Source organism: Rhizobium sp. B21/90 (assembly GCF_019355815.1).
Taxonomy (GTDB): Bacteria; Pseudomonadota; Alphaproteobacteria; order Rhizobiales; family Rhizobiaceae; genus Rhizobium; species Rhizobium rhododendri.
The window spans coordinates 3,497,834-3,608,889 of the sequence record NZ_CP072162.1 but is presented as its reverse complement, the minus strand read 5'-3'; the positions used below and the strand labels follow the sequence as shown (position 1 = coordinate 3,608,889).

The following is a 111,056-nucleotide window of genomic DNA, read 5'->3' as shown; positions in this document are numbered from 1 at the left end:
AGCTGACATTGCCGGTCCCTTTGCGTTAATTGCTCGAAATGCCTGAGGAATAAGTTCGTGAGCGAAAAAATTGCAGTGATAGGGCTGGGCTATGTCGGCCTGCCGGTCGCCATGGCCCTGGCCGACAAATACGCCGGGGTCATCGGTTTCGATATCAACGACGCGCGGGTCGAAGACCTGAAAAATGGCCGGGACTCGACCCGGGAAGTTTCGCCAGACCGCCTTCGCGAGACTTCGCTGCGCCTGTCGAGCGGCCTGGAAGACCTTGGCGATCGCACGGTATTCATCGTCGCGGTGCCGACGCCGATCGACAAGAACCGCCAGCCGGACCTGCGGCCGCTGATCGCCGCCTCGCGCACCGTCGGCAAGGTGCTGAAGCCGGGCGCAATCGTCGTCTACGAATCGACGGTCTTTCCCGGTGTCACGGAGGAAATCTGCGGCCCGGTGCTGGCTGAAGTCTCCGGCCTGAAACAGGGCGAAGGCTTCCATCTCGGCTATTCGCCGGAGCGCATCAACCCCGGCGACCGCGAACACACGTTCGAGCGCATCGTCAAGGTGGTGTCCGGCGATACGCCGGAAACGCTCGAACGGGTCGCGGCGATCTACAGCAGCGTTGTCGATGCCGGCATCCACCGCGCGACCAGCATCCGTGTTGCCGAGGCTGCCAAGGTCATCGAGAACACCCAGCGCGACCTCAACATCGCGCTGATGAACGAGCTGTCGATCATCTTCGAAAAGATGGACATCCGCACCGCCGACGTTCTTGAGGCAGCGCGGACCAAGTGGAATTTCCTGCCCTTCACGCCAGGGCTGGTCGGTGGCCACTGCATCGGCGTCGATCCCTATTACCTGACGGCCAAGGCCGAGGAACTTGGCTACCATCCCGAAGTCATCCTGTCCGGCAGGCGGATCAACGACGGCATGGGGGCTTTTATAGCCCAGAAGCTCATCAAGATGCTGGTGTCGGCGGAAAAGCCGATCAACGGTGCGCGGATCGGCATCTTCGGCCTGACATTCAAGGAGAATGTCCCCGATCTGCGCAACAGCCGCGTGCCAGACATCATCCGCGAGTTGCACCAGTTCGGACTCAAGCCCCTTATCCACGACCCGATGGCCGATGCTGACGAGGCCGAACATGAATATGACGTTCGCTTCACCGCCCTCGATGCATTCCCGCCACTCGATGCTATCGTCCTTGCCGTCCCGCACCGCCAGTATCTCGTCGACGATGCCGGAGCCCTGCTAGACCTGCTGAAACCCGGCGGCGTCGTGGTCGATGTCAAATCGGCGCTCCAACTCGACAATCCAGGCCTTGTGGGCCATGCCGTCTGGAGCCTCTAGCCTGGGAAGGCCTGCACCGTCAGCGCCAGACCCTGTTCGCTTGAAAACGGTGGCGTCCAGCCGGTAATGCGTCGGGTCTCGCCGATATCGACTTGCAGCGAACCCAGCAGCCGTCTCGCCGCCGAACCCTTGCCCAGCATTGCCGCAGCCGCTTCGATGAGGCGGGGTGGCACGGGCAGCAGCCAGGTCTTGCGACCCATTGCGCCAGAAATGCCGGCGATCAACTGCCCGATGGAAAGGTCCTCGCCGTCGCTGACGAGAAATGTGCGGTTGGCAGCGTCCGGGTGAGCGACGCAGAGGATGATGAAATCCGTCAGGTTGCCGACGAACAGCAGCGACCTTTTGTTGGAGATGAGGCCGAACGGCAGGGGCAGGCCGCGCCGCGCAAGGCGCATCAGGCTCGCAAAGTTGGCTTTGACACCCGGACCGTAGATAAGTGGCGGACGAATCACGACGATGTCCATCCCCGTCTGCCTGCCGAGGTCAAACAGCGCCTGTTCTGCCTCCCATTTCGAAAGCCCGTAGGGATCCCTGGGCTCCGGCACGTCTGCGGCGGTGAAAGGCCGGCCTGGGGCCGTCTCCTCGCCGTTTACCTTGATCGAACTCACGAAAATGAAGCGCCGAGCGCCGGCCGCTGCGGCCTGGTGTGCCAGATTGAGCGTGGCGTCGACATTCGCGGCACGAAACGCAGCCAGCGGATCTGCCGCCGTATCATCCATGACATGCACGCGAGCGGCTAGATGAACCACGCAATCGATGCCGGCCAGCGCTTCGGTCCAGTCCGTGCGGGCGTCGATCGCGCCCACCGGATGAAACCCTGACGTAGGCAGGCGACTGGCCGGACGAGAGGCAATCCCGCGCGCAGTAAGGTCCGCACAGAGCGCTGTGCCAACGAACCCGGTTGCCCCGGTCACCAATATCATGCGCCGGCCCCTGTGGTAGTTTCAAGCATTCGATCATCCCGCGTTTCTGTCTGCTATTAGCGCTATCAGCACTCAGGCGATAGACGTCGGGATGCGATCCGAAACCGGGAAAACAGGGTGCAAACGACAATCTGATTGTGAAATCGCCCGGGATATGAGATTCACGCCGAAATTTCTCTCCGGCAGTTCCAGATGTTGTACACCGTCTCCAAACGCAGTTTCGACCTGTTCGCAGCCCTTGCGGCAGCGATCCTGTTTTCGATTCCGATCCTGGTCGTGGCAATCTGTGTCCGTGCAACCTCGAAGGGGCCAGTGCTGTACTGGTCCGATCGGGTCGGCCGGGACAATCGCATTTTCCGGATGCCGAAATTTCGCAGCATGCGCGTCGATACGCCAGCCGTTGCGACCCATCTGCTTTCCGACCCGACACGTTACCTGACGCCGATCGGCTCCTTCCTGCGCCGCTCCAGCCTCGACGAGTTGCCGCAGCTCTGGTGCATCCTCAAGGGCGAGATGAGCCTTGTCGGTCCGCGTCCAGCCCTCTTCAACCAGCAGGACCTGATCGAGCTTCGCACTGCCAGCGGCGTCCACGCTCTGGTGCCGGGCCTGACCGGCTGGGCCCAGATCAACGGCCGCGATGAGCTGCCCATTCCCGACAAAGTACGGCTCGACGCCGAGTATCTGAAGCGTCGATCCTTCGCGTTTGATCTATGGATCATTCTCCTCACCGCCATGAAGGTGCTGGGGCGGGATGGCGTAACGCATTGAGCCGAGTGCGATCTTCTTGCCATGACGGCGTGAATTTCGAGCCCTGCTGCAGCTGAAACCCCGATCCCCTCTTTACAGCCAGCCGGCACCTCGGGATAAGCGTCAGGAGATTGTCCGGTCGGACACCCGAAGACCTCGGCGAGGCCGGGGTCAATGCCCACCTACCTATCGGAGCGGTCAAGGGATATGATGACTACATCGACTGCAGCGAAGCCGAATGCCCTTCTGACGGTTATCATTAGTATCGCCTGGCTTTTCGCTGCCTCCGCGGTGTTCGTCGAAACGGATGCCTATCGCTATGCATCGGCAGTTCTCGCCATCATTGCTCTGGTCCATTTCCTGAAGATGCCGAACCGGCCCGCTACAAACTGGCTTGGCTGGCTCTGCATGGCGTGGGGCATCTATGTCGCGGTCCGCTTCCTTCGCTTCTACATCATGACGCATCCGCACGAGAGCGGCGCATCCGAGTGGCTCTACGCTTTCCCGTTTTTCTTCCCGATCCTGGGTGTTGCCTTTTCGATGACGGAAGGGCGGATCGAGCGCATCGTCGCAGCGTTTTTCGCGGTCGCCCTAGTGATGCTCGCGACCACCACCGGATACGTGCGGATATTTGCCGGCGAAACGGTCAAGCCCCTGATCATGAACAACCAGATTCACGGGGCGGTCGCCTGCGGCCTCATCCTTTTGTCGGCCTATTTCTGGTGGCTTCACTACCTTTCCAACAGCGATGCGAAGCCGCTCCTGCGCCGATTTGGCCTTGTCGTCGCACCTGTTGTGATGGTCCTCTGTCTCATCGCTATCTATGGCGCAAAGTCCAAGGGCGTCTGGCTGGCGCTGACCTTGACGTTGCCGATCGCCGGCTTGTTGTCCCTGACCTATCTGCGTCTGCGTACCGGGCTGATCACCATTGTCGCCGCATCCATCCTTCTCGGTTGCGGTGCCTATGCCGTACGCCACAATCTCAACAAGACGGCCGGGCCGACTGTCGATGCGGCGATTTCCATGCTTGAGGGCTTTCACGCGCGTCGCGACTTCAACGGGGTCGTGCTCGGAACGATCGATTCACCGACGACACCTGTCTCGATGGATGAGCGTTTGCAGCTCTGGTACGACGCCGGCGAACTCATTTCCTCGGCGCCGGTGTTCGGCTGGGGAAGCAAATGGGTCGACCAGTTGAATGCCGCGCGCTATCCGAACGTCAGGTATACGCTGTTCCACAACGGCTATCTCGAAATCCTGGTGCGCTTCGGTATCTTCGGCGCGGTCATCATGTCTGTCATCCTCGGCGCGCTGTTCGTTTCGGTGTTTCGTGCCTTTCGTGCCGGCGTCATCCCGCGCGCCGCCTTCCACGTCTACACGGTCGGCCTGTTCTTCTTCGCCCTGACGCTACTCAGCAACTCGAACAACAGACTGGCGATCGGCGAAAGCCTGGCCCTCCTCAGTTCGGCCTTTGCCTGCTGGTGCAACATGCGAACGGCGCACGACTACGACGCATTGCGGGAAGAGCCCGGCGCGAGAGGCTGAAAGCGCAATGCGCAAGCGAAGGATTGTCGCTGTCGGGATGCGAATATTCGAAAACTCTGCCGTTTGCTTAAAAGGGCAACCGCCCGTTTAATCAAAACGCAATTGTTACCCGTCATGGTAAGAGCGTCCAGGCGCCGCCATCCGCCTGTCAACGTTCGGGTCATTCGCTGGCAACGCAGCCGCCTCGGCCGGCAGGAGTTTTGATGAACATCGTCAACAAGCAATCGCATTCGAGCGGCGATACCCTCGAAATCCTTTCCTTCCACCTCAATGGCCAGGAATTTTGCGTACGCACGACGGCCATTCGCGAGATCCGCGGCTGGGATGCCGCAACGCCGATCCCCCATTCGCCGGCTGAGGTCATGGGCGTGATGAACTTGCGCGGCACGGTGATCCCAATCATCGACCTTTCGCTCAAGCTCGGCATGAAAAGCACCGTGCCGACCGAGCGCAGCGCCATCGTGGTCGCCGAAATCAACGAAACATCGATGGGCCTGATCGTCGACAGCGTATCCGATATCCTCACCATCGATGCCGCCCTGCTGCAACCAGTTCCCGACATGAATGTCCCAGGCGGCACGAGCTATTCCGATGGCATCATTGCTCAGGATAGCGGCATGATCTGCTTTCTCAATCTTGAGCGCATGTTCGAAGCATCCGGACTGGAAAACCTGGCCGCCTGAGCCGGCGGCTGACCACATTTGTGTTCGGTGACTTGCCCTGGTTGCCCCGGCTGATGGTCGACAGGTTGACATCAGGGCCACCGAACCCTATCTAAAGGTTGTCGATATTGCTTGTCTGACTTTTGTTATTGCGCGCATCTTGCGTGCCCTGGACGAACTTCCTTTCAAAATCGGGACTTCACCTCGCGGCGCTTTTTGCGCGGCGATCCTTCAAATTACATGAAAGGGTTTCGTCATGGCCACTGGCACAGTTAAATGGTTTAATTCCACAAAGGGCTTCGGCTTCATTCAGCCTGACAACGGCGATGCCGATGTTTTCGTTCACATCTCGGCCGTCGAACGCGCTGGCATGCGCGAAATCGTCGAAGGCCAGAAGCTCTCCTACGAGCTTGAGCGCGACAACAAGTCGGGCAAGATGTCTGCCGCTCAGCTTCAGGCTGCTTAAAGGTCTTTCTGTCCCGGCAGCGGCAACGTAGCCGGGGCATGAACACCATCGGAAGGTCAGGCAATATGCCTGGCCTTTTTTGGTTGCAGTCGGTCTTCTCGCTGCAGGCAAACGCCTTCGTGTCAGGCATCTCGAGCCGACACGCGCCAGCCTCCCGATCTAACCAAACAATCTGTACCGGCAACTTCATCCGAAATGGGTGACGATTGCGGCATTGGAGATATCATGCGCCCTACACGATGGAGCGAAATCGTCACCCTGACGGTCAAGCCAGGCGAACTCATAACCCTCAAGAACCCTGCCGAAGCGCTCGAGTTTCTGGACGGCCCATGGCCGGGCAGTCCCGGTCCACGCCATGCCGCCGCGCGCCGCTTTTGCCGTGCTGCTCTTGCAGGCAACAAGGATTCGGAAGACGCCCGCAAGGTCTTCGTCGAGGCAGCCCAGGAGGCCAACCTCAAGCCTCGCTGATTTCCAGCCATATCCAGCGGATCGTCGCATGAAACAGGCGGCATCCCTAAAAAATACCAGTCCGGACACTTTTGGAAATATTCGGAAAAACGCCGTTCGCCGATGGATGTTATGCCCGGCGCAATGGAGAGTTTGATGATCCGATTGCTGCAGCCTGCCTGTCCCGCCTTTGACTTCGACGGGGAGAATTCCTGATGCACCGTGCACTTTTATTCGTGCTCCTGCCGCTGCTGGTCGTCGCTGCGGTAGTCTTTGTTTTTCGCGGCCGGCTGTTTGCGGCCGACGGACCGTCTTTCATCGCGGCAGCCGTCACGCGCGGCGATGTCGAGGAGACAGTTCTTGCTTCTGGCACCTTCAAGCCAGCGCAGATGGTAGCCGTCGGCGCGCAGGTTTCCGGCCGCATCACCGCCCTCAATGTCAAGCTTGGTGATACGGTCCAGAAAGGTGCGCTGGTTGCCGAGATCGATTCCGTCACCCAAAGAAACGAACTTCGCACGGCGCAGGCCTCCCTTGCCAACGTCAAGGCGCAGCGCGACGAGAGCGAAGCTGATCTCGAAAACGCCGAGATAACCCTTACGCGCCAGCAAGCGATATTTGCCAAGCAGGCCGGTCCTAAGTCGGACCTCGACAGCGCCGTAGCAACCGTCAAGAAAACGACCGCCGAGATCGCAGCTCTCGATGCCCAGATAACCTCTGCCCAAGTCGCCGTCGAGACAGCAGAAGCCAACCTTGCCTATACCCATATCACCGCGCCGATGGATGGCACCGTTCTGGCGATCGTCAATCAGCAGGGCCAGACAGTCAACGCTGCACAGTCGGCTCCGACCATTGTCATTCTCGGCCAATTGCAGACGATGACGGTGCGGGCCGAAATTTCGGAGGCCGATGTCGTCAAGGTCAAGGTCGGCCAGGCGATCGACTTTACTATCCTCGGCGATCCCGGAACGATCCACCGCACGGTACTGCAATCTATAGAGCCGGCTCCTGAATCGATCACCAGCGACAGCAGCATCAGTTCGTCGAGCACGACATCGAGTTCGTCCACCACTTCGTCGACATCGACCTCTGCGATCTACTACAACGGCATCTTTGATGTTCCCAATCCCGACGGCCGCTTCCGGACCTACATGTCCGCCGAGGTTCACATCGTGCTGGGCTCGGCGCGGGGCGTCCTCACCATACCTTCAGCAGCCTTGGGCGCCATAGGCGCGGATGGCCAGTACGATGTGCAGGTCGCCGCAGCCGACAATTCGACGTCGATGCGCAAGGTGAAGATCGGTCTCAACAACAATGTCAGCGCCGAGGTCCAGTCCGGGTTGTCGGAGGGCGAGCGGGTCGTCGTCGGCGAGAGAAGTGCCACCCAGGCGACGACGAAAATGGGCGGGCCGCCACCGATGGGACTTTAGGCCATGGCCGAGCCAATCATCCGGCTAACCGATCTCAGGCGTGACTACAGTTCGGGCGACAGCACGATCAGCGTCCTCAAGGAGATCAACCTGTCGATCGAAGAGGGCGAGATGATCGCCATTGTCGGTCCCTCGGGATCCGGCAAGTCGACGCTGATGAACATTCTGGGGCTGCTCGACAGGCCGACGTCGGGGACATATGCCGTCGCCGGCCAATCGACGCAAACGCTCGACAGCGATGCTCTGTCGAAGCTGCGCCGCGAGCATTTCGGGTTTATCTTCCAGCGCTATCACCTGCTGTCCGAACTGACCGCTCTCGGCAATGTCGAAGTCCCGGCCATCTACGCCGGCCAGTCATCTGCGCGCAGCATCCGCGCGCGGGAACTGCTTGTGCGGCTTGGTCTTGGAGATCGTCTCGGTCACAGGCCCGGCCAGCTTTCCGGCGGCCAGCAGCAGCGTGTCTCTATCGCGCGGGCGTTGATGAACAACGGCAACGTCATCCTCGCCGACGAGCCCACCGGCGCGCTCGACAGGCAGAGCGGTGAAGATGTCCTGCGCATTCTCAACGAGTTGAATGCCGAAGGACATACGGTCATCATCGTCACCCACGACATGTCGGTCGCGGCCCATGCCCACCGGATCATAGAAATATCCGACGGCTGCATCGTCGCCGATCGTCCTTCGGAAAAAGCCGCGTTGCCGACCGGCCCTGTATCCGCGATGGTGAGACCAGCGCCGCAATCCGGCCCGGGCTGGCGGGCTGGCCTCGCCAGTTTGCGCGAAGCCTTCATCATGGCGATCCTGGCGCTCAAGGTGCACCGCTTGCGGACTTTCCTGACTATGCTCGGCATCATCATCGGCATTGCCTCGGTCGTCTGCGTCGTCGCTCTGGGGCAGGGAACGCAGCAGAAGGTGCTTTCCAATATCAGTGGCCTCGGCACCAACACGCTGGAGATATTTCCGGGCAAGGGTTTTGGCGATCCCCGCGCAGGTCGCATCAAGACCCTGGTGGTCTCGGATGCCAACGCGTTGAAGCAGCTGAGCTATGTCGCAGCGGTGACGCCCACGGTTTCGACCAGCACCACCGTTCGGTTCGGCGCCAAGGAGGCCAATGCCCTGGTGAACGGCGTCGGCGACCAGTATTTTGTAGCCAAGGGCTCGAAGCTGACGAAAGGCCGGTTCTTCGATGACAGGGATGTGCGGGACATTACCCAGAACGCCGTCATCGACCAGAATACCGCATCGTCGCTGTTCGACAATACCGGGCTCGATCCGGTAGGCCAGATCATACTGGTCGGCAAGACGCCGATCCGCGTCATCGGCGTCATTGCCATGCAGCAGGGCGGGTTCGGCTCCAGCGACAACCTGTCGGTCTATCTGCCCTATACCAGCGTCCAGGCACGCTTCCTCGGCGATATGTCGCTGCGCAGCATCACCGTGCGGGTGTCCGACGATGCATCAAGCTCGGTTGCCGAGGATGCCATCACGCAATTTCTGAAACGTCGCCACGCGGCGCAGGACTTTTCCATTCTGAATACGGACGACATCCGCAAGACGATCACCGCCACGGCCGAGACCCTGACGCTGCTGGTGGCGGCCATCGCCGTCATTTCCCTGCTCGTCGGCGGTATCGGGGTAATGAATATCATGCTGGTGTCGGTGTCCGAGCGGGTGGGTGAAATCGGCGTGCGGATGGCCGTCGGCGCCCGGCGCAAGGATATTCTCCAGCAATTCCTGATCGAAGCCGTGATTGTCTGTGCGCTCGGCGGCGCGTTAGGCATTGCCACCGCGATGACCTTCGGCGCGGTCTTCAATGCGATCAGTACCAATTTCTCGCTGATCTATTCCGATGGCTCGATCCTGCTGGCGATCGGCTTTTCATGCCTGATCGGCGTGGTGTTCGGCTTCATGCCGGCGCGCAACGCCTCGCTGCTGGATCCTGTCGCGGCGCTGGCGCGCGATTGACGCGAAGTGTCTGTGGCTTTCAAGGGGAAAAGCCAGCTTCGCCAAGATGTGGGGCATGGTGACGAAGCTGGCCGATCGATGCTAATCAGGAAGCAGCGAACCACCAAAATTTACAGCACTGCGCGGCAGAAACATTTCCAAGCATTGCTGAAAGAAGGTCATTCTGCGGAAATTGGTGTCTCAATATGCCCGCCTCTTTTACTGTTGACCCGACATGCGTTCATGACAGCTATCTCAGTTGGTTAAGTAATTGATTTAAATTACTAATAATCAATATCCTGAGGCGCGTCGAAAGTGCGGTTGCAAAGGAGCCAAAACGGGCCGTTTACCACCGCTTAATTGAACGCGCGCGAACGTGATGTCTCAATTCATCACGGGGGTAGCATCATGGTCAGCGCGGTCTCGAGTTCCACAATCTCGCTCTTTACGGCATCAACGACGTCTTCTTCGTCTTCCTCCTCGTCTACCGGCGCGAGCGACGAGACGACCATCAAGGCGCAGATCGCGGCCAAGAAAACGGAGCTAGCCGATACCAAGGATGCCGACGATGCCAACGCGTTGAAAGCGGATATCGCGACATTGCAGGCAAAGCTCGACAAGATCGAGGCCGCAGCCACCGCAAGCGCGCAGTCCGGCACGGCTGCTGGCGGCAAATCTGGCGGCACACAGTCATCCGCTACTGCGGGTCCGGCTCAATCTGTTGCGTCCGCCAAGGCAACACCGTCCGATAGTGCAACGGCAAACAGCACCAGCGCGGATGACGAGGCATCGTCGCCGATGTCCGGCGAAAGCGACCGTATAGGCACCACCAACTTCACCGCCGATACAAGCTTCGGCCAGCGCACGGCCTACGTCTGAAATGGCAGTGTGTGGGGCAGCAAGCCCTAGGACTGCGCCTCCTGTAAGGCGGCCGCCTTGAATGTGATCACCTGAGCAAGGCCGCCTGTGGTTCTGTTGCGAACCGCAATCTCGCCATCGAAGCGGGAGATGATTTCCTTGGCGATTGCCATCCCGAGCCCCGCGCCAGGGAAGGATTTCTGCCGGGCGATGTCGATCCGGAAGAATGGCTCGAACACCTGGCTCAGTCGCTCCTCGGGAATGCCCGAGCCTGTATCGTTGATCTCGACCTTGGCAATGCCATTGGTCGCGGTCACCGAAACGGTGGCGGATTCACCGTGGGTAGCAGCATTGATCAGCAGGTTTCTTAGCGCCCGCGTCAGGGCCAGCGGCCCGACACGCACAATCGTCTGCTCTGTCGTTGCCACCGAGACATCCATGCCGATTGCCGCCAGTTCGTCGACGATATCCGTGACGACAAGATCCAGCCTGATGTCCTGAAGGCTGTCGTGATTGACTTCTTCCCGTACGAGGCCGATCGCGCTGTCGGCGATCTGGTCGAGTTCCTCCAGGTCGGCAAGCCATTTCCGGCGCTCGATATCGTCGGCGATGAACTCGGCACGCAAGCGCATCCGGGTCATCGGCGTTCTAAGGTCATGGCCGGCTGCAGCGACCAGCCGCATGCGGCTTTCCGTGGCGCGCTTGACCTTGGCCGACAACCGGTTCAGCACCTGCGCCGTCACGCGGATTTCGCCAGGACCTGTTTCCGGTACATGCGGCAGCGTTCCATCCGGGCCGATCTCGCCCAGCACTTTCTCCAGCAGGCGCAACGGTTTGATGATTTTCGAGGCGGCGACGATGGAGATCACGACGCTGCCGGCGACGATGAGGCTGAGCCAGCCGATGAGAATTTTCCAGCCGCCAGGCGGCGGGCCGAAATTCGGCATCGGCACCAGTAGCCATTTTCCGCTGGCAAGCTTGATCGATGCCGTTGTGCCGGCTGTCTCATCCTGTCTGGTGACGAAGGCTTCCAGCGGGTCGCCGGTACGGCTCAGTCCTTCCGTCAGGAAATTGGAAAAGCGCTCATCGCGCTCACCTGCGGCAGGTTCATCAGAGATCACCATGCCGCGGGATGCCGCTTCTTCGGCGTTATGCTCGGCGACATTGGCAAGCCAGTGCATCTGCCGCGCCACGGGGTCCATGGTCTCCTCAGGCCTGGGCCCACGCATGACAAGCGCTGCGGCCAGCGACGAGGTTATGACGACCAGCACGATGGCGGTTACCAGCAGCAGTGCAAGGCGCGTACCGAGCGATTTCATGCCTCGCCCTTTACGGCTGTCACCGGAACGACGAGCTGGTAGCCGCCGTTGCGGATCGTTCGGAAAATCGGCATCTCCGGCGTCTCGCCGAGTTTTCGCCTAAGGCGGCTCATCAAAACGTCGATCGACCGGTCGGCCGGATCGCGGTCACGGCCCTGGGTGACATCGAGCAGTTGGTCACGTGACAGAAGGCGCCCGGAACGCTCCAGGAATGCCTTCAGCAGGTCGAACTCGGCGCCGGTCAGGCCGATGATCTCGCCGGTGTCCCGGGTGACGCGCCGCAACTGCGGATCGAGCTTCATGCCTGCGAACTCGTAACTCTGGCGCTGGGGCTCGGTTTCTGCTTCGTCGTTGGAACGGCGCAACACGGCGCGGATGCGTGCGGCCAGCTCGCGTGGATTGAAAGGCTTGCCGAGATAGTCGTCGGCACCAATCTCCAGGCCGAGAATCCGGTCGATATCTTCCTTCAGCGCCGTCAGCAGGATTACCGGCACCCGCGGCCGTCGGCCCCAGAGATCGCGGCAAAGGTCGAGCCCAGAGCCATCCGGCAGCATGACGTCGAGAACCAGCAGATCGGGGGTGCGGCGGCTCATCGCCTCGTTACAGCCGCGCAGATCGCCGGCCGTCGATACCCTGAACCCCTGCTCTTCGAGATAACGGCTGAGCAGCGTCCGGATTTCATGGTCGTCGTCGACGATGAGGATGTCGGGGGAAGCATTGTTGTTCATGATCAAAAATCCAGTTCAGCAAAGCTTTATACAAACCGGGCGGTATGAGAAGGGCATCGACAACTGCGGCCAGCCAGAAAATAGCAGGGACGGCCAGGTTCACAAAAAATCCTTTTGCGAGAAAAGTTCAGACATCTAGGGAAAGGTGCCGTTCACACGCCATGGTTAGCGTCTGCACCATAGAAGCGAATCAAGGAGCGGAAATGCGCCATTCCCACGATCTTTCAGACACGTCACTTGGCCATGTCAGCCATGTTTCCAATGGCGACGCCGATCTCGTTGACCTCTGCTCCCGGATCCGGACGGCAAGCGGCTCCTCTGCCAGGGAGTTGCCGGCGTTGGTGCTGCGTTATCTGGCAAGCAGCCTGCATCGGATCGAAATCGACATCTATGTCGAGGAGTGCCTGCCGATGGTTTGCGACGCATCCCATGCTTTCGTTCGCGCTATGGGTACGTTCAGCCCGCGCAAAGCCGATGACAGCCTTGTGGAGCAGAGCCGTATGCGGCTGATAGAAGCTCTCGAGACGCTGGCCGACGAGATCAGGCTTTGCAAGATCCGCACGGCACCTTTTGCGCACATCGGGCAGCGGCCGATTGGCCAGCAGGACGTGGACGACCGGTCTCTGGCCTCGGCAAGGTAGGTTTTTTGTATCGCTCGTTGCCGGTCAGTGATCTGCGTATCCGGTCCTAAAACCGTTGATCCGGGAACTTCTTCCCGTCCTTTTGGTTTATCGCTGCCGAGAGGCAGTTTTTGCCAAGAGGAGGAAATGACTATGCAAGACGACCGCGAACAGCAGATCAGGGACCGCGCGTACAGCATCTGGGAAGAGCAGGGACGCCCCCAGGGTGAAGACATGCGCCACTGGCTACAGGCTTGGCAGGAAATCTCGAACGCAGATATCCCGGCGGAAGATGCCAACGCAATGACGCTTCCCGATAGCGCCGAAGCTACCATCAAAAAGCCAGCGGCCGCTAGTGCCCGCCACGGCAATGGCGCTACACAACCCAAAGCCAGCCGCAAAAAGAAGTCCTAAACAGGCGGCGATGAGGGGCTCCGGCGCCGTCGCGCCATGCGATTGAATGCCGGCTAATGATCTATCATTGCGCCTCTCCCGTCGAACCAGCTCCTACTGCGATTTGACGGCTATCCAGATCATATGGCGGGCGCCGCCACGTTTGCCGTTAGCGCGCGTGGCTACTTCTTCCGCAGAAAACCGCGCGTCCCGCAGCCGTTTGGTAAAACGCGTGTCGGGACCAGAGGACCACACTGCAAGAACACCGCCGGGGCGCAGGGCGTCACGGGCGGCGAGCAAGCCCTTCCTATTGTATAACCCGTCATTGGCCGCGTGAGTCAACCCATCCGGGCCGTTGTCGACGTCGAGCAGGATGGCGTCGTAGCTCTCGCGGCCGCTCTGGATAGCGGCGGCCACATCTCCCTCGTGGACCGCAACGCGTGGATCGTCGAGGCTTCCGGAGAAAATCTCTGCCATCGGGCCGCGTGCCCATGCGACCACGGCCGGCACAAGCTCCGCCACGGTCACCCGGGCATCGCTGCCGATCGCACCCAGTGCCGCCCGCAATGTGACCCCCATGCCGAGCCCGCCGATCAGCAGGTGCGGCGACGGCCGAGCGGCAATCCTCTCGCAGGCAAGTGTTGCCAGGGCTTCTTCGGAGCCGCTGAGCCTGCTGTTCATCAGTTCGTTGCTGCCGAGCATGATCGAGAACTCCCGGCCTCGTTGCTTCAGCCGCAGCTCGCCGCCACCGTTGGGGATGGATGCGGTATCAAGCAGGGTCCATGGGATCACAGGGCGGCTCTTCGATGTTGGTCGCGTTGATGGTCAGCGATGCCGGCGTCCGGCTACGGCGTCGCAGCTGCTCAGCCAGGCCGCTCGCTAGCTCAGTTTCCAGGCAATGTAGATCAGCGTCAGCGCGATCAGCCAGAGGGCCAGGCGACCAGACCGCGTGTGGCGCGCCTCAGCCTTGCCGATCGCCTCGGCGGTCTCGTTGTCGAAGCGCAATCCGTTCTGGCTCATGGCCAGCAGCTGCCGGTGGAACAGCTCGGTCTTGGCGGCGATTTCGGGCACGGCCTCGGCCAGTTTGACCCCGGCCTTCAAGGCATCCTGCAGGTCGCCGATAATGCGTTTCGGACCGAGATTGTTGCGGATCCATTCGCCGACGACGGGCTCCGACGCCTTCCACATATTGAAGCGCGGATTGAGCATGCGGGAGACGCCCTCGACCACGACCATGGTCTTCTGCAGCATCACCAGTTCGGGTCGCGTTTCCATGTCGAACAGCTCGGTCACCTCGAACAACAGGGTCAGCAGCTTGCCCATCGAGATCGTTTCTGCCGGCTGGCCATGGATAGGCTCGCCGATGGCTCGGATCGCCTGGGCGAAGCTCTCCGTGTTGTGGTGGGCCGGTACATAACCCGCCTCGAAATGCACTTCGGCGACGCGCAGGTAATCGCGGGTGATGAACCCGTAGAGGATTTCCGCGAGGAACCGCCGTTCCTTCTTGCCCAGACGACCGACGATTCCCATATCGACGGCAACGATGATGCCCTGCGGATCGACGAAGAGATTGCCTGGATGCATGTCGGCATGGAAAAAGCCATCGCGCAGCGTGTGGCGCAGGAACGACTGGATAAGCGTGTCTGCAAGGCGGTTGAGATCATGTCCGGAAGCGCGCAGCGCATCGACATCGGACATCTTGATGCCATCGATCCACTCCATGGTGATGACGTCGCGACCGGTGCGCTCCCAATCGACTTTCGGGACGCGGAAGCCTTCGTCGCCTGCGGTGTTCTCTGCAATTTCCGACAGTGCCGAGGCTTCCAGCCGGAGGTCCATCTCGACCCTGGTCGTCTGCTCCAGCGCCTTCGTCACCTCGACAGGGCGCAGCCGCCGGCTCGAGGGGACGAACCGTTCCTGCAAGCCTGCCACCAGATACATGACGGCGATATCGTTGGCGAAGCGCTGGCGCACGCCCGGCCGTATGACCTTGATCGCCACCTTGCGAAGGCCATCGGCCGTCCTCACCTCGGCCGGGTGCACCTGTGCGATCGAGGCTGCGGCAATCGGTTCGCCGACGCTGGCATAGAGATCGTCGAGCGACCGGCCCAGCGAGCCTTCGATATTGGCCTTGGCGGCGGCCATCGGAAAGAACGCCATGCTGTCCTGAAGCTGCGAAAGGTCATTGGCAAATTCGATACCGACGACATCCGGCCGCGTTGCCAGGAACTGGCCGATTTTCGCATAGGAAGGTCCGAGCCGCTCGACTGCCTTAGAAAGCCTGTCGCTGCGCGCCTTGGTTTTCGAGCGGCGGCGGGCAAACAGCGCCACGAAGGACTTGGCGAGGCTGACCGATGGCGGCAAGCCTTCGGAGGGTAGGGCCTCGACAACGCCTTCCCGCACCAGGACCCAGCCAACCCGGATCAGGCCAAAATATCCGCCGAAAGAGCTCATGCTGTTGTTTCTCTGTCTGCTGCGCCGGGCAGCGCCAGCTTCTGGACCTCTGTCCGCCCCATGCCTAGAGCTTCCAGCCGGAATGCAGTGCCGCAATGCCGCCGGTGTAGTTGGTAAAGGTGACGCGACTGAAGTCGGCCTGGCGGATCATCGTTGCAAAGTCCTGCTGGTTGGGAAACTTGCGGATCGACTCCACCAGGTACTGATAGGGCTCGGCCTCGCCGGTAATGGCCTTTCCAAAGCGCGGAATGGCGTTGAACGACCATGCGTCGTAGACTTTGTCGAGCAAGGGCAGGTCGACCTCGGAAAATTCCAGCACCAGCAACCGGCCGCCGCGCTTCAACACCCGGTGGGCTTCCTTCAACGCCACGTCGATGCGCGGCACGTTTCGGATGCCGAAGGCGATCGTATAGGCGTCAAAACTGTTGTCTTCGAACGGCAGGTCCTCGGCGTTGGCTTCGACGAAAGTCAGGTTCTCCGAAATCTTCTTTTTTTCGGCGCGGTCGGCGCCGACCGCCAGCATCGAGCCATTGATGTCGAGCACGGTAGCGTGGGCCAGCTTGCCGGATGCCTCAACGATACGCAAGGCGATATCGCCCGTGCCGCCAGCAACATCGAGCACCTTGTAGGTCGCGTCCTTGCGCGGATGAAGGGCTGAAATCATCGCGTCTTTCCAGGCGCGGTGCAGGCCCATAGACATGACATCGTTCATGACGTCGTAGCGTTTGGCGACCTTGTGGAACACGTCGTTGACGAGGGCTTGCTTTTCGCCTTCAGCCACGTCGCGAAATCCGTAGGATGTCTCCATGCCGCCATCGGCGGCGGTGCGGCTCTTTGCCATCACTCAACTCCCTTATCTAAATCGCCGCCGGCTGTGGCGAAAATGCTGGTGCCACGCTATCTGACTGGCTGATGCCACGGCACGTTGTCGTTGGTTTAGAACATGGCCGCTGGAAAGCAAAGCGCATTTGGTCGCGGTCCCTGCTGCTGCTGGTCACACCTGAAGATGGATTGTCATGCCCGAATTACCAGAGGTCGAAACCGTGCGGCGTGGCCTTGCCCCGGCGATGGAAGGGGCAGTGATAGAGCGGCTGGAGCTGCGCCGGGGCGACCTGCGCTTTCCGTTTCCGCTAGAATTTGCAGCATCCATAGCGGGCCAGCGGATCGCATCCCTTTCGCGCCGCGCCAAGTATCTGTTGATCGATCTTGACAACGGCATGACCGTCGTCGCCCATCTCGGCATGTCCGGCTCGTTCCGCATAGAGGCTGGGGAGGCGGCCGTTACGCCCGGCGACTTTCACCACCCGCGCTCCAAGAACGAGGTTCACGATCACGTCATCTTCCATCTGGCGCGCAATGGCGAAGCCATGCGTGTCGTCTACAACGATCCACGGCGTTTCGGGTTCATGGATATCGTTGCCCGGGCGGAGATGGCTGCACACCCTTTTTTCCGTGATCTCGGTCCCGAGCCGACGGGCAATGCGCTGAGCCCGGAAGGGCTGGCAAAGCGGTTTTCCGGCAAGGCCCAGCCGCTGAAAGGCGCGCTGCTCGACCAGAAAACGATTGCCGGCCTCGGCAATATCTATGTCTGCGAAGCTCTCTGGCGGGCTCACCTGTCGCCTTTGCGTGCCAGCGGAACATTGTCGACAAAGACCGGCAAGCCGCGCGAGACGCTGGTGCGGCTGGTGGCCTGCATACGTGACGTCATCGCCGATGCGATCGCTGCCGGAGGGTCGTCGCTGCGCGATCATATCCAAACGGACGGTTCGCTCGGCTATTTCCAGCATTCCTTTTCTGTCTACGACCGGGAAGGCGAGGCTTGCCGGACAGAGGGCTGCGGCGGTAAGGTCGGCCGAATAGTCCAGGCCGGCCGCTCTACCTTCTATTGTGCCACCTGCCAGAAATGATGCGAGGAGATGTCGATGGCCTATGAAACCCTGATCGTCGAAACCCACGACGCCGTCGGCCTGATCAGGCTCAATCGCCCGCAGGCGCTGAACGCGCTGAATTTGACCATGCTCTCGGAGTTGAAGACAGCCTATGCGGCTTTCCACGCGGACGACGCCATCGGTGCCATCGTCCTGACAGGCTCGGACAAGGCCTTCGCCGCCGGCGCCGATATCAAGGAGATGCAGTCGCTGGACTTCGTCGATGTCTACAAGAGCGACTTCCTGGGCGGCTGGGACGAGATCGCCAAGGCACGCAAGCCGGTGATCGCGGCCGTTGGCGGCTTTGCGCTGGGCGGAGGCTGCGAGCTCGCAATGATGTGCGATTTCATCATCGCCGCCGAGACTGCAAAATTCGGGCAGCCCGAGATCACGCTCGGCATCATCCCCGGCATGGGCGGCTCCCAGCGCCTGACGCGGGCTGTCGGCAAGGCCAAGGCCATGGACATGGTGTTGACCGGCCGGATGATGGATGCGGCTGAGGCCGAAAGGTCGGGGCTGGTGGCGCGCGTTGTACCGGCCGAGGCGCTCGTGGAAGAAGCGCTCAAAGCCGCTGCGAAGATTGCCTCGCATTCGCGTCCTTCCGTGCTGATGGCCAAGGAGGCTGTCGGCCGCGCCTTGGAAACGACACTGGAGGAAGGACTTCGCTTCGAGCGTCGCCTGTTCCAGAGCCTCTTTGCCACCGAAGACCAGAAGGAAGGCATGGCGGCTTTCGTTGCCAAGCGTAAGCCAATGTTCAAAAACCGCTGATGCTAAAAGCGCCGGTGGAAAACGCGCTGCTGATTGGTTTTTGGCGAAACCGCGTTGACGGACCTCCGCTTTAAGGCTATATGCCCGCCACAGTTTGGAAAGCCTATCTGGTTTTCCGCGATTGCTCCCGCATTGCTGGATGACAGGACCACACGGTCCGGCACGACGGTGACGGGACTTTGTTCGAATTCTAGAGAGGCATACATGGCCAATACAAGCTCGGCAAAAAAGGCGACCCGCAAGATCGCTCGCCGCACAGACGTCAACAAGGCGCGCCGTTCGCGCGTTCGTACTTTCGTTCGCCAGATCGAAGAAGCAATCGCTTCCGGCGACGTGGCTCTGGCAACTGCAGCCTTCAAGGCTGTCGAACCAGAACTGGCACGCGCTGCCAGCAAGGGCGTGGTACCGGCCAACACGGCATCGCGCAAAGTCTCGCGTCTTGCCAAGCGTGTTAAGGCTCTGTCGGCTCCTGCCGCTTAAATTACAGTAACGATTGCAGCGTTTAGCTCCAAGCCCGGTCCTTAGCCGGGCTTTTTGGATTCGGATTTTTTCCACCGCCTGATGACGGCAGCATGTCTGATTAATGTCTTTCCTGTGACACGAAAAGAAGTTGTAAATCAGAGGCTTGGCTCAATTGCATAAGGTGAATTGCGGCTTTTTCTGACAAATTCCGCCGCTCACTGAGTCAAGAACTTTATTATTTTTTTTGATTCCAGACGTGTCGAATTTGCATCAGAGGTGAATCCCCTTGATTCAAAAGCGATTCTTTTTTGACAGGGGCGTGACAGCCAAAATTGGCTCCCGGAGTCAATGGCAAACCCTCCGACAAGCGCAAAAATGCCCGTTGATCTTGGCAGCCGATCCTGCCTAAATGATTTCCAACAAGGGGCACGGCTTAATCCGAAACGGCTTTGGCGAACGCTGCCAGTTCAGGCAGGGTGGATAGTTTTGTTTCTTGTGGCGGAGCGTTAGTTTCCGTTTTTTCATAAAGTTGACGCGTTCGGACAAGATGACAGCAATGTCTCCTGACGGCCGACGTGTGTCCTGATGGCACGGTCCATATGCCGGATTGTCAGGAGCTGTGACAAGATTGAACAGCCACTCTGGCGGGTCGGTCGGTAAGCGAGGACCGAGAGACTGCGCTTGGGCGAGACGATCGAAGACGGGGGCCGCTTGAGTGCGGTGTTCGTCACAGGTCTTGCGCTGGCTCTATGAGGAGCTGTGGAGAATAAACGATGCGCGATGCGATGACTCAGTGCGAGCCGGACCCCGCCATCAGACGAGATAATATCGGGCGGCGTTCCTTCGCCCGACATGACGAGATTCTGGAAGGCGGCGAAATGCAGATGAATACGATGACGACCGGTGCACTGGCGAAAAGCGGCGACGGTGCGCAGCAGGCGTTGAGCTCGGTTTGCCTTGAAGTGGCGGGAGACAAAGCAGACATGAAGCATAGTGTACTGTTCGAGCGTGTGAGCGCACGTTTGAAGGCGCAGGTCGGTGCCGACGTTTATGCCAGCTGGTTTGCCCGTCTCAAGCTGCATTCGGTGTCGAAGAGTGTCGTCCGCCTGACGGTACCGACCACGTTTCTGAAGTCATGGATCAACAACCGCTACCTGGATATGATCACAAGCCTGTTCCAGGCTGAAGATGCCGAAATCCTCAAGGTCGAAATTCTTGTCCGTACCGCCCAGCGGCATGGCACAAAGGCCCCTGCGGCTGACGAGCAGGTCGTCGTGCCAGATACGGGCGCCGTGGCCCCGATGCGCCGCCAGACCGCCCAGGCGGCAGGCCAGGCCGTCGCCCAGGCTGTCAATGCCGCTGGCGCTGCCCGCACGCCGAGCTTCGGCACACCGCTCTTCGGTTCGCCGCTCGATCCTCGCTACACGTTTGACACCTTCGTCGAAGGCGGTTCCAACCGGATCGCGCTGGCCGCAGCCGAAACCATCGCGGAAGCCGGTGCCGGTGCCGTGCGCTTCAACCCGCTGTTCCTGCATTCGAGCGTCGGTCTCGGCAAGACCCACATGCTGCAGGCGATCGCCAACGCTGCCGTGCGCAATCCGCGCGCCCTCCGGGTCGTTTACCTGACGGCGGAATACTTCATGTGGCGCTTTGCCACCGCAATCCGCGACAATGATGCGCTGACCCTCAAGGATTCGCTGCGCAACATCGACCTTCTAATCATCGACGACATGCAGTTCCTGCAGGGCAAGATGATCCAGCACGAATTCTGCCATCTGCTGAATATGCTTCTCGACAGTGCCAAGCAGGTCGTCGTTGCCGCCGACCGCGCTCCCTGGGAACTTGAATCGCTCGATCCCCGCGTCCGTTCGCGCCTGCAGGGCGGCGTTGCCATCGAACTGGAAGCACCGGATTACGAGATGCGCCTCGAGATCCTCAATCGGCGGCTGGCCGCTGCCCAGGTCGAGGACCCGTCGCTTGAAATCCCGGCAGAACTGTTGTCGCACGTTGCCCGCAGCGTCACCGCCAGCGGCCGCGAGCTGGAAGGCGCCTTCAACCAGCTGGTTTTCCGCCGCTCCTTCGAGCCGAACCTGACTGTCGAGCGCGTCGACGAGCTTCTTGCTCACCTGGTAGGGTCCGGCGAGCCGCGTCGTGTGCGCATCGAAGACATCCAGCGCGTTGTCGCCCGTCATTACAATGTGTCGCGCCAGGAGCTGGTCTCCAATCGCCGTACCCGAGTCATCGTCAAGCCGCGCCAAATCGCCATGTATCTGGCAAAGACCCTGACACCTCGTTCATTCCCGGAAATCGGCCGTCGCTTCGGCGGACGCGATCACACGACCGTGCTGCACGCCGTGCGCAAGATCGAGGAACTGATCTCCGGCGACACCAAGCTGTCGCATGAGATCGAGCTGCTGAAGCGCCTGATCAACGAATAGTCATCTAGGCGGCATAAATCGAAACGGCCGGCGAAAGCCGGCCGTTCTGTTGTAAGATACGCTCTTGGACGTTGCCAAGCGTTCTCCGTCATCATTTCCAAACGTCCGCGGCGACCAGCACCGGAAGTTTTGAACCGAGCGCGTTGAGCGCGATACGGTGAACGGTTTCGGTGGGCGCGGTGCAGAGATCGCCGATCACCTTCACCACCATTCCGTCTGCAGCCCTCGACATCGCGGTGAAGACGACACAGTTCTGCGTCATCATTCCGCAGATCAGTAGCTCGTCAGTGCCGTCTAGATGTCCGGCAAGGTCGGTATCCTGAAAGGCATCTGCACTGCTTTTGATGACGACAGGCGCATTGTCTGCAGCCTTCAGGACATTGTCGCGAATGGCTGCTCCGGCCCCGTCCTTTGCAAAGAGACCGGCGCTCGCTGCCGAAATGTGCTGGACCAGCACCACCTTGTCGCCGGCAGCCCTGGCTTTCGCTATCGCCGAGAGAATGTTGCTTTCGGTTTCGTCCGCTTGCCACAGGGGCAGGGCACCTCCCGAAAAATAATCATTTTGAATGTCGATGACGAGAAGGGTGCGGTCCATCCTGGAATTCCTTTGCAGGTCTGGAGACATCCCTCGGGGATACCAGACGTTTCAGCAGCTTTGGTAGCGCGGGCGCGTAGCGTTCATGTCAAGGAGTGGAGAGATGGGTATCGACCTATCGGGCAAAGGGTTTCTTCTCCCGATCAGGCTTGGCTATCCCTTAGCACGCCAGATCGGCCACCACGGAATCCAGGATCAGCATGCCCGCCGGCGTGCAGCGCAGGCGCGAATTGCCGATGCGCTCGATAAAGCCGTGCTCGAGCAGGAACTCTTCGCGCTTGGGATCGGGATCGCGGCCCGAAAAATGCCGCCATCGAACGAGGTCGATGCCTTCCTTCAGCCTGAGCCCCATCAGCAGCAGTTCATCGGCCTGCTCGTCGTAGCCAAGCATTTCCTGCTCGAGGATGCCGTGGCCGTCGCGCTCGACCATGTCGAGCCAGCTTTCAGGCTTGCGCTCGGTCGCCGTCGCCAGCTTGTCGCGGCCTTGCGTCAGCCGCCCGTGGGCGCCGGGGCCTATGCCCGCATAGTCGCCATAGCGCCAGTAGGTCAGGTTGTGGCGGCTTTCGGCGCCGGGGCGGGCATGGTTGGATACCTCGTAGGCCGGCATCCCCTCGCGCTCGGTGATCTCCTGCGTCGCCTCGTAGAGCAGCGCCGACTGGTCGCCATCCGGCACTACCAGTTTGCCGGCCTTGTGCAGGCCAAAAAACGGCGTGCCTTCCTCGATCGTCAACTGATAGAGCGACAGGTGATCGACAGCGTACGACATCGCCTGTTTAAGTTCGCGCTCCCATTCCTCAACCGTCTGGTCGGGGCGGGCGTAGATGAGGTCGAACGACATGCGCGGAAAGATGTCCCGCGCGAGCCCGATGGCCTTCAGCGCATTCTCGGTGTTGTGCAGCCGGCCGAGAAATTTGAGGTCACGGTCGTTCAGCGCCTGCACGCCGAGCGAGACGCGGTTCACACCGGCAGCCCGATAGCCGCGAAAGCGCTCGGCCTCGACGCTCGATGGATTGGCTTCAAGCGTAATTTCGATCCCATCCGGCACGTGCCAATGGGTGGCAATGCCGTCGAGAATGGTGCCGACCGTTTCCGGCGTCATCAGCGATGGCGTGCCGCCGCCGAGAAAGATGCTGGTGACCGTCTTCGCGCCGCTGATCTGGCGCATCGATGCCATTTCCCTAAGAAAGGCGGCCGTAAAGCGCGGCTGGTCGACCGCCTGATGACGGACATGGCTGTTGAAGTCGCAATAGGGGCATTTGGCGGCACAGAACGGCCAATGCACGTAGACACCAAAACCGGGCTCGCCGGTATCGGGCAGGAGAGGGGCGTCACGCAAAAGCGCGCTATGCGAATCGACAATGTTCACCGGACGATCCTACGCTTCCAGCCCGGTTTCGACAAAGCGCTTGAAGGCGCGTGCCCGGTGCGACAGTGCTTCCGGGTCACCGGGCTTCCAGCCGTGCTTTTCCTGCGCCGTCATTTCGCCGAATGTCGCGTCATAGCCTGATGGCTGGAAGATCGGATCGTAGCCGAAGCCGGCCTCGCCACGCGGCGGCCAGACGATCGTGCCCTCGACTTCGCCGCGGAAAAGCTCGGTGTGTCCATCCGGCCAGGCGAGGCAGAGCACGCTGACGAAATGCGCGCTGCGCTTGTCCGCCGTCGTTGCGCCAACCTTCTGCAGGGCCGTCTCGACCTTCTGCATCGCCATCGCAAAATCGCGGCTGCCGTCGGCTGTTTCGGCCCAGTTGGCGGTGTAGACGCCGGGATCGCCGCCGAGCGCATCGATCACCAGGCCGCTGTCGTCGGAGAGCGCCGGAAGGCCGGAGGTCTTGGCCGATGCCAGAGCCTTGATGCGGGCATTTTCCTCAAATGTCGTGCCGGTTTCGTCGGGTTCGATGAAGCCAAGTTCGGCAGCAGATTTGGCAACAAACCCCATCGGGCCGATCAGGTCGGCGATTTCGCGGATCTTGCCGGCATTATGGCTGGCAACGACGATGGTCTTTGTTTCGAGCTTGCGCATGCACTATTCCTGTCAGATCGCCCAGAGGCCGGGTTCGGCGCATTCCAGACTGTTGCCCGCGGGGTCGCGGAAGTAAATCGACCGCGCTCCGTTCGGCCAGAGAAAATCGGCTTCGATGGCGACGGCAGCGGCTGTCAGGCTTTGGACCATCCCGTCAAGCTGGTCGGCAGCGACGCGAAAGCATGCATGTCCGCTTCCTGCTGTCCCGTGGGATGGCACCGGCAAGGCCCCCGCCGGCGCAGGCTTTACCGTTTCCGCGCGATTGAAGATCAAAAGCACGCCGGGTCCGCAGCGAAAGAAGACATGCCGATCACCCTGACGGGTAATCCTGGGCAATCCCAGGATCGTCCCGTAAAAGCTATCCGCCTCGTCGAGATCGTCCACGTAGAGCGCCGTTTCGAGAATGCCGTCTATTGCAACGGGCATCTGGTATCTCCGTCGATCAGCCGATCGCCTGCTTTTGCATCGCGACGAGCTCGGTGCAGCCATTCTTGGCGAGGCCGAGTAGCGTCAGGAATTCTTCTTCCGAGAATGGCTTGCCTTCGGCCGTGCCCTGGATCTCGACTATACCGCCGGAGCCAGTCATTACGAAGTTGGCGTCCGTCTCAGCCGAGGAATCCTCGAGGTAGTCGAGGTCGATGACCGGCTGGCTGGCAAAGATACCGCAGGAAATGGCAGCGACGTGATCCTTGAGGACCCGGTCGAGCTTGATCATGCTGCGGCCTTCCATCCACTTGAGGCAGTCGTGCAGCGCGATCCAGGCGCCGGTGATCGACGCGGTACGGGTCCCGCCATCCGCCTGGATGACATCGCAGTCGAGGCTGATCTGGCGTTCGCCGAGGGCCTGCAGATCGACAACGGCACGCAGCGAGCGGCCGATCAGGCGCTGGATTTCCTGAGTGCGACCGCTCTGCTTGCCGCTGGCGGCCTCGCGCTTCATACGTTCGCCAGTGGCGCGGGGCAGCATGCCGTATTCGGCGGTCACCCAGCCCTTGCCACTGTTGCGCAGCCATGGCGGTGTCTTTTCTTCAAGACTTGCCGTCACCAGAACATGGGTATCGCCGAACTTGACCAGGCACGAGCCTTCGGCGTGCTTGGAGAAGTTGCGCTCGAACGAGACCTTGCGCATCTGGTCGGTTTTTCTGCCTGAAGGCCGCATGTTATACTCCTGATGGTGTTGCACCGCTTCTACGATTGACGGCCCGCTTTTGCAAAGAAAAAGCGGCCTGCGCCGGCCGGCCGCCGATGATGGCATTTTCCTTTGTCATTGCGGGATGAGCAGCTATACTTGGAAAGGATCAATGTAGGGGCACCACGGCGAAATGGGATTTTTGACATCGTCGATTTCGGACGCCGTTTCGGCACTCGACGAAAGATCGAAGGAAGTTTTTCGTCGCATCGTCGAAAGCTACCTCGAGCATGGCGAGCCGCTCGGTTCGCGCAGCCTGTCGAAACTGCTCCCGATTTCGCTCTCGCCAGCCTCCATCCGCAACGTGATGAGCGATCTCGAAGAGCTCGGCCTTATCTATTCGCCGCATATCAGCGCCGGCCGGCTGCCGACCCAGATCGGCCTGCGGTTCTTCGTGGACGGTTTCATGCAGGTCGGCGATCTCTCGGCCGAAGACCGCGCCACGATCGACCGGCAGATCCGCGGCAGCAACCGCGACCAGCCGATGCAGTCGGTAATGTCGGGAGCCAGCCAGATGCTCTCGGGCATTTCGCGCGGTGCCGGTATCGTCATCACCAACAAGAGCGATCCGGTCCTGAAGCATGTCGAATTCATCCGCCTGGAGCCGACCAAGGCGCTGGCCGTGCTCGTCGGAGACCACGATCAGGTGGAAAACCGGATCATCGAGCTACCCGCCGGCATCACGTCGTCGCAGTTGACGGAGGCGGCCAATTTTCTGAACGCCCACATGACCGGTCAGACGCTGCCGACGTTGCGCAAGCAGCTCCAGACCCTGAAGAACGACGTGCGCCACGAACTCGACGTGCTTTCGCAGGATCTGGTCGAGCGTGGCATTGCTGTCTGGTCCGGCGACGACGACGCCAGCAAGCCGGGACAACTCATCGTCCGCGGCCGTGCCAATCTGCTGGATGGCCTCGCCGATGCGGCAGATCTCGACCGGCTGCGCATGCTCTTCGATGATCTAGAAAAGAAGGACAGCCTGATCGAACTGCTCGATCTGGCTGAAACCGGCCCGGGCGTGCGCATTTTCATCGGTTCTGAAAACAAGCTGTTTTCGCTGTCAGGCTCGTCGCTGATCGTTGCGCCGTACCGCGACGGCGACGATAAGATCGTTGGTGCCGTCGGCGTTATTGGCCCGACGCGACTGAACTACGCCAAGATCGTGCCGATGGTCGATTATACCGCCCAGCTGATTTCACGCCTTTCGCGCAACGGATTGTAGCGCCTCCCCATTCAATCGCGGCGATTGCCGGCAAATCGCCGCTTCTTCATCGGCAAGCCTTGATTTTTCGAAGTCAAACCTCGATATCGGGCACATCCTAGAGACCACGCAATTCGGAGACCGTCATGATCGTCGACACGACCAATGATACACACGACGCAACGCCCAACGAGAACCTCGAAGAGTTCGCGCCTGATGTGGACGATGCTGCCGAGACAGCGCCGTCGGAGCCGGATCCCGTCGAGGTCCTGAAGGGCGAAAATGCCGAGCTTCGTGACCGCTACCTGCGGCTTGCTGCAGAGATGGACAACCTGCGTCGTCGCACCGAGCGGGAAGTCAAGGATGCCAAATCCTATTCCGTCGCAGGCTTTGCGCGCGATATGCTGGCTGTCTCGGACAACTTGCGCCGCGCTATCGATGCTATCCCGGCCGACGTCCGCGAAAATGCCGATGCGGGCCTGTCGACGCTGATCGAAGGCGTCGAGATGACCGAACGCTCGATGCTGTCCACCCTCGAGCGCCATGGCGTCCGCAAGCTCGAGCCGGTCGGCCAGAAATTCGATCCGAATTTCCACCAGGCAATGTTTGAGATCCCCAACACGGAAGTGCCGAACAACACTGTCGTGCAGGTCGTACAGGATGGCTACAGCATCGGCGAACGCATCTTGCGCCCGGCAATGGTAGGCGTCGCCAAGGGGGGTCCGAAGGCCGTAGATGTGGAAGTCGGCGCCAACAGCCCGTTCGACGAAAAAGACGCCTGATTTGCAGCAGCCTGAATGCCAGATTTCAATGGCAATTGGCTGCTTTCCAGTCCTTCTCATCCCCGCCCTCGCGGCGGGGATCGACAATGCCTTTAGGCGACGCGGGCATCTCTTGCCATCTCAACGCTCTACAACCGCGCAGCTGCACGATTGCTTATGGCCTGTGGCAGGCAAAAAACTGAGGTTGGGATGCGCCTACCGAGATGCATTTCAGCCGTAGGGATTGGCGCGAGCCTTTGGTTCAGGCCCGCGCAGTTTTGCGCGGCACGAGAAACGTCACGCCGCGTTAGAGGCCTGTTCCTCGTTGAGGAACGCGTAGATCGCCGAGGCTGATTCGGTGGCCCTGAGCTTGGCGACGAGATCCTGGTCTCGCAGCACGCGGGCGATGCGCGAAAGCGCCTTCAAATGGTCGGCGCCGGCGCCCTCGGGTGCAAGCAGCAGGAAGACGAGATCGACCGGCTGGTCGTCCAGCGCTTCGAAGTCGACGGCTGAATCCAGCCGCGCGAAGACGCCGGTGATGGTCTTGACGCTTGGCAGCTTGCCGTGCGGGATGGCAATGCCATTGCCCACGCCCGTTGAACCGAGACGTTCACGCTGCAAGATTACTTCGAAGATATCCCGTTCCGACAGTCCCGTCAGCTTGGCGGCCTTGGCCGCCATTTCCTGAAGCAACTGTTTCTTGGAATTTGCCTTCAAGGCAGGGATGATCGCATCTTGCTGCAGCAAATCTGCCAAAGCCATTCTTTTTTCCTCGTGTGCCGGGATGCTCCCGAAGAGCGGCGGCGGAACCGCCGCTCTCCGTGCTGTCTCAGCCCTTGATGCTGGCTGCGTCTATCCAGCCGATGTTGCCGTCATGACGACGATAGACGATGTTCAGTTCCTTGCCGGTGCTCCGAAACATCAGCACCGGTTCGTCGGTCATGTCGAGCGCCATAACGGCCGACGCAACCGACATCGTCTTCAATTGCTTCGAGCTCTCGGCGATGATTGCGGGCGCGAAATCCTCGGCGACCTCATGGTCTTCATCCGGCATGCCGTCCATCACGGTGTAAGCGACTTCACCAAAAGCATCGTCTGCCGGATTGGTAGCGTGGTGATCCTTCAGGCGGCGCTTGTAGCGGCGCAGGCGCTTCTCGATCCGCTGCTGTGCGGCATCGAAGGCCAACTGCGGATCCATCGCTTCGCCGGCCGCGTGCAGGATGACGCCGCTGTCGAGATGAAGCTTGCAATCCGCCGCGAAGCGCGAGCTGGACTTTTGCACCGTGACCTGCCCCGAATACCCTCCGTCAAAGTATTTGGTGACTGCCATATCGATCTGCTCTTCGATCCGCTGACGGAAGGATTCGCCGATTTCCATATGTTTACCGGATACACGCACACTCATGGAGTTTCCCTTTTTGTAGTGGTTGCGCCTGTCAGCTTACGCCAAGCGTCCTTCTCATCCAAGCACTTCGCACGATCTTTGACAAAAAGCCTGGGTCGCCGACATGCGCTTAAAAGCGAGATTCCTGTGTGTGGTGATGCCTTGCACCGATTGCGGCGGGCTTCTAGCGCTGCCGCATGGAAGAGTCAACAGGCTCGCCGCGAACCCAAGCAGATGAACACCTAAAGGTTGAAATTCGAGGCTCTAGAAGCCTGCAACCCTGGCCAGTGCACGCTTTTCGCGGCGACGCTGCACGGAGGAGGGGATGTTCATGGCCTCCCGGTATTTTGCCACCGTACGCCGTGCGAGCTCGACGCCATTCTTCTTGAGGTTGTCGACAATGTCGTCGTCCGACAGCACGCTGTCGGGAGCCTCCTGGACAATCAACTGCCGGATGCGATGACGCACGGCCTCCGCAGAATGGCTGTCGCCGCCCTCGACGGCGCTGATCGAGACGGTGAAGAAATATTTCAGCTCGAACAGTCCGCGCGGCGTTAGCATGTATTTGTTGGAGGTGACGCGGCTCACCGTCGATTCGTGCATCTTGATGGCATCCGCAACGGTCTTGAGGTTCAGCGGCCGCAGCTGGCTGACACCGTTCACCAGAAATGCGTCCTGCTGCCGGACGATTTCCGTCGCCACCTTCATGATCGTCTTGGCACGCTGGTCGAGGCTGCGCGTCAACCAGTTCGCGGTCTGCAGGCATTCGGACAGGAAAGAGTAGTCGTCACCCGTCTTCGAAATCTTGGCGAAGTAGGACTGGTTGACCAGTACCCGCGGCAGGGTGTCCGGATTGAGCTCGACCTGCCAGCTTCCGTCCTGGGCCGCACGGACGACGATGTCGGGCGTAATGGCTTCGGACATGCCGGTCTCGAAGCTGCTGCCGGGCTTCGGGTTAAGCTGGCGGATCTCGGCCATCATGTCGAGAAGATCTTCCTCGTCCACGCCGCAGAGCCGTTTCAGCGTTGCAAAGTCGCGCCGGCCGAGGAGCTCCAGATGCTGCAGAAGCTGAGCCATTGCCGGATCCAGCCGGTCCTTCTGTCGAAGCTGTATCGCCAGGCATTCCGAAAGCGACCGCGCAAAGACGCCGGGCGGGTCGAGGGTTTGCAGGCAGGCCAGCACGCGCTCGACCTCCGCGCATGCGGTTCCGACGCGCGCAGCCGTCTCTGCGACTTCGCCGCGGAAATAACCGGCATCGTCCAGCTGATCGACCAGATGCTCGGCCAGCATCCGGTCGGCGCTGGCTGGCAAAGCGAAGGGTATCTGCTGGTTGAGATGGTCGCGGAGCGAAATCTGGCCGGCGACGAAGTCGTCGAGATCGTAGCGTTCGGCTGCCTCGGTGTTGCCGGGCATCGACTTCCACTGGCTGACGAGTTCGGGCGCGTCCAGGCGCTGCGGCTGTCCGTCGTCGGGAAAGACATTGCTGAAATTGCTGTCGAGCTCGTCGTTCAGCCGTTCGGCATGGCCGGTGTTGCTGCTCTCGTACCAGTCGCTTGCAAGCTCGCCAGAGTTCCGCTCGGCGCCATCTTCACTCCGGCCATCCTCGGAGACGCCGCGTGCCTCTTCTTCAGGCTCGCGGCTGTTACCGCTGCCCAATTCGCCGTCATTCGATGAAAATTCGAGCAGCGGATTCTTTTCGACTTCCAGTGCGATGAACTGGTTGAGCTCCAGATGTGTCATCTGGAGCAGCTGAATGGATTGCATCAGCTGCGGCGTCATGACCAGACTTTGGCTCTGGCGCAGGAAAAGATTGGCGGACAAGGCCATGACGGACGCAAAACTCCCCTTCAATCCCTCCTGGAAAACGCTGTTATCGCTTAAAAGCGGTCAGCCTTTTCCAACTGGCCCAAAAATTGCTTTTTTATTGGGTTTGGTCAAGGGCATGTCGGGGGCAGAGGCTAATTTCTGTGCCAGAATAATCTATCAGAGGCTGAAATTGTCGCCAAGGTAGAGCCGGCGAACCTCAGGATTATTAACGATGTCGTGGGCTCGCCCATGCGTCAGCACTTCTCCCGCATGAATGATGTAGGCGCGGTCGATAAGTCCCAGCGTCTCACGGACGTTATGGTCGGTGATCAGTACGCCAATGCCGCGCGCAGTTAGATGGTGCACCAGGTTCTGAATGTCCGAAACCGAGATCGGATCGACGCCTGCGAAAGGCTCGTCGAGCAGCATGAACGTCGGGTCGGTGGCGACAGCGCGAGCAATTTCCAGGCGCCTGCGCTCACCCCCGGAAAGGGCTATGGCCGGCATGGTGCGCAGGTTGCGGATGTGGAATTCCTCGAGCAGGTCGTCGAGCTTGCTTTCGCGCTCGTCCTTGCTCTTGATATGCACTTCGAGCACGGCGCGGATGTTTTCCTCGACGCTCAGTCCGCGAAAAATCGAGGCTTCCTGCGGCAGATAGCCGACGCCGAGCCGCGAGCGGCGGTACATCGGCATCGTCGTCACATCGTTGCCATCGATTTCGATGGTGCCTTCATCGACCGGAACCAGTCCGGTGATCATATAGAAACAGGTCGTCTTGCCGGCCCCGTTCGGGCCGAGCAGGCCAACGGCCTCGCCGCGCCGGACGACGAGCGAAACGCCGTTGACGACACGCCGCGTCCGGTAGGTCTTGGTCAGTCCGCGGGCAATCAGCGTGCCCTGATAGCGGGCCTTGTCGCCTGAAGGGGCTTGCGTCGAGGCCGACGGCTCGGAGGTGCCGAAGTTAGTGGTCATGTCTGGCGCTGTCACTCGAAGTCGCGATCAGTTCGTCTTGGCAGCGGCAGGCTGCTTTGACTTCGGATCGAGCTGGATCTGTACTCGGCCGCCGCAGCTGTCGAGCTGAGCTTCGCCGGTGTCCATGTGAACTGTCAGCATGCAGCCGGTGAACACATTGGGACCGTCTGTCAGGATGACCTTGTCGCCCTTGAGGATGGCGAGCTGGGCTGCCATGTCGAAGGATCCGTTGTCGGCCGTCGCGGTCTGGGTGCCGGAGGTCAGGTAGACCTTCTCGGATACCAGGATGTGGTCGATATCGGTATCTCCGGAAACGACCGAGTTGCCCGCAGCTGGCTTCTTCGTTTCGGCCACGGGTGCCGGCTTGCCGTTGGCATCCGGCTGCGGCTTCTTCTTGTAGAAGACGATCATCTTCCCGGCCTTCATCGTCGTCGTGCCCTGGACGACGTTGACCTTGCCGGTGAACACGGCGTTGCTTTCCGAATCATGGATTTCCAGCTTGTCGCTTTCGATCTGGATCGGTTGGTCCTTGTTGAGGTTCAGGCCAGTCATCTTGGTGGTGGTCGACTGCTGGGCGCTGGCGCCTACCGCTGTCATCAACGCGAAAATGCCAATCGCGCCGGCCAGAGCGGCTTGACGGAGACCAGTGTTGGAAAAGTGCATGCGACAATCGTTTGTCATGGTCCGCCCGGCGGTTAGCTGCCCGTATTGTGGATGGTGGAAGCATCGATATGCATTTTCACCTGTCCGTCGAATTCGATTACATTTCCCTTATCCGTCATCTTGAGCGACTGTGCAACAATTGACGCGAGGCCTTTGAAGATTGCGACGGGCTGTTGCGTAACGAGCGATCCGCCCTTGATATCGAGGAAGGCGCCCTTGAATTCCGCACGCAGGCCGTTGTCGAGCGTGACGGTAAAGGGCTCCGTCAGCTTCATGGTATCGGCAGCACGGTCGAAGTCGCCGCTAAGGGCGGTGACATGCGCGACACCGTCGCTGACGGGCATGGCTGCCTTGATGTTTTTCAGCGTTATCAAGTTCGGGTTCTTGATGTCCTGCAGCGCTTTTTCCGCAAGCATGGAGTAGTTGATGCCGTCGGAGTTGCGCCCGGCAATCGCCGGTCTCTGCATGACGATCTTGCCGTCCTCGATGGATGCGCCCTGGATCGAGATGTTTTCCGGCATGTAGGCGCGCACCACCGAAACGGTAATGAAAATCAGCGAGATGATGACGGCTGCGATCGGCAGCAGGATTTTCAGTCGGCGGACACGTCCCGAGTTGGCGACCGCGGCGTCGTAGGCGCGCAGTTCGGGCGTCAATTGGCGGCCCGGGCCGGTTGATTCGGCAGTGTTTGACATCGGCGGTCCGTCTCTCTGGTTCCGGCAGCGCAGTTTGTGCAGCGCACTTACAGGATTGCAATCACATTTCGCACGCTTGCATTAGCTTGCCAATACGCATTTTTTTCGGCAACAAAAGGCATCGGGTGCAAACGACGACGTCATCTGTCCGTCGACCATATGCTGCTTTAAGTTAACAACGCCGCGCTCTCGGCGATTATCTGGTTATTGTCATAAAAGGAAATAGGACCTCATGGAGAGTTCTGCAATTGCGGACCGTCGACAATTACGCCGCAAGTTAAGCTTCTGGCGCATCGTTGCAGTCCTCCTGCTGGTCGGTCTCGGCTTTGCGCTTTATCGTTTTGCCGGTGGCGAACTCGGTGCCGGCCGCAAGCCGCAGATCGCTCGCGTCGCAATCACCGGCGTCATCCAGGATGACAAGGAACTTCTGGAGCGCCTGAAGACGATCGAGGACGACAACCAGGTCAAGGCACTGATCGTGTCGATTTCATCGCCGGGTGGCACCACTTATGGCGGTGAGCGCATATTCAAGGCTATCCGCGCGGTGGCCACCAAGAAGCCGGTCGTGTCCGATATCCGGACGATGGCCGCATCCGCCGGCTACCTCGTCGCCGCTGCCGGAGACACGATCGTTGCCGGCGATACCTCGATCACAGGCTCGATCGGCGTGCTCCTCCAATATCCTCAGGTCAAGGATCTGCTCGACAAACTCGGTGTCTCCATGGAGGCGATCAAGTCGTCGCCGATGAAGGCCGAGCCTTCGCCGTTTCATCCGCCGAGCGACGAGGCCAAGGCGATGATCAACAATATGGTGATGGACAGCTATGGCTGGTTCGTCGATCTCGTTGCGGATCGCCGTAAATTGCCGCGCGATCAGGTCCTGAAGCTGGCCGATGGCAGCATCTTCACCGGTCGTCAGGCGCTGGCAAACAAGCTGGTCGACAGTCTCGGCGGCGACGATGACATCCGCGCCTATCTCGAAACGCGAAAGGTCGCCAAGGACTTGCCTGTCGTCGATTGGGATGCGCCACGCCGCACATCGCCATTCTTCCTGCCCGGCGCTGCGGCCGATCTCATCACATTGCTCGGTTATGGCGATTTTATTAAGGGTGATGGCGCGCAGAAGCTGTTGTCCGAGAAGTTGTTTCTTGACGGCCTGCTTTCTGTTTGGCAGGGTGATGCGCATTGATAAATCAATGATTTAGGGGGCCACCGTGATCAAATCGGAATTGGTGCAGATCGTTGCGGCGCGAAATCCGCATCTTTATCACCGTGACGTCGAGAATATCGTCAATGCGGTCCTCGACGAGATCACGGATGCCCTGGCTGGCGGTAACCGGGTCGAGCTGCGTGGTTTCGGCGCTTTTTCGGTTAAAAACCGCCCGTCGCGCTCCGGCCGCAACCCGCGCACCGGCGATACGGTCTTCGTCGAGGAAAAATGGGTACCGTTCTTCAAGACTGGAAAGGAGCTCCGCGAGCGCCTCAATCCTGGCAGCCATGACGAAGACGACGACAGCTGAGACCGCTATCCAAGCCGTTGCCTCTTGAAGTTGCCCCAATCGTTCTTATCCTGTCGCCGGGATGAAGAGGAACTTCAGAAAGCCGGTATGGCGCCTAATAACGGTAGCGCTAGATTGCCTGTCGTCGACAAGGAGACTGTGAATGGCAAAGAAGATCGTCAACCTGTTGGTGCTGCTGCCAATCGGCATCATCCTCATCATCTTCTGCGTCGCCAACCGGCAGCTCGTGACGATGGCGTTCAATCCGTTTCGCCCCGAAGATCAGGTCCTGTCTCTTAGCGCACCGTTGTTCGTGTTCCTTTTCGTGACACTGATTCTCGGCATGGTGATTGGCTCGGCAGCGACGTGGTTCACGCAGGGGCGTTATCGTAAACGTGCCCGCACGGAAGCCCGCGAGGCCGTCCGTTGGCAGGCCGAGGCTGACCGCCATCGCAATCGCGCCGAACAGATCGCCGGCCATCTGCCGGTAAAGTGAATTACAAATTCCAGTCTGTAACCGGCCTGAACACCATGTCGTTGTAGTCGCCCTCGGCGGACGTACCGAGGCCGGTCACGACAAACCCTCTTTGCTCGTAAAAGCTCCGGGCAGCCTTGTTCTTCACCAGGCATTTCAGGCGGTAACGCCGCCGTGGCCATCCGGGCAATGCCTGCAGCAAGGCCGTTCCCGCTCCGGCGCCCTGCCATTCCGCGCGGATGTAGAGCATGTGGATGAACGCGTCCGCATCGAGAATAGCGATAAACCCTGCAATCGTCCCATCAGCATCCTCACAGACGAAAATGCTTTCGCCCTTCGAGTGAGTGGCGAAGTCTTCGAGGAGGAAGCGGGCGGGATCGACCCAGGTAAATGTCGCGCGCCGAGCCTTCAGATAGATATCTGAAAGCATCGGCTGATCGCCATCGACCGCCGGTCGGATATTCCATTGTCGTGTCGTCAAGCGGATGCCTTGGGATAGAGCCTGTCTTTAAGCTTCGATCTTGCCATTGATTGCAGCGTTGAAGTCATCGAAGAATTGCTGGGCCAGTTTCTTGGCGCTGGAATCGATCAGTCGCGAGCCCATATGGGCGATCCGGCCGCCGATCTCGCCGCGCGCTGTATAGTGCAGGATTGTCTCCGCGCCGTCTGCCTCGAGCACGACGTCGGCGCCGCCCTTGGCAAAGCCGGCGATGCCGCCCCTGCCTTCGCCCTCGATGGTGTAGCTGTCGGGTGCATTGATGTCGGAGAGCTTAACATCCCCATGAAACGAGGCGGACAGCGGGCCGATGCGGAATTTGATCAGCGCGACAAACTCCGTCGGCGACACGCGTTCGAAGCTTTCACAGCGTGGAATGCATTGCTTGATGATCTGGGGGTCGTTGAGCGCGGCCCACACGGCATCTCTTGATGCGGAAATCCGCACTTCGCCGGTCATGTCCATCGTTCATCTCCCTTTAGGCCTGCACTTCGGCCGACAATTGCAGATCGGAAAGCGCTTTGCCAAGAGCCGCCCAGATGCTATTTGCACGCCGACGTCAATATCGAGACAACAATGGTGAAACAAAAGGAACGCCGGCCTGGACAACGGTCGAGCGCTGGCCCGGGTGGCAAAGCCCCGCGCACGGACGCCCCGAGCGGCCGCGCCAAGCCCTATCCCCAACCGGCGCGTGACACGAGGCCGGTGCGCGACGAGCGCCCCCGCGAAGCGCCGCCCCGTGCGGAAGCCGCGCGCAGTGAACGCATCGCCGAAACTCAAGGTGGACCCGCCGCTGCCGAGCGTCCATTGCTGGTGCGCAGCGGCGAGCGACCGCCGGAGCGCGTGCCGATCATCCTGGAATCCTCGGGCGCTGGCGATTTCCATCTCATCGACATGGGCAATGGCCTGAAGCTCGAGCAATACGGCCCTTACCGGATCGTTCGCCCGGAGGCCCAGGCGCTTTGGCCGCCGACTTTGCCTGCGTCGGTCTGGGAGAATGCCGACGCCATCTTCACCGGGGATACGGAAGAAGACGGCATGGGCCGCTGGCGCTTTCCGCGCGCAGCGCTCGGCGAAACCTGGCCGCTGCAACTGCTCGACGTGGATTTCCACGGCCGCTTCACATCGTTTCGCCATGTCGGCGTTTTCCCGGAGCAGATCGTTCACTGGGAATGGATGAAACAGCAGATCGAGGCGTCGAAACGGCCGTTGAAGGTGCTGAACCTGTTCGGCTACACCGGCGTTGCCTCGCTGGTGGCTGCCCGTGCCGGTGCAGAGGTCACCCATGTAGATGCCTCCAAGAAGGCGATCGGCTGGGGTCGCGAGAACCAGGCCCTCGGTCATATGGAGAAGCTGCCGATCCGCTGGATCTGCGAGGATGCCATGAAGTTCATCCTGCGCGAGGAACGGCGCGGCAATACCTACGACATCATCCTGACCGATCCACCGAAATTTGGTCGCGGCCCGAATGGCGAAGTCTGGCACCTGTTCGAGCATCTGCCGATGATGCTGGATATCTGCCGGCAAATCCTGTCGCCCGACGCCCTCGGCCTCGTGCTGACCGCCTATTCGATCCGTGCAAGCTTCTACTCGATCCATGAGCTGATGCGCGAAACCATGCGCGGTGCCGCCGGCGTTGTTGAATCCGGCGAACTGGTCATCCGCGAGACCGGCCTCGACGGCAAGCAGCCGGGCAGGGCGCTCTCCACTTCTCTTTTCAGCCGCTGGGTGCCGCAATGAACGACGATTTTCGCGACACGGGCGCGCGCCGGGTCGGCCAGGTCAAGGAAGTGACCTCGCTTGCCAATCCCATCATCAAGGACATCAAGGCGCTGACCGACAAGAAGGCGCGTCAGGAAACCGGTACCTTCATGGCCGAAGGCCTGAAGCTGGTGATCGACGCCATCGAGCTCGGCTGGACCATCCGCACGCTGGTTTATGCCAAGGCCGCCAAGGGCAAGCCGCTTGTCGACAAGATGGCAGCCCGCACGGTGGCCTCCGGCGGGCTCGTGCTGGAGGTCAACGAAAAGGTGCTGTCCAGCATCACCCGACGCGACAATCCGCAAATGGTCGTTGGTATCTTCGATCAGCGCTGGCGGGCCCTGAAGGACATCCGGCCTAAGGCGGGCGAGACCTATGTGGCGCTCGACCGCGTCCGCGATCCCGGCAACCTCGGCACGATCATCAGGACAGCCGATGCTGCCGGCGCTGCCGGTGTCATCCTTGTCGGCGAGACGACCGACCCGTTCTCGCTGGAAACCGTGCGCGCCACCATGGGCTCGGTGTTCGCCGTGCCCGTCACCCACGCATCGGTCGATGAGTTCCTCGCCTGGAAGAAGAATGCCGGCGTATCTGTCGTCGCCACCCATCTCGCCGGTGCCGTCGATTACCGCACCATCGACTACAAGAAGAAGCCCGTCGTGCTGCTGATGGGCAACGAGCAATCCGGCCTGCCGGAAGCTCTCGCGACCCAGGCGGATGCCTTGGCGCGGATTCCTCAACAGGGACGTGCCGATTCTCTCAACCTTGCGGTGGCGACAGCCGTGATGCTGTTTGAGGCCCGCCGACATGTCCTGACGCTCAGCGAGGCAAGATGACCGAAGTCAGCTCCACCGCACCGCAGCGGCAAGCACTGTTCTCCAGGCCGCTGCCGATCCTGATCTTCATCGTCATCGCCGTCATACTCGATCAGGCGATCAAGATCGCCGTAGACCATTACCTGCCGCTGCAGCAGGCCGTCCCCGTCATTCCGATGCTGGATCTCTATCGCACCTACAATCTCGGCGTCGCCTTCTCCATGCTTTCGGGCCTGGACGGCTGGCTGATCGTCGGCATGCGGTTGATCATCGTGGTCTTCGTGCTCTATCTCTGGCGCCATGCCGCCAAGGATCGCTGGCTTGCCCATCTCGGTTTCGCGCTGATCATATCGGGCGCGCTTGGTAATCTGGTCGACCGTTTTCTCTACGGCCACGTCATCGACTACATCCTGTTCCACACCGAAACGTGGTCCTTTGCCGTCTTCAACCTGGCCGACAGTTTTATTACGGTTGGCGCCGGGGCGGTAATTCTCGATGAACTGCTGCTTCCGAAAAAGCCCAAAACCTAAAATTTGAAAGGTTTCCGGAAGGCGTTGAGAACGGTGGTCATGGTAATTCGAGACCATGAACACACCGGCAGATCTCCAGAAACGTCTGTCTTCGGCCTTCGGGCAGGCCCTGAGCGAGCCGCCGGGTAACCCTGCCGTGACGCCGGTGGACAATGCCGGATTCACTGCTCCCGACGCATGGCTCTCCTCAAGCCGTTTAGGCCGCTTATGGCTCGGCGGCGCCGGTGTTGTCGCCGGTGGACTGTTGCTTGCCGCAGGCTATGTGGCAGGCGCCGCAGCCCTGGCAGGTGTCGTCGGCATCTTTGGTCTCGCGGTTTTGTCTGCGGCCGTCATCGGCCGGTCGGTCACCAGATCAGCACCGTTGGCGTCAGCTGAACCGCACGCAAGCGCAACTGCGATCAATCACCAGCCTGCACAGCCGCTAAATTTCTTGTCGGATATCCACGACGCCCTCGGTGATATCGCCGTTACGCGCGGTTTGAACCGGCGCATTCTCCACGCCAATGCGACGTTCCGGCTGGTGACGGGCAAGGCGCGGCCCGAAGGCATGACCTGCGACGAGATCGGTATTGCCTTCCGACCGGACGACCGGCCCGATCATTACGATGTGGAGATCGCCACGCCGCAGGGGCAGCGCATCTATTCCTGGCGCGATGTTATGATGCGCGATCCAGCCTCCGGCCAGTTGCGCATCGAGAGCATTGCTCGCGACATCACCGACCAACGCCTTGCCACGCGCGAACGCGAACAGGCCCGCCTGAAGGCGGAGCATGAGAGCGCGGCAAAATCCCAGCTCCTCGCCACCGTCAGCCATGAAATCCGCACGCCGCTGTCGGGAATCATGGGCATGAGCCACTTGATCGGCCAAACGGGATTGACCCCCGCGCAGGAAAGCTACCTGGATGGAATACGTCAATCCGGCCAGGCGCTGGTGCAACTGGTCGAGGACCTGCTGGATTTTTCGACGCTCGAAAGCGGCCGTTTCCAGATCCATCCGCGCGCCGAATCACTGCGCCGGCTGATCGAGAGCGTCGTCGAGATGCTGGCCCACCGTGCCCACGAGAAGGGCATCGAGATCGGCGCGACCGTTCATTCTGACATTCCCGAGCTGATGAGCTTCGACCCCGCGCGGTTGCGCCAGGTTTTGTTCAATGTCATCGGCAATGCGGTCAAATTTACCCAAAGAGGCGGCGTATTGGTGCGCGCGGCCTACGACGACGGAGACTTGGTCATTACAGTTCAAGACAGCGGCCCGGGCATGACGCCCGAAGAACAAACCCGCGTTTTCGGCGCATTCGAGCAGGCCGGCGACGCTTCGGAAAAGAGCGGCGGCACGGGCCTCGGCTTGACTATTTCCGCCCGCATAGTCGAAGAATTCGGCGGCAGGATGTCGGTCGTCAGCGAAAGAGGCGTCGGTAGCCAGTTCATAGTGCGGTTCCCGGTCGAGCTGCCCGCCGACCAGCGCAGTCGGAACCATCGTGCCACGATGCTGAAATCCTCCCGCGTGCTGCTGATTGCCCCGGACGGTCCCGCCGCCACGGCCACAGCAGAGACCATCCGCATGCTTGGCGGCACCTGCCGGCTGATCGAGGCCGGCGATGCCGGGAATTTCACGCTGGATACGCTGATGGAGGCCGAGGGGCCTCCGACGGACGTCATCGTCGACAATCGCATGGCGCCGCAGTTTCTCTCCCAGTTTGCCGATCGTCTCGGTGTCATTGCGCCCGGCCTGCGCCGCATTTTCCTGGTGACGCCGGAGCAGCGCAACGCAGAGGAATTCGACATGTTCGATGCCTGGCTGATCAGGCCGTTGCGCGAGCAGTCGGTGATCGACGTCCTGCGCGGCCGTATGCGCGGTATGGAGCGACGCGATGCCATCAATGACAACCAGCCCGGGTTCATGACCTTGCCCGAGCTTCCCGAGGGTACTGGAATTTCCATCGTCTTGGCTGAGGACGACCCGGTCAATGCCATGCTGGTGCGCGCCGTACTCACCAAGGCGGGACACGCCGTCGATGTCGTGCAGGATGTCGAGAGCCTGCTCGACCGGGCCTGGCATGCCGGCCACAGTCGCCCCGACATCATCGTCACCGATCTGTCGATGCCTGGTGGCGACGGGGTCGAAATGCTGGGACGGCTGCGCGCCCACGAGCGCCGGCAGGGATTGTCGCCGGTGCCCGTCATCGTCCTGACAGCTGATAGCCGCGATGAAACCCGCCGCGCCGCGCTTTTGAACGGTGCCAGCATCGTGCTTGCCAAGCCCGCCGATCCACAGCGGCTGATCCAGGAGGTCGAGACGCTGGCTGCAATGACGGTCGACTTCGCACGACTGTCGTAAAGCTGCCAATTAGCGCTTCCGATGCTGCTGCGTCGCCTTGCATTTGGCGACGCAGCATGTCACTTTCTTGTCGCAAGAATTTGCTTTATGGCGATCAAACAACCCAAAGTCGGGAAACGCCATGTCCATCGAAATGTTAAATCGCGAAGTTCAGGGCGACACTGTTCAAAATATCAAAAAAACGAGCGCCCCAGTGACTGGGGACGTGTTCGGCCGAATCGGTAATCTGGAAACGCGCCTTGCCCGTAACGAGCGCGAAATCGACGCTGCCCAGGCGGTGCGCTATCGCGTATTCGTCGAGGAGATGCACGCCCAGTTGCCAGCCGAGGCGATGCGCCTGAAGCGCGACGTCGATAGCTGGGACGCCATCTGCGATCATCTGCTGGTGCTCGATCACTCCATCGAAGGCGATACCGAGGACCAGATCGTCGGCACGTACCGGCTGTTGCGCCAGGAAGTCGCCATGGCCCACGGTGGTTTCTACTCCGCTTCGGAATTTGCCACCGATGCCCTGATCGCCCGTCATCCGGACAAGCAGTTCATGGAACTCGGCCGCTCCTGCGTGCTGCCGGCCTATCGCACAAAACGGATCGTCGAGCTTTTGTGGCAGGGCAACTGGGCTTACGCGCTGAAACACGGCATGGGCGCCATGTTCGGCTGCGCTTCCTTCCCAGGCATACGGCCGGAAGAGCATGCGCTGGCTTTGTCTTTCCTCTACCACAACGTGCGTGCCCAAGGCGAATGGGCGGCCGATGCTCTTCCGGCGCTTGCCCGCACAATGGACCTGATGCCGGCCGAGGCGATCAATGCACGCAAGGCGCTGATGGCGATGCCGCCGCTGATCAAGGGATATCTTCGCCTCGGTGCGATGGTGGGCACGCAGGCCGTGGTCGATCATGCCTTCAATACCACCGATGTACTGATCGTGCTGCCGATCGCCAGCATTTCCGATCGCTATGTCAACCACTACGGCGCGCAGGCGGATCGCTTCCTGAGCTAGGCGCCGGCCTGGCGCTTCTGTCCATCTTCAGGAAATCAACACCTTGATCGATGCAATACCTTGCCTTGGCGGCCAGGCATCCTAAACTTCAACGCAAGCGTGAATTGTCGCGATGAGGGGGAGGGGTCGCAAGCGCCATGAGAACTGTAGTCGCCGGCGTTCTGGACATCGCCTATTACGAAACGGGCCGCGTCGACGGAGCGCCCGTCATACTCCTCCACGGATTTCCCTACGACGCCCATGCCTATGAGGCTGTCGCCGAGCGGCTGGCGGCAGCCGGAAAGCGCTGTATCGTCCCCTTTTTACGCGGCTACGGCGCCACCCGCTTTCTCGATCCGGACACGCCGCGCTCAGGCGAACAGGCAGCGCTCGGTGCCGATCTGCTTGCCTTGATGGATGCGCTGTCGATCCCTTCGGCAGTTCTCGCGGGCTATGACTGGGGCGGTCGCGCAGCTTGCATCGTCGCGGCACTTTGGCCCGACCGGGTGCGGGGACTGGTCAGCGGCGGTGCCGGATACAACATCCAGAACATCGCCAGATCTGTGGAACCGGATACGCCGGAGGCGGAATACCGTTTCTGGTACCAGTATTACTTTCACAGCGAACGCGGCAGGATTGGGCTGGCCGCCGACCGGCGAGGTCTCTGCCGGCTGCTTTGGCGCCTGTGGTCGCCGACTTGGTCCTTCGACGAGGAGACGTTCGCCCGCAGCGCTTCCGCCTTCGATAATCCCGATTTTGTCGCCACCGTGATCCATTCCTATCGCCACCGTTTCGGCCTCGTTGCGGGCGATCCCGCCTATGCGGAGATCGAGCGGTATCTGGCGGCCCAACCGACCATCGCGACGCCCACCATCGTACTGCAAGGCGGCGACGATGGAGTAGACCCGCCGGGTCCCGCTGATACGGCACATGCTCACTTCACCGGGCCGTACGAGCGATTGGCCGTGCCGGGCGCCGGCCACAACCTGCCGCAGGAGGCGCCTGAGGCTTTTGCGGACGCGGTGCTGGCAGTGGGCTGAGAGCAACCGGGCTGCAAACCGCAAAACGTCCTGTGGGCGATCCGTAGTGGCGTCCCGATTGCTGTTGTCTTGCCCGCCTCCGCGCGGATAGGGTGCCGGCTTGTTTTGGGACAGAAAAATCACAGTGAACGAACGCATCGCACCTAGGATCGAGCCTTACTCGGCAACCGAGCTTGCCACTGACGCAAGCCGCGCGTCGGCAACGCCGATGATGGAGCAGTACATAGAGATCAAGGCGAACAATCCCGGTTCGCTGCTGTTCTATCGCATGGGCGATTTCTACGAGTTGTTCTTCGAGGATGCCGTCGAGGCGTCGCGTGCGTTGGGCATCACGCTGACGAAACGCGGCCAGCACATGGGGCAGGATATCCCGATGTGCGGCGTGCCCGTTCACGCCTCCGACGACTACCTGCAGAAGCTGATCTCGTTGGGTTTCCGTGTCGCCGTCTGCGAGCAGATCGAAGACCCGGCCGAGGCAAAGAAGCGCGGTGGCAAATCCGTTGTCAGGCGGGATGTCGTGCGGCTGGTGACGCCAGGCACGATCACCGAGGAAAAGCTGCTTTCGCCGTCCGAATCCAATTATCTGATGGCACTGACCCGCATCCGGGGCGGCAGCGAGCCGCAACTGGCGCTTGCCTGGATCGACATCTCGACCGGCATTTTCCGGCTGGCCGAGACGGATCAGTCGCGTCTGCTCTCCGACATCATCCGCATCGAGCCGCGCGAGTTGATCCTGCCCGACACGATGTTTCACGATCCGGAGCTCAAACCCGTGTTCGATGTGCTCGGGCGAGTGGCGGTGCCGCAGCCATCGGTGCTGTTCGACAGCGCTAGTGCCGAAGGACGTATCACCCGCTATTTTGGCGTCGCGACGCTCGACGGCTTTGGCAGCTTTACCCGCGCCGAGCTTGCAGCTGCGGCTGCAGCGGTTGCCTATGTCGAAAAAACCCAGATCGCCGAGCGCCCGCCACTCGGCCGGCCGGAGCGCGAAAGCGGCGCCTCGACGCTGTTCATCGATCCCGCCACCCGCGCCAATCTGGAACTGGTACGGACCCAGTCTGGAGACCGCAACGGCACGCTGCTGAAAGCCGTCGATCGCACCGTGACAGGCGGCGGTGCTCGGTTGCTGGCCGAACGGCTGATGTCACCGCTGACGGATCCCGCGCGTATCAATGCCCGGCTTGATTCGATAGGCTTCCTGCTCGAGGAGCCCTCCCTCTGCAGCGATCTGCGGTCAGCCTTGAAGCACGTGCCGGATATGCCCCGCGCCCTCTCGCGACTGGCGCTCGACCGGGGCGGACCACGCGACCTGTTTGCGATTGCCAAGGGGCTGGGCGCGGCTTTCGCGATTGCCGAGATGCTGGGCGCAGCGCTGCTGCCGGGCGAACTCGACGATGCTCTTGCCGGGCTGAAGACGCTGCCGAAAGAGCTCGAATCGCTGCTCACCGGCACGCTCGCCGATGAGCTGCCGCTGTTGAAGCGTGATGGCGGCTTTCTGCGACAGGGTGCCGATGCTGATCTCGATGCGGTCCGGGCCCTGCGCGATCAGTCGCGCCGGGTGATCGCCGGGCTGCAGCTACAATATGCCGAGGAAACCGGCATCAAGTCACTGAAGATCAAGCACAACAATGTGCTCGGCTATTTCATCGAAGTCACCGCCGGCAGTGCCGGCCCGATGATCGATACACCAGAGGCCAAGGGACGCTTCATCCATCGCCAGTCGATGGCGAATGCCATGCGATTCACGACGCCGGAACTGGCCGATCTCGAAAGCCGTATTGCCAATGCCGGCGGCCAGGCGCTGGCGATCGAACTGAAGGCTTTCGACGAAATGGTGGCAGCCGTGGTTCGCAAGGCCGAGGCGATCAAGGCAGGTGCCCGGGCGCTCGCCGTCATCGATGTCGCCGCCGGCCTGGCGTTGCTGGCCGAAGAGCAGGCCTACTGCCGGCCAACGGTGGACGATTCGAAAATGTTTGCCATCGGTGGCGGCCGCCATCCCGTGGTCGAGCAGGCCCTGCGTCGCCAGTCGGCAGGTCCTTTCGTCGCCAACAACTGTGATCTCTCACCGCGCGACGGCGGGCGGGACGGCGCCATCTGGCTGCTGACTGGCCCGAACATGGGCGGCAAGTCGACCTTCCTGCGCCAGAATGCGCTGATTGCCATCCTCGCCCAGATGGGCTGCTTCGTGCCGGCAACGTCGGCCCATATCGGTATCGTCGACCGCTTGTTTTCGCGCGTCGGAGCATCTGACGATCTTGCCCGCGGGCGCTCGACCTTCATGGTCGAAATGGTCGAGACAGCGGCCATCCTCAACCAGGCCAGCGACCGTTCGCTGGTCATTCTGGACGAGATCGGCCGTGGCACAGCCACCTTCGATGGCCTGTCGATCGCATGGGCGGCGGTCGAGCACCTGCATGAGGGCAATCGTTGCCGGGGCCTGTTTGCCACCCATTTCCACGAACTGACCGCACTGTCGGAAAAACTCGGGCGTCTGGCCAACGCCACGATGCGGGTCCGGGAGTGGGATGGCGAGGTTATCTTCCTCCACGAGGTCGGACCGGGTGCCGCCGATCGCTCCTACGGAATCCAGGTGGCGCGACTGGCCGGCCTGCCGGCTTCCGTCGTTGAGCGCGCCCGCGATGTCCTGACGAGGCTCGAGGACGCCGACCGCAAGAACCCGGCATCCTCGCTGATCGACGACCTGCCGCTATTCCAGGTGGCGGTCCGCCGCGACGAGGCGTACCGCGCACGGGGAACGTCCAAGGTCGAAGAGGCGTTGAGGGCCATCGACCTCGATGACCTGACACCGCGCGCGGCGCTTGACGCGCTCTACGAATTGAAGAAGAAGCTCAGTGAGGCCGGCTGAAGTCGGAAACGGGATCGCGTCATGCATATCGAAAAACTGCTCACCGAAGTTCGAAATCTCTCCGACCGTTTCGTCATGCCCGAAGCGCGACCGAAGCCGGAAGCGCCCATCGAGTGGCATTCCGCCCGTGGCCTGCTCGACATCGTGCTTGCCTGCGGCCGCATCTCGGATATTTCCACCCGCATTTCGGCTGCCGGTTATTGGGAGTGCGACCGCGAACTGCTGGCACAGATCGGTGCGCAGTCTCGACAGATCCTCTATCATATCAATGACATGAAGGCTATCGAGGCAAAGAATATCGCTGAAGGCCGCAGTGAAGCCTAGGCGGGACATCAGGTGTGCACGAATGCTACCCGCGACCGGCTTCGTCAACCTTCGTCAAATATAAACACTCTGGTTTTTATGATGCCTGTCATCGGCGGGTCAGAAGGGCTATAGCGCATGGCGACGAAGAGTGAGGCGCTCCAGCAGAGGATGGCCGACAACGAGAAGCACCTCGGTCGGCGCAGGATGGCTGTCATCGATTATCCCGGCATTCTGGACGTGACCGCCGTCAGAGCCGAATGCGACGCCGTTATCGCCGCCCACAAGGGCACCCGGATAGACCTGCGAAACGCGCTGTTGCCGCCGCTGAAAAGGGCAAGCCAAGAGGCACGCGAGCGCGCCCGGTTACGGTTTTTCGCCCATGGCAGCGGACTTGATTGCGCACACGAGATTTCCTGGCTGCAGGACCAGCTGATCACTATCCTCTATGATGTCGCGGTCACGCAGGTCTACCCCGGCCAGAAGGACAAATTTGCCGTCGCAGCGGTCGGTGGCTATGGTCGCGATACGCTGGCACCGGGATCCGATATCGACCTGCTGTTCCTGTTCCAGCCAAAGCCCGAGGACGATACCCACAAGGCCGTCGAGTTCGTGCTCTACGTTCTCTGGGACATGGGCTTCAAGGTCGGTCACGCCACCCGCACCATCGAAGAGTGCATCCGCCTGTCGAAGTCGGACATGACGATCCGCACCGCCATTCTTGAAACCCGCTTCATCTGCGGTTATCGGCCTCTGGCGACCGAACTCGAGGGCCGCTTCGACAAGGAAATCGTCATCGGCACCGGGCCGGAATTCGTTGCTGCCAAACTGGCCGAACGCGACGAGCGTCATCGCAAGGCCGGCGACACCCGCTATCTGGTCGAACCCAACGTCAAGGAAGGCAAAGGCGGTCTGCGCGACCTGCACACGCTGTTCTGGATCTCGAAATACTATTATCACGTCCGCAACACGATCGAACTCGTCAAGCTTGGCGTACTCTCGAAGAGCGAATACCGGCTGTTCGAAAAGGCCGACGATTTTCTCTGGGCGGTGCGCTGCCACATGCATTTCCTCACCAACAAGGCTGAGGAGCGGCTGTCATTCGACATCCAGCGCGAAATCGCCGAGGCGCTCGGCTACCACGCCCGTCCCGGTCTTTCGGCCGTCGAACGTTTTATGAAGCACTATTTCCTGGTGACCAAGGATGTCGGCGACCTCACGCGCATCCTCTGCGCCGCACTGGAGGACGAGCAGGCCAAGGCGACCCCGGGGCTGTCCGGCGTGCTCAGCCGCTTCACTCACCGCTCGCGCAAGATCGCCGGCTCTATCGAGTTCGTGGAGGATCGGGGCCGCATCGCGCTTGCTAATCCCGATGTTTTCAAGCGTGATCCTGTCAGCCTGATCCGACTGTTCCATGTCGCTGACATCAACAACCTGGAATTCCACCCCGATGCGCTGAAGCTGGTGACGCGCTCGCTGTCGCTGATCGATATCCGGCTGCGCGAGGACGAGGAAGCCAACCGGCTGTTCCTGTCGATCCTGACCTCGCCCCGCGATCCGGCGCTGATCCTGCGCCGGATGAACGAGGCCGGCGTGCTCGGCCGCTTCATTCCCGAGTTCGGCAAGATCGTCGCGATGATGCAGTTCAGCATGTATCACCACTATACGGTCGACGAGCACCTGATCCGCGCCGTCGCCATCCTGTCGGAGATCGACAAGGGCAAGGCCGAGGAAATTCATCCGCTCGTCAACAAGCTGATGCCCCACGTAGAGGATCGCGAGGCCCTCTACGTCGCCGTGCTGCTGCACGATGTCGCCAAGGGTCGGCTCGAGGATCACTCGATTGCCGGCGCAAGGGTCGCCCGCAAACTGGCGGCGCGCTTCGGCCTGTCGCCGAAGCAGACCGAACTCGTCGTCTGGCTGATCGAGGAACATCTGACGATGTCGATGGTAGCCCAGACCCGCGACCTCAACGACCGCAAGACGATCATCGATTTTGCCGACCGTGTGCAGTCGCTCGAGCGGTTGAAGATGCTGGTCATCCTGACCGTCTGCGACATCCGCGCCGTTGGCCCCGGGGTCTGGAACGGCTGGAAGGGCCAGCTGCTGCGCACGCTCTACTACGAGACAGAGCTGCTCCTGGCTGGCGGCTTTTCGGAAGTGTCGCGAAACGAACGCGCCAAATACGCTGCCGAGGCCTTGTTCAATGCGCTGTCCGACTGGAGCGAGCACGACCGCGAAGCCTACGTCAAGCTACACTACCAACCCTATCTGCTGTCCGTCTCGCTGGAAGACCAGATCCGCCATACCGGGTTCATTCGCCAGACAGACAAGGCCGGACAGGTGCTGGCGACCATGGTCCGGACAGATAGTTTCCACGCCATTACCGAGATCACGGTCCTGTCGCCCGACCATCCGCGCCTGCTGGCGGTGATTGCCGGTGCCTGTGCGGCGTCCGGTGCCAACATCGTCAACGCGCAGATTTTCACCACAGCTGACGGCCGCGCGCTCGACACGATCCATGTCAGTCGCGAGTTTCCGGACGATGCCGACGAGCTGCGTCGTGCGGCCACCATCGGCAAGATGATCGAGGACGTTTTGTCCGGTCGCAAGCTTCTTCCCGAAGTGATCGCCAATCGCACCAAGCTCAAGCGCAAGAGCAAGGCGTTCGTCGTCTCGCCGTCGGCAACGATCTCCAACAGCCTGTCGAACAAGTTCACCGTCGTCGAGGTCGAGGGTCTCGACCGGACCGGACTTTTGTCGGAGGTGACGGCGGTACTTTCCGATCTGTCGCTGGACATCCAGTCGGCCCGCATCACGACCTTCGGTGAAAAGGTCATCGATACGTTCTACGTTACCGATCTCGTCGGCCAGAAGATTTCCAACGAGAACAAGCGCGGCAACATCATCGCCCGGCTGAAGGCTGTGATGGCTGGCGAGGAGGACGAGCTGCGCCAGCGCATGCCGTCGGGCATTATCGCCCCCTCGGAGACGCCGCTCGACGATCATGAAGAAAAGGCCGGTTCCGCAGCATGAGTCTCGTACGTAAATTTGCGACCGTCGGTGGCGCGACGCTCGGCAGCCGCATGTTCGGTTTCGCCCGCGAAACGCTGATGGCGGCAGCGCTCGGTACCGGGCCGATGGCCGACGTCTTCTACGCCGCCTTCCGATTTCCCAATCTGTTTCGCCGGCTTTTTGCCGAGGGCGCTTTCAATGCTGCCTTCGTGCCGCTGTTTGCCAAGGAGATCGAGGCGAACGGCATCGACGGTGCAAAGCGCTTTTCCGAGGAAGTCTTCGGCGTGCTGTTTTCCGTGCTGTTCCTGATCACGGTGGTGATGGAACTCTGCATGCCGCTGCTGGTTCGATTTGTCATTGCGCCGGGCTTTGCCGACGACGCCGACAAGATGTCGATCACGGTGCGCATGGCGGCGGTTATGTTTCCCTATCTGATGTGCATGTCGCTGACGGCAATGATGAGCGGCATGCTGAATTCGCTCCATCATTTCTTCGCTGCCGCCATCGCGCCGGTTTTCCTCAACGTGGTGATGATCGGCGCGCTGCTCTACGCGCTCTATGTCGGCGCGCCACCGCTTTCGACTGCCTGGTACATGTCCTGGGGTGTGCTGGTCGCCGGCATCCTGCAGCTGGCTGTCGTCTATTTTGGCGTGCTGCATGCCGGCATCTCGATCGGTATTCGCTTTCCGAAAATTACGCCTAACGTCAAGCGGCTGCTCATTCTGGCAGTTCCTGCCGCGATTACTGGCGGCATCACCCAGATCAACCAGATGATCGGCCAGGCCATCGCCTCCAGCCAGGAAGGCGCCATTGCCGCCCTGCAATATGCCGACCGGATCTACCAGCTGCCGCTCGGTGTCGTCGGCGTCGCAGTTGGCGTCGTGCTGCTGCCGGAACTTGCGCGTTCGCTGAAGGGCGGCAACCTGCGCGAGGCGGGCAACCTGCAGAACCGCTCGATCGAATTCGTGCTGTTTATGACCATTCCCGCCGCCTTCGCGTTGTGGATCCTCTCCGACGAGATCATCCGGCTGCTCTACGAGCGGGGCGCTTTCCACGCGCAGAACACCGCGGTCGTCGGCGCTATCCTTGCCATCTACGGCATCGGCCTGCCTGCCTTCGTCATGATCAAGGCGCTGCAGCCGGGCTTTTACGCCCGCGAGGATACGAAAACGCCGATGCGCTTTTCCGCTGTCGCCGTCGCTGTCAATTGCGCCACCGCGCTGACCCTATTCCCGCATATGGGCGCTCCCGGCATTGCTGTGGCCGAGGCGACGGCAGGCTGGATCAGCACGGTACTGCTGTTTGGCACGCTCCTGCGTCGCGGCCACCTCGTGTGGGAATGGGCGCTGGCCCGCCGTGCAGCGCTGCTGGTCGTGGCCGCCTGCGTCATGGGTGCCGTCATCTTTTATCTGAAGCAGCGCTGGGCACCCGAACTGGCGTCCAGTGCATCGCTGCCGACCAAGCTCGGCACTCTCGGCTTGTTGATCGCCATTTCGATGGTCGTCTATTTCGCGACCGCATTCCTTATCGGCGGCGCAAATCTTGGCATGATCCGTCGAAACCTCAATCGCAAGCCGGTGGCAAAGGATGAGGGGCCAACAGCGTGACGACTGCCTGGGGCGACAGGGGTGTCTCGCGGATTTCTTCGAATGCCTGCCTTGCGGCGGGGCTGAGATAAGGACGGAAAAGCGCGGATACCTGGTTAATACCCCAGTCCAGGTGCTCCTCTCCGAGCGCCGATACCCGCTGCTGCAGGTTGAGATACACGGCCCAGTAGGTGGCGACGATCCACACATTTGCCAGCAGAGGCGCCCTGTCGTCGGCTGGTACGTTGATCAGGGCCTCGCTTTCCATACGCTTGAGGATTTCGTCCAGCGCGTGGCCCATCAGCGTGCTGACACTCCGGATCGCCTCGGCGAGCGATGGAGCAACCGCAAGCAGGTCGACAAGGTCGCGAAACAGGAAGCGATAGTCCCAAACGAGCGAAAACCACTGGCGCAGAAGGCCGGGATAGCTCGCCGGATCGTTGGCAGGAGCGGAGTGCGCGCTTGCGACAAAGCCGGCCGCCGCCGTCTCGAACCCTGAAAACAGGCTGGTGATCAGCGATTCTTTGGTGCGGAAGTGGTAATAGAGGTTTCCCTCGTTGATCCCGACCATGCCGGCAATCTCGGCTGTAGTCACACGACCGGGGCTCTTTTCATTGAACAGTGAAAGCGCTGCTACCAGGATCCTGTCGCGCGTGGGCATGCGTTTCTTCGACTTTCCTGCCGGCAAATCACCATCGACCATATCCGCCCCTTGCAAATATAAGGTATTCACCTTATTTCTCTTTAAGGTAATCACCTTAGGCAGACGCTACCGCAGTTTCTGCGTTCGAACAAGGAGCCAGACATGCAAGCCGCAACCGCAGTGCCCTCATCGTCCAACTTGCCGTTTATTCCCCGCCGGTCCACCGCCGCAGCAATTGTCGCGGTGATCAGAAATCCGCTGCAGGCCTTGCCCCCGCAAGTGTTCACGGAACGCGTGGTTTTCGCCAAGCGCGCCGGCAAGACCCACGTCTATCTCACCGATCCCGTCCTTATTCACGAAGCTCTCGTTGGCAATGCGGATGCGCTGAGCAAGGGCGAGAATGTGCGCAGGGCGCTGGGTCCGGCCCTCGGCGAAGGGCTTCTCACCGCCGATGGGTCGCACTGGAAATGGCAGCGACAGGCAGTCGCCGGCGCATTTCGCCATGATCGGCTCGTCGAACTGCAACCCGCCATGATCGCAGCGGCGGAAACCACCCGGGACCGGCTTCTGGCAGCCGAGGGCAGCACCGTTGATATCGGCCACGAAATGATGCGCACCACCTTCGACATCATCGTCGAGACCATGATGTCGGGCGGCCATGGAATCGATGTGGCGCGGGTCGAGCAAGGGATCACCGACTACCTGAAACCGAGCGGTTGGACATTCGCACTCGCCATGCTCGGCGCTCCGGAATGGGTTCCCTTTCCCGGTCGCGGCAAGGCGCGGGAGGCAGTGGCGTTTCTTCGCTCAAGCCTCGCCAGGGTCATCGCCGAGCGCCGGGTTGCGCCCGATGCCCGTTACGACCTCGTATCGATGCTGCTCTCCGCCTCCGATCCGGAGAGCGGCCGTAGCATGAGCGACGGCGAAATCGTCGATAACCTCATGACCTTCATCACGGCCGGACACGAGACGACGGCGCTGGGCCTTGCCTGGACACTCCATCTCCTGGCAAAGCACCCCGAACATGAAGCCGCTGTCCTCGCGGAAATCGCAACGGTGACCGGGGGAGGCCCGCTGCGCCCGGAACACGTCGCGAGGCTCGGCTACACCAGGCAAGTCTTCTCGGAGGCCATGCGGCTCTATCCGCCGGCCCCCATCATCACCCGGACGGCCGTGCGTGAGTTCGCACTGGGCGAATTCAGGATCCCGGCAGGCGCGGATATCTACGTGCCGATCTACGCACTCCATCGTCATCCGTCGCTCTGGTCCGATCCCGAGACATTCGATCCCGCCCGGTTTGCCCCGGATGCCGCCAAGGCCCGCCACCGCTACGCCTACATGCCGTTCGGGGCAGGGCCACGGGTCTGTATCGGCAATGCTTTCGCCGTCATGGAGGCCGTCGCTATCCTCGCTGTACTCTTGCCAGCGGTGAGGCTCGGCAATCATGGTGCGGCAGATAAGAAGGCCATCATGAAAGTCACGCTGCGTCCCAAGGAAAACCTGATGATGGTCGTGCGTAAACGTGCCGCCCCATCTCGGTCTTCCTAGGCGTTGCGAAGCTGAAAGCGGTACAAATGCTATACGCAAGTTTCGTAATATACCAAGCTCAGGCGAGGATGCGGCTCGCTGCTGCCGCGCTCCATGGCAATGATTGCTGAGGACGCGATAAGGAGAGGGCTGCTTGATGCAGTACGATTGGACAGGTGTCCGCACAAAAAGGGTAAGACGGTTTAAACAGGTCTCGCTGACACTCCTTAGCATGCTGATGCTCTATTGGGTGAGCCTGCAGATACGCTGATGTTCCCGCTTTCGTGCAGCGCTCGGTAATCCATGATGCCATGCAGGCGGGCGCTGTCATTGTTCACGGTGCCGCACAGCCTGTGCGGATTGCGGTTATTTCCAGATGGGGTAGCGAGCCCTATTTCTACCTCCTGCTTCACAGGAGAAAGCCATGTCCGCTACCCATCAGCCAGACACATTCACCCTCGGCAGTCACAGCGTCAAACGCATGGGCTACGGCGCCATGCAGCTTGCCGGACCCGGCGTTTTCGGGCCGCCCCGTGATCGCGACGCCGCCATCGCTGTGCTCCGCGCCGCTGTCGAGGCCGGGGTCGATCACATCGACACCAGCGACTTCTACGGTCCGCATATCACCAACCAATTGATCCGCGAGGCGCTTCACCCCTATGCCGACGATCTGGTGATCGTCACCAAGATCGGTGCCAAGCGTGGCCCGGACGCATCGTGGAACCCGGCCTTCTCTGCCGCCGAGTTGACTGAGGCCGTTCACGACAATCTGCGCAACCTCGGCCTCGATGTGCTCGATGTCGTCAACCTGCGCCTGATGTTCAGCGCCCATGGGCCGGCCGAAGGCTCGCTCGAGGCGCCCATGACCGTATTGGCCGACCTGCAGCGCCAGGGCCTCGTACGCCACATAGGGCTCAGCAATGCCACCCCGACGCAGATTGCCGAAGGCCGGCGTATCGCCGACATCGTCTGCATCCAGAACATGTACAATCTTGCCAATCGCAGCGACGACGCGCTGATCGACGATCTCGCCCGCGATGGCATCGCCTATGTGCCGTTCTTTCCGCTTGGTGGTTTCAGCCCGCTGCAGTCCTCGGCTCTCGACAGCGTCGCTGCGAGCCTTGGTGCGACGCCGATGCAGGTTGCCCTTGCCTGGCTCCTCCGCCGCTCTCCCAATATCCTGCTCATTCCAGGCACCTCGTCCGTCGGGCATCTCAAGGAAAATCTGGCTGCTGCCGACCTTCAGCTTACCGAAGATGTCCTCAGGGCCCTCGACGGCGTGTCTGCTGGCTAAGGCAAACGCGGGGCGCCGCACTGCAATGGTGCGGTGCCCTCTAGCTGGATAGCCTCGCCCACCGCTCATGGTCGCGCCATTCGCCGGCGATCTTGAGGTATCTTTCGGAAAAGCCTTCGCGCTGAAATCCGGCTCGCCGCACCAGGGCCAGTGACGCAACATTATCCGGCTGGATGTTTGCTTCCAGCCGATGCAAACCAATTTCGGCGAAAGTGTGTTTGCAGACGCTATCGACCGCCTCGGTCATAAAGCCTTTCCGCGAAAGCCCGGAAATGCCGTAATAGCTGAGGTATCCGCTTCGGAACGCGCCCCAAACAATCTCGCTGATATTCACCACGCCGACGATGGAACCGCTTGCTCGCTCGCGTGCGACGAAGTCGAGGTTGGGTCCGGTTATCGTCCTGGCGTACCACGCGTCGAAGCCATCCATATCCGTGAATGGAGCAATCCAGGGCGCATGAAAAGCTCTGCTCTTCCTGTTTGCCTCGATGAGGTCTTCAGCATCCGAAATATGGACGCGATCGATTTGAATGTTCGGCATATGCTTCCTTTAGTTCCGCCGACAACGCCCGTAAAGTATGGTTGCTGTCGATATGCCGACGACCTTTGCCTAACTCGACGGTGGACGTCCGCCCTAAGTAACCCACGACACCATCGCCCAGATAATTGAGAGCCCGACATGTCCGACCGATCCGTCTTCCTCGTCACGCTCGTCGTCGACGACTACGATGCTGCAAAGGCATTTTACTGCGACGCGCTTGGATTTGATTGCCAGCAGGATGAGGTCCAGGACGATGGCAAGCGCTGGGTCGTGGTGCGGCCTCCGGGGACGGATGGGGCGGCGTTGCTGCTGGCGAGGGCGGAGGGCGAAGATCAGCGTGCGGCAATCGGCAACCAGACCGGCGGCCGCGTCGGCTTTTTCCTGAAGACCAGCGATTTCGCCCGCGATCATGCAGTCATGGTGGTCCGTGGCGTCGCCTTCCTGGAGGCGCCCCGGCGCGAAATCTATGGCACGGTCGCGGTGTTTGCTGATCCCTATGGCAATCGCTGGGATCTGATCGAGCATTCTGCCTGAGATCCCTCTTGCTCGGCAGGTTATCGCCGTGCATAAGCCGCGATGTTGCAACATGGGCGGAAAAGCCCTGGGGCCTTCCACAAGCCTATTGAGGACGACATGACCGAATTCAAGAAACTCGTATTTTCCGGCGTCCAGCCGACCGGCAACCTGCATCTCGGTAATTATCTCGGCGCCATCAAGAAATTCGTGGCTCTGCAGGACAACAACGACTGCATCTACTGCGTCGTCGACATGCACGCATTGACCGCGCAGCTCGTCCACGACGACATGCCCGGCCAGATCCGCTCGATTACCGCAGCTTTCCTCGCTGCCGGCATCGACCCCGAAAAGCATATCGTCTTCGCTCAGTCGTCCGTGCCCCAGCACGCCGAACTCGCCTGGATCTTCAATTGCGTTGCCCGCATCGGCTGGATGAACCGCATGACGCAGTTCAAGGACAAGGCTGGCAAGGATCGTGAAAATGCCTCGCTCGGGCTCTACGCCTATCCAAGCCTGATGGCGGCCGATATTCTCGTCTATCGCGGCACGCATGTGCCCGTCGGCGATGACCAGAAGCAGCATCTGGAGCTTGCCCGCGACATCGCCATGAAGTTCAACATCGACTACGCCGAGCACATCCGCCGCGCTGGCACCGGGCTTGATATCGTCGTTGGCGAACAGCCGGTGCATGCCTTCTTCCCGCTGGTGGAACCGCTGATCGATGGCCCTGCGCCGCGTGTCATGTCGCTGAAGGATGGCTCCAAGAAGATGTCGAAGTCGGATCCATCGGACCTGTCGCGCATCAACCTGATGGACGACGAGGAGACCATCTCCAAGAAGATCCGCAAGGCGAAGACCGATCCGGATGGCTTGCCGAGCGAGATCGCCGGACTTGCCGGGCGCCCGGAAGCCGACAATCTCGTCGGCATCTACGCAGCACTTGCCGACAAGACCAAGGCGGAGGTCCTTGCCGAATTCGGCGGCCAGCAGTTCTCGGTTTTCAAGCCGGCGCTGGTCGATGTTGCGGTTGCTACCCTGGCGCCTATCACCGGCGAAATGCGCCGGCTGATGGCCGACCCCGGTCATATCGATGCCGTCCTGCGCGATGGTGGAGCAAGGGCCCGTGCCCGTGCCGAAGTCACCATGCAGCAGGTCCGCGATATCGTCGGCTTCATCTCCTAGGTCACGTGTCCAATCTCCTTCTCCCTGCTGGGGAGAAGGAGAAGACGGGGGCTTGCAAAAATCGGCCATCACGTGTCAGAGTCCGGGCATGGTATCACAGCGACTTTCACGGCTAGAAGGCCATCGCCGCAAGTTCATGGCGGTGATCGACGGCACTCCCGAATGCCAGCGTGCCGTGCACTATGCCGGCCGGCGGGCGAAGAATTCCAATGGCGGTCTGCTGCTGCTTTACGTTATTCCCGATGGTGATTTCCAGCAATGGCTGGGGGTCGAGGAAATCATGCGCGCAGAAGCGCGTGAGGAGGCCGAGGCTGTTGTCGCCAAGGCTGCCCAGCTTGTGCGGGAGACCATCGGCATCGAGCCCGAAACGGTCATCCGCGAGGGCGATGTTGCGGAACAGCTGAATGCAGTGATCGACGAGGACCGCGACGTCGCTATTCTTGTTCTGGCAGCGGGATCGAACAAGGAAGGTCCGGGGCCGCTGGTATCGTCCGTCGCCGGTCGCTCCGCAGCCTTCCCGATCCCGGTCACGGTGCTGCCGGATTCGCTGACAAACGAGGAAATCGACGCTCTTTGCTGATCCCGTTGCCGATTTGTTGAGTGTGGCGGTCTTGATTGGTTGGCCGAAAAGGCCTATTTTCTTTTGAAGAGTTCTAAACGACGGACAGGCTCATGCCGCCGTCATGGAGATGACGATGTTCATTCAGACCGAGTCCACGCCGAACCCCTCAACGCTGAAATTCCTGCCTGGCAAGGTTGTCATGGAAAATGGTACGGCCGAGTTCCGCAGCGCAGCCGACGCGCAGGTTTCGCCACTCGCGGCCCGCCTGTTCACCGTGCCCGGAGTCACCGGCGTCTATTTCGGCTATGATTTCATCAGCGTCTCCAAGGACGATCAGGAATGGCAGCATCTGAAGCCAGCCATCCTAGGCTCGATCATGGAGCATTTCATGTCCGGCAAGCCCGTCATGGGCACTTCCTCGGCATTGTCGGAAGTCACGGATGCCGATGGCGAATTCTTCGCCGAGGGCGATGAGTCCATCGTCTTGACGATAAAGGAACTGCTGGAGACCCGTGTCCGTCCGGCCGTCGCCCAGGATGGCGGCGACATCACTTTCCGCGGCTTCCGGGATGGCACCGTCTTTCTCAACATGAAAGGCTCATGCGCAGGCTGCCCTTCGTCCACCGCCACGCTGAAGCACGGCGTCCAGAACCTCCTCCGCCATTTCGTGCCCGAAGTGCTGGAAGTCGAGGCGGTCTGATCGGGATTTTCCGGAAACGTCGAAAATGATCGTACTGGCGCTGGATACCGCAGGCACGGATTGCGCCGCCGCCGTCTATGACAGCGACGGCGACCGCGTGTTCGCCGAAATTACCGAAACCATCGGCAAGGGCCATGCCGAACATCTCATCGCACTGGTCGATCGTGTGCTCGACAAGGCTGGCCTGAAGCTCGATGCAGTCGAGCGGATCGCCGTGACCGTCGGTCCCGGCTCCTTCACCGGCATCCGGGTCGGCGTCGCTGCCGCCCGTGGTTTTGCCCTTGCGCTCGGCATCCCGGCTGTCGGCGTCACGACACTCGAGGTGATCGCGGCCGCCCATCGCCCGAAGGCTGCGGGCCGGCCGATGCTGGTGGCAATGGACGCCAAGCGGGGCGAAGTCTACCTGCAAACATTCGGCGTCGACGGAATGCCTCTTAGCGAGTCTGCGGCGGTGCTTGTGGAGGATGCTCGAGCGCTGGCCGCCGAGTTCGATGGCCTGTTGGCCGGCTCGGCCGTGCCGCTTTTGAGCTCCACGGCGGAGGATGTGCCGGCAGACGCGGCTGGCAATGCCTTTCCGATCTCGGATGTTGCGCGGCTCGGTGCAAAAATGCTTGTCGGCGAGAAGCCGAAGCCGCTTTATCTGCGCGGCCCCGATGCCAAGCCGCAGCTCGGCTTCGCCGTCGCGAGGCAATAGGCGATGCTGCCGTCATTCCTTAGAAGTAAGCCCGATTACGAGATCGTCGCCATGGTCTCGCGCGACTGCGCCGACGTATCCGCGCTGCACAGCGCCCGCTTTCCGAAAGCCTGGGGCACAGGCGAATTCCACAGCCTGCTGTCGCAGGAGCCGGTGTTCGGCTTTGTTGCCCGCCAGACCAACGGCAAGCCGGCGCTTTGCGGTTTCGTGCTCGCTCGCCATGTCGCCGACGAGGCGGAGATCCTCACGGTTGCGGTGCAGCCGAAGCTCGGTCGCGCCGGTCTAGGCTGGCGGTTGATGCAGGCAGCGATGCGCGAGGCGCACCGGCGCGGCGGGGAAAGCATGTTTCTGGAGGTCGATGCCGGCAATGTTGCGGCAGTCGGGCTCTACCGCAAGCTGGGCTTCGCCACGGTTGGCGAGCGCAAGGCCTATTACACGGATGCATCCGGTACAAAATCGACGGCGCTTGTCATGCGCCGCGATCTTCGCTAGTCCCTAGGGTCGGATCCACGGGCCAGAAGACGACATCGATGACAGATATTGCCAAATCGCTCGAGGAGCTCTGTGCCGAACGCGGCATGCGCATGACCGAGCAGCGGCGCGTCATCGCTCGAATCATTGCAGATGCCGAGGATCACCCCGATGTCGAGGAACTGCATCGCCGCTCGGTGAAGATCGATTCGAAAATCTCCATCTCCACGGTCTACCGCACGGTAAAGCTGTTCGAGGACGCCGGCATTATTACCCGCCATGATTTTCGCGACGGGCGTTCGCGCTACGAGACGGTTCCGGAAGAGCACCACGACCACCTGATCGACCTGAAAACCGGCGACGTCGTCGAGTTCCATTCGCCGGAAATCGAGGCTCTGCAGGAACGTATCGCCCGCGAGCACGGCTTCCGCCTTGTCGGCCACCGGCTGGAGCTCTATGGGGTGCCGATCAAGAAGGACGAGCACTGAGTGCCTGATGTCTGCGACAGGGCCGGACGAAGCTTCTGCATTCGGAAACCGCAGCTTTGCGGTAAGGGTATTATGGGGGAGGCGGTGGTAGGTACGCACCCCAAAACACTTTATGAGGCACGGCCTTGATCCACCGCTTGCGCCTTGTTTTCGGTGGATTTCTTGTGCTGGTCGCCAGCGTTTTCCTGCTGCCGCTGCAATGTGTCTGCCTCTATTTTGACTGGAGGCTGCGTCGCTACCTGCCGCGCCTCTGGCACCGCCTCGTCTGCTATGCCTTCGGGCTACACATCCGCGTTCACGGCGCGCCGGATCGTCGAAGGCCGTTGATGCTGGCATCGAACCATTCGTCCTGGCTGGATATCCTGGTGCTGTCGGCGGTGGCCGATGTTGCCTTCATTGCGAAGATCGAGGTGCGCGGCTGGCCTATCTTTGGGCTTTTCGCGCGCTTGCAAAAGACGGTGTTCGTTGTCCGAGAGCAGAAGCGCAAGACGGGCGAACAGGTGAACGAGATTGCCGAGCGCATGGCCGGCGGCGAGATCGTCGTTCTGTTTCCGGAAGGCACAACGTCGGACGGCAACCGCCTGCTGGAGGTGAAGTCCTCGCTGTTCGGGGCGGCGGCGGCTGCTCTTCCGGCCGCACCCGAAGGCGTGGTGCACGTCCAGCCGGTCGCGGTCGCTTATACAGGCATCCACGGCATGCCGATGGGGCGTTATCACCGGCCCGTTGCCACATGGCCGGGAGACATCGAGATGCTGCCGTCGCTGAAGGGCGTGCTTGCCTGCGGCGCAATCGATGTCGACGTGCATTTCGGCGAGACGGTCGATTATCGCGCCGACAGCAACCGCAAGCAGGTCGCAGCGGAAGTCACCGAGCGCATTCGTGCCCTGCTTTCGGGCCTGCTGCTCGGTCGCCACAAGACCTGATACTCAAGATTGTCTTTTCACACCGTCAAAAAACCACTAGATAGCCGCCATGACCCAGGACAGCGCCCTTCTGATCGCCCCGGAAACCCGTGATGGCAACAACAGCCGCAAGGTCTTCATCAAGACCTACGGCTGCCAGATGAACGTCTACGACTCCACGCGGATGAGCGACGCGCTGGCCAAGGACGGCTACGAGCCGACCGACGATATGGAAGAGGCCGACCTCGTCCTCCTCAACACCTGCCATATCCGCGAGAAGGCGGCCGAAAAGGTCTATTCTGCCCTTGGCCGGCTGCGCGACATGAAAAAGCGCAAGGCCGCAGACGGTCGCGAGATGATGATCGGCGTCACCGGCTGCGTCGCCCAGGCCGAAGGTGAGGAAATCCTGCGCCGGGCGCCGGCCGTCGATGTCGTTATCGGCCCGCAGACCTATCATCGCCTGCCGGAGGCGCTGCGTCGCGCCAAGCAAGGCCAGCGCGTCGTCGATACGGAATACGCCATCGAAGACAAGTTCCTGCATCTGCCGATGGCCGAAAGCGCGAAGATCCGTGCCCGCGGCGTCACGGCCTTCCTCACGGTGCAGGAGGGCTGCGACAAGTTTTGCACCTTCTGTGTCGTGCCTTACACACGCGGTTCCGAAGTTTCCCGGCCAGTGTCGCAGATCATCGACGAGGCGGAGAAGCTGGTCGCCGGCGGCGTGCGCGAAGTGACGCTGCTTGGCCAGAACGTCAACGCCTGGCACGGCAAGGGACCGGATGGCGAGGAGTGGAGCCTTGGCGACCTGCTATATCGGCTTGCCGACATTCCGGGTCTGGCGCGGCTGCGCTATACCACAAGCCATCCGCGCGACATGGATGACAGGCTGATCAATGCCCACCGCGACCTCCGCATGCTGATGCCCTATCTGCATCTGCCGGTGCAGGCCGGTTCCAACCGCATCCTAAAAGCGATGAACCGCCGCCACAGTACGGCCGACTACCTGGCCCTGGTCGAGCGCATCCGGGCCGCGCGCCCGGATATCGCGCTGTCCGGAGATTTCATCGTCGGCTTTCCGGGGGAGACAGACAAGGATTTTGAGGATACGCTCACCCTCGTCAAGGCCGTGCGCTATGCACAGGCCTACTCGTTCAAATATTCGACGCGTCCCGGCACCCCCGGCGCGGACTTGAAGGATCAGGTGCCCGAAGAGATCAAGGCTGAACGGCTGGAACGGTTGCAAGCGCTTCTCATGCGCCAGCAGCAGGAATTTGCCGAAGCCTGCGTCGGCCGCGTGGTCGATGTGTTGCTCGAAAAGCCCGGTCGCATGCCAGGACAGTTGATAGGTCGCTCTCCGTGGCTGCAATCCGTGAATGTTGATGCAAAGGCATCGCAAATCGGTGACATTATCAATGTACGAATCACCGGGACAAGCACCAACAGTCTCTTTGCAGAGCAGGTGTAGGTCCGAGATTGGCAAAGGAGCTTGACCGCTTGAACGCACAAGAATTGGTTTCCTCTACTCCGCGCCAGTCCCCTGCCGCGACCGACGCCAATCACTTCGTTCTGACTTTCGAAAACAACAGGTTCGCCAGCGAGCTGTTCGGTCAGTTCGAACAGAACCTGAAGCTGCTCGAGGAGCGGCTGAAGATCAACGTCCGCGCTCGCGGCAACTCCGTCGTCATCACCGGCGATGTGCTGGCCACCAATCAGGCCCGGCGCACCCTCGATTACCTCTACGAAAAATTGCAGAAGGGTGGCAGCGTCGAGCCGTCCGATGTCGAGGGCGCCATCCGCATGGCGCTGGCGGCCGATGACCAGCTGATCCTGCCGACCATGGAGCGCAAGGCCAAGCTGACCATGGCCCAGGTTTCGACCCGCAAGAAGACCATCGTCGCGCGCACGCCGACGCAGGATGCTTATCTCCGTGCACTCGAGCGCTCGGAACTTGTCTTCGGCTGCGGCCCTGCTGGTACCGGCAAGACCTATCTTGCCGTGGCCCAGGCCTGCCAGCTGCTGGAACGGGGCGCGGTCGAAAAGATCATCCTGTCGCGCCCGGCTGTGGAAGCTGGCGAACGACTGGGCTTCCTGCCCGGCGACATGAAAGAGAAGGTCGATCCCTATCTGCGGCCGCTCTATGACGCGCTTTACGACATGATGCCAGGCGACAAGGTCGAGAGGGCCATTATCGCCGGTGTCATCGAAATCGCGCCGCTCGCCTTCATGCGCGGCCGTACGCTGGCCAACTCCGCCGTCATCCTCGACGAGGCGCAGAATACGACCTCGATGCAGATGAAGATGTTCCTTACCCGTCTCGGCGAAAACTCGCGGATGATCGTCACCGGCGACCCGAGCCAGATCGATCTGCCGCGCGGCGTCAAATCCGGGCTCGTCGAGGCTTTGCAGCTGTTGACCGGCGTCGAGGGCATTTCGGTGATCCGCTTCAAGGATACCGACATCGTCCGCCATCCGCTCGTCGGCCGCATCGTGCGCGCCTACGATACGATGTACGCGACGCCCGAAAGCGAAGAGGCCGATCGGCAGAGCTGATGCCGGCATGACGCCATGACCCGACTGGACATACAGATCAGCATCGAGGAGGGCCGCTGGCCCTCCGAGGAAACACTTCAGGCGATGGCCGAGCGCGTGCTTGGCGATGCCGCAGATTTTCTGCAGACGGAGGTCCATCAGCCTTTTCCATCGATGGAGCCCGAACTCTCGCTGGTTTTCACCGACGATGCCTCAATCCGGGCGATCAACGCCGAATGGCGGCAGCAGGACAAGCCGACCAATGTCCTGTCGTTCCCTGCTTTTCCGCTTGCTCCCGGCGGCATGCCAGGCCCCATGCTGGGCGATATCATCATCGCTCGCGAGACGGTGGAGCGCGAGGCGGTTGATCTCGACAAGGGTGTCGACGAGCATCTCACCCATCTGATGGTGCATGGATTGTTGCATCTGTTTGGCTACGACCATATGAATGATGAAGACGCCGAACTGATGGAAGGCCTTGAGACTCGTATTTTGGCGAGACTTGGCCTATCAGATCCCTATGCGGGTCAAGACCCGATCTGATTGGAACCATGAGCGACTTTACAGCAAAACCGGCCACTGACGCCAAAGAGCAGGACGCAGCCTCCGAAGAGGCGGCGAGTAGCAACGGCAGGGCGGGGCACAGATCCCAATCCACCTTCTGGAGCCGAGCGGCGCGCGTGCTGCGTCCGGCCCAGGGCTCGCGCCTGCGCGAGGACCTCACCGACGCCCTGATGGTGAACGGCACCGATGATGACGGTTTTTCGGCCGACGAACGGGCGATGCTGCACAATATCCTGCGCTTCCGGGAGGTGCGTGTGGCCGACGTCATGGTGCCGCGTGCCGATATCGAGGCGGTCGACCAGAGCCTGACCATCGGGGAACTGATGATCCTGTTCGAGGAAAGCGGACGTTCGCGCATGCCCGTCTATTGCGATACGCTCGACGATCCGCGCGGTATGGTGCACATCCGAGACCTGCTTTCCTATGTGGCCAAGCAGGCGCGCAACAAGCGCCGGGTCGGCGCCAAGGCTGCGGCAATCGATCCGCAGGTCGCCGCTGTTGCTGCCGAGAAGGCCGAAAAGGCACCGCGTTCCGCCAAGCCGAACTTCGATCTCGCCCGGGTCGATCTTCGCAAGACCGTTGCCGAAGCCGGCATCATCAGGAAGATCCTGTTCGTGCCGCCGTCGATGCTGGCCTCCGACCTGCTTCGGCGCATGCAGGTCAACCGCACCCAGATGGCGTTGGTCATCGACGAATATGGTGGAACCGACGGCCTCGCCTCGCATGAGGACATCGTCGAGATGGTCGTTGGCGATATCGACGACGAGCACGACGACGAAGAGGTCATGTTCAAGCAGGTATCGGAAGACGTCTTCGTCGCCGATGCCCGCGTTGAACTCGAAGATATCGCCCGGGCTATCGGCTCAGACTTCGATGTCAGCGAGGAAGTCGACGACGTCGATACGCTGGGTGGCCTTATCTTTTCGGCGCTCGGTCGCATTCCGGTTCGCGGAGAGCTTGTCCAGGGGCTTCCCGGGTTCGAGTTCCAGATCCTCGAGGCTGATCCGCGCCGCATCAAGCGCGTCCGCATCACCCGCAAGCGCCATCCGGTCCGTCGTCGCCCCGTCAAGGGTGAAGTGGAGGCATCCGGTAATGACAAAGACCATCCGGCTGTCGACGGGCCATCCGATGGCGGTGCCGTCAATCGCAACGCAGCCGGCTAGGGCCGCTGCTCTAAGCCTTCAAGGGACAAACCGCGCCTTTTTTGAAACACTGCGCAACGGGTTTGATTCGTGGTGTTTCAAGGGAGAGCGTGCATGGAATGGCTTGCGGACAGGGTCATTCTGGTCTGGGGTTTCAGGCGTGCCCTGCTTGCCATGGGTGCCGGCGCTATCGGCGTGCTGGCGCTCCCGCCCTTCGGCTTCTTTGCCGCGATGTTCGTCTCCTTCACCCTGCTTGTCTGGCTGCTTGACGGCGCCACTGCCGCTCCAGGCAGCGGCATCCTCCGCCGTCTATGGCCAGCTTTCGTTACCGGCTGGCTGTTCGGTTTCGGCTATTTCGTCGCCGGCCTGTGGTGGCTAGGCCATGCGCTGATGATCGATGCGGAGCAGTTCGCGTGGGCCCTGCCTCTGGCGATCCTCGGCCTGCCGGCATTTCTCGCGATCTTCTACGGGCTCGCCGCCGCGCTGGCGAGGCTCGTATGGTCCGACGGTCTGGGACGGATCGCAGCACTGGCCTTCGCATTCGGTTTTATCGAATGGCTGCGCAGTTTCGTCTTCACCGGCTTTCCCTGGAATGCCATCGGCTATGGCATGATGCCGACGCCGCTGATGATGCAGTCGGCCCACATGATCGGCATGCTGGGGGTGACGGTGCTGTCCGTCTTCGTATTTGCGGCGCCGGCGCTGTTAGGCACCCGCAACGGCGCCATCCCCGGCATTACACTCGCGGCCCTCCTGTTCGCTGCCCATCTCGGCTACGGCTACTACGCGCTGAGCCAGCCGGAGCCTGCCTTCCGTGCAGATGCAAAGGCGCCGGTTGTGCGCGTCATCCAGCCCGATATCGACCAGGAGGCCAAGCAGGACAGCGACGGCGATCGCACCGCGATCTTCGAGAAGCATCTGGCGTTGTCGGCGGCGCCACCCAAGGATGGTGGCAAGCGGCCGGACATCATCGTCTGGCCGGAAACGGCACTACCCTTTCTCCTGACCGACAACCGGGACGCCCTGACCCGCATTGCCGACGTGCTCGCCGCCGACCAAATTCTCATCACCGGCGCCGTGCGGGCCGAGGACATGGGCCCCGGGACGCCGCCGCGCTATTACAATTCGATCTACGTGATCGATGGCCGCGGCCAGATCATTGGCGCTGCAGACAAGGTGCATCTGGTGCCGTTCGGCGAGTATGTGCCCTTCGAGAGCATCCTCCAGAATTTCGGCATAGCCAACATCGTCGAGATGCCGGGCGGTTTTTCCGCTGCCGCCCGTCGCTCGCTGTTGACCCTGCCATCGAGCATCCGGCTTTACCCGCTGCTCTGCTACGAGATCATCTTTCCCGACGAGATGACGCCCGATATCGCCAAGGCCGACGCTATCGTCAATGTCACCAACGACGCCTGGTTCGGCAATACCCCTGGACCCTACCAGCATTTTCAGCAGGCCCGTGTCCGCGCCGTCGAATACGGCCTGCCGCTCATCCGCAGCGCCAACAGCGGAATTTCTGCTCTGGTCGATTCTCATGGACGTCTCGTCGCCGGCCTCGATCTTGGTCAGCAGGGATTTGTCGACGCCACCTTGGGTAGCGTAGACCAAACTAAAATAGGCGAAAAACTGCGGGTTCTGTACTTTTGGTTGGCACTTGCGTGCATGGGCCTGATTGCAGTGATTTCACGCATGGGTTTTATTTCAGCCCTGAATTGACCTAAAACCCCTAAAAATGCATAGTGGTCCAGGACGCTAATCTGTACGTAAGATGGCGATCAAGCGAATATAGCTCTGCAACGTGGCGTTATATAAGCATGGTCGGGGGTAGTGGGGGCGAAGAAGCCGATTCAACCAGAGCTAGTTAGGGCATTATAATGATCGAAAATAAGAAGAAGCCGAATCCAATCGACATCCATGTCGGTAGCAGGATCCGTCTCCGTCGCACCATGCTGGGCATGAGCCAGGAAAAACTTGGCGAAAGCCTCGGCATCACGTTCCAGCAAATCCAGAAGTACGAAAAGGGCACCAACCGCGTTGGCGCCAGTCGTCTTCAGAATATTTCCAGCATCCTCAACGTGCCGGTCTCGTTTTTCTTTGAAGACGCACCGGGCGATCACTCGACGTCCGCCAGCGGCATGGCTGAAGCCTCGAGCTCCAACTATGTCGTGGACTTCCTCTCGTCCTCGGAAGGCCTGCAGCTCAATCGTGCTTTCGTCAAGATTTCCGATGCAAAGGTCCGCCGCAAGGTCGTCGAACTGGTCAAGGCATTGGCTGCCGAAGCCGACGCCGAGTAAGCGCCGGCTATACATGAAGACGCAAAGGCGGTCATTTTGGCCGCCTTTTGCATGTTTGGCGCAAAAATCTTAACCGGAAAGTGGGATATAAAGATATATCCATGTCCTTCTGTGCCTTGTCATTCGGCTTTGAACTGACTAACACAGACCCAGCTTTATTCTTTGAGGGGAATTCCCGCATGCGTGCCAACTACCTCTTTACCAGTGAGTCTGTTGCCGAAGGTCACCCGGACAAGGTCTGTGACCGCATCTCCGACGAAATCGTCGATCTGGTCTACCGTGAAGCCGCAAAGACCGGCATCGATCCCTGGAGTGTCCGCATTGCCTGCGAAACCCTGGCGACCACCAACCGGGTGGTTATCGCCGGCGAGGTCCGCCTGCCGCCGAGCCTGATGAAGAAGGACAAGGACGGCAAGGACGTCATCAATCCGGCCAAGTTCAAGACAGCCGCCCGCAAGGCGATCAAGGACATTGGCTACGAGCAGGAAGGCTTTCACTGGAAGACGGCGAAGATCGATGTCCTGCTGCACTCGCAGTCGGCCGACATCGCGCAAGGCGTCGACAACGCGTCCGACAAGCAGGGCGATGAAGGCGCTGGCGACCAGGGCATCATGTTTGGTTACGCCTGCCGCGAAACGCCGGACCTGATGCCGGCACCGATCTACTATTCGCACCTGATCCTGCAGCTGCTTGCCACCGCCCGCAAGAAGCATGAAGGCGAAGCCGGCAAGCTCGGCCCGGATGCAAAGAGCCAGGTCACCGTCCGCTACGTCGACGGCAAGCCTGCAGAAGTCACCTCGATCGTTCTGTCGACCCAGCATCTCGACGAAAGCTGGGATTCGAAGAAGGTCCGCTCGGTTGTCGAGCCCTACATCATGGAAGCATTCGGCGACCTGCCGGTCGCTGCCGATTGCGCCTGGTACATCAATCCAACCGGCAAGTTCGTCATCGGCGGTCCCGATGGCGACGCCGGCCTGACAGGCCGCAAGATCATCGTCGACACCTACGGCGGTGCTGCTCCGCACGGCGGCGGCGCCTTCTCCGGCAAGGACACCACCAAGGTTGACCGCTCTGCTGCCTATGCAGCCCGCTATCTCGCCAAGAACGTCGTTGCCGCCGGCCTCTCCGACCGCTGCACCATCCAGATCGCCTATGCGATCGGCATTGCCCAGCCGCTGTCGATCTATGTCGACCTGCACCAGACCGGCAAGTACACCGAGGACCAGGTCGAAGCTGCCATCCGCAAGGTGATGGACCTGTCGCCGACCGGCATCCGCCGCCATCTGGACCTCAACAAGCCGATCTACGCCAAGACCTCCGCCTATGGCCACTTCGGCCGCAAGGCAGGTCGCGACGGTTCCTTCTCCTGGGAAAAGCTCGACCTCGTCAAGCCGCTCAAGGAAGCCATCAAGGCCTGAATGTCATGAACGATACCGAGCGCCGATCGCGGGCAACGGAAGCCTTCTACGGTCGGCGCAAGGGCAAGCCCCTGCGTGGCCAGCAGGCCGGGCGGCTGGAAACCCTGCTGCCCGCCTTCATGGTTGATCTCGACACGCCTGTGCCTGCTTCTCTCCAGGCGCTGTTTCCAGTTCCGGTGGAACGACTGCGGCTCGAAATCGGCTTCGGCGGTGGCGAGCACCTGATCCACCGGGCCAAGGAAAACCCGACGACCGGTTTCATCGGTGTCGAGCCCTTCGTCAATTCGATGCAGAAGCTGCTTGCCCATGTCGAGGAAGCGGGTGTTCAGAACATCCGCGTCTACAACGACGATGCTACGCAGTTGCTCGATTGGCTGCCGGACGCCTGTCTCGACCAGATCGACCTGCTCTATCCGGATCCCTGGCCGAAAACACGCCACTGGAAACGCCGCTTCGTCTCCGCGGTCAATCTCGCCCGCTTTCACCGAGTCCTGAAGCCCGGCGCAATATTCTGCTTCGCATCCGACATCGACACCTACATCAACTGGACGCTGCAGCACTGTAAGGCCCATGGCGGCTTCGAATGGACGGCGAAAAACGCCGCCGACTGGCTCACCCCTTATGACGGCTGGCCCGGCACGCGCTACGAAGCCAAAGCCAAACGCGAAGGCCGCTCCTCGGCCTATCTGACGTTTAAGCGGGTGTAGGACGATCTGGGCAGTTTGCCTTCGCAGGGTGGAATTGACGATTATCGGGCTATCGCAAAAGCGTCAGGCGCATTCAGCTCGATTGCTTCCACTCGAATAACACATCCGGCGCTTTTTCCTCGTTGGTCGCACCATCGGTTTCATCAATGATCGCAAAACCGTTTCGCTCATAGAAGGTGCGGGCCCGTTCGTTTTGCTGGAAAGTCCAGAGTTTCAGAGAAGGTGATCGTCCTTTTGCTATATCGAGCAGCGCCCGTCCGACACCGATGCGCTGAAAGTTGGGCAGAACGTAGAGTTGTTCGATCCACTCATCTGTGAAGGCTATGAAGCCGAGCATCACCTGGTCGAATGCGCCCCACATTTCGCATTGGGTAAAGAGATGCTCCCGAAAATAGAGTCTGTCCTCTTCGGCAGTATGAAGGCCGGACAATGCAGGCATCCGCTCGTCAAATGAGCGGCGTAGAACGACGGCAGCTTCATCCATATCTTCTATCGAGAGCTGTCTTGTCATGAACTTCATCTGCAAGGACACCCGGAGGGCAGACGCGCGCGCCCGCACTGGCTCTGAGGATACAATCCGGCGCGCGTACATTGAATCGGGATCGGCTGATCTGGAGGTCGTCCCCAGCTGCAAACTCAGTGCAGGCTGACGGTTTTCAACTCGTCTTCGGCAGCCTTGAAGAAGGTGCTGGAACGGTTGTCGGTCAATAGGATGGGGGTGCCGTCGGCGCCGAAAAGGGCCCACAGATCAACTGTGGGATCGATGTCCGGAGCTTCCGGGAAGCAACGGGACACTTCCTCCTGGCGGATCTTGCGGACATAGGCGACTTCGCCGCTGCCGAGCGATACGAGTTCGTTTTCGGTGAGGCGTGCGGTGGCTTCTTTGAGTAACATTTCCCGTTCCTCCAGCGTGGGGGACCAACGGCTCGGATTCGCCGTTGCCTTACTCTGGGACCGAAATGTTAATTTTCTTCACCCCACGCGGCGGTTCCGGTCTGATAAGATCGACCGAAAGCAAACCGTTTTTCAATGCCGCGCCAAGGACATGCATCCCTTCGGCCAATACGAAGACGCGCTGGAACTGCCGGGCGGCGATGCCCCGATAAAGATAGTCACGTGCCTCCTGCTCGATCTGCCGGCCGCGAATGATCAGCTGGTTTTCTTCCGTTGTGACTTCGAGTTCGTCCTCGCTGAAGCCGGCAACGGCAAGCGTGATGCGCAATCGCTCCGGTTCGCCAGTTGCCGGTTCGGCCTGCATTCGCTCGATATTATAGGGTGGGTATCCATCGCTGATCTTGGAAATCCGCTCGAGGGTCTTTTCCATGGCGTCGAAGCCCAACAGGAGAGGGCTGGCAAAAGGCGTCATACGGCTCATCTCTACAAGTCCTTGGTTGTCAAGCGACCCTGCCGGACCTGCATCTCAGCATCCGGATGGCCGCAATATGGGCATTGCCTGCTTTCAGCGCAAGCACGTCGCCTGACGCAATCGGAATCCAACGGCATATTCGCTGCCCCTATGGTTGCAGCGCTTGCTTGACAAAGGCAGTTCGAATGGCGTCAAAAAGGGGTGGAAGAGGCGCAGGGACGCCGCAGTGACAAGGGAAGAGGACGCGCGTTTGGCAAGGAAGATCATCATCGATACCGATCCGGGACAGGACGACGCAGCAGCCATCATGCTGGCGTTCGGCAGCCCGGAGGAGCTTGAAATTCTCGGTATCACCACCGTAGCCGGCAACGTGCCGCTGCCCATGACCAGCCGCAATGCGCGGATCGTCTGCGAGCTTTGCGATCGCCGCGATATCAAGGTCTTTGTCGGTTGCGACCGGCCGATTGCCCGGCCGCTGGTGACTGCGGAGCACGTGCACGGCAAGACGGGGCTGGATGGTCCGGAGCTTGCCGAGCCGACGATGGCGCTGCAGCCGCAACACAGCGTCGACTTCATCATCGAAACACTGTTGCACGAGCCCGCGGGCACGGTGACGCTTTGCACCCTCGGCCCGCTCACCAATATCGCCACGGCCTTCCGCAAGGCGCCGGGAATCGTCGGTCGCGTTCAGGAACTGGTGATGATGGGCGGCGGCTTCTTCGAGGGCGGCAACATTACGCCGGCCGCCGAGTTCAATATCTTCGTCGATCCCGAGGCGGCCGACATCGTTATGCGGTCGGGCGTGCCGGTGGTCATCATGCCGCTCGATGTCACCCATCAGCTGCTGACCCGCAAGGACAGGGTCCGCAAGATCGCCGACATCGGCACCGCGCCGGCCAAGGCCATGGCCGAGATGCTGGAATTCTTCGAGCGCTTCGATATCGAGAAATACGGCTCAGACGGCGGCCCGCTGCACGATCCGACCGTCATTGCCTACCTGCTGAAGCCAGAGCTTTTCGACGGCCGCACCTGCAATGTCGAGATCGAGGTCAGTTCGGAGCTGACGATCGGCATGATGGTCGTCGACTGGTGGCACGTGACAGATCGCAAGCGCAACGCCCGGTTCATGCGATCGGTCGACGCCAACGGATTTTTTGCGCTGCTTACGGAGCGCTTTGCGCGGATCTGAGAATTCGGAACAGAGTTTAAGGCCGCCGGATTGTCCCGGCGGCCTTTGGTCATTTAGGTGGAGTGCCACCTTTTATAGCACTGCTAAGTTCGTCATAAATTCCGGGCGGAACTACACCAGATTATCCGTGAGACACCGATCAGAGCCTCGCGGCGACCGATTCGGCCAGGGGTATCGATGGCTGAGCTCCGGCTGAAAGGCAGGCGAGGGAGCCGGCGACGGCGGCGCGACGGAGTGCGGCCTCGAAGTCGAGCCCTTGGTCGAGGCTGGCAGCGAAATAGCCGCAAAACGTGTCGCCGGCACCGACCGTGTCGACGGGCTCGATGACGAGGCCCTTGGCGCGCGACAGTACGCCGTCCCTTATGGCAACCACGCCATCGCCACCCAGAGTGACGATCAGCGTCTGCCCGGTTTCCCCATGCAGGCGGGTCATTGCCGCTTCACGATCGGTAGCCGTCATTCCGTCCTGGCCTGCCAGAAGCTCGAATTCCGTTTCGTTGGCGATGACGATGTCGGCTAGCCGCCCGAGCCGTTTGGCATCTGATGTCAGCGGCGCGAGGTTGAGGATCGTCCGGATACCGGCGGCCTTGGCAGCGCCAAGCGCCGCCTCCACCGCATTCCCGGGCACCTCGAGCTGCAGCATGAGGATATCGCCGGCCTTCAGTCCGGCCACCGCAGCAGTGGCGTCTTCGGCGGTGACGGCACCATTCGCAGCGGGCACCACAACAATCACGTTTTCACCGTCGCCGCCGACAAGGATGAGTGCCGTCCCGGTTGGGCCCTCGACATGCTTTACCGCGCCGAGATCGGTGCCGGCTTCTGCCAGCAGCGCCAACGCAGGCTCGGCAAAGCCATCGGTGCCGACAGCGCCGGCCATGCGCACCGTTGCGCCGGCGCGGCGGGCGGCCAGCGCCTGGTTTGCACCCTTGCCGCCGGCAGCCGTTGCAAAGCCGTTGCCGGCAACGGTTTCCCCGGGCTTCGGCAGCCGGTCCGTGGTTGCAACGAGGTCCATGTTGATGGAGCCGAATACTGTGATCATGGGAATGCCTGCTCTGCTGGAATATCGGCGCGACACTGCCGAAGCGCTTAGTCCTCGTCAACCACCCTCAGCTTCAGAAGTCCAGTACGGCTTTCGACTCCGCGTGATGGTTCTGCCGGCTCGCGTACCGCCTCGGAGTGCTCTGTCAGGTCCAGTGCCTCGATCTTCTGGCCGCGCCTCGCAAGCTTCGAGGAGGACGTGGCAATCATCTCGACATCTTTCTGGGCAGCGGAGAAATGTCCCTGGAGTTTGGTGACGCGCTCATCGAGACGACCGAGATCGGCCATCAGCAGCGCCACTTCGCCCTGGATGAGATGCGCCTGCTCACGCATCCGCTGGTCCTTCAGGACAGACTGGATCACCTGGATCGACAGCATCAGCAGGGACGGGGAGACGATGACGATCTGCGCGCGGTGCGCTTTCTGGATAACACCCTCGAACTTTTCGTGAATCTCGGCAAAGATCGATTCCGATGGTACGAAGAGAAAGGCAGTGTCCTGGGTCTCGCCCTGGATCAGATATTTTTCGGAGATATCGCGGATGTGGACTTCCATGTCGCGGCGAAACTGCTGGCCGGCGATGCGTACCATTTCCGGGCTGGAGGCCGCGCGGATGGCGTTCCAGGCTTCCAGCGGGAATTTTGCATCGACCACCAGCGGCGGCAGTCCGTTTGGCATATGGATGATGCAATCGGGCCGCGACCCGTTGGACAGCGTGTGCTGGAAGGCATAGGCGCCGAACGGCAGGCCGTCGGCAACGATGGTCTCCATCCGTGCCTGGCCGAAGGCGCCGCGCGTCTGCTTGTTGGACAGGATCGCCTGCAGCCCGACGACATCCTTTGCAAGCGACTGGATATTGGACTGTGCGGCATCGATGACCCCGAGCCGTTCCTGCAGTTTCTGCAGGTTTTCATGCGTCGATTTTGTCTGTTCGTTGAGCGTGCTGGTCACCCGGTGCGACATCCCGTCGAGACGCTGGTTGACGGCGTGGTTGAACTCCGCCTGGCGACTGCCGAACACCTCGGTCATCGTCGCCAGACGGCCCTGCATCTCGGCCTGCAGCCGCAGCATCTCCGCCATCCGTTGTTCCGCCTCTGCAGCGCGAAAATCCATCTCGTCGTCGCTCTGCCTTTTGCCGGCACTGCGGACCAGCAGGATCACGATGACAAGAACGAGCAGGCCGACCGCGCCGTACAGCAACTGCACCGTCTGGAAGTCGGAACCAAAAAGGGAGATCGTCATGGCATCCTGGCGATAGTTGGAGATCGCCGGACTATAACGCCAGTCAGGGTAAAAGCCAGATCAAAACGTGAACAATGTAAACTGTCCGTATCGGGCGAAATCTGGGTAACAAAGTTAACGGATGGTCAATGCAAATCGGTCAAGTCTGGCAGATTGCCTTTACCCTGCACGCTTGGCGTGCGGAAGCCTCATTCAGACCGAGATCAAGATGAAAGCTGCGCCCGATACATCCACCCTCAGACAACGCCTGGACTTCATCGAGATCGACGACGCCACCCGCGAGACCCTGCGCGAACTGCGCCCGACGCTGTCGGAGCTTCTCGGCGGCGCGCTCGACAAGCTCTATGCGAAGATGGGCAGGACACCCGCGATTTCCCATTTCTTCCGCGACAAAGCCCACATGGATGGCGCCAAGGCGCGCCAGGAGAGCCACTGGGGACATCTGTCGAATGGCCAATTCGATGCCAATTACGTGGCCGGCGTGACTGCTGTCGGCAAGACCCATGCGCGCATTGGCCTCGATCCCAGCTGGTACATCGGCGGCTACGCCCTGGTGCTGACGGAATTGATGCATGGCATCCTGCACAAGCATTGGCCATCGCGCTTCGGCAAACGCCACGCCCCAGGCTTGTCGAACAAGCTGGCGGCCGTCGTCAAGGCGACTTTCCTCGACATCGACTACGCGATCTCCGTCTATCTCGCCGAACTGGACGAGAAACGCCAGGTCCTGGAGCAGGATCGAACCCGCGCCGAAGCCGATCAGCGCATAGCCATGGAGCATTTGAGCCGCGGCCTCGAATCTCTGTCCAAGGGTGACTTCGAGGCGGTATTGCCGGAGAACCTCCCGGGCGCCTTTCAGAAGATGGCCAGCGACTACAACAACGCGGTAGCGGCTCTCCGCCATTCCATCGGTGGTGTCCGCGCTACGTCCGAAGGGGTGCTGAGCGGCACGGACCTTATGTCGAAGGCGACGGATGACCTTTCCATGCGCACGGCGCAGCAGGCCGCCGGCGTCGAGCAGAGTTCTGCAGCACTGCAGCAGCTGGCCGTCAGCGTCGGCCAGACGGCGTCTAATGCGGCCAGGGCCTCCGTCGCCGTAGGCGAAACCCAGCAGCAGGCGAAAAGCTCGGGCGATCTGGTCAACAGCGCCGTTGCCGCCATGGCTGAAATCGAGAAATCCTCCACCGAAATCTCGAAGATCATCGGCGTCATCGACGAGATCGCCTTCCAGACCAACCTTCTGGCGCTTAACGCCGGCGTCGAGGCAGCCCGGGCCGGCGATGCCGGAAAGGGCTTTGCCGTGGTGGCGCAGGAGGTGCGGCAGCTGGCGCAGCGCTCGGCCAGTGCCGCCAAGGAGATCAAGGACCTGATCTCGCAGAGCTCGACCCAGGTCCACGCCGGCGTCACCATCGTGTCCAGCACCGGCGTCGCTCTTGCGGACATGATCAGCCGGATCGACGGCGTCAACAAGTTTGTCGGCGACATTGCCGCTGCTGCCAAGGATCAGGCAATCGGCGTCGCCGAGGTCAGTGCCGCCGTGCGCAACATGGATACGATAACCCAGCAGAACGCAGCGATGGTCGAACGCACCTCTGCCGAGACACGGCACCTGCGCAATGAGGCGAATACTCTGGTCGCCCTTCTCAGCGGCTTCAAGACGCAAGCCGATATCCGCAATGGCAACATGCAGGGCGAGAAACGTCGGGCGGCCTGAGCGGTCATCAAACATGGCCGCAAAAAACCCGTTTTGCGGCCATGTTCATAATTCCCTCCCAAACAAAGATGGGCTATGGGAGACTTTATGACGATCAAGCCTCTTATCATTCTCCCCGATCCGCTGCTGCGCGTAGTCTCGAAGCCGTTCGAACGCTTCGACGCCGAGACGAAGCGGCTGGCGACCGATATGCTGGACACGATGTACGACGCGCCGGGCATTGGCCTTGCCGCCGTGCAGATGGGTGTCGACCGGCGCATGCTGGTCATCGACCTTTCGCGCGAGGGGGAGGAAAAGACGCCGCTGGTGTTCATCAACCCCGAGATTGTCGCGTCGTCGGAAGAGCGGTCGGTCTATGAGGAGGGCTGTCTCTCCATCCCCGACTACTACGCCGAAGTCGAGCGCCCGGCAGAGGTGACGGTCGAGTATTTCGATGTCGACGGCGTCAAGCAGACCGTCAAGGCCGACGGCCTGCTCGCGACGTGCCTGCAGCACGAGATCGACCACCTGAACGGCGTCCTCTTCATCGACCACATCTCGCGGCTGAAGCGCGAAATGGTCATCAAGAAGTTCACCAAGGCCGCCAAGACCAAGGCGGGCTGAAGCCCAGATTGAAAGTCTTGGCAGCCTCACCTATGATACAGGAGATATCAAGGAGGCGCCTATGGGTAACTTACTGCTGCGTGGCGTAGACCAAGCCTTGAAGATGAGGCTTGAGGAAACTGCGCGCCGCAACGGACGCAGCGTTTCCGAAGAAGCTATCGACCAACTGCAACGAGCATTGCCAACTCCCGACGATACCGGTACCTCCGCCGGTGGGCGTTTGCGAGCTATCCTTGGCGAAGAGCGTTTCGACGACGCCGACATCGAAGCTATTTCAGCTTTCCGCCATCAGCCTGATCGTGAGCCGCCCCGGTTCGACGGATGATCGTCCTCGACACGAACGTGATTTCCGAGTTGGAGGGGCGAACGCACAGCGAAAGGATCTTGGCCTGGCTGGATGACTACGCGATCGAGCGGATTTTCCTGACGACGATTACTGTCGGAGAAGTTCGGTACGGCATAGCACTGCTACCTGAAGGCAAGCGGCGCCAACAACTGGCATCGACTTTTGATCGCATTGAAGCTGCATTCTCCGGACGTATTCTCGATTTTTCGCTGGATGCGGCACACCTTTATGCAACGATCAGTGCCGCAAGAAAAAATGCAGGACGCTCCATCGAAACCAAGGACGCCATGATCGCCGCGATCTGCCTCTCGCATGGCGCAACGCTGGCGACGCGCAACACGAAAGACTTCGAGGGGCTTGATCTCGTGCTGATAAATCCGTTTGAAGGTGGCTAAATCGTAACGACGGACAATCGCATTTCGTGAGATGTGCAGAACAGGTTTCGGACGTGTCGAGAAAAAGGCTTTGTCATGGTGAGCATTTCGTCTCGGAACAACTATCAAACGGATACGACACGCTCGGACTTGGAAAAAGCCCGTATTTGCGCCGCGAACAATGCCGACCTCTATCAGGCAATGTTCCGTTCCCACGGACTGGCCGACCAGCGAACCACGGCATTCTGGTCCAGCGATGCGGTCGCGCCGCCGTATTATTCCAACATGACAACACTTGAGCCTCATTCGACCGAGGAGCAGCTGTTTGAAATTGCTCGGCTGACGGAGCGACTGGGAAGACGACCCGGCTTGAAGGATGGCTTTTCCAGGCTCGATTTGGTGAGAAGGGGGTTCAAGATGTTGTTTTCCGCCTCATGGATTTGGGCTGAACCCCACGACCTGCCGGCGGATATCCCTCATGGCTGGGGACGCATAGGCGACGGGGCGGCGCTGGCTCGCTGGGAACAATCCTGGAAAGAGTCTGGTAGCCCGACTGATGCCAATGTCTTCACACCCGCACTGCTTCTGGATCCCGACATACATATCTACGGTCGACTGGCCGGCGGCGGCTTTGATGCCGGATGCATCGTGAACCAATCGCCGAAGAGTGTCGGCGTCTCCAACATCTTCAGCCTGAATGGTACGCCAGATGCATTCCGAGACGCAGTTTCGCTGGCAGCGACAGCGTTTTCAGGCAATGCGCCGCTTGTTGGATATGACAGCGGCGACGCGCTCGGTGAAATGACGAAGCTTGGCTTCAGGGCGGTCGGCGAACTCAGAGTCTGGTTGCCCGACGAGAGTGCCTAAGCGGCGGAGATCTGAGGGTAAAAATGCCGGCCCCTCCGTCGAACCAAGAACGCGATGATCACCGGATCATGCCTCCCACACGGTGCGACATTGTCGACGCGCAAGACAAAAGACTGCGAGGGGCTTGATCTCACGCCGATAAAGCCGTTTGAAGGCGGTTAAATCGCAACGACGGACGATCGCATGTCTCTCAGCATCATCTTCATGGGAACTCCGGCCTTTTCGGTGCCGACCCTGCGCACCCTGGTCGACGCCGGTCATCGCATCGTCGCGGTCTACACGCAGCCGCCGCGCGCCGGCGGCAGGCGCGGGCTGGAACTGCAGAAGTCGCCCGTTCATCAGGCTGCCGAACTCCTGGGCCTGCCCGTCTACACGCCGGTCAACTTCAAGGACCCCGAAGAGCGCCAGCGCTTTATCGACCTCAAGGCAGATGTCGCCGTCGTCGTCGCCTACGGGCTGCTGCTTCCGCAGGCGATCCTCGATGGCACGGCGCTCGGCTGCTACAACGGCCATGCGTCGCTGCTGCCGCGCTGGCGCGGGGCGGCGCCGATCCAGCGGGCGATCATGGCAGGCGACACCAAGACCGGCATGATGGTGATGAAGATGGACAAGGGACTCGATACCGGCCCGGTGGCGCTCACCCGCGAGGTCGAGATTTCAGAGACGATGACGGCCGGCGAACTGCACGACAGGCTGAGCCAGGTCGGAGCCAAGGCGATGGGCGAGGCCATGGTCCGGCTGGAGATGAACGATCTGCCGCTGACGCCACAGCCAGCCGAGGGCGCGGTCTATGCCGCCAAGATCGACAAGGCCGAGACAAGGATCGACTTCCACAAATCCGCAGCCGATGTGCACAACCACATTCGCGGCCTGTCGCCGGCGCCCGGCGTCTGGTTCGAGATGGAGATCTCCGGCAAGCCGGAGCGCATCAAGGTGCTGGCATCCGAGGTGGTCGCAGGCGGCGAGGGCGTTGCCGGCATGGTAATGTCCGACGATCTCACCATTGCCTGCGAGGCCGGCGCGGTGCGGCTGACACGTTTGCAGAAGGCTGGCGGCAAGCCGCTGGCTGCCGTCGATTTCCTGCGCGGCACGCCGATCCCAAATGGCACGAGGCTCGCCTGATGCCGCGATACCGCATGACTGTCGAATATGACGGCACACCCTATGTCGGCTGGCAGAAGCAGGACAACGGCCATTCCGTCCAGTCGGCCATCGAGAACGCTATCCTGGCGCTGACGGGCGAGGCCGTTCTGGTGCGCGGCGCAGGCCGCACCGATTCCGGTGTGCATGCGATGGGGCAGGTGGTCCACGCCGACCTGTCGAAGACATGGCCGCCGCATACCCTGCGCAATGCCCTGAACGCCTATCTCGGCAAGGCCCGCGAGCGCGTCTCGATCATCGATGCCGCCGAGGTCGATGAACGCTTCGACGCGCGCTTTTCCGCCCATCGACGGCACTATCTCTATCGTATCATCAGTCGCAAGGCGCCGCTGGCGCTGGAGGCAAAGCGCGCTTGGTGGGTATCCAAGGATCTCGACCATGTGCCGATGCATGCGGCAGCCCAGACGCTGATCGGCTATCACGACTTCACCACCTTCCGCTCGATCCATTGCCAGGCCAACAGCCCGCTGCGCACCCTCGACCGGCTGGATGTCACCCGCAACGGCGATCTGATTGAAATCCGCGCCACGGCGCAGAGCTTCCTGCACAACCAGATCCGCTCCTTTGCCGGGACGCTGAAGATGGTCGGCGAGGGAAAGTGGTCGGTCGAGGATGTCCGCGCTGCGCTCGAGGCGCGCGACCGTAAGGCCTGCGGCCCGGTGGCGCCGCCGGAGGGACTGTATTTCCTGCAGGTCGACTATCCCGCAGATCCCGATGCCCGCCGCATTCGCCAGAGCGAGCAGCCACGCCCGGCCCGGGAATAGGCGTCAGGAGCCGGGCGGATAGATGCCGAGGAAATGCTGCAGGAAGTCCGTCAGCAGCATCGGCGGAACCATCATCATCAGCGTCATCGCCGCGACGAACAGCGGATGCGGACCGCAGATCATCCGCAGGATGCGGGCAAGCGCGAAGATCAGCGCCATCATCAGCACCAGCCACAGGATGGCGGTGAGGCCGGCCGATCCCGGCACGAAGGCGATGAGCGCGATCAGCAGCGCGTTCAGGTAGGAAAGCGGCAGGCCCAGCCAGTTCATGGCGACGACGACAGGCTGGAATTTTTCGCCGCTCCTGAAAAGCAGCAGCAACAATCCCGCCATGACCGGCGGTACCAGCCAGTTTGCCGCCTCCACGAGGCCGAGGCGGAAGAAGAAGGCAGGCCCGGTGGCGCTGCCCGGCGGCATGGCCGACAGATAGGTCTGCTGCCACCAAAGCCAGGAAATGCCGATCGGCGGCAGGCACCAGAGGACGGCCCAGAAAGACCGTGTCAGGCCCCGATCGGAGATGTCGAGGTAGTTGAAACCGCGCGCGTCATTGCGCACCAGCAGCCAGAGCCCGGCCAGATAGTACTGGACTTCCCTATACGTCGGCATTCTGGAACCAGCGTTCGAGGAATGTCTCGTAGATTGCCGTCAGCGTTTCGAGATCGGCCACCGCAACGCGCTCGTCGACCATGTGCATGGTCTGGCCGACGAGGCCGAATTCTACGACCGGACAATAGTCCTTGATGAAACGCGCATCCGACGTGCCGCCGGTCGTGGACAGTCTGGCCGCCTGCCCGGTCACCGTCTCCACAGCTGACGAAAGCGAGGCGATCAACTCGTTGTTGCGGGTGAGGAACACATGGCTCGGCCGCTCCGCCCAGGCGATCTCGTAGGATGCCGGCGGACGACCCGGACGCAGCGTCTGGTCGGCTGCCGCCCGGTCGAGCCGTGCGACGATCTCGGCCTTCAGCGTATCTGCCGTCCAGGTATCGTTGAAGCGAATATTGAAGCTTGCCGTCGCCTTCGCCGGGATGACGTTGGTAGCGCCGTTGCCGACGTCGAGCGTCGTCACTTCGAGGTTGGATGGTTGGAAATTGTCAGTGCCCGCGTCGAACGGCGGATGCATCAGCGCCTGCGTCAGGGCCAGAATACTGCGTACCGGATTGTCGGCGAGGTCAGGATAGGCCGCGTGGCCCTGGACGCCTTTAACAGTGATTCTGCCCGACAGCGAACCGCGCCGACCTATCTTGATCATGTCGCCGAGCCTGTCGGGATTGGTCGGTTCGCCCACCAGGCAGGCGTCCCATGTCTCGCCCTTTTCGGCAGCCCATTTGAGTAGCTTGGTGGTGCCGTTGATCGCCGGCCCTTCCTCGTCGCCGGTAATCAGAAACGAGATCGAGCCCTTTGGCGCGCCGTGCCGGGCGATATAGCGGGCAACAGCAGCAGCAAAGCAGGCGATACCGCCTTTCATATCGACCGCGCCGCGCCCGAACATCTGGCCATCGGCGATTTCGGCGGCAAAGGGCGGATGGCTCCAGCTTGCTTCGTCGCCAACAGGCACGACGTCTGTATGGCCGGCAAACATCAAATGCGGCCTCTCATGGCCGAGCCGGGCATAGAGATTGTCGATGTCGGGGATGCCCGGTTCGCTGGCGGTCATCCGCTCGACGACGAAGCCGAGCGGCAGCAGCATGTCGGTCAGTGCCGAAAGGGCACCGGCGTCGGCGGGTGTTACCGACGGGCAGCGGATCAGGGTCTGGAGATTGGCGACGGGATCGGTGGTGTTCATGACAACGATGTATCCGGCGGGAAATGGCAAAGCGATGGCAATTGTCGGAACGGCGAGAAATACTCAGGCTCGAAATGGATCTTTTCCTGTTGGCGACGCTCCCGTTGCCGGGAGCGTCCATCCAATTGCCGCTCAGTCGCGCAAAAGTTCGTTGATACCGGTCTTCGAGCGCGTCTGTGCATCGACGCGCTTGACGATGACGGCGCAGTAGAGACCGGGGCCGGGCTGGCCGTTAGCCATCGGCTTGGCTGCCGGCAGTGATCCAGCGACGACGACTGAGTAGGGGGGCACTTCGCCATAGGTAATATCGCCGGTGGCGCGATCGACGATCTTCGTCGACTTGCCGATGAACACGCCCATGCCGAGAACCGAGCCCTCGCGGACGATGCAGCCCTCGACGACCTCCGAGCGGGCGCCGATGAAGCAGTTGTCCTCGATGATCGTCGGGCCGGCCTGCATGGGCTCCAGTACGCCGCCGATGCCGACGCCGCCGGAAAGATGCACATGTTTGCCGATCTGGGCGCAGGAGCCGACCGTCGCCCAGGCGTCGACCATGGTGCCTTCGCCCACATAGGCGCCGAGATTGACGAAGGACGGCATCAGGATGGCATTTGGGGCGATATAGGCCGAGCGCCGTACGACGCAGTTCGGTACGGCGCGGATGCCCGCTTCGCGGAAGCGGTTTTCGCCCCAGCCTTCGAACTTCGAGGGGACCTTGTCCCACCAGGTCGATCCGCCAGCACCGCCCTCGATGATCGTCATGTCGTTGAGGCGGAAGGACAGCAGCACCGCCTTCTTCAGCCATTGGTTGACCTTCCAGACACCGTCGTCACCGCGTTCGGCAACGCGCACCTTGCCGCCGTCAAGCAGTGTCAGCGCCGTGTCGACTGCATCGCGGATTTCGCCTGATGTCGAGAGGTTGACGCTGTCGCGCGCGTCGAACGCCGCTTCGATGGTCTTTTCAAGCGAGGCAAGATCGGTAGCGCTCATGACAATTCCTTGAACATCTGTGGATTTCGTCCCGGCCGGTGGATCATTCGCAGATGTGATCGCTTGGCCGGTGATCTGCTCTACAACAGCCGTCCCGGAAATGGAATGATCTTTCCTGCCGCATTGCATCTGGATCGGGCGCCCGATCGCGGCATATCTGGAGATGCGGAGGCTGCGCCGATTCGGGTTGCGGCCCCATCGGCTTATGGAAGGCATGACAATGGCTAAAGGCAGAAACGGCAAGCTGCGGCGCAAGGACGGCGTCTGGGATCCGCTGAAGACCAGCGGCGCCGACAAGACCCGCGCCGAAGCCATTCCGAAGACCCCGCAGTCGCTGTCGCCATCCTACAGGCTTGCCTATGCCGACGAGGATTTTCTCTGCCGCGAGGAATTGCGGCCGGTCCGGCTGCAGCTGGAGCTGATGAAGACCGAAATGGAGCTCACCGAACGCGGCATCAAGTCGACTGTGGTGATGTTCGGCGGCGCCCGCATTCCAGCACCCGGTCAGAGTGCCTGGGCCGCGCGCAACGATGTCCAGCGCGCCAATCTCGAGGCCGCCTCTGTCTATTACGAGGAGGCCCGCAAGTTCGCCCGGCTCTGCGCTCGCTATTCCGCAGCCTCAGGTTTTCACGAATATGTCGTCGTCACCGGCGGCGGCCCGGGGGTCATGGAAGCGGGAAACCGTGGCGCTTCGGAGGAGGGGGCGCCGTCGATCGGCCTCAACATCGTCCTGCCGCACGAGCAGGCCCCGAACGCCTATGTTACCCCGGAGCTGAGCTTCAATTTTCACTACTTTGCGATCCGGAAGATGCATTTCATGCTGCGTGCCAAGGCCATCGCCGTTTTTCCCGGCGGTTTCGGCACGCTCGACGAATTTTTCGAATGCCTGACCCTGATCCAGACCGGCCGCATGGCCCGCCTGCCGCTGATCCTTTTCGGCGAAGCCTTCTGGCGCAAGATCATCAATTTCGACGCACTCGCCGAGTTCGGTACAATCGCCCCCGACGACGTCAACCTGATCAGCTTCGTCGATACAGCCGAAGCCGCATGGAAGATTGTCAGCGATTTTTATGAGCATTGAAAAATGCGCGAAAGTCTCCATCGCGGCGCTCCAACCCGGTTGACACGCAATCACCCGTTCGCTTATCACAGCGAACGGTAATGGATTCTGCCGGACCAGAAAAGGTCGAACCGCTTCCTTGATGAAGCTGATGACTCCTACTCAACGCAATTATGCGAAGGAGTAGAGTCTTGCCTGATATCCAGAACCAATCCTCACATGTAGTGCATGCCGGAGCGACCTCCTGATGGTTTTCTCCGATATTCTTGGCATACGCCTGCAGCAAGCTCGCAGCCTTTTGAAATGGATTGCGGTCGTGACCCCGATGGCGGTCACCATCGGATCTCTCGTTGCACTGTTTCTCTGGAGCCTCGACCGGGCGACGGAGGCCCGGTTTGCCTATTCCTGGCTCATTTATGCTTTGCCGGTTGCGGGTTTCCTGATGGTTTTCGCGTATGGTCGCTTCGGCGTTTCTGCCGAGGGTGGAAATAACCTCATCGTCGACCAGATCCACGAGCCAGGCGGCGGGGTGCCGTTGCGGATGACGCCTTTCATCCTCGTCTCCACCGTTCTGACGCACTTGGTTGGCGGCTCCGCCGGTCGCGAAGGCACCGCAGTCCAGATGGGGGGTAGCCTTGCCAGCGCCTTCGGCAGGGCATTCCGGCTGGACCGAGCCGATGTCCGGATCCTGCTGATGGCAGGGATTGCGGCCGGATTCGGGGCTGTCTTCGGCACGCCGATTGCCGGAGCCGTCTTCGCGCTGGAGGTCTTGACGATAGGACGGATGCAGTACGAGGCGCTGCTGCCCGCACTGATGGCGTCGGTAATCGCCGACTGGACATGCCAGGCTTGGGGGATCACGCATGTCCGCTACGCAATTTCCTATCTGTCGGCTTCGGGGACCACGGGTAATTTCCATCTCGAGCCGCTTCTTCTCCTCAAAGTCGTTGCGGCGAGCGCGGCCTTCGGCATTATTGCGCATCTCTTCGCTGACGCCTCCCATCGCCTCTCCGCTCTCCTGAAGCGGCTGATACCCTATGCGCCGCTGCGCCCGGTGCTGGCAGGCTTGGTCATACTGGGCTTGGTGCACCTGCTTGGTACGCGGGAATACCTTGGCCTCGGCGTCTGGTCTCCTGATCGCGCCGACGCGACCATTCTCGGCTTTTTCCGCCCGGATCACATCGACAGCTGGAGTTGGCTCTGGAAAATGGTCTTCACGATCATAACGTTGAGCGCCGGTTTCAAGGGCGGCGAAGTCACCCCGCTATTTTTCATCGGGGCAGCGTTGGGAAATGCTCTGGCAGGTCTGATGGGCGCTCCCGTCGATCTGTTCGCAGCTTTGGGCTTCGTCGCCGTATTTGCTGGAGCGACGAACACGCCGCTTGCCTGCATGATCATGGGCATCGAGCTCTTTGGCGCAACACACGCTGTCTATATCGCGGTTGCCTGCTTCGTCGCCTATCTCTGCAGCGGCCATTCGAGCATCTATCTGTCCCAGCGGATTGCCATCCCCAAGACCTCGGCCGGCAGCCATATTCCTCCGGGCACGGCGGTTCGGCATCTTCGCGATTTGGAGAGGCGCGCTCCGGTCGGAATGAACGGCGGATCGATAGCTGCCCAAGCCTCCGATCATTCAGCCAGGAAGGACCAGCCATGACCCGGCATTCCATCTCACAGAAAGAAATCGGTATGGTGCGCATCTACATGAAGCCTCGCGAAAAGGTGCCTGGCAAGAGCGGCTGGCTTCGTGGATCCCTGCTCTATCGCGAACTGATCCTGCAGGCGAAGGCTGCGGGCATTCTGAACGCCGTCGCTCATTCCACCCACTTCGGATACAGCAATGGCGGCAGGGTGGCAGACGACGGATTCGAGATATCCAACCCCGATCTCACCATGTGCGTCGAGCTTATCGGAGACCGCCACGACCTTGAAAATTTCTGTCGGACGCATGGAGGCATGTTGAAAGGCAAAGTCATCATCTTCAAGCACATCGAGCACTGGGATATCACCGGGCACGGCGTCAAAGTTGAAGACGTCCTTAAACCGTCGGTGCCTTGATAACTGGTTCAGCTATTGGAGCAAAAGCCCGAGCCGGGCGAGCGTATAGCGTGACTGCTGGCACAGGGGCATATTATCTCGATTGCGATAGTAGCTGAGAGCGATCACCGCCCCATAGAGTGCCCAGCCTTTCGCGCGACACCATTCACTTTCATCCAGTTCCAGCGCCTCGCGGAATATTTGGCAGGCCGAGGGGTCCACCCAGGACCAGGCTGACGCATAGTCCGCCGCGGGGTCGCCAATTGCTGACAGACCCCAGTCGATAACGGCTGACAGCCTGCCGTTCTTCACAAGTAGGTTGTCGGCCTTGAGATCGCCGTGCAGCCACACCGGAGACGGGTGGCATCTTGCGGCGATTGCGGACGTCCACATATCCAACGCCGCGACAGTATCGATTTCGTCCGACAGTATCTCGATGGCGGCAACCGTGATACCGGTCATCTCCGCAAGAGGGACGCCGCGCCTGTTGTTCAGCGGTCCCGCGCGGGGAGCGCCGTCGGTCGCTTTCAGCTGGAGCGCTCTGAGGAATCCCGCCAGAGCCATGGCTGCCTCACGGGTATCGCTGACATTATCAGGCGTGGCGACCTTGCCCGCCATCCAGTCGTAGATACCAAATTCATAGCCGGCTCCAACGCCTCGGTACCGTATTGTCGGGGTTTCAAGGGGGAGGTTGGCAAGGTGAGGGAGCCAGTCCAGCTCCTTAGAGAGCAGCGGTACAGCGGCTTGTCTGATCGGGATTCTGAGGACCAAGCCGTCGCCAAGGCGAAAGAGTGCATTGTCCGTTCCGGATGAGTGAACGCGGGTGATGGGCAAATCGGCCCACTGTCCCGCCTGATCCGACAGCAGTTTACGGATCACCGTTTGATCGATCGCAAAATCCGGGCTGTTCATGACCGCATTATACGGCGGTGTTTGTGAAGCCGGAATGACGCGGGTAAGCGACGAACAAAAGTGTGACGGGGCCGATCTCTGCACAGTTGTTTCAGCTCAGCCCTGTACGAAAAAGCCCGCCATCGCAAGACTGCGAGGCGGGCTTCCGTTTGTCCTGCTAGGACGTGCCGTTCCTTACAGGAGCGGCATCTTCGGCATATCGTCGAGCGCGATGAAGCCGTCGTGGTTGCGGTCCATCCGGTCGAAGAGCTTGGCCATGGCGGCTTCGGCTTCGGCCTTGCTGATCTGGCCGTTCTGGTCGGTGTCGATGCGTTTGAACAGCATCTCGCCCATCATGCCGCCGCGCATGCCCTTGCCGTGGCGACCTTCGCCGCGCGGGCCGTCCTTGCCGTCACGCGGAGGCTTGCCGCCTTCGTCGTCATTCATCGCCTGGTCAGGCTTTGCCTTGTCCTTGTTGTCTTCCATCATCTTCTTGCGCTCTTCCCACATCGCCTTCATCTGGGTCTTGCGGTACTCGCGGTATTCACCGGGGGTGATGGAGCCATCCTTGTTGGTGTCAATGGCATCGAACAGCTTGTCGGCGCCGGCTGTCGCTTCGTCCTTGGAGATCTTCATGTCGCCGTTGGTGTCGAACTGCTGCAGCATGCGCACGAAGATGACTTCAGGGGGAATACGCGGGCCGTGCCGTCCACCCATGTGATGGCCGTTGGCTGCAAAAGTTGCCGCCGCGCCGCCAAGGAGGAGGGTCGCGGACATTGCTGTAATGAGAATTTTCTTCCCGATCATTGGGTGTTTCCTTTGGTTGCCGTGGTGATAACTCAAAGGTAGGGCGGCGGACCCGAAACACCCAATTAAACATCGGTAAGATGGATGAAACTTTTGTAATTAAAGCAGTTTTCGTCAGACGAGCGCCGACAGGAACGTTGTCAGATCGTCTGTGATGTAGTCGATATGCTGGTCGTCGTCGCTGTGGCGCTCCCACCATTCGGTGAAACTGCCTTCGATATTCTGAGGCACCAGCAGCACGGTTTTCATGCCCAGTGCCTTAGGTACGGTCAGGTTGCGCGGCAGGTCTTCGAACATGGCAGCGTTTTGCGTGTCGATCTTGTGCAGGCCGGCAAACTTGTCATAGGTGCCGGCAGCCGGCTTCGGCAGATAGTCTGCCGCGACGATATCGAATATTTCGTCGAAATGGTCGAGGATGCCAAGCGCTCCGGCCGTATCCTGCGCGTGCTTGACGCTGCCGTTGGTGAAGATGAACTTGCGGCCAGGCAGCGCCTTGATGGCGGCGGCAAGCGCCGGCTGCGGCGTAAGACTGGTATAATCGATCGCATGCGCCTTTTCGAGAAAGTCGTCGGGGTCTACGCCGTGATGCAGCATCAGCCCCTGCAGCGTGGTGCCGTGTTCCAGATAATACTGCTTCTGCAGTTTGCGCGCCGAAGCCCTGTCCGTCTGCAGCAGATCCGCGACATAGCTCGTCATGTTGACATCGACCTGCGAAAACAGGTCGACATTGTGCGGGTAGAGCGTGTTGTCGAGATCGAATACCCAATCACGGATATCAGCGAAATCGGCGGCGGCGGGCATGTTTCTTGGCTGTGTCATGGCCGCCCTTATGCCATGCGCCAGCCTGCCGGCAAACCGCATTTTATCGTGATCAGGGAATGATCAGCGTGCCCGCGCCATGCTCCGTGAAGATTTCGAGCAGCACCGAATGGGCAGTCTTGCCATTGAGGATGACGACGCCCTGGACGCCGGCCTGGATCGCCTCGATGCAGGTCTCCACCTTCGGGATCATGCCGCCGGAAATCGTGCCGTCCTTGATCAACGCCTGGGCCTGGGCCACCGTCAGTTCCTTGATCAGTTCCTTGTTCTTGTCCAGCACGCCCGGAACGTCGGTCAGGAACAGCAGGCGCGTCGCATTCAGCGCCCCGGCGATAGCGCCGGCAAAGGTATCCGCGTTGATGTTGTAGGTGGCGCCATCGCGACCGGGGGCGACCGGGGCGATGACCGGGATCATCTCCGACTTGGCGAGCAGGTCGAGCAGCGTCCGGTCGACTTCAACGACCTCGCCGACGAAGCCCAAATCCAGCACCCGCTCGATATGCGAATCCGGATCGACGATGGTCTTCTTGGCCTTTTCGGCAAACACCATGTTGCCGTCCTTGCCGCAAAGGCCGATTGCCCATTCGCCGGTCTGGTTGATGAGAGCGACGATTTCCTTGTTGATGGAACCGGCGAGCACCATTTCGACGATCTCGACCGTCTTCTGGTCGGTTACGCGCAGGCCGCCTTCGAATTTCGATTCGATGCCCATCTTGGTCAGCATCGCACCGATCTGCGGGCCGCCGCCGTGTACGACGATCGGGTTGACGCCGGACTGCTTGAGAAGGGCAATGTCTGCCGCGAATGCCTTGCCGAGTTCCGCATCGCCCATGGCATGGCCGCCATATTTCACCACGATCGTCTTGTTTTCGTAGCGCTGCATGAACGGCAGGGCTTTTGCCAGCAAGCGTGCCTGCAGTTCGTTTTCGGATTCGGCCATGACACACCCCGCTGAAATTGTTCGCGGGGTTTTATCTCAAGTTTTTGACAGAGGGAATAACGTCGAGACGATAAGTTTTGATCGGGAAATCCACCGCAAGGACGATGCCTGAAGTGTTATTCGTCTTGCCCGGCCGCTCAAACATCCTAATATGACGGTATTCGGAATGGGAGCGGGGATCATGGATGGCCACTGACGATATAGCCACCCTCGTCAGCCGCGTTGCAATGCGTGACCAGAGTGCGTTTTCCGAACTTTATAAGAAGACAAGCCCGAAACTATTTGCCGTATGTTTGCGTATCCTGAAAGACAGGACAGATGCGGAGGAAGTTCTTCAGGAAGTCTTCGTCCGGATATGGCAGCGTGCAGATCGTTTCGTCGCTTCGGAAAACCCGGCAATGGGATGGCTGACGTCTATTGCCCGCAACCGGGCCATCGACGCCATCCGGGCTCGCAAGCCCGTGGCGGACGAGATCGACGCGGTGTATGATCTGGCTGACGACGAGCCGGATCCGGAGACGCAGGCTGTCATCAAGGGCGAGGGCAGGCGCATCGATGTCTGCATGGAAACCCTGGAGGACGGCCGCGCTCAGGCAGTTCGCAGTGCCTACGTCGAGGGACTGAGCTATCAGGAACTCGCCGATCAATACGCAGTGCCTTTGAATACCATGCGCACATGGCTGCGCCGAAGCCTGATCAAACTGAGAGAGTGCATGGACCGATGAGTTCACCCGATCAAAGCAAGGGAGGCCGCTCCCGCGACGAGGTACTGGCCGGCGAATACGTGCTGGGTGTTCTGTCGCTGGAAGACCGGCAGAAGGTCGAGACGCGCATGCGCAGCGATCGCCCCTTTGCGGCGATCGTCAACCGCTGGGAACAGAACCTGTCGTCGTTCAACGACGAATACGAAGCGATCTTGCCGCCGGCATCGGTGTTTCCAAAGGTCGAAAAACGGATTTTCGGCGAACGCCCAAAGCGCCGCGGCGGCGTCTGGAACTCGCTCCCGGTCTGGCGCGGGCTGACGCTTGCCTCGCTCGTGCTGGCTGCCGGTGCGATTTTCTACGATGCAAACGGTGGTCTGAAGGTCGGGTCCGGCTCCAGGCCGATGGTGGCCGACCTCGCGGTCCCCGCCAGCGTCAACGGTGCCCTCAACCTTGTCGCGAGCTACGACGCTTCAAGCGGACGCCTGAAGATAACGCCGGTTGCAGCAGCGCAGACTGAAAAGAAATCGCTGGAGCTATGGTTGATCAAGGGCAGCGACCCAGCAAAAGCACTGGGCGTTCTGCCCCAGAGCGGCGAGGGCGAAATCGCCGTGCCAGCCAATATGCGCAGCCAGTTTGGCGAAGGCGCCACCATCGCCATCAGCGTCGAGCCCTTCGGTGGGTCACCATCCGGCGCGCCGACCGGACCCGTTATCGCTGCGGGTAAAACCCGTAGCCTTTAGTCATTTCCCCAGATTGTCGACACCATCCGCCGCGAACTCCAGTGTTTGCGGCGTTTTTCATGGTTTTTACGTTTTATTTGAATTTGTTAAAAATCAGCGAGCGGTTTGAAACTGTTTTCAGGAGCGTTCCGTACTACCAGTGTCCCCGGCGGATAGGGCACAAGCCCAGGTGAGTTGGATCGGGGATATAAGAGGAAGAGGAATCAGATCATGATGAAGACCACGCTTCGCATTGCCGCTCTGGCCGTCGCATTGTCCGCCGCCACCGGCGCAGCTTACGCCAAGGACCCTATGGTCGGCGGCGCAAAGATGTACGCCTCGAAGAACATCATCGAAAACGCCGTCAACTCGAAAGACCACACGACGCTTGTTGCCGCTGTAAAGGCTGCAGGCCTCGTCGAAACGCTGGAAGGCAAAGGCCCTTTCACCGTATTTGCCCCGACCAATGAAGCATTTGCAAAACTCCCGGCCGGCACGGTCGAAACCCTGCTGAAGCCTGAAAACAAGGCCAAGCTCGTCAAGATCCTCACCTGCCACGTCGTCTCCGGCGACATCATGGCATCCGCTGTCAAGAAGATGGTCAAGGACGCCGGTGGCGAATACGACATCAAGACTGTCGGCGGCTGCGTGATCAAGGCCATGACAAAGGGCAGCAAGGTTACGCTGACCGACGAAGCCGGCGGCACGGCCCATGTCACCATCGCCGACGTCAAGCAGTCCAACGGCGAAATTCACGTCATCGACGCAGTTCTGCTGCCGAAGATGTAATCAACATCGACTTCGAAGGCCGTCGCTCCGGTAATTCACCGCGCGGCGGCCTTTTTGCGTTCAGTCACGTCAGATAATCAGGCGCCGTAGCCGACGGTCTCGATGATCGCCTGGCGCAGATCATCCATACCTTCGTTCTCTTCGGAAGAGGTCGGTATGATGCCGGGGAAGCAGGCCGGGCGCTTGCGGGTCATCTCGGCTGCCTCGGCAACCACCCTCGGCACGCCGGCGTCCTTGATCTTGTCCGTCTTGGTGAGGACGATCTGGTAGGAAACAGCAGCCTTGTCGAGCAGGGCCATGACGTCTTCGTCGTTCTTCTTGATACCGTGGCGGGAATCGATCAGCACGTAGACGCGCTTCAGCGTCGCCCGGCCGCGCAGGTAGTCGAACACCAGCCTCGTCCAGGCATCGACATTGTCCTTCGGTGCCTTCGCATAGCCATAACCGGGCATGTCCACCAGAGCCATCGGCGGCAGGTCGCCGGCTTCCCCGGAGTAGCCGTCGGGCACGAAATAGTTGAGTTCCTGCGTCCGGCCCGGCGTGTTTGATGTCCGGGCAAGCCCATGGTGGCCGACGAGCGCATTGATCAGCGACGACTTGCCGACATTCGAGCGTCCCGCAAAAGCAATCTCCGGCGGGCCTTCCGGCGGCAGGAACTTCATCGAGGGCACGCCGCGAATGAAGATCCAGGGGCGGCCGAACAACGGCTTTTCGGTGGGTACGGGTGCTTCGGCCATGGCTCGCGATCGTTTGTTGATGGTTTGGCTTCACGGTTTTGGCAGCCGATGTCAAGACTTGCCGCTCTTGGGACAAAGGCCCCCCGCGTTGAAAAAGAAAACCCCGGACTAAGCCGGGGTTTTCAAGGCTATTTCGTTTCCGCCGGTTTCTTCCGCTTGAACAACCCGCGCATATTGTCGAACAGCTCCACCTTGGCGCCATGGCGGCGCATGATGATCGCCTGCTGGATGACCGACAGGGTGTTGTTCCAGGCCCAGTAGATGACCAGGCCGGCCGGGAAGCTCGACAGCATGAACATGAATACCAGCGGCATCCAGTTGAAAATCATTGCCTGCGTCGGATCGGGCGGCGTCGGGTTCATGCGCATCTGCAGGAACATGGTCACGCCCATGATCATCGGCCAGACGCCAAGATGCAGGATAGTCGGAGCCTCGAACGGCAGCAGGCCGAACAGGTTGACGATAGACGTCGGATCGGGTGCCGAAAGGTCGCGGATCCAGCCGAAGAACGGCGCATGCCGCATCTCGATGGTGATGTAGATGACCTTGTAGAGCGAGAAGAAGATCGGGATCTGCAGAGCAATCGGCCAGCAGCCGGCGACCGGATTGATCTTCTCTTCCTTGTAGAGCTTCATCGTGGCCTGCTGCAGGCCCATCTTGTCGTCGCCGAACTTTTCCTTCAGCTCGGCCATGCGCGGCTGCATCTTCTTCATGTTGGCCATCGACGCATATTGCTTGCTGGCCAGCGGGAAGAACAGGAGCTTGACGACGATGGTCGTGCAAAGGATGGCGACGCCGAAGTTGCCGAAGTAGCGGAAGAAGAAGTCCATCAGCTTGAACATCGGCTTGGTCAGGAAGTAGAACCAGCCCCAGTCGATCAGGCGGTCGAAGCGCGGGATCGAGTAGCTTTCCTCGTAGCGGTCGATGACCGGGACTTCCTTGGCGCCGGCAAATACCAGGTTCTTGAGATCGACGGACTGTCCGGCAGCGATGCTGATGGCATCCTGCTTGTAGTCAGCCTGGTAGCGGGGCTGGCCATCGGTAAAATGCGAGAAGCGGGCATCGTAGGGGGTCGTCTGCGGCGGCACGATGGTGGCTGCCCAGTACTTGTCGGTAAAGCCGAGCCAGCCGGTGGTTGCCTTTGCCGGGGTTGTCGGTTCCTTGTCGACAGCCGTGTACTTGGTTTCCAGCAGGCCGTCGTCGCCGATTACGCCGATGAAGCCTTCGTGCAGCACGTAGGCGGACGGCGTGGTCGGCAGGCTGTAGCGGATGACGCGACCGTAACTGGCAACCGAGACCGGCTGCTGGCTGGCATTGGTGATCTTGTCTGCAACCGTGAACATGTAGTGGTCGTCGACGGAGATCGTACGCGAGAAAGTCAGTCCCTTGTCATTGGTGTAGGTCAGCGTCACCGGCGTCTTGTCGGTGAGCTTTGCACCTTCAGGTGCCGTCCAGACGGTCGAAGGGCCAGGAACAGCGCCGGTCTTGTCGTCACCGATGTAGCCGAGTTCGGCGAAGTAGCCGTCCTTTGTTTCGGCCGGACTGAACAGCGTGATGATCGGGCTCATGTTGTCGACCGTCTCATGGTACGACTTGAGACGAAGGTCATCCAGGCGCCCGCCGGCCAGATTGATCGAGCCGAGAAGCGATGTGGTCTCGATGGCGACACGCGGCGTTTTTGCCAGCGCCTGCTGCAGCGTCATGGTGCCGATGGCGGCCTGGCCGGAAACGGGGGCGCCAGCAGTGGTGTTGGTGCCGGGGGTCGGTGCGGCTGCGGTGCCGTTCGGCTGAACCTGCTGCGTCGTCTGCTGCTGCGCCTTGAGAGCCGCATCGGCCTTGCGCTGCGCTTCGATGCGCGGGTTCATATAGAAGAACTGCCACCCGAGGACGATCACCACCGACAGGGCGATCGCGATGAAGTAATTGCGGTTCTTTTCCATCATTCTTTCCTGGAGCGGTCCGGTTGCGACCGGCGGTGTTTCGGCATGGCTTCAAAGCGGGCTGACAACTCCCGGGCCAGCGCTTCGAAGGGCGCAGTCAATACATCGCGGCGCGCGACAACCACATAGTCGTGTCCCGGCTGCATTGCAAACCCGGCCTTCAGCCGTACCGCTTCTTTCAGGCGGCGGCGCATGCGGTTGCGCTCGACGGCATTGCCATGTTTTTTGGTGACAGTGAAACCGACGCGTGGCGGCTCATCAGGCAGGGCGCGATCGAGCGCCTCGACCAGAAAGAAATTGCCCCGTCGTTTCTCTCCCACGCGCACGGCAAGAAACTGCGGCCGGCTTTTCAGCCGCCCGACAGTTTTGGTATTGGGTCGTTTATTCGTCATTCGCCCGCCATCGCGACAGGGCCTATTCGGCGATTAAGCCGAAAGACGCTTGCGACCGCGGCCACGCCGGGCGATGATGACCTTGCGGCCGCCCTTTGTTGCCATACGAGCACGAAAACCGTGGCGACGAGCGCGAACGAGCTTCGATGGTTGGTAGGTACGCTTCATTTATTTTAACACCGCGGAGTGCGGCCCTTCTTGGGTTTGCATAGTGCAAGGAGCGTTGTTGGACGCACGGAAGTAGCCCGCTAGGCAGGCTCCGAAACCGGACGTGCGGCGGCTTATAGGGATGAAGGCCGGAAAAGTCAATTATCGGGCCCGGGATTCACAGTTTGCCGCAACGCATGCCGCCAGTGTCGATTTCGCGCGCACTCCATACTTTGGGGGCGCCCCGGATTTTCCGCCAATGCTGCACACGCGAAGAGCTGATATAATCCGTTCGGCATGAAGCTGATGTATAATGTCTTAACTTACCAATTGGCGCCAATAGAAGCAAGTTTATCTCGTATTTTATATTTCAATATAGGAAAGGCTACCTTAACGATTGGCCTCGATAATACAAAATGAATGGGCTCTCCTGTTTTGAAGCCCATATATTTTGGGGGGTATTTAGTTGAAAATCCGTGGCAAGATCAATTTGCTCGTTGCTGTCATGGCAGGCGCAGCAATGCTTATAGGCGCGACCGCGCTGTTTGCCATAAACCAGTATGACAGCCAACTGAGGATATATGAACGCGCTTCGACCCGCGCTTATCTCGGTGAGCGCCTCAACCGTTATGTCACGGCGGTCGTCATGGAAAGTCGCGGCATCTACGGCGCCCCCGATATCAAATCCGCCAAGGGCTTTGCCGACGGACTAACTGCCGATCTCGTCGAAATCGACAAGATCATCGCCAAGTGGGCGCCGCTGGTGCCGGAAGGTCAGAAGGCCGATTTCGCTAAGCTGCTCGATAAGTCCAAGGAGTTCAACGGGTTCCGTAGCGAGACCGTGCGTTTGCTTTTGGCGGAGGGGCCGCCTGCAGCCAACAAGCAAGGCAATAACGAAGACAATCGCGCCAATCGCAAGGCCTTTCAGGCCGACATCGACGCCGTCGTGAAGGCCGATACGCAGGAACTGACCGCTGTCCGTGCCGACATCGATTCGTTCGGCGACATGATTTTTTGGCTGGTGCTCGCGGCCACCGGCCTTGGTATCGTCAGCGGCATCGGCTTTGGGCTCTATATCGGCACAAACCATCTGACCCGCCCGATCAACAAGGTCACCGATACCATCAAGCAGGTGGCAGGTGGCGATTTCAACGTCGACGTTCCCTATGTCGGTCGCGGCGATGAGATCGGCGACATGGCAGCGGCCGTCGAGGTGTTCAAGCAGAGCGGCCTTGCGGTCCAGCGCATGCATTCCGACGAGGCAGTGCTGCGCGCCAAGAGCGACGATCTGCAGTCGGGCATGTCGCATGTGGTGGCCTCGGCTGCTGCCGGAGATTTCAGCCGCCGGATCGAAAAGACCTACAACGACGAAAATCTCGATCGCTTCGCCCGCAACGTCAACGAGCTTGTCGCCAGCGTCGATGCCGGGATTACGGAGACCCGACGCGTCATCGCCGAACTCGCTGCCGGCGACCTGACGCAGACCATGCGCGGTACCTATCAGGGTGCATTTGCCGAACTCCAGCAAAACGTCAACGCGACCCTGTTGACACTGCAGGACACCATGCGCGAGGTTCGCGATACGACGGGTTCGATCCATGGAAATGCCAACGAGCTGCGCGTTGCCGGCGACGATCTTGCCAAGCGCACCGAGCAGCAGGCTGCAGCCCTCGAGGAAACTTCGGCTGCGCTCGACGAGATCACTGCCGTGGTGCAGAACTCGACCACCCGCGCCCAGGAGGCTAGCGTCATGGCTACCGAGGCCAAGGACAACACTGCCAGGTCCGGCATTGTCGTGCGCAATGCAGTCGATGCGATGGGCCGCATCGAGCAGGCATCGCGTGAAATCAGCCAGATCATCAATGTCATCGATGAGATTGCCTTCCAGACCAACCTGCTGGCGCTCAATGCAGGGGTGGAAGCTGCCCGGGCAGGCGAGGCTGGCAAAGGCTTTGCCGTCGTCGCCCAGGAAGTGCGCGAACTGGCCCAGCGCTCCGCAAAGGCAGCCAAGGACATCAAGGGGTTGATCACCAAATCGGGCAGCGAGGTGCAGGCCGGCGTCAAGTTGGTGCAGGAAACCGGTGAAGCGCTCGGCGACATCGAAACCCGCGTGCTGGCGATCAACGACCATATCCATTCGATCGCCACCTCGGCGCGTGAACAGGCAACCGGTCTTGCCGAGGTCAACACCGCCGTCAACCAGATGGACCAGGTGACGCAGCAGAATGCTGCCATGGTCGAGGAAACGTCGGCGGCAACCCACAAGCTCACCGCCGAAGCCGATAGCCTCGTGCGGCTCGTTGCTGGCTTCAAGGTCACCGGCGCTCGCAATATTGCTCCGGCCGTTGCGCGTCTGGACACGCGCCGCCCGGCAGCCGCGCCGCCTCGCCAGATGGCTGTATCAGGTTCCCGCATGATGTCCGGAGGACGCGGCGGTGCGGCGGCCCAGCCCGCTTCTCAGGAATGGGAAGAGTTCTGAGAGTAGGCAGGCTTTAACGTTCGCCCAGGCGCGGCACCCGGTGCCGCGCCTTTTTTCATCGGTCTGCCAGCAGCATAAGGACGGCCGCGTTACGATGGCGCATTGAAGACACCGGCAAAAACTCTTATCGTATTGGCTAATTGACCAAGGCAATCTGCATTGCCGCTGAATGGGATGGCCGGAAATGAAATTTCCGCTGGGTACCAAAGCCGGCATGGGTACCAGGATATGCGCGTCGCGACCGACCGGTCTTTTTGGCGGCCTGTCCGGCAAGCTCCTGTCGCTGACCGTCGTTTTCGTCATGGTCGCGGAAATCCTGATCTTCGTGCCCTCTGTCGCTTATATGCGGCTGCGTTGGCTGCAGGACCGCCTCAACACAGCTGCGGCTGCGGCGATCGTTATCGACGGCCTGCAGCCCGTCGAGCTGCCGCGTTCGCTGCAGAAGGAAACCCTGATGGCGACCGGCACCCGGGCCATCATCTTGCGCAAGGACGGCACCTCGCGATTGCTTGCCACCGCCGATATGCCGACATCCGTCGACGACCAGTTCGACCTGACCGACGTCTCGCTGCCGACGGCTGTCCACGATGCGCTGAATACGTTGCTGTTCGGCGGCGAGCGGATCATGCGCGTCTACGGCCCGGTCGGGGAAACGAAAATGGGCGTAGAGGTCGTGCTCAAGGACGCCAGCCTGCGCAAGGCCATGCTGCGCTATTCGACAAACGTGCTGCTTCTTTCGCTCTTGCTTTCCTTCTTCACCGCAACCCTGATTTTCTTTGCCATCAACCGAATCATGATCAAGCCGATCCGCAAGCTGACCGACAGCATGCAGTCCTACTCCGACGATCCGGAGGATCCTGCGCGGGTTCTGGTGCCGGATGACGGGCGCGACGAACTCGCCGTTGCCGGCCGCCATCTGGCGACGATGCAGGCGCAGTTGCAGAAGACGCTGAAGCAGCAGAAGAACCTTGCCGCTCTCGGTCTTGCGGTGTCGAAGATCAACCACGACATGCGCAATATCCTCGCCTCCGCCCAGCTGATGTCCGACCGGCTTGCTGACATCGACGACCCGATGGTCAAGCGTTTCGCGCCGAAGCTGCTGCGTACCATCGACCGCGCCGTCGGTTATACCAACGAGGTGCTATCCTATGGCCAGGCATCCGAATCGGCGCCTCGCCGCCGTCGCCTTAAGCTCCACGATCTCACCGCCGAGGTGAGGGACATCATGGCGATCGATCCCGAAAGCGGCATCGAGTTCGTCGAGGTGGTGTCCCACGAGCTCGAGGTGGATGCCGACAGCGAGCAACTCTTCCGCGTTATCCACAACCTCTGCCGCAACGCCCATCAGGCACTCATCGCCTATGGAGAGCAGCAGCCGCAGAGCGTTCGCCGCATCACTGTCGCGGCCCACCGGATCGGTAGTGTCGTCGGGATCACCATCGACGACACCGGTCCGGGCATGGCTCCGAAGGCGCGGGAAAACCTGTTCACGGCCTTCCGTGGCTCGGCGCGCTCCGGTGGCACCGGTCTCGGCCTGACCATCGCCCGCGAGCTGGTGCTTGCCCATGGCGGCACCATCGCTCTTGTCGAAAAGCCGTCCCCTGGGACCCAGTTCCGTATAGAGATCCCGGACCGCCCGATTTCCCTCGAGGCCTATCGCGGCCGCAGCGCCACCGAAACCTGAGGAAGTTCGGCGCTTTCCACAGTCGCCAACCGAAAAACAGCAGATTTTCGAGAAATCCGCTTGCTTTCACTCTGCGGACGTTTTAGAGGATCGCCACGCAAGCGGCTCAGCCACTTGCTTCCGCACCCGTAGCTCAGCTGGATAGAGCACCAGACTACGAATCTGGGGGTCGGGCGTTCGAATCGCTCCGGGTGCGCCATTTTCTCCTAATGTTTGTGTATGCAAGTGTCGTGACAGAAGCCGCGTAAGATCGATATTTGATCGCCAGGCTCCTGAAACCCTGTCGTTTGTGTCGAACTCCTGCGCATCTCCACGCACGCGACACAGCCGAAAATGAACCGGCACTACCTACAGAACCATCGCGAAAGCGAGCTCCGGTTGAGCTACTCTCAGGGCTGTAAATGCCACTGTGATCCCGGAGGACGAGATGCTTTTTCGTACGCTGATGACTTCCTGCATATTGCTTGCTCTGCCTGCACTGGCGCTCGCCGACCCTACCGGAACGTTCGACGTGACCGGAAGCGGCGATGGGAGCGCTTATTCCGGGACCGTAAAAGTCAGCCGCACCGGCGGTACCTACGATGTGCAATGGACCATTGCCGGCGAAAAATTTGTCGGTACGGGGATCGGTGCGAAGTTTACCGGCGACCGCTTTGAGATGGGGCCGGCATCGTCAGACGACACGGCAATCTCGGTCGGATACGCATCGAAGAACAATTTTGGCATCGCCATGTATTTCGAACAGCCCGACGGAACGTGGCAGGGCGTCTGGACTTATGGTGGCGCTAAAAAGGTCAATATGGAGACCTGGACACGCAGATAGCGCCAACGATCACAACGGCGACCATAAAAAAACGCCCGTGCTGCGGCGGCAGAACGGGCGTTTTTCGGTATTGAGGACTTAGCTGGCGGATGCGAGCGTCATCGATGTGCCGGTGGCAGCGATGTTCAGGCCGAGCTGGCCGGTCACGCTGATTGTCTGCAGGTGGATTGCACCTGTCGTGCCGCCGAAGAGCACGTTGGCGCCGACGCCAGCGCCGACGGTGGCTTCAGCAGTGGCACCCTGGTAGAGGCCGGCAAGTGCGCCGTGGTGATAGCCTGCGGTTGGTGCGAACACAGCCCAGACCAGACGACTGCGTGTTGTGAAGCCGAGGTCGACACCAAACTTGCGGATGGCGCCAGTGTAGTGATCGACGCGGCCGCTACCGTTCGCAGATGTATAGGTGCAATCGACGCTCTTGGCCGAGCCGAGGACGTAGCCGACACCGCCAGCGATATCGCAGGTCAGGTAGCCGATCTTGACGCCGTTGCTGTTGTCCTGATCTTCATAGTTGGTGACCATGTCGGCAGCAGACACAGCCGGAGCAACGGCGAAGGTCAGCGATGCGGCGGCCAGCGCCATTGCAATTGTCTTTTTCATTTTTCTCTCCTGTTTATCGTCGTATCGGCGCCAAACGCCGGGTAGTCTTTAATGAATATCGCGATTGCTAACGGATGAGCCGCGAGCAGGTTCCCGATCAGAACGATGAAGCCGGTGTGTTCGCCAAAAATTGATTAACGGATCCCATGAGCCCAGGATCAGCGTTCATCCTTCATTAGGACATTTCGAAGGCGGGCGCGTTGCCGCTTCGAAATATTGCCGCCAGCAATTGTGCCAAGCAAGCGACGCCCTGGAATTTGATGTGCCGCCGGGTCTGCATTAGGCATGGGGCCGGAAAGAGCGGCCGTCAGGCGGTGGCAGCGTCTGTCGCAGGAGTGCCTGTGCTGGAAGTGCTGTTGGCGCCTGTCCAGCTCAGATAGTAGAACTGCGTGCCGACCTGGCCGAAATAGGCGGCGTTGCCGGTGGTTTTGTCGATGAAGCTGTTGTCGGCGGCGCGGCTGAGCGTGCCGTCGCCGTTGCGCTGCAGATGCGCCTTCAGATAGTCGTTCCAGTCGCTGGTCGGGATGGCTTTGGGGCTATTGGCTGTCGCGGTTGCGTCAGCGCTGCTGCTGGTTTTCGATTTTGGATCCCAGGCAGCGATCGATACTCCGTGTGTCGGATCGGAAACGCTGAGGGTGCCGGCGTTGAGCGCATCCAGCATCGCCTTCGCCTGTTTTGCGCCGTCGCTGGTTCCGGCTGCGGTCGCCGTCAGGTTCTGCTTCAGCAGTGCCATGAACGAGGTCGTAGTGATGTCGGTGCTCGCCGTGTCCGAGTTGTCTGTCGAGGATGTCGTCGCAGTTTCGTCGGACTGGCTGTTCGACAGGCTGTTGAGCATGCTGGCAAGCGATGCCTGAGCCGATGACGGCAGGCTCGAGACATTTTTTCCGACGCTCGATCCGTCTAGCAGCGAACTGTCGGACGTGCCGCTGCCGCTGCTGTCGCTGTTGGTATCCCCGGAGGTCAAAACCTTGAGTGCCAGTTGGGCGGCGATCAGTCGCGTGGAGGAGAGGGCGGTAACCATCTGGGGCTTTCCTGGGCGATGCCAGCCCGCCCGTTTGCGTGCTCGGCCTGGCGTGTGAACGCTGCCGCTTGCGAGGAGGTAGTTGCGAAAGGGCCACTGCGTGGTACCCCCGGACAACCCTCGCAGCGCCGGCAGCGCGACTGTCCCAAGGCTAGGCGAAAGGGCTTGCCCGGAGCTTGCCCGTCAATCGGCGCAGGTTGACGGGCCTCAGCTCAGCTGTTGTGAAAATCTCTCCGCTGCTCGATCTCGGCGATGAGGCGCTGTTGCACCTCGTCGCCTTGCGCCTTGATGCCATCGACCAGATCGCGAAGCGTGCCGCGCAGGCCGTGGACCTGGTCGACGAGTTCCATCACCACATCGACACCGGCCTCGTTGAGCCCCATCGTCTCGATCAGGTCGAGTATCAGCCTGCCGCGCGCGACATCGGCTTCGCGGAACGCTCTTCCCCCTTCGGTGGCATCGGGCACAAGCCATCCCTGCTCGATCCAGACGTCAAGAACCGAGACTTCGATATGCAGCGACTGGCGGAATTCACGATCGTCCATGGTTCAGCCTCCCATGCTGGCTCTGGGTTCGTGTTTCTCCCCGGCTGCCCAGTCTTTCACGAAGGCCGTCAGTTCGGCATCCGGTGTCTCGGGCAGCACGATCTTTAATGTGACATAGGCGTCGCCATGTTCGCCGCCACGCTTGGGAACGCCTTTTCCTTTCAGGCGCATCACTTTGCCCGTGTTCGAGTTCGGGGCGAGCGTGATGGCGACGGCGCCCGATGGCGTGGGTACACGCACCTTGCCGCCCAGCACCGCCTCACGCAGGCTGATCGGCATGTCGAAGCGGATGTCATCTCCGTCCCGCACATAAAATTTATGCGGCCGGACCTTGATGTCGATCATCGCGTCGCCGGCCGGAGCGCCGTTCAAGCCCGGATCGCCCTTGCCGCGCAGTCGCAGTGTCTGGCCATCGGCGGTGCCCGGCGGGATCTGCACGTCGAGCGACGGGCCGTTCGGCAATTTGACTTGCGTCTTGGTGCCGTTGACGGCGTCGAGAAAGTCGACCTCCATCGAAAAGCGTCTATCCTGGCCCTTCATTTGCTGGGCTCCCTGCCCACGGCGCGAAAAGAAACTGGAGAATATATCGTCAGCACCGCCAAAGTCGGCAAAACCGCCGCTGTTCTGGTAAGGCCCGCCGCGTCCTTCGTTCGAGGCATAGTCGCGGTAATACTGGCGCTGCTGAGCTTTTTCGCTGCCGCCGGCATCGATTTCTCCGCGATCGAAGCGCGCCCGCTGTTCCTCGTCGCCGAGGATCGCATAGGCGGCCGAAACCTCCTTGAATTTTTCTTCTGCCTGCTTGTTTCCCGGATTGAGGTCCGGATGAAGCTTCTTGGCGAGCTTGCGGTAGGCGCTCTGGATGTCCTTCTGCGCCGCGTCCCGCTTGACGCCGAGAAGCTGGTAGGGATCACCACTCATGGATTTCTCCGTCTCGTAAAGAATTTAGCCCGGCAGAAACTACCTCGTCGGCGCGCTTCCCGGGCCTATCGAATCACAGATAGGCATTGATGCCGCCGTTCACACCATTGGAAGCCTTTTTTCCGCAGAAGACCAGCGGCTTGGCATGGAAGCCCCCGGCCAATTCACACGATCGCTGCCGGTCCGACAGGGGACGACGGTACTGCATCCGGGGAGCGGTCAGTGACGACGATCGCGGAGGGCTAGAACCAGCCGTTTCGGCGTCGCTTGTTGTATCTTCGTCCCGCCTACCCATCTCCCTCTACGCCGGGCAGCGAATGGCCTTGCGCAGGACATGCCGCCGGCCTCGAAGAATTTCCGAAAGATAGATTGAGAAAGAGACGATCATGACCGAATTGAATGCATCCAAGTCCGGGACCTTCAAGATTGGCGGCGATCTCACCGTCAACCGTCTTGGTTTCGGCGCTATGCGCATCACAGGTAAAGGAATCTGGGGCGACCCCGCCGATCGCGAGGAAAGCATCCGCACCCTCAAGCGACTGCCCGAGCTTGGCGTCAACTTCATCGATACCGCCGATTCCTACGGCCCTGATGTCTCAGAGCAGCTAATCAAGGAGGCATTGCACCCCTACGGAAAGATGGTGATCGCCACCAAGGGCGGTCTGACGCGCACCGGTCCTGAGGTCTGGATACCCGTCGGTCGCCCCGAATATCTCATCCAGCAAGCCCACAAGAGCCTGCGTAATCTCGGTGTCGAACAGATCGACCTCTGGCAATTGCACCGCATCGATCCAAAGGTTCCGGCGAAGGAACAGTTCGATGCCATCAAGTCGTTGCTGGACGACAAGATCATCCGCCACGCCGGCCTGAGCGAGGTGTCCGTGGCCGAGATCGAAGCCGCCTCGAAGGTCTTCAAGGTATCGACGGTGCAGAACCGCTATAACCTCGTCGACCGCACCAGCGAAGACGTGCTCGATTACTGCGAGAAGCACGGAATAGGCTTCATTCCCTGGTACCCGCTCGCCGCCGGCGATCTCGCCAAGCCCGGTTCGCTGCTGGATACCATCGCCAAGCGCCACAACGCAGCCCCGAGCCAGATCGCGCTTGACTGGGTGTTGAAGCGCAGTCCCGTGATGCTGCCGATCCCCGGGACGTCAAAGGTCAAGCATCTGGAAGAGAACGTGGCGGCGGTGAACTTCACCCTGTCCGAGGATGAGTTCAAGGCCCTCGACGCGGAAGGCAGGAAGGTCTTCAAGGCCGCCTGAGTCAGAGCGGCGAAAGTGACAACAGCCGAAAGTGACAAAAGCAACGCCGTCACTTTCGGCATTATCTCACGAAACCCATAGACATACAGTCGTGCGAGCATTTGCCCGCCGCTCTGTCAATATCTCAAACGCTCACTTTCTCGGCTGCTAATTAGGCGAATTGTCGCAGAGGCATGCTCTAATGCAGGCGCTGGCTCAATAAGCCTGACTTACTCATGCATCAGGCGCATTGCTGCAATGCAATGTCAGTCATTTTAAAAAGCGGGCAGTGACTGTATCTATTGTTTCGAAGGCAGCGCACTCCTCCTCCCAGCGCTTCCTTCTTCGATCGGCAGCACTCCTCCTCCCAGTTGCCGATCTCTATTAAGAGCCCGACGCATCCTCCTCCCGCGTCGGGCTCTTTAAGTTTCCAGCTCAGCTAATATCAGTCTCCAATACGCGCCACGCCTGTCTGGCCGTTGTCGCGCGTCCATTTGACCTTGCCGGCGCCGTCCCGTTCGAGCACGAAGCACATCGGCGCGCCGTCGTACCAGGTTTTGAATTGCTGGCAGAGCCGGTCTGATTTGATCCACCATTTCCCGACGTCGTTCGGCTTGATGAACTTGCCAAGGCCGACCGCCTCGCCATTGCCGTCGACGGTTCCGGACTTGTGGTAGGTAAGGGGCATTTCGCCACCGAGCGGGGCTGCGAGATAGATCGTGCGGCCAATGATATCGCTGCGGATATCGTTGTCCGTCATAGCTTCGGCCCGGGCGGAGACTGGAAGGAGCGCTGCGAGCGCAAGGAGTGCAGGGAGCAACGGCTTCATCTTTGACCTCTGGTCGGTTGATACAAAGCCATTTACGTCGCAACCGGCAATTTGGTTTCACCATCTCCCGACAAAGCCATCGTTTCTACCGGCCATTCGCTCCATCGGACGTCTGGGATGGTGAGGTCCAGTCTTTCAAAAATCTATAGGCACCAGGGCAGCGCCTGATATATCTCTGCGATTGATTTGCTGCGCAGCGCAGCCGTGTTCGGATATGCAGGCCCATGACGGAAAACACCCGGAAGACCACCATCGTCATCGGCGCCGGCATTGTCGGCGCTGCCATCTCTTTCGAACTGCAACGACGTGGCCACCGGGTGACGCTTGTCGACAAGGGCGAGCCGGGGAGGGGCACGTCGTTTGGCAACATGGCCAGCATCGCGCTCGATTTTGCCGCCGGCTCCGGCCCCTCGACATGGCGCAAGATGCCGGGCTGGTTGCTCGATCCGGAAGGGCCCGTCTGGCTACGGCCTTCCTATGCGCCAAAGATATTGCCGTGGTTCCTGCGTTTCCTCGCCGCCGGCCGTCCATCGCGTCTGCGTCAGATCGAGGATGCCGGGATGGCCCTGTCGGCTCCTGCACTTGCCGATTTTCGCGCCATGCTCGATGCTGTAGGCGCACCCGAATTGATGACCGAGGACGGATGCCTTGCCATCTACGAAACCGAGGCTGAATTTGCGGGCGATCGCGGCCATTTGGAGATGATGCAGCGCTATGGTTTCGAGCATTCGGTCGTCAGCGGTGCCGACCTCCGCGCTCTCGAACCGGCCCTCTCTCCCCACATTGCCAAGGCGGTGCTGCTGCCGAACAACAAGTCCATCCGCAATCCCTATCATCTGGTTCTGAAGCTGGTCGATGCTGCGAAAGCGGCTGGTACAGGCTTCGTCTCCGGCGAAGCCACCATGATTGAGCGCCGGGCGGGCGGCGGTGTCACAGTCATGCTCGCCGATGGCCGCAGGCTCGATGCCGACGATGCGGTGGTTGCTGCCGGCGTGCCGACGCGGGTGATCGCCAAGGCTTTGGGCGAGCCTATCCCGCTCGAGACCGAACGGGGTTATCACACGCAGATCATGGCCCCCGGCATTTCCATGCGCCACTCGATCATCTGGCCGGCCCGCGCCTTCATGGTGACGCCGACCGCCGGCGGCATCCGCGTCGGCGGCAACGTCGAGCTTGCAGGCCTCGATGCGCCGCCGGATTATCGCCGTCCCCGCGTCCTCGTCCGCCATGCCCAGAGGGCGCTGCCCGGCCTCAAGGTAGAGGAGGCCACCGACTGGATGGGCCATCGCCCCTCGTTGCCGGATACCATCCCCATCATTTCCGCGTCCTCCCGACTACCGGGCGTCTGGTATGCAACCGGTCACGGTCATCTCGGTCTCACCTATTCCGCCACGACAGCCCGCCTGATGGCGGATATGATCGGTGGCATGAAACCGTCGATCGATATGACGCCGTTCCGCATCAACCGTTATTAGGAGAAAGCCGATGTCCGATACCCAAAAGCCAGTCGCTCTCATTACCGGCGGCGGCCGGGGCATGGGCGAGGCGATCGCCCGCGAACTGGTGGCCACCGGCTATCGTGTCGCGCTGATGTCGCCCTCCGAAAGCTGCGAGAAGCTGGCTGCCGAACTCGGCGGCGTCGCCTCGCGCGGCGTGGCGGAAAAGGCGGAAGACATCCAGGCAATCTTCGACCTGACCATGAAGACCTATGGTCGCATCGATGCGGTGGTCAACCATACCGGCCATCCGCCGAAGGGCGATCTCCTCGACATCTCCGACGAGAACTGGACGCTCGGCTCCGACATGATGGTGCTCAGCGTCGTGCGCATGGCGCGGTTGGTCACCCCGGTCATGCTGCGCCAAGGCAAGGGTGCCTTCGTCAACATCACCACCTTCGCCGCATACGAGCCCTCGCTAGTATTCCCGGTCTCCTGCGCCTACCGCGCCGCAGCCGGTGCCTTCACGAAGCTCTATGCCGATCGCTACGCTGCCGACAATATCCGCATGAATTGCCTGTTGCCGGGCTACATCGATAGCCTCGCCCACAAGCCTGAGACGGCCGAGAAGATCCCGATGAAGCGCATTGGCCAGATGCAGGAGGTCGCCAAGACCGCAGCCTTCCTGCTGTCCGATGGCGCCGGTTACATCACGGGGCAGAATATCCGCGTCGACGGCGGCGTCACCCGGCACGTCTGATTGGAGAAGATGATATGAGATGGAAGCGGACGATCCAGCTGCTGGATGTTCATTGCGAAGGTGAGATCGGCCGGGTCGCGATCGGCGGGGTGCCGAAGATCCCTGGCAATACGATAGCCGAGCAATTGCACTGGATGAACACCGATCCGAAAGGCGAAGAGCTCCGGCGCTTCCTGGTGCTCGAACCGCGCGGCGCGCCGATCGGCTCCGTCAACCTGCTGCTGCCGGCAAAGCACCCGGATGCAGATGCCGGCTTCATCATCCTGCAGCCCGACCAGGCCCATGCGAGCTCCGGCTCGAACTCGATCTGCGTCACCACGGCGCTGCTGGAATCCGGTATCGTCGAGATGCACGAGCCGGAAACCACAGTCACGCTCGACACCGCCGCAGGCCTCGTTCGGGCGGTTGCCACCTGCCGCGATGGCCGCTGCGAGAAAGTGCGGCTGACGATGGTGCCATCTTTCGTCCACCAACTCGACGTGCTGCTCGACACGCAGGAATGGGGCGCGATCAGCGTCGACATCTGCTATGGCGGCATTTTCTACGCCCTGGTCGATGTCGGACAGGTAGGCCTCACCATCGAGACGTCGAAGGCGGCCGAGCTGGTGAAAGTTGGCATGGTCCTGCGCGATCGTATCAACCGTACGATGGCCATCGTCCATCCGGAAATCCCGGCGATCTCGGGCGTTGCCTACGTGATGTTCCGCGATATCGATGCCGACGGTGCCATCCGCACTTGCACCACGATGTGGCCCGGCCGGGTCGACCGCTCGCCCTGCGGCACCGGCAACTCCGCCAATCTCGCGACACTGCACGCGCGCGGTAAGGCAAAGGTCGGCGACGTCTTCAAGTCGCGCTCGATCATCGGGTCGGAATTCGAAGTTGGCCTCTCCGCCGTTACGGAGGTAGCCGGCAAGCCCGCCATCATTCCGACAATCACCGGCCGAGGCTTCACCTTCGGCCTGTCGCAGGTGTCGCTGGACCCCTTCGATCCTCTGGCTCAAGGTTTCGCGCTGACGGACGTCTGGGGCCCCTCCGCCGGCGAGATCGGCGCAGGTAAATAACCTTCCCCTTCTCCCCTAGGGGAGAAGGTGCCCCAAGGACGGATGAGGGTATCTAGCCTTCTAAAGCCCGATTTCCCGTGCCCATGGCGGATTGGCGCCGGCGCGCGATACGGTGACGGCGGCGGCTTTGGCGCCGAGCGCCAGGGCATCGCGCAATGCCTTCTCGTCGAGCGAGGCAACCTGCGCCTTCGTCAGCAGATTGTTCATCTTCAGCGAGGCGAGAATGCCGGCATCGAAGGTGTCGCCGGCGCCGACTGTGTCGACCACCGTGACGCGTTCGCTCGGCACGGAAACCTTCTGCGACTTGGTGTATCCCGTCGCGCCCTCGGCTCCCTTGGTGATGACAACCAGCTTGGCGCCATGGTCGAGCCAATGGGAGGCCAGTTGGTCATGGTCGCCGGACATGCCGAACCATTCCAGATCCTCGTCCGAGAATTTGAGGATGTCCGACATAGCCGCCATGCGCTTGATACGCGCCATATGGGCCGGCTTGTCCTTGATGAAGCCCGGCCGGATATTCGGATCGAGCGAGATGACGCGGCGGGCCTGCTCGCGCGCCATCAAGGCCTCGTATGTTTCGCCGCAAGGGCTGGGGATGAGGCTGATGGCGCCGAAATGCAGCGCCTCGCAAGTGTCGCCGAGGTCCGGCAGATCGGCTTCGGTAATCATCCGGCCGGCGGTGCCTTCGTCGTAGAAGGCATAGGTCGCCTGGCCGTTGACCAGCTTCACGAAGGCGATGGTGCTGGGCCGCGAAACGATGGCGCAGGGGCTGGAATCGACGTTGCTCGCCTTCAGCGTCTCGATCAGGATTTCGCCCAGCATATCGTCGGCAAGGCCGGTGAAGAAGGCAGTCTCGACGCCAAGGCGACCGAGCGCGATAGCGGTGTTGAAGATCGCACCGCCGGCATAGGGCGCAAAGGCCTTCTCACCCAGCGTCGTTTCCCGGGGCAGCATGTCGATCAAAGCTTCGCCGCAGCACAATATCATTCCGGCCTCCCAGAGAGCGTGTCTCTATCTTGTACACTGTCAAAAACGGTTAGAGCGATTTCGAAGAAATGCAAAGCGTCACGTCGCCGAAAGCTGGGTGATGCCGCCGTGCGCGCCTGACCAGGCGAGCGGTGCATCGAGAAACGCCTCGACGGCGGACAGCGTCTTGTCGTCGAAAAGCTTCTGCGCCTTGGCGACGGCAAGCACGTTGCGCCATGTGGCGATATGATGGAAGCGCACCTTGCCGTCGGCAAACCGCAACGCTCCTTCGTCAAAAATGCCGTAGTAAAAAAGCGCGATCGCGTGGTCGACGATGCCGCCGGCAGCCCGGATCGCGTCGATGAATGTGAACATGCTGCCGCCGGCCGTCGTCAGGTCCTCAATGACCAGCACGCGCGCGCCAGCCGGCATGTCGCCTTCGATCTGGGCGTTGCGGCCATGGCCCTTCGGCTTCTTGCGGACATAGATCATCGGCAGGCCGAGGCGGTCCGCGAGCAGCGCTGCAAAGGGGATCCCCGCCGTCTCGCCGCCGGCAATGCAGTCGAACTGCTCGAAGCCTGCATCGCGCAACAGAACGCTGGCAGCAAAGTCCATGACCGTCGAGCGGACGCGCGGATAGGAAAGCAGTTTGCGGCAATCGATATAGACGGGGCTGGCCATGCCCGAGGCAAATTTGTAGGGCGTCTCGGCGTTGAAATGCACCGCCTTGATTTCCCAGAGCATCTTTGCCAGAAGTTCAGCCATCACGGCGCGGTCGGGAAATGTCGTCTGCATGATGCGGCTCTCCTCAGGCTTTGAACGTTGCCTGCGGCATAGCAGCAAGGCGCGGCGGTTTCCAGAAGGCGACCACGTTTACGGGCTTAAATTACGCGGGGCGCCTGTTAAAAATGAGGCCATCAGGGGAGGCTCAGACCTGTTCAAGCCGTGATGCGGCGCCATATGGGCAGCTTCGCCTCATCCACAGCGAAGTTTGTTATTAAGTAATATCTAAAAAATATATATCCTAGTCGTTTCCTTGCCATTATGGGTTGCGGTTGAAAAATTCATTAAAATGCTTGGTATTTGCTTAGGATTGAGGTTTCTAAATTACCCTTAGTTTCCACCCGCCAAATGGGGCATGCAAGGAGACCGGAATGCGCCTGCCACGATCTGCGGCACTGAAGAAATTTGGTTCGTCGCTTACGCTGAAGATCTTCTCGATCTGCTTCCTGGCGACGCATCTGCCGCTGCTCGCGCTGATCGCCTATCTCCTGACGGGCTATGAAGCGGCAGCGATGCCGATCCTCGCCACTGCACTGCTGGCGACGTTACTGGGCACGGGGCTCTGTTTTCTCTCGGTGTGGCTGTTGCTGCGTCCGCTGGAGGCCGTGACGAAAACAGTGCAGGCCTACCGGGAAACCGGTGCGGTATCGACGATCCGCAGCCAGCGCCGCGATGAAATCGGCGTCGTCGTCAACGCGGTGTCGACGCTGATTGCAGAACTGCATGCGACGCTATCCCAACTGCGCCGCCAGGCGACGACCGATGTGCTGACCGGCCTCGGCAACCGCCGCTGGCTGCGCGATATCGGCACTTCGGAACTCCAGCGCGCAGAACGCGAAAATGAGCCGCTTTGCGTCATTGTCTTCGATCTCGATCACTTCAAGACCATCAATGACGAGCATGGGCACGAGGTCGGTGATCAAGTGCTGACCGTCACCGGCGCGATCATCCAGCACAACATGCGGCCTTACGATATCGCAGCGCGGATCGGCGGCGAAGAGTTCTGCATCCTCTTGCCGCGCACTGACACGGCGCAGGCGATTGCCATTGCCGAACGTTTGCGAAGGGAGCTGGCAACCCGGGCGGTCGGCCCCGTGCCCGCCGGGCGGATTACCGCCAGCTTTGGCGTCTACTGCGGCGATCCGACCACCGAGACACTGAAAACGATGATGATGGCAGCCGACCGCAAATTGTATGCGGCCAAGAACGGCGGACGTAATGCCGTTCACTGGGATACCGCCAGGCCTGTGTCGGAAGTCGCAGTCAGGCAGTAGCGGATTCAGTTTCCGGTGGATTTTCCGTCTCGCTCGTGACGACATGAAGATACTCAGCGGTCTCCACGCGGTTTCGGCCGTTACGTTTTGCGGCATACAGCGCCCGGTCGGCAGCCTGGAGGACGCCTTCGAAATCGGCTCCCTCGTTCGAACCGAAGGCGATGCCGGCACTGACGGTACATTTGACGGTCTTGCCTTCGAAGGAAAAGTAGCGTGCCGCAAAACACTCGCGTATGCGGTCCGCGATCTGTTCGGCCCGGCCCGGCATGACATTGTCGAGCACCAGCGTGAATTCCTCGCCGCCGAGACGGGCCACGACGTCGTAGGCCCTGAGATTGGTGACGAGTTCTTCGGCGAACAATTTTAGAACGGCATCTCCAGCCGCATGGCCAAATTCGTCATTGACCGCCTTGAACCGATCGATGTCGAAGATGACAGCGGCCATCACCGTCGAAAAGCTCCTGTTTCCGCAACGATCGAACAGCGCCCTGCGGTTCATCAGACCCGTCAGCTGGTCCGTCATGGCATCCGACCGGTGACGGGTCGCCTGGCGCCACTGATGGAGGGCCAGCGACAGGGCG

General features: G+C 60.7%; 115 protein-coding genes, 1 tRNA gene and 1 riboswitch (1 of these 117 cut by a window edge). Of the genes, 71 read left to right on the top strand and 45 right to left on the bottom strand.

From position 1 onward, the window contains the following. Positions 1-111: 111 nt before the first annotated feature. Positions 112-1,341: a nucleotide sugar dehydrogenase gene (locus tag J5278_RS17505; protein ID WP_247749748.1), complete on the top strand. Its 1,230-nt coding sequence runs from the start codon at positions 112-114 to the stop codon at positions 1,339-1,341. Here the strand turns inward: J5278_RS17505 and J5278_RS17500 are convergent. After that, positions 1,338-2,264, bottom strand: coding sequence for an SDR family oxidoreductase (locus J5278_RS17500; protein WP_209182607.1), 927 nt, complete (start codon positions 2,262-2,264; stop codon positions 1,338-1,340). The two genes, J5278_RS17505 and J5278_RS17500, sit on opposite strands and share 4 nt — an antisense overlap. Before the next feature lie 192 nt (positions 2,265-2,456). Between J5278_RS17500 and J5278_RS17495 the strand changes: the two genes are divergently transcribed. The 8 genes from J5278_RS17495 to J5278_RS17460 all read left to right on the top strand — a co-directional run bounded on the left by J5278_RS17495 (position 2,457) and on the right by J5278_RS17460 (position 10,381). Beyond that, positions 2,457-3,032 (top strand): sugar transferase, encoded by a 576-nt coding sequence (locus tag J5278_RS17495; protein WP_209182608.1) that lies wholly within the window; start codon positions 2,457-2,459, stop codon positions 3,030-3,032. A 189-nt stretch (positions 3,033-3,221) separates the two neighbouring features. Next, the gene (locus J5278_RS17490; RefSeq protein WP_209182609.1) at positions 3,222-4,556 is read left to right on the top strand and encodes an O-antigen ligase; all 1,335 of its coding nucleotides are present in this window, start codon (positions 3,222-3,224) and stop codon (positions 4,554-4,556) included. A gap of 203 nt (positions 4,557-4,759) precedes the next feature. Next, positions 4,760-5,239, top strand: a complete 480-nt coding sequence (locus tag J5278_RS17485; protein WP_209182610.1) for a chemotaxis protein CheW — start codon at positions 4,760-4,762, stop codon at positions 5,237-5,239. A gap of 235 nt (positions 5,240-5,474) precedes the next feature. Next, the gene (locus J5278_RS17480) at positions 5,475-5,684 is read left to right on the top strand and encodes a cold-shock protein (protein ID WP_111216365.1); all 210 of its coding nucleotides are present in this window, start codon (positions 5,475-5,477) and stop codon (positions 5,682-5,684) included. Positions 5,685-5,909: 225 nt separating this feature from the next. After that, positions 5,910-6,152, top strand: a complete 243-nt coding sequence (locus J5278_RS17475; RefSeq protein WP_111216367.1) for a DUF982 domain-containing protein — start codon at positions 5,910-5,912, stop codon at positions 6,150-6,152. Positions 6,153-6,346: 194 nt separating this feature from the next. Continuing rightward, positions 6,347-7,558, top strand: coding sequence for an efflux RND transporter periplasmic adaptor subunit (locus J5278_RS17470; RefSeq protein ID WP_209182611.1), 1,212 nt, complete (start codon positions 6,347-6,349; stop codon positions 7,556-7,558). Between the two features lie 3 nt (positions 7,559-7,561). Continuing rightward, a complete protein-coding gene (locus J5278_RS17465) occupies positions 7,562-9,523 on the top strand; it encodes a MacB family efflux pump subunit (protein WP_209182612.1) in 1,962 nt (653 codons plus the stop codon). A gap of 387 nt (positions 9,524-9,910) precedes the next feature. Continuing rightward, entirely contained in the window at positions 9,911-10,381 is a 471-nt protein-coding gene (locus tag J5278_RS17460) for a hypothetical protein (protein WP_209182613.1), read from the top strand. A 26-nt stretch (positions 10,382-10,407) separates the two neighbouring features. Here the strand turns inward: J5278_RS17460 and J5278_RS17455 are convergent, their stop codons facing one another. Then, positions 10,408-11,679 carry an ATP-binding protein gene (locus tag J5278_RS17455; RefSeq protein ID WP_209182614.1) on the bottom strand — a complete coding sequence of 424 codons (1,272 nt, stop codon included), beginning with the start codon at positions 11,677-11,679 and terminating at the stop codon, positions 10,408-10,410. After that, positions 11,676-12,407 carry a response regulator gene (locus J5278_RS17450; RefSeq protein ID WP_142823828.1) on the bottom strand — a complete coding sequence of 244 codons (732 nt, stop codon included), beginning with the start codon at positions 12,405-12,407 and terminating at the stop codon, positions 11,676-11,678. The genes J5278_RS17455 and J5278_RS17450 overlap by 4 nt, the downstream gene beginning before the upstream one ends. 203 nt (positions 12,408-12,610) lie before the next feature. Here J5278_RS17450 and J5278_RS17445 point away from each other — a divergent pair, with 203 nt between their 5' ends. Further along, positions 12,611-13,048, top strand: coding sequence for a hypothetical protein (locus J5278_RS17445; protein WP_209182615.1), 438 nt, complete (start codon positions 12,611-12,613; stop codon positions 13,046-13,048). 132 nt (positions 13,049-13,180) lie between these two features. Further along, positions 13,181-13,441 carry a DUF2934 domain-containing protein gene (locus J5278_RS17440; protein WP_209182616.1) on the top strand — a complete coding sequence of 87 codons (261 nt, stop codon included), beginning with the start codon at positions 13,181-13,183 and terminating at the stop codon, positions 13,439-13,441. A gap of 93 nt (positions 13,442-13,534) precedes the next feature. Here the strand turns inward: J5278_RS17440 and J5278_RS17435 are convergent, their stop codons facing one another. From J5278_RS17435 to ubiE, 3 genes are all read right to left on the bottom strand, one after another. Then, positions 13,535-14,212, bottom strand: coding sequence for a spermidine synthase (locus tag J5278_RS17435; RefSeq protein WP_219258291.1), 678 nt, complete (start codon positions 14,210-14,212; stop codon positions 13,535-13,537). An 87-nt stretch (positions 14,213-14,299) separates the two neighbouring features. After that, the gene (ubiB, locus tag J5278_RS17430; protein WP_142823832.1) at positions 14,300-15,874 is read right to left on the bottom strand and encodes a 2-polyprenylphenol 6-hydroxylase; all 1,575 of its coding nucleotides are present in this window, start codon (positions 15,872-15,874) and stop codon (positions 14,300-14,302) included. Positions 15,875-15,938: 64 nt separating this feature from the next. Then, the gene (gene ubiE / locus J5278_RS17425) at positions 15,939-16,715 is read right to left on the bottom strand and encodes a bifunctional demethylmenaquinone methyltransferase/2-methoxy-6-polyprenyl-1,4-benzoquinol methylase UbiE (protein ID WP_209182618.1); all 777 of its coding nucleotides are present in this window, start codon (positions 16,713-16,715) and stop codon (positions 15,939-15,941) included. A 175-nt stretch (positions 16,716-16,890) separates the two neighbouring features. Between ubiE and mutM the strand changes: the two genes are divergently transcribed. From mutM to dnaA, 4 genes are all read left to right on the top strand, one after another. Beyond that, entirely contained in the window at positions 16,891-17,781 is an 891-nt protein-coding gene (gene mutM, locus J5278_RS17420) for a bifunctional DNA-formamidopyrimidine glycosylase/DNA-(apurinic or apyrimidinic site) lyase (protein ID WP_142823834.1), read from the top strand. A 15-nt stretch (positions 17,782-17,796) separates the two neighbouring features. Next, positions 17,797-18,570 (top strand): enoyl-CoA hydratase, encoded by a 774-nt coding sequence (locus tag J5278_RS17415; protein ID WP_209182619.1) that lies wholly within the window; start codon positions 17,797-17,799, stop codon positions 18,568-18,570. 204 nt (positions 18,571-18,774) lie between these two features. After that, positions 18,775-19,050, top strand: coding sequence for a 30S ribosomal protein S20 (rpsT, locus tag J5278_RS17410; protein ID WP_142823836.1), 276 nt, complete (start codon positions 18,775-18,777; stop codon positions 19,048-19,050). Positions 19,051-19,910: 860 nt separating this feature from the next. After that, positions 19,911-21,470 (top strand): chromosomal replication initiator protein DnaA, encoded by a 1,560-nt coding sequence (gene dnaA, locus J5278_RS17405; RefSeq protein WP_209182843.1) that lies wholly within the window; start codon positions 19,911-19,913, stop codon positions 21,468-21,470. 91 nt (positions 21,471-21,561) lie between these two features. Here dnaA and J5278_RS17400 read toward each other — a convergent pair whose 3' ends face one another. The 5 genes from J5278_RS17400 to rph all read right to left on the bottom strand — a co-directional run bounded on the left by J5278_RS17400 (position 21,562) and on the right by rph (position 25,244). After that, on the bottom strand, positions 21,562-22,065 hold the full coding sequence (locus J5278_RS17400; protein WP_209182620.1) for a cysteine hydrolase family protein: 504 nt from the start codon (positions 22,063-22,065) through the stop codon (positions 21,562-21,564). A 160-nt stretch (positions 22,066-22,225) separates the two neighbouring features. Continuing rightward, positions 22,226-23,425 carry a radical SAM family heme chaperone HemW gene (gene hemW, locus J5278_RS17395; protein WP_257623407.1) on the bottom strand — a complete coding sequence of 400 codons (1,200 nt, stop codon included), beginning with the start codon at positions 23,423-23,425 and terminating at the stop codon, positions 22,226-22,228. 15 nt (positions 23,426-23,440) lie between these two features. Continuing rightward, on the bottom strand, positions 23,441-24,085 hold the full coding sequence (gene rdgB / locus J5278_RS17390; protein ID WP_209182622.1) for an RdgB/HAM1 family non-canonical purine NTP pyrophosphatase: 645 nt from the start codon (positions 24,083-24,085) through the stop codon (positions 23,441-23,443). Between the two features lie 12 nt (positions 24,086-24,097). After that, positions 24,098-24,511 (bottom strand): VOC family protein, encoded by a 414-nt coding sequence (locus tag J5278_RS17385; RefSeq protein WP_209182623.1) that lies wholly within the window; start codon positions 24,509-24,511, stop codon positions 24,098-24,100. 16 nt (positions 24,512-24,527) lie between these two features. Then, positions 24,528-25,244 (bottom strand): ribonuclease PH, encoded by a 717-nt coding sequence (gene rph / locus J5278_RS17380; RefSeq protein WP_111216399.1) that lies wholly within the window; start codon positions 25,242-25,244, stop codon positions 24,528-24,530. Between the two features lie 163 nt (positions 25,245-25,407). Here rph and hrcA point away from each other — a divergent pair, with 163 nt between their 5' ends. Continuing rightward, entirely contained in the window at positions 25,408-26,496 is a 1,089-nt protein-coding gene (gene hrcA, locus J5278_RS17375) for a heat-inducible transcriptional repressor HrcA (protein WP_209182624.1), read from the top strand. Positions 26,497-26,621: 125 nt separating this feature from the next. After that, complete coding sequence (grpE, locus tag J5278_RS17370; protein WP_209182625.1) at positions 26,622-27,257, top strand: nucleotide exchange factor GrpE; 636 nt, start codon at positions 26,622-26,624, stop codon at positions 27,255-27,257. Positions 27,258-27,533: 276 nt separating this feature from the next. Here the strand turns inward: grpE and ptsN are convergent, their stop codons facing one another. From ptsN to J5278_RS17340, 6 genes are all read right to left on the bottom strand, one after another. Next, complete coding sequence (gene ptsN / locus J5278_RS17365) at positions 27,534-27,998, bottom strand: PTS IIA-like nitrogen regulatory protein PtsN (protein WP_111216405.1); 465 nt, start codon at positions 27,996-27,998, stop codon at positions 27,534-27,536. A 67-nt stretch (positions 27,999-28,065) separates the two neighbouring features. Beyond that, positions 28,066-28,641: a ribosome hibernation-promoting factor, HPF/YfiA family gene (hpf, locus tag J5278_RS17360; RefSeq protein WP_142823841.1), complete on the bottom strand. Its 576-nt coding sequence runs from the start codon at positions 28,639-28,641 to the stop codon at positions 28,066-28,068. A gap of 243 nt (positions 28,642-28,884) precedes the next feature. Continuing rightward, a complete protein-coding gene (rpoN, locus tag J5278_RS17355) occupies positions 28,885-30,447 on the bottom strand; it encodes an RNA polymerase factor sigma-54 (protein ID WP_209182844.1) in 1,563 nt (520 codons plus the stop codon). A gap of 156 nt (positions 30,448-30,603) precedes the next feature. Beyond that, entirely contained in the window at positions 30,604-31,398 is a 795-nt protein-coding gene (gene lptB, locus J5278_RS17350; protein ID WP_142823843.1) for an LPS export ABC transporter ATP-binding protein, read from the bottom strand. A gap of 27 nt (positions 31,399-31,425) precedes the next feature. Beyond that, positions 31,426-32,079, bottom strand: coding sequence for an LptA/OstA family protein (locus J5278_RS17345; protein ID WP_142823844.1), 654 nt, complete (start codon positions 32,077-32,079; stop codon positions 31,426-31,428). A 14-nt stretch (positions 32,080-32,093) separates the two neighbouring features. Continuing rightward, the gene (locus tag J5278_RS17340) at positions 32,094-32,756 is read right to left on the bottom strand and encodes an LPS export ABC transporter periplasmic protein LptC (protein ID WP_142829111.1); all 663 of its coding nucleotides are present in this window, start codon (positions 32,754-32,756) and stop codon (positions 32,094-32,096) included. A 232-nt stretch (positions 32,757-32,988) separates the two neighbouring features. On the opposite strand from J5278_RS17340, the gene sppA reads away from it, so the two are divergent. The 3 genes from sppA (at position 32,989) to J5278_RS17325 (ending at position 34,751) form a co-directional block, all read left to right on the top strand. Then, a complete protein-coding gene (gene sppA / locus J5278_RS17335; RefSeq protein ID WP_209182626.1) occupies positions 32,989-33,945 on the top strand; it encodes a signal peptide peptidase SppA in 957 nt (318 codons plus the stop codon). 25 nt (positions 33,946-33,970) lie between these two features. After that, positions 33,971-34,276, top strand: a complete 306-nt coding sequence (locus J5278_RS17330) for an integration host factor subunit beta (RefSeq protein ID WP_142823847.1) — start codon at positions 33,971-33,973, stop codon at positions 34,274-34,276. A 142-nt stretch (positions 34,277-34,418) separates the two neighbouring features. Beyond that, a complete protein-coding gene (locus J5278_RS17325; protein ID WP_209182627.1) occupies positions 34,419-34,751 on the top strand; it encodes a LapA family protein in 333 nt (110 codons plus the stop codon). Between the two features lies 1 nt (position 34,752). On the opposite strand, the gene J5278_RS17320 is transcribed toward J5278_RS17325, so the two are convergent. After that, a complete protein-coding gene (locus J5278_RS17320) occupies positions 34,753-35,160 on the bottom strand; it encodes a GNAT family N-acetyltransferase (RefSeq protein ID WP_142824439.1) in 408 nt (135 codons plus the stop codon). Positions 35,161-35,238: 78 nt separating this feature from the next. Continuing rightward, complete coding sequence (locus tag J5278_RS17315; protein ID WP_209182628.1) at positions 35,239-35,691, bottom strand: carbon monoxide dehydrogenase subunit G; 453 nt, start codon at positions 35,689-35,691, stop codon at positions 35,239-35,241. 111 nt (positions 35,692-35,802) lie between these two features. Here J5278_RS17315 and J5278_RS17310 point away from each other — a divergent pair, with 111 nt between their 5' ends. The 10 genes from J5278_RS17310 (at position 35,803) to murJ (ending at position 50,480) form a co-directional block, all read left to right on the top strand. Beyond that, on the top strand, positions 35,803-36,966 hold the full coding sequence (locus J5278_RS17310) for a class I SAM-dependent rRNA methyltransferase (protein ID WP_209182629.1): 1,164 nt from the start codon (positions 35,803-35,805) through the stop codon (positions 36,964-36,966). Beyond that, positions 36,963-37,823, top strand: coding sequence for an RNA methyltransferase (locus J5278_RS17305; RefSeq protein WP_209182630.1), 861 nt, complete (start codon positions 36,963-36,965; stop codon positions 37,821-37,823). The genes J5278_RS17310 and J5278_RS17305 overlap by 4 nt, the downstream gene beginning before the upstream one ends. After that, complete coding sequence (gene lspA, locus J5278_RS17300) at positions 37,820-38,332, top strand: signal peptidase II (protein WP_209182631.1); 513 nt, start codon at positions 37,820-37,822, stop codon at positions 38,330-38,332. The genes J5278_RS17305 and lspA overlap by 4 nt, the downstream gene beginning before the upstream one ends. 55 nt (positions 38,333-38,387) lie before the next feature. Then, the gene (locus J5278_RS17295) at positions 38,388-40,670 is read left to right on the top strand and encodes a hybrid sensor histidine kinase/response regulator (protein WP_209182632.1); all 2,283 of its coding nucleotides are present in this window, start codon (positions 38,388-38,390) and stop codon (positions 40,668-40,670) included. Positions 40,671-40,791: 121 nt separating this feature from the next. After that, positions 40,792-41,670, top strand: a complete 879-nt coding sequence (locus J5278_RS17290; protein ID WP_209182633.1) for a GNAT family N-acetyltransferase — start codon at positions 40,792-40,794, stop codon at positions 41,668-41,670. A 137-nt stretch (positions 41,671-41,807) separates the two neighbouring features. Then, positions 41,808-42,689: an alpha/beta fold hydrolase gene (locus J5278_RS17285; protein ID WP_209182634.1), complete on the top strand. Its 882-nt coding sequence runs from the start codon at positions 41,808-41,810 to the stop codon at positions 42,687-42,689. Positions 42,690-42,897: 208 nt separating this feature from the next. Then, positions 42,898-45,555, top strand: a complete 2,658-nt coding sequence (gene mutS, locus J5278_RS17280) for a DNA mismatch repair protein MutS (protein WP_209182845.1) — start codon at positions 42,898-42,900, stop codon at positions 45,553-45,555. A gap of 21 nt (positions 45,556-45,576) precedes the next feature. Continuing rightward, the gene (locus tag J5278_RS17275; protein WP_209182636.1) at positions 45,577-45,879 is read left to right on the top strand and encodes a hypothetical protein; all 303 of its coding nucleotides are present in this window, start codon (positions 45,577-45,579) and stop codon (positions 45,877-45,879) included. 117 nt (positions 45,880-45,996) lie between these two features. Then, positions 45,997-48,894, top strand: coding sequence for a [protein-PII] uridylyltransferase (locus J5278_RS17270; protein ID WP_209182638.1), 2,898 nt, complete (start codon positions 45,997-45,999; stop codon positions 48,892-48,894). After that, positions 48,891-50,480, top strand: a complete 1,590-nt coding sequence (gene murJ, locus J5278_RS17265; protein ID WP_142823858.1) for a murein biosynthesis integral membrane protein MurJ — start codon at positions 48,891-48,893, stop codon at positions 50,478-50,480. Before J5278_RS17270 ends, murJ begins: the two co-directional genes overlap by 4 nt. Here murJ and J5278_RS17260 read toward each other — a convergent pair. Beyond that, positions 50,437-51,120, bottom strand: coding sequence for a TetR/AcrR family transcriptional regulator (locus J5278_RS17260; RefSeq protein ID WP_247750677.1), 684 nt, complete (start codon positions 51,118-51,120; stop codon positions 50,437-50,439). The genes murJ and J5278_RS17260 overlap by 44 nt on opposite strands. A gap of 144 nt (positions 51,121-51,264) precedes the next feature. On the opposite strand from J5278_RS17260, the gene J5278_RS17255 reads away from it, so the two are divergent. Further along, entirely contained in the window at positions 51,265-52,650 is a 1,386-nt protein-coding gene (locus J5278_RS17255; RefSeq protein ID WP_209182642.1) for a cytochrome P450, read from the top strand. A 403-nt stretch (positions 52,651-53,053) separates the two neighbouring features. Further along, positions 53,054-53,923 carry an aldo/keto reductase family oxidoreductase gene (locus J5278_RS17250; RefSeq protein WP_209182644.1) on the top strand — a complete coding sequence of 290 codons (870 nt, stop codon included), beginning with the start codon at positions 53,054-53,056 and terminating at the stop codon, positions 53,921-53,923. A gap of 40 nt (positions 53,924-53,963) precedes the next feature. On the opposite strand, the gene J5278_RS17245 is transcribed toward J5278_RS17250, so the two are convergent. After that, positions 53,964-54,464, bottom strand: coding sequence for a GNAT family N-acetyltransferase (locus tag J5278_RS17245; protein WP_209182647.1), 501 nt, complete (start codon positions 54,462-54,464; stop codon positions 53,964-53,966). 138 nt (positions 54,465-54,602) lie between these two features. On the opposite strand from J5278_RS17245, the gene J5278_RS17240 reads away from it, so the two are divergent. From J5278_RS17240 to trmB, 16 genes are all read left to right on the top strand, one after another. Continuing rightward, on the top strand, positions 54,603-54,998 hold the full coding sequence (locus J5278_RS17240) for a VOC family protein (protein ID WP_209182649.1): 396 nt from the start codon (positions 54,603-54,605) through the stop codon (positions 54,996-54,998). A 99-nt stretch (positions 54,999-55,097) separates the two neighbouring features. After that, positions 55,098-56,162: a tryptophan--tRNA ligase gene (gene trpS, locus J5278_RS17235; protein ID WP_142823864.1), complete on the top strand. Its 1,065-nt coding sequence runs from the start codon at positions 55,098-55,100 to the stop codon at positions 56,160-56,162. Between the two features lie 88 nt (positions 56,163-56,250). Next, positions 56,251-56,742, top strand: coding sequence for a universal stress protein (locus tag J5278_RS17230; protein WP_111216455.1), 492 nt, complete (start codon positions 56,251-56,253; stop codon positions 56,740-56,742). A 115-nt stretch (positions 56,743-56,857) separates the two neighbouring features. Then, a complete protein-coding gene (locus tag J5278_RS17225) occupies positions 56,858-57,424 on the top strand; it encodes a NifU family protein (RefSeq protein WP_111216957.1) in 567 nt (188 codons plus the stop codon). A gap of 25 nt (positions 57,425-57,449) precedes the next feature. Beyond that, on the top strand, positions 57,450-58,118 hold the full coding sequence (gene tsaB, locus J5278_RS17220; protein WP_209182657.1) for a tRNA (adenosine(37)-N6)-threonylcarbamoyltransferase complex dimerization subunit type 1 TsaB: 669 nt from the start codon (positions 57,450-57,452) through the stop codon (positions 58,116-58,118). Between the two features lie 3 nt (positions 58,119-58,121). Continuing rightward, entirely contained in the window at positions 58,122-58,610 is a 489-nt protein-coding gene (locus J5278_RS17215; protein WP_142823867.1) for a GNAT family N-acetyltransferase, read from the top strand. 38 nt (positions 58,611-58,648) lie between these two features. Next, positions 58,649-59,077 carry a Fur family transcriptional regulator gene (locus tag J5278_RS17210; RefSeq protein ID WP_111216460.1) on the top strand — a complete coding sequence of 143 codons (429 nt, stop codon included), beginning with the start codon at positions 58,649-58,651 and terminating at the stop codon, positions 59,075-59,077. A 125-nt stretch (positions 59,078-59,202) separates the two neighbouring features. Next, positions 59,203-60,000, top strand: a complete 798-nt coding sequence (locus tag J5278_RS17205; protein ID WP_209182659.1) for a 1-acyl-sn-glycerol-3-phosphate acyltransferase — start codon at positions 59,203-59,205, stop codon at positions 59,998-60,000. Positions 60,001-60,049: 49 nt separating this feature from the next. Further along, positions 60,050-61,441, top strand: a complete 1,392-nt coding sequence (gene miaB, locus J5278_RS17200) for a tRNA (N6-isopentenyl adenosine(37)-C2)-methylthiotransferase MiaB (RefSeq protein WP_209182661.1) — start codon at positions 60,050-60,052, stop codon at positions 61,439-61,441. A gap of 29 nt (positions 61,442-61,470) precedes the next feature. Continuing rightward, entirely contained in the window at positions 61,471-62,526 is a 1,056-nt protein-coding gene (locus J5278_RS17195; RefSeq protein ID WP_142823870.1) for a PhoH family protein, read from the top strand. A gap of 15 nt (positions 62,527-62,541) precedes the next feature. Beyond that, positions 62,542-63,048, top strand: a complete 507-nt coding sequence (gene ybeY, locus J5278_RS17190) for an rRNA maturation RNase YbeY (RefSeq protein ID WP_209182668.1) — start codon at positions 62,542-62,544, stop codon at positions 63,046-63,048. Positions 63,049-63,056: 8 nt separating this feature from the next. Continuing rightward, positions 63,057-64,232, top strand: coding sequence for a hemolysin family protein (locus tag J5278_RS17185; protein WP_209182670.1), 1,176 nt, complete (start codon positions 63,057-63,059; stop codon positions 64,230-64,232). Positions 64,233-64,325: 93 nt separating this feature from the next. After that, positions 64,326-65,927, top strand: coding sequence for an apolipoprotein N-acyltransferase (gene lnt, locus J5278_RS17180; protein WP_209182672.1), 1,602 nt, complete (start codon positions 64,326-64,328; stop codon positions 65,925-65,927). A gap of 158 nt (positions 65,928-66,085) precedes the next feature. After that, a complete protein-coding gene (locus tag J5278_RS17175) occupies positions 66,086-66,505 on the top strand; it encodes a helix-turn-helix domain-containing protein (RefSeq protein WP_111216473.1) in 420 nt (139 codons plus the stop codon). 179 nt (positions 66,506-66,684) lie between these two features. After that, positions 66,685-67,923 (top strand): methionine adenosyltransferase, encoded by a 1,239-nt coding sequence (gene metK / locus J5278_RS17170; protein WP_142823874.1) that lies wholly within the window; start codon positions 66,685-66,687, stop codon positions 67,921-67,923. Positions 67,924-67,928: 5 nt separating this feature from the next. Further along, positions 67,929-68,630 (top strand): tRNA (guanosine(46)-N7)-methyltransferase TrmB, encoded by a 702-nt coding sequence (trmB, locus tag J5278_RS17165; protein WP_209182674.1) that lies wholly within the window; start codon positions 67,929-67,931, stop codon positions 68,628-68,630. 73 nt (positions 68,631-68,703) lie between these two features. Here the strand turns inward: trmB and J5278_RS17160 are convergent, their stop codons facing one another. The 3 genes from J5278_RS17160 to J5278_RS17150 all read right to left on the bottom strand — a co-directional run bounded on the left by J5278_RS17160 (position 68,704) and on the right by J5278_RS17150 (position 70,005). After that, complete coding sequence (locus tag J5278_RS17160; RefSeq protein WP_209182676.1) at positions 68,704-69,141, bottom strand: N-acetyltransferase; 438 nt, start codon at positions 69,139-69,141, stop codon at positions 68,704-68,706. 125 nt (positions 69,142-69,266) lie between these two features. After that, positions 69,267-69,524 (bottom strand): DUF1150 family protein, encoded by a 258-nt coding sequence (locus J5278_RS17155; protein WP_142823877.1) that lies wholly within the window; start codon positions 69,522-69,524, stop codon positions 69,267-69,269. A gap of 49 nt (positions 69,525-69,573) precedes the next feature. Next, a complete protein-coding gene (locus J5278_RS17150; RefSeq protein ID WP_142823878.1) occupies positions 69,574-70,005 on the bottom strand; it encodes an Hsp20 family protein in 432 nt (143 codons plus the stop codon). 241 nt (positions 70,006-70,246) lie between these two features. Between J5278_RS17150 and J5278_RS17145 the strand changes: the two genes are divergently transcribed. Continuing rightward, positions 70,247-71,185 carry a nucleoside hydrolase gene (locus J5278_RS17145; protein ID WP_209182678.1) on the top strand — a complete coding sequence of 313 codons (939 nt, stop codon included), beginning with the start codon at positions 70,247-70,249 and terminating at the stop codon, positions 71,183-71,185. A 139-nt stretch (positions 71,186-71,324) separates the two neighbouring features. On the opposite strand, the gene J5278_RS17140 is transcribed toward J5278_RS17145, so the two are convergent. Beyond that, the gene (locus J5278_RS17140) at positions 71,325-72,224 is read right to left on the bottom strand and encodes a ribokinase (protein ID WP_209182680.1); all 900 of its coding nucleotides are present in this window, start codon (positions 72,222-72,224) and stop codon (positions 71,325-71,327) included. A gap of 47 nt (positions 72,225-72,271) precedes the next feature. Continuing rightward, positions 72,272-73,465, bottom strand: coding sequence for a DNA recombination protein RmuC (locus tag J5278_RS17135; protein ID WP_209182681.1), 1,194 nt, complete (start codon positions 73,463-73,465; stop codon positions 72,272-72,274). 208 nt (positions 73,466-73,673) lie between these two features. Between J5278_RS17135 and J5278_RS17130 the strand changes: the two genes are divergently transcribed. The 7 genes from J5278_RS17130 to truA all read left to right on the top strand — a co-directional run bounded on the left by J5278_RS17130 (position 73,674) and on the right by truA (position 79,294). Further along, entirely contained in the window at positions 73,674-75,179 is a 1,506-nt protein-coding gene (locus J5278_RS17130) for a globin-coupled sensor protein (RefSeq protein ID WP_209182684.1), read from the top strand. Positions 75,180-75,266: 87 nt separating this feature from the next. Next, a complete protein-coding gene (gene def / locus J5278_RS17125; protein WP_209182686.1) occupies positions 75,267-75,782 on the top strand; it encodes a peptide deformylase in 516 nt (171 codons plus the stop codon). Positions 75,783-75,843: 61 nt separating this feature from the next. Continuing rightward, positions 75,844-76,107 (top strand): plasmid stabilization protein, encoded by a 264-nt coding sequence (locus J5278_RS17120; protein WP_209182688.1) that lies wholly within the window; start codon positions 75,844-75,846, stop codon positions 76,105-76,107. Further along, the gene (locus J5278_RS17115; protein ID WP_209182695.1) at positions 76,104-76,523 is read left to right on the top strand and encodes a type II toxin-antitoxin system VapC family toxin; all 420 of its coding nucleotides are present in this window, start codon (positions 76,104-76,106) and stop codon (positions 76,521-76,523) included. Before J5278_RS17120 ends, J5278_RS17115 begins: the two co-directional genes overlap by 4 nt. A 75-nt stretch (positions 76,524-76,598) precedes the next feature. After that, positions 76,599-77,369, top strand: coding sequence for a hypothetical protein (locus J5278_RS17110; RefSeq protein WP_209182698.1), 771 nt, complete (start codon positions 76,599-76,601; stop codon positions 77,367-77,369). A gap of 183 nt (positions 77,370-77,552) precedes the next feature. Continuing rightward, a complete protein-coding gene (gene fmt / locus J5278_RS17105; RefSeq protein WP_209182699.1) occupies positions 77,553-78,491 on the top strand; it encodes a methionyl-tRNA formyltransferase in 939 nt (312 codons plus the stop codon). Further along, a complete protein-coding gene (gene truA, locus J5278_RS17100; RefSeq protein WP_209182701.1) occupies positions 78,491-79,294 on the top strand; it encodes a tRNA pseudouridine(38-40) synthase TruA in 804 nt (267 codons plus the stop codon). Before fmt ends, truA begins: the two co-directional genes overlap by 1 nt. Before the next feature lie 3 nt (positions 79,295-79,297). Here the strand turns inward: truA and J5278_RS17095 are convergent, their stop codons facing one another. The 3 genes from J5278_RS17095 to dapD form a co-directional block, all read right to left on the bottom strand. Beyond that, on the bottom strand, positions 79,298-79,900 hold the full coding sequence (locus J5278_RS17095; protein WP_209182703.1) for a hypothetical protein: 603 nt from the start codon (positions 79,898-79,900) through the stop codon (positions 79,298-79,300). Further along, positions 79,887-81,080 carry a succinyl-diaminopimelate desuccinylase gene (dapE, locus tag J5278_RS17090; protein ID WP_209182705.1) on the bottom strand — a complete coding sequence of 398 codons (1,194 nt, stop codon included), beginning with the start codon at positions 81,078-81,080 and terminating at the stop codon, positions 79,887-79,889. Before dapE ends, J5278_RS17095 begins: the two co-directional genes overlap by 14 nt. A 132-nt stretch (positions 81,081-81,212) precedes the next feature. Continuing rightward, positions 81,213-82,070 carry a 2,3,4,5-tetrahydropyridine-2,6-dicarboxylate N-succinyltransferase gene (gene dapD / locus J5278_RS17085; RefSeq protein WP_209182707.1) on the bottom strand — a complete coding sequence of 286 codons (858 nt, stop codon included), beginning with the start codon at positions 82,068-82,070 and terminating at the stop codon, positions 81,213-81,215. A 220-nt stretch (positions 82,071-82,290) separates the two neighbouring features. On the opposite strand from dapD, the gene J5278_RS17080 reads away from it, so the two are divergent. The 3 genes from J5278_RS17080 to J5278_RS30980 all read left to right on the top strand — a co-directional run bounded on the left by J5278_RS17080 (position 82,291) and on the right by J5278_RS30980 (position 85,188). After that, positions 82,291-83,151 carry an LOG family protein gene (locus tag J5278_RS17080; protein ID WP_142823891.1) on the top strand — a complete coding sequence of 287 codons (861 nt, stop codon included), beginning with the start codon at positions 82,291-82,293 and terminating at the stop codon, positions 83,149-83,151. A 67-nt stretch (positions 83,152-83,218) separates the two neighbouring features. Further along, positions 83,219-83,298, top strand: a riboswitch (Fluoride riboswitch). 79 nt (positions 83,299-83,377) lie between these two features. Continuing rightward, a complete protein-coding gene (locus J5278_RS17075; RefSeq protein ID WP_247748961.1) occupies positions 83,378-84,787 on the top strand; it encodes a voltage-gated chloride channel family protein in 1,410 nt (469 codons plus the stop codon). Further along, entirely contained in the window at positions 84,784-85,188 is a 405-nt protein-coding gene (locus J5278_RS30980) for a DUF190 domain-containing protein (RefSeq protein WP_247748962.1), read from the top strand. Before J5278_RS17075 ends, J5278_RS30980 begins: the two co-directional genes overlap by 4 nt. A gap of 12 nt (positions 85,189-85,200) precedes the next feature. Here J5278_RS30980 and J5278_RS17070 read toward each other — a convergent pair whose 3' ends face one another. The 4 genes from J5278_RS17070 to argB all read right to left on the bottom strand — a co-directional run bounded on the left by J5278_RS17070 (position 85,201) and on the right by argB (position 88,624). Then, positions 85,201-86,079: an aminoglycoside phosphotransferase family protein gene (locus J5278_RS17070; RefSeq protein ID WP_209182708.1), complete on the bottom strand. Its 879-nt coding sequence runs from the start codon at positions 86,077-86,079 to the stop codon at positions 85,201-85,203. A 174-nt stretch (positions 86,080-86,253) separates the two neighbouring features. Continuing rightward, entirely contained in the window at positions 86,254-86,865 is a 612-nt protein-coding gene (locus tag J5278_RS17065; protein WP_142823893.1) for an EF-hand domain-containing protein, read from the bottom strand. Positions 86,866-86,979: 114 nt separating this feature from the next. Beyond that, positions 86,980-87,684, bottom strand: a complete 705-nt coding sequence (locus tag J5278_RS17060) for a pyrimidine 5'-nucleotidase (protein ID WP_209182710.1) — start codon at positions 87,682-87,684, stop codon at positions 86,980-86,982. 52 nt (positions 87,685-87,736) lie between these two features. Further along, complete coding sequence (gene argB / locus J5278_RS17055; RefSeq protein WP_209182712.1) at positions 87,737-88,624, bottom strand: acetylglutamate kinase; 888 nt, start codon at positions 88,622-88,624, stop codon at positions 87,737-87,739. A 185-nt stretch (positions 88,625-88,809) separates the two neighbouring features. Here argB and J5278_RS17050 point away from each other — a divergent pair, with 185 nt between their 5' ends. From J5278_RS17050 to J5278_RS17040, 3 genes are all read left to right on the top strand, one after another. Next, positions 88,810-89,349, top strand: coding sequence for a sigma-70 family RNA polymerase sigma factor (locus tag J5278_RS17050; RefSeq protein ID WP_209182714.1), 540 nt, complete (start codon positions 88,810-88,812; stop codon positions 89,347-89,349). Further along, complete coding sequence (locus J5278_RS17045; RefSeq protein ID WP_209182716.1) at positions 89,346-90,068, top strand: anti-sigma factor domain-containing protein; 723 nt, start codon at positions 89,346-89,348, stop codon at positions 90,066-90,068. The genes J5278_RS17050 and J5278_RS17045 overlap by 4 nt, the downstream gene beginning before the upstream one ends. Positions 90,069-90,278: 210 nt before the next feature. Further along, the gene (locus J5278_RS17040) at positions 90,279-90,836 is read left to right on the top strand and encodes a fasciclin domain-containing protein (protein WP_111216520.1); all 558 of its coding nucleotides are present in this window, start codon (positions 90,279-90,281) and stop codon (positions 90,834-90,836) included. A gap of 77 nt (positions 90,837-90,913) precedes the next feature. Here J5278_RS17040 and yihA read toward each other — a convergent pair whose 3' ends face one another. From yihA to rpmH, 4 genes are all read right to left on the bottom strand, one after another. Beyond that, complete coding sequence (gene yihA, locus J5278_RS17035) at positions 90,914-91,573, bottom strand: ribosome biogenesis GTP-binding protein YihA/YsxC (protein ID WP_142823898.1); 660 nt, start codon at positions 91,571-91,573, stop codon at positions 90,914-90,916. 128 nt (positions 91,574-91,701) lie between these two features. Next, on the bottom strand, positions 91,702-93,513 hold the full coding sequence (gene yidC, locus J5278_RS17030) for a membrane protein insertase YidC (protein ID WP_142823899.1): 1,812 nt from the start codon (positions 93,511-93,513) through the stop codon (positions 91,702-91,704). After that, the gene (gene rnpA / locus J5278_RS17025; RefSeq protein WP_111216526.1) at positions 93,513-93,905 is read right to left on the bottom strand and encodes a ribonuclease P protein component; all 393 of its coding nucleotides are present in this window, start codon (positions 93,903-93,905) and stop codon (positions 93,513-93,515) included. Before rnpA ends, yidC begins: the two co-directional genes overlap by 1 nt. 33 nt (positions 93,906-93,938) lie before the next feature. Continuing rightward, positions 93,939-94,073: a 50S ribosomal protein L34 gene (gene rpmH, locus J5278_RS17020; RefSeq protein WP_111216528.1), complete on the bottom strand. Its 135-nt coding sequence runs from the start codon at positions 94,071-94,073 to the stop codon at positions 93,939-93,941. A gap of 445 nt (positions 94,074-94,518) precedes the next feature. Between rpmH and J5278_RS17015 the strand changes: the two genes are divergently transcribed. The 4 genes from J5278_RS17015 (at position 94,519) to J5278_RS17000 (ending at position 99,038) form a co-directional block, all read left to right on the top strand. Further along, entirely contained in the window at positions 94,519-96,531 is a 2,013-nt protein-coding gene (locus J5278_RS17015; RefSeq protein ID WP_209182718.1) for a methyl-accepting chemotaxis protein, read from the top strand. A 214-nt stretch (positions 96,532-96,745) separates the two neighbouring features. After that, a complete protein-coding gene (locus tag J5278_RS17010; RefSeq protein ID WP_247749751.1) occupies positions 96,746-98,215 on the top strand; it encodes a HAMP domain-containing sensor histidine kinase in 1,470 nt (489 codons plus the stop codon). A 122-nt stretch (positions 98,216-98,337) separates the two neighbouring features. After that, a tRNA-Arg gene (locus J5278_RS17005) sits at positions 98,338-98,414 on the top strand. Between the two features lie 228 nt (positions 98,415-98,642). After that, positions 98,643-99,038, top strand: coding sequence for a hypothetical protein (locus J5278_RS17000; protein ID WP_142823902.1), 396 nt, complete (start codon positions 98,643-98,645; stop codon positions 99,036-99,038). A 78-nt stretch (positions 99,039-99,116) separates the two neighbouring features. Here J5278_RS17000 and J5278_RS16995 read toward each other — a convergent pair whose 3' ends face one another. The 4 genes from J5278_RS16995 to J5278_RS16980 form a co-directional block, all read right to left on the bottom strand. After that, the gene (locus J5278_RS16995) at positions 99,117-99,635 is read right to left on the bottom strand and encodes a DUF992 domain-containing protein (protein ID WP_209182728.1); all 519 of its coding nucleotides are present in this window, start codon (positions 99,633-99,635) and stop codon (positions 99,117-99,119) included. A gap of 307 nt (positions 99,636-99,942) precedes the next feature. Beyond that, positions 99,943-100,656: a hypothetical protein gene (locus J5278_RS16990; protein WP_209182730.1), complete on the bottom strand. Its 714-nt coding sequence runs from the start codon at positions 100,654-100,656 to the stop codon at positions 99,943-99,945. A gap of 212 nt (positions 100,657-100,868) precedes the next feature. Beyond that, positions 100,869-101,201: a chaperone modulator CbpM gene (locus J5278_RS16985; RefSeq protein WP_142823905.1), complete on the bottom strand. Its 333-nt coding sequence runs from the start codon at positions 101,199-101,201 to the stop codon at positions 100,869-100,871. Between the two features lie 3 nt (positions 101,202-101,204). Next, the gene (locus tag J5278_RS16980; protein WP_142823906.1) at positions 101,205-102,119 is read right to left on the bottom strand and encodes a DnaJ C-terminal domain-containing protein; all 915 of its coding nucleotides are present in this window, start codon (positions 102,117-102,119) and stop codon (positions 101,205-101,207) included. Positions 102,120-102,505: 386 nt separating this feature from the next. Between J5278_RS16980 and J5278_RS16975 the strand changes: the two genes are divergently transcribed. After that, on the top strand, positions 102,506-103,384 hold the full coding sequence (locus tag J5278_RS16975; protein WP_209182732.1) for an aldo/keto reductase: 879 nt from the start codon (positions 102,506-102,508) through the stop codon (positions 103,382-103,384). Positions 103,385-103,808: 424 nt separating this feature from the next. Here the strand turns inward: J5278_RS16975 and J5278_RS16970 are convergent, their stop codons facing one another. Next, the gene (locus tag J5278_RS16970) at positions 103,809-104,192 is read right to left on the bottom strand and encodes a hypothetical protein (protein ID WP_142823908.1); all 384 of its coding nucleotides are present in this window, start codon (positions 104,190-104,192) and stop codon (positions 103,809-103,811) included. 224 nt (positions 104,193-104,416) lie between these two features. Between J5278_RS16970 and J5278_RS16965 the strand changes: the two genes are divergently transcribed. Genes J5278_RS16965 through J5278_RS16955 form a run of 3 tightly spaced genes read left to right on the top strand, consistent with a single transcriptional unit; the run spans position 104,417 to position 107,452 of the window. Then, positions 104,417-105,667, top strand: coding sequence for an FAD-binding oxidoreductase (locus J5278_RS16965; RefSeq protein ID WP_209182734.1), 1,251 nt, complete (start codon positions 104,417-104,419; stop codon positions 105,665-105,667). 10 nt (positions 105,668-105,677) lie between these two features. Beyond that, positions 105,678-106,388: an SDR family oxidoreductase gene (locus J5278_RS16960; RefSeq protein ID WP_142823910.1), complete on the top strand. Its 711-nt coding sequence runs from the start codon at positions 105,678-105,680 to the stop codon at positions 106,386-106,388. A 14-nt stretch (positions 106,389-106,402) separates the two neighbouring features. After that, positions 106,403-107,452 carry a proline racemase family protein gene (locus J5278_RS16955; protein ID WP_209182736.1) on the top strand — a complete coding sequence of 350 codons (1,050 nt, stop codon included), beginning with the start codon at positions 106,403-106,405 and terminating at the stop codon, positions 107,450-107,452. A gap of 60 nt (positions 107,453-107,512) precedes the next feature. Here J5278_RS16955 and J5278_RS16950 read toward each other — a convergent pair whose 3' ends face one another. Further along, positions 107,513-108,439 (bottom strand): carbohydrate kinase, encoded by a 927-nt coding sequence (locus tag J5278_RS16950; RefSeq protein ID WP_209182738.1) that lies wholly within the window; start codon positions 108,437-108,439, stop codon positions 107,513-107,515. A gap of 78 nt (positions 108,440-108,517) precedes the next feature. Then, a complete protein-coding gene (locus J5278_RS16945) occupies positions 108,518-109,216 on the bottom strand; it encodes an orotate phosphoribosyltransferase (RefSeq protein ID WP_209182846.1) in 699 nt (232 codons plus the stop codon). A 356-nt stretch (positions 109,217-109,572) separates the two neighbouring features. Here J5278_RS16945 and J5278_RS16940 point away from each other — a divergent pair, with 356 nt between their 5' ends. Continuing rightward, positions 109,573-110,475 (top strand): GGDEF domain-containing protein, encoded by a 903-nt coding sequence (locus J5278_RS16940; protein WP_209182740.1) that lies wholly within the window; start codon positions 109,573-109,575, stop codon positions 110,473-110,475. Here J5278_RS16940 and J5278_RS16935 read toward each other — a convergent pair. After that, a protein-coding gene (locus J5278_RS16935; protein ID WP_209182742.1) for a GGDEF domain-containing protein crosses the window boundary here: on the bottom strand, positions 110,465-111,056 show its 3' portion. Its footprint extends 605 nt past the window's final position; 592 of the gene's 1,197 nt are visible here — the last part of the coding sequence; its start codon lies off the right edge, out of view — the gene reads right to left on this strand; it ends in the stop codon at positions 110,465-110,467. The two genes, J5278_RS16940 and J5278_RS16935, sit on opposite strands and share 11 nt — an antisense overlap.

Bases quoted from the DNA above. Each gene is read 5' to 3' on its own strand.
- J5278_RS16985 (WP_142823905.1), bottom strand. From the start codon at position 101,201: ATGGACGATCGTGAATTCCGCCAGTCGCTGCATATCGAAGTCTCGGTT.
- rnpA (WP_111216526.1), bottom strand. From the start codon at position 93,905: ATGACGAATAAACGACCCAATACCAAAACTGTCGGGCGGCTGAAAAGC.
- J5278_RS16950 (WP_209182738.1), bottom strand. From the start codon at position 108,439: ATGATATTGTGCTGCGGCGAAGCTTTGATCGACATGCTGCCCCGGGAA.
- dapD (WP_209182707.1), bottom strand. From the start codon at position 82,070: ATGAGCGCTACCGATCTTGCCTCGCTTGAAAAGACCATCGAAGCGGCG.
- J5278_RS17160 (WP_209182676.1), bottom strand. From the start codon at position 69,141: ATGACAAGACAGCTCTCGATAGAAGATATGGATGAAGCTGCCGTCGTT.
- yidC (WP_142823899.1), bottom strand. From the start codon at position 93,513: ATGGAAAAGAACCGCAATTACTTCATCGCGATCGCCCTGTCGGTGGTG.
- J5278_RS17240 (WP_209182649.1), top strand. From the start codon at position 54,603: ATGTCCGACCGATCCGTCTTCCTCGTCACGCTCGTCGTCGACGACTAC.
- rpsT (WP_142823836.1), top strand. From the start codon at position 18,775: ATGGCCAATACAAGCTCGGCAAAAAAGGCGACCCGCAAGATCGCTCGC.
- J5278_RS17400 (WP_209182620.1), bottom strand. From the start codon at position 22,065: ATGGACCGCACCCTTCTCGTCATCGACATTCAAAATGATTATTTTTCG.
- rpmH (WP_111216528.1), bottom strand. From the start codon at position 94,073: ATGAAGCGTACCTACCAACCATCGAAGCTCGTTCGCGCTCGTCGCCAC.
- dnaA (WP_209182843.1), top strand. From the start codon at position 19,911: ATGCAGATGAATACGATGACGACCGGTGCACTGGCGAAAAGCGGCGAC.
- J5278_RS17255 (WP_209182642.1), top strand. From the start codon at position 51,265: ATGCAAGCCGCAACCGCAGTGCCCTCATCGTCCAACTTGCCGTTTATT.
- J5278_RS17455 (WP_209182614.1), bottom strand. From the start codon at position 11,679: ATGAAATCGCTCGGTACGCGCCTTGCACTGCTGCTGGTAACCGCCATC.
- J5278_RS17470 (WP_209182611.1), top strand. From the start codon at position 6,347: ATGCACCGTGCACTTTTATTCGTGCTCCTGCCGCTGCTGGTCGTCGCT.
- J5278_RS17110 (WP_209182698.1), top strand. From the start codon at position 76,599: ATGGTGAGCATTTCGTCTCGGAACAACTATCAAACGGATACGACACGC.
- rph (WP_111216399.1), bottom strand. From the start codon at position 25,244: ATGCGGCCTTCAGGCAGAAAAACCGACCAGATGCGCAAGGTCTCGTTC.
- J5278_RS17480 (WP_111216365.1), top strand. From the start codon at position 5,475: ATGGCCACTGGCACAGTTAAATGGTTTAATTCCACAAAGGGCTTCGGC.
- J5278_RS17185 (WP_209182670.1), top strand. From the start codon at position 63,057: ATGAGCGACTTTACAGCAAAACCGGCCACTGACGCCAAAGAGCAGGAC.
- rpoN (WP_209182844.1), bottom strand. From the start codon at position 30,447: ATGGCCTTGTCCGCCAATCTTTTCCTGCGCCAGAGCCAAAGTCTGGTC.
- J5278_RS17345 (WP_142823844.1), bottom strand. From the start codon at position 32,079: ATGACAAACGATTGTCGCATGCACTTTTCCAACACTGGTCTCCGTCAA.
- J5278_RS17305 (WP_209182630.1), top strand. From the start codon at position 36,963: ATGAACGACGATTTTCGCGACACGGGCGCGCGCCGGGTCGGCCAGGTC.
- trpS (WP_142823864.1), top strand. From the start codon at position 55,098: ATGACCGAATTCAAGAAACTCGTATTTTCCGGCGTCCAGCCGACCGGC.
- ybeY (WP_209182668.1), top strand. From the start codon at position 62,542: ATGACCCGACTGGACATACAGATCAGCATCGAGGAGGGCCGCTGGCCC.
- lnt (WP_209182672.1), top strand. From the start codon at position 64,326: ATGGAATGGCTTGCGGACAGGGTCATTCTGGTCTGGGGTTTCAGGCGT.
- J5278_RS17225 (WP_111216957.1), top strand. From the start codon at position 56,858: ATGTTCATTCAGACCGAGTCCACGCCGAACCCCTCAACGCTGAAATTC.
- J5278_RS17210 (WP_111216460.1), top strand. From the start codon at position 58,649: ATGACAGATATTGCCAAATCGCTCGAGGAGCTCTGTGCCGAACGCGGC.
- J5278_RS17270 (WP_209182638.1), top strand. From the start codon at position 45,997: ATGGCGACGAAGAGTGAGGCGCTCCAGCAGAGGATGGCCGACAACGAG.
- J5278_RS17120 (WP_209182688.1), top strand. From the start codon at position 75,844: ATGGGTAACTTACTGCTGCGTGGCGTAGACCAAGCCTTGAAGATGAGG.
- ubiE (WP_209182618.1), bottom strand. From the start codon at position 16,715: ATGGCAAAGAGCCGCACCGCCGCCGATGGCGGCATGGAGACATCCTAC.
- J5278_RS17155 (WP_142823877.1), bottom strand. From the start codon at position 69,524: ATGTTACTCAAAGAAGCCACCGCACGCCTCACCGAAAACGAACTCGTA.
- J5278_RS16970 (WP_142823908.1), bottom strand. From the start codon at position 104,192: ATGAAGCCGTTGCTCCCTGCACTCCTTGCGCTCGCAGCGCTCCTTCCA.
- J5278_RS17245 (WP_209182647.1), bottom strand. From the start codon at position 54,464: ATGCCGAACATTCAAATCGATCGCGTCCATATTTCGGATGCTGAAGAC.
- J5278_RS16965 (WP_209182734.1), top strand. From the start codon at position 104,417: ATGACGGAAAACACCCGGAAGACCACCATCGTCATCGGCGCCGGCATT.
- mutM (WP_142823834.1), top strand. From the start codon at position 16,891: ATGCCCGAATTACCAGAGGTCGAAACCGTGCGGCGTGGCCTTGCCCCG.
- trmB (WP_209182674.1), top strand. From the start codon at position 67,929: ATGAACGATACCGAGCGCCGATCGCGGGCAACGGAAGCCTTCTACGGT.
- J5278_RS17325 (WP_209182627.1), top strand. From the start codon at position 34,419: ATGGCAAAGAAGATCGTCAACCTGTTGGTGCTGCTGCCAATCGGCATC.
- ubiB (WP_142823832.1), bottom strand. From the start codon at position 15,874: ATGAGCTCTTTCGGCGGATATTTTGGCCTGATCCGGGTTGGCTGGGTC.
- J5278_RS17250 (WP_209182644.1), top strand. From the start codon at position 53,054: ATGTCCGCTACCCATCAGCCAGACACATTCACCCTCGGCAGTCACAGC.
- hrcA (WP_209182624.1), top strand. From the start codon at position 25,408: ATGGGATTTTTGACATCGTCGATTTCGGACGCCGTTTCGGCACTCGAC.
- J5278_RS17490 (WP_209182609.1), top strand. From the start codon at position 3,222: ATGACTACATCGACTGCAGCGAAGCCGAATGCCCTTCTGACGGTTATC.
- J5278_RS17175 (WP_111216473.1), top strand. From the start codon at position 66,086: ATGATCGAAAATAAGAAGAAGCCGAATCCAATCGACATCCATGTCGGT.
- J5278_RS17500 (WP_209182607.1), bottom strand. From the start codon at position 2,264: ATGATATTGGTGACCGGGGCAACCGGGTTCGTTGGCACAGCGCTCTGT.
- J5278_RS16980 (WP_142823906.1), bottom strand. From the start codon at position 102,119: ATGAGTGGTGATCCCTACCAGCTTCTCGGCGTCAAGCGGGACGCGGCG.
- yihA (WP_142823898.1), bottom strand. From the start codon at position 91,573: ATGGCCGAAGCACCCGTACCCACCGAAAAGCCGTTGTTCGGCCGCCCC.
- mutS (WP_209182845.1), top strand. From the start codon at position 42,898: ATGATGGAGCAGTACATAGAGATCAAGGCGAACAATCCCGGTTCGCTG.
- J5278_RS17290 (WP_209182633.1), top strand. From the start codon at position 40,792: ATGTCCATCGAAATGTTAAATCGCGAAGTTCAGGGCGACACTGTTCAA.
- lspA (WP_209182631.1), top strand. From the start codon at position 37,820: ATGACCGAAGTCAGCTCCACCGCACCGCAGCGGCAAGCACTGTTCTCC.
- J5278_RS17040 (WP_111216520.1), top strand. From the start codon at position 90,279: ATGATGAAGACCACGCTTCGCATTGCCGCTCTGGCCGTCGCATTGTCC.
- J5278_RS17475 (WP_111216367.1), top strand. From the start codon at position 5,910: ATGCGCCCTACACGATGGAGCGAAATCGTCACCCTGACGGTCAAGCCA.
- J5278_RS17415 (WP_209182619.1), top strand. From the start codon at position 17,797: ATGGCCTATGAAACCCTGATCGTCGAAACCCACGACGCCGTCGGCCTG.
- J5278_RS17065 (WP_142823893.1), bottom strand. From the start codon at position 86,865: ATGATCGGGAAGAAAATTCTCATTACAGCAATGTCCGCGACCCTCCTC.
- miaB (WP_209182661.1), top strand. From the start codon at position 60,050: ATGACCCAGGACAGCGCCCTTCTGATCGCCCCGGAAACCCGTGATGGC.
- J5278_RS17095 (WP_209182703.1), bottom strand. From the start codon at position 79,900: ATGCCGACGTATAGGGAAGTCCAGTACTATCTGGCCGGGCTCTGGCTG.
- J5278_RS16940 (WP_209182740.1), top strand. From the start codon at position 109,573: ATGCGCCTGCCACGATCTGCGGCACTGAAGAAATTTGGTTCGTCGCTT.
- J5278_RS16995 (WP_209182728.1), bottom strand. From the start codon at position 99,635: ATGAAAAAGACAATTGCAATGGCGCTGGCCGCCGCATCGCTGACCTTC.
- J5278_RS17340 (WP_142829111.1), bottom strand. From the start codon at position 32,756: ATGTCAAACACTGCCGAATCAACCGGCCCGGGCCGCCAATTGACGCCC.
- J5278_RS17000 (WP_142823902.1), top strand. From the start codon at position 98,643: ATGCTTTTTCGTACGCTGATGACTTCCTGCATATTGCTTGCTCTGCCT.
- J5278_RS16960 (WP_142823910.1), top strand. From the start codon at position 105,678: ATGTCCGATACCCAAAAGCCAGTCGCTCTCATTACCGGCGGCGGCCGG.
- J5278_RS17315 (WP_209182628.1), bottom strand. From the start codon at position 35,691: ATGGACATGACCGGCGAAGTGCGGATTTCCGCATCAAGAGATGCCGTG.
- murJ (WP_142823858.1), top strand. From the start codon at position 48,891: ATGAGTCTCGTACGTAAATTTGCGACCGTCGGTGGCGCGACGCTCGGC.
- sppA (WP_209182626.1), top strand. From the start codon at position 32,989: ATGGAGAGTTCTGCAATTGCGGACCGTCGACAATTACGCCGCAAGTTA.
- J5278_RS17135 (WP_209182681.1), bottom strand. From the start codon at position 73,465: ATGACGATCTCCCTTTTTGGTTCCGACTTCCAGACGGTGCAGTTGCTG.
- J5278_RS17060 (WP_209182710.1), bottom strand. From the start codon at position 87,684: ATGACACAGCCAAGAAACATGCCCGCCGCCGCCGATTTCGCTGATATC.
- dapE (WP_209182705.1), bottom strand. From the start codon at position 81,080: ATGAACACCACCGATCCCGTCGCCAATCTCCAGACCCTGATCCGCTGC.
- J5278_RS16990 (WP_209182730.1), bottom strand. From the start codon at position 100,656: ATGGTTACCGCCCTCTCCTCCACGCGACTGATCGCCGCCCAACTGGCA.
- J5278_RS17385 (WP_209182623.1), bottom strand. From the start codon at position 24,511: ATGCCCGTTGCAATAGACGGCATTCTCGAAACGGCGCTCTACGTGGAC.
- J5278_RS17285 (WP_209182634.1), top strand. From the start codon at position 41,808: ATGAGAACTGTAGTCGCCGGCGTTCTGGACATCGCCTATTACGAAACG.
- J5278_RS17130 (WP_209182684.1), top strand. From the start codon at position 73,674: ATGAAAGCTGCGCCCGATACATCCACCCTCAGACAACGCCTGGACTTC.
- J5278_RS17070 (WP_209182708.1), bottom strand. From the start codon at position 86,079: ATGAACAGCCCGGATTTTGCGATCGATCAAACGGTGATCCGTAAACTG.
- J5278_RS17505 (WP_247749748.1), top strand. From the start codon at position 112: ATGGCCCTGGCCGACAAATACGCCGGGGTCATCGGTTTCGATATCAAC.
- metK (WP_142823874.1), top strand. From the start codon at position 66,685: ATGCGTGCCAACTACCTCTTTACCAGTGAGTCTGTTGCCGAAGGTCAC.
- J5278_RS17495 (WP_209182608.1), top strand. From the start codon at position 2,457: ATGTTGTACACCGTCTCCAAACGCAGTTTCGACCTGTTCGCAGCCCTT.
- J5278_RS30980 (WP_247748962.1), top strand. From the start codon at position 84,784: ATGACCCGGCATTCCATCTCACAGAAAGAAATCGGTATGGTGCGCATC.
- J5278_RS17150 (WP_142823878.1), bottom strand. From the start codon at position 70,005: ATGAGCCGTATGACGCCTTTTGCCAGCCCTCTCCTGTTGGGCTTCGAC.
- J5278_RS17485 (WP_209182610.1), top strand. From the start codon at position 4,760: ATGAACATCGTCAACAAGCAATCGCATTCGAGCGGCGATACCCTCGAA.
- J5278_RS16975 (WP_209182732.1), top strand. From the start codon at position 102,506: ATGACCGAATTGAATGCATCCAAGTCCGGGACCTTCAAGATTGGCGGC.
- lptB (WP_142823843.1), bottom strand. From the start codon at position 31,398: ATGACCACTAACTTCGGCACCTCCGAGCCGTCGGCCTCGACGCAAGCC.
- J5278_RS17140 (WP_209182680.1), bottom strand. From the start codon at position 72,224: ATGATCACAGTATTCGGCTCCATCAACATGGACCTCGTTGCAACCACG.
- J5278_RS17080 (WP_142823891.1), top strand. From the start codon at position 82,291: ATGGCTAAAGGCAGAAACGGCAAGCTGCGGCGCAAGGACGGCGTCTGG.
- J5278_RS17215 (WP_142823867.1), top strand. From the start codon at position 58,122: ATGCTGCCGTCATTCCTTAGAAGTAAGCCCGATTACGAGATCGTCGCC.
- J5278_RS17465 (WP_209182612.1), top strand. From the start codon at position 7,562: ATGGCCGAGCCAATCATCCGGCTAACCGATCTCAGGCGTGACTACAGT.
- def (WP_209182686.1), top strand. From the start codon at position 75,267: ATGACGATCAAGCCTCTTATCATTCTCCCCGATCCGCTGCTGCGCGTA.
- hpf (WP_142823841.1), bottom strand. From the start codon at position 28,641: ATGAGTGTGCGTGTATCCGGTAAACATATGGAAATCGGCGAATCCTTC.
- J5278_RS17115 (WP_209182695.1), top strand. From the start codon at position 76,104: ATGATCGTCCTCGACACGAACGTGATTTCCGAGTTGGAGGGGCGAACG.
- argB (WP_209182712.1), bottom strand. From the start codon at position 88,624: ATGGCCGAATCCGAAAACGAACTGCAGGCACGCTTGCTGGCAAAAGCC.
- J5278_RS17440 (WP_209182616.1), top strand. From the start codon at position 13,181: ATGCAAGACGACCGCGAACAGCAGATCAGGGACCGCGCGTACAGCATC.
- J5278_RS17230 (WP_111216455.1), top strand. From the start codon at position 56,251: ATGGTATCACAGCGACTTTCACGGCTAGAAGGCCATCGCCGCAAGTTC.
- ptsN (WP_111216405.1), bottom strand. From the start codon at position 27,998: ATGGCTTTGGCAGATTTGCTGCAGCAAGATGCGATCATCCCTGCCTTG.
- J5278_RS17045 (WP_209182716.1), top strand. From the start codon at position 89,346: ATGAGTTCACCCGATCAAAGCAAGGGAGGCCGCTCCCGCGACGAGGTA.
- grpE (WP_209182625.1), top strand. From the start codon at position 26,622: ATGATCGTCGACACGACCAATGATACACACGACGCAACGCCCAACGAG.
- J5278_RS17445 (WP_209182615.1), top strand. From the start codon at position 12,611: ATGCGCCATTCCCACGATCTTTCAGACACGTCACTTGGCCATGTCAGC.
- J5278_RS17275 (WP_209182636.1), top strand. From the start codon at position 45,577: ATGCATATCGAAAAACTGCTCACCGAAGTTCGAAATCTCTCCGACCGT.
- J5278_RS17050 (WP_209182714.1), top strand. From the start codon at position 88,810: ATGGCCACTGACGATATAGCCACCCTCGTCAGCCGCGTTGCAATGCGT.
- truA (WP_209182701.1), top strand. From the start codon at position 78,491: ATGCCGCGATACCGCATGACTGTCGAATATGACGGCACACCCTATGTC.
- J5278_RS17295 (WP_209182632.1), top strand. From the start codon at position 38,388: ATGAACACACCGGCAGATCTCCAGAAACGTCTGTCTTCGGCCTTCGGG.
- J5278_RS17310 (WP_209182629.1), top strand. From the start codon at position 35,803: ATGGTGAAACAAAAGGAACGCCGGCCTGGACAACGGTCGAGCGCTGGC.
- J5278_RS17450 (WP_142823828.1), bottom strand. From the start codon at position 12,407: ATGAACAACAATGCTTCCCCCGACATCCTCATCGTCGACGACGACCAT.
- J5278_RS17460 (WP_209182613.1), top strand. From the start codon at position 9,911: ATGGTCAGCGCGGTCTCGAGTTCCACAATCTCGCTCTTTACGGCATCA.
- tsaB (WP_209182657.1), top strand. From the start codon at position 57,450: ATGATCGTACTGGCGCTGGATACCGCAGGCACGGATTGCGCCGCCGCC.
- J5278_RS16955 (WP_209182736.1), top strand. From the start codon at position 106,403: ATGAGATGGAAGCGGACGATCCAGCTGCTGGATGTTCATTGCGAAGGT.
- J5278_RS17010 (WP_247749751.1), top strand. From the start codon at position 96,746: ATGGGTACCAGGATATGCGCGTCGCGACCGACCGGTCTTTTTGGCGGC.
- J5278_RS17075 (WP_247748961.1), top strand. From the start codon at position 83,378: ATGGTTTTCTCCGATATTCTTGGCATACGCCTGCAGCAAGCTCGCAGC.
- J5278_RS17260 (WP_247750677.1), bottom strand. From the start codon at position 51,120: ATGCCCACGCGCGACAGGATCCTGGTAGCAGCGCTTTCACTGTTCAAT.
- J5278_RS17320 (WP_142824439.1), bottom strand. From the start codon at position 35,160: ATGCTTTCAGATATCTATCTGAAGGCTCGGCGCGCGACATTTACCTGG.
- rdgB (WP_209182622.1), bottom strand. From the start codon at position 24,085: ATGCGCAAGCTCGAAACAAAGACCATCGTCGTTGCCAGCCATAATGCC.
- fmt (WP_209182699.1), top strand. From the start codon at position 77,553: ATGTCTCTCAGCATCATCTTCATGGGAACTCCGGCCTTTTCGGTGCCG.